General features: G+C 50.6%; 106 protein-coding genes, 2 tRNA genes and 2 other annotated features (1 of these 110 only partly in view). Of the genes, 94 read left to right on the forward strand and 14 right to left on the reverse strand.

The features are described from left to right. From ACQKPA_RS17805 to ACQKPA_RS17885, 17 genes are all read left to right on the forward strand, one after another. Window positions 1-277: the 3' portion of a glycosyltransferase family 2 protein gene (locus tag ACQKPA_RS17805; protein WP_427493900.1), read on the forward strand. 581 nt of this gene lie to the left of the window's left edge; the window shows 277 of its 858 coding nt (coding positions 582-858); the start codon falls outside the window, past its left edge; the stop codon is at window positions 275-277. Between the two features lie 145 nt (window positions 278-422). Beyond that, the gene (locus ACQKPA_RS17810) at window positions 423-1,358 is read left to right on the forward strand and encodes a glycosyltransferase family 2 protein (protein WP_427493901.1); all 936 of its coding nucleotides are present in this window, start codon (window positions 423-425) and stop codon (window positions 1,356-1,358) included. Then, window positions 1,355-2,116, forward strand: a complete 762-nt coding sequence (locus ACQKPA_RS17815) for a glycosyltransferase family 2 protein (RefSeq protein ID WP_427493902.1) — start codon at window positions 1,355-1,357, stop codon at window positions 2,114-2,116. Before ACQKPA_RS17810 ends, ACQKPA_RS17815 begins: the two co-directional genes overlap by 4 nt. After that, window positions 2,113-2,844 (forward strand): sugar phosphate nucleotidyltransferase, encoded by a 732-nt coding sequence (locus tag ACQKPA_RS17820; RefSeq protein ID WP_326119840.1) that lies wholly within the window; start codon window positions 2,113-2,115, stop codon window positions 2,842-2,844. The genes ACQKPA_RS17815 and ACQKPA_RS17820 overlap by 4 nt, the downstream gene beginning before the upstream one ends. Then, on the forward strand, window positions 2,841-3,572 hold the full coding sequence (locus tag ACQKPA_RS17825; RefSeq protein ID WP_427493903.1) for a glycosyltransferase family A protein: 732 nt from the start codon (window positions 2,841-2,843) through the stop codon (window positions 3,570-3,572). The genes ACQKPA_RS17820 and ACQKPA_RS17825 overlap by 4 nt, the downstream gene beginning before the upstream one ends. Before the next feature lie 71 nt (window positions 3,573-3,643). After that, the gene (locus ACQKPA_RS17830; RefSeq protein WP_071223480.1) at window positions 3,644-3,934 is read left to right on the forward strand and encodes a nucleoside-diphosphate sugar epimerase; all 291 of its coding nucleotides are present in this window, start codon (window positions 3,644-3,646) and stop codon (window positions 3,932-3,934) included. A gap of 32 nt (window positions 3,935-3,966) precedes the next feature. Next, a complete protein-coding gene (locus ACQKPA_RS17835) occupies window positions 3,967-4,281 on the forward strand; it encodes a hypothetical protein (RefSeq protein WP_427493904.1) in 315 nt (104 codons plus the stop codon). Then, on the forward strand, window positions 4,278-4,592 hold the full coding sequence (locus tag ACQKPA_RS17840; RefSeq protein WP_427493905.1) for a hypothetical protein: 315 nt from the start codon (window positions 4,278-4,280) through the stop codon (window positions 4,590-4,592). The genes ACQKPA_RS17835 and ACQKPA_RS17840 overlap by 4 nt, the downstream gene beginning before the upstream one ends. A gap of 7 nt (window positions 4,593-4,599) precedes the next feature. Continuing rightward, window positions 4,600-4,908: a hypothetical protein gene (locus ACQKPA_RS17845; RefSeq protein WP_427493906.1), complete on the forward strand. Its 309-nt coding sequence runs from the start codon at window positions 4,600-4,602 to the stop codon at window positions 4,906-4,908. Between the two features lie 203 nt (window positions 4,909-5,111). Further along, window positions 5,112-6,203 carry a CgeB family protein gene (locus tag ACQKPA_RS17850; protein WP_427493907.1) on the forward strand — a complete coding sequence of 364 codons (1,092 nt, stop codon included), beginning with the start codon at window positions 5,112-5,114 and terminating at the stop codon, window positions 6,201-6,203. 47 nt (window positions 6,204-6,250) lie between these two features. Then, window positions 6,251-7,375 (forward strand): CgeB family protein, encoded by a 1,125-nt coding sequence (locus tag ACQKPA_RS17855; protein ID WP_427493908.1) that lies wholly within the window; start codon window positions 6,251-6,253, stop codon window positions 7,373-7,375. 149 nt (window positions 7,376-7,524) lie between these two features. Continuing rightward, window positions 7,525-8,925 (forward strand): glycosyltransferase family 4 protein, encoded by a 1,401-nt coding sequence (locus ACQKPA_RS17860; protein ID WP_427493909.1) that lies wholly within the window; start codon window positions 7,525-7,527, stop codon window positions 8,923-8,925. Between the two features lie 153 nt (window positions 8,926-9,078). After that, on the forward strand, window positions 9,079-10,173 hold the full coding sequence (gene wecB, locus ACQKPA_RS17865) for a non-hydrolyzing UDP-N-acetylglucosamine 2-epimerase (protein WP_427493910.1): 1,095 nt from the start codon (window positions 9,079-9,081) through the stop codon (window positions 10,171-10,173). Beyond that, entirely contained in the window at window positions 10,163-11,149 is a 987-nt protein-coding gene (locus tag ACQKPA_RS17870) for a polysaccharide biosynthesis protein (protein ID WP_071223473.1), read from the forward strand. The genes wecB and ACQKPA_RS17870 overlap by 11 nt, the downstream gene beginning before the upstream one ends. After that, window positions 11,146-11,973, forward strand: a complete 828-nt coding sequence (locus ACQKPA_RS17875; protein ID WP_071223472.1) for an SDR family oxidoreductase — start codon at window positions 11,146-11,148, stop codon at window positions 11,971-11,973. Before ACQKPA_RS17870 ends, ACQKPA_RS17875 begins: the two co-directional genes overlap by 4 nt. Further along, window positions 11,955-12,914 (forward strand): NAD-dependent epimerase/dehydratase family protein, encoded by a 960-nt coding sequence (locus ACQKPA_RS17880; protein ID WP_427493911.1) that lies wholly within the window; start codon window positions 11,955-11,957, stop codon window positions 12,912-12,914. Before ACQKPA_RS17875 ends, ACQKPA_RS17880 begins: the two co-directional genes overlap by 19 nt. Window positions 12,915-13,090: 176 nt before the next feature. Continuing rightward, window positions 13,091-14,131: a YhcN/YlaJ family sporulation lipoprotein gene (locus tag ACQKPA_RS17885; protein ID WP_427493912.1), complete on the forward strand. Its 1,041-nt coding sequence runs from the start codon at window positions 13,091-13,093 to the stop codon at window positions 14,129-14,131. Window positions 14,132-14,228: 97 nt separating this feature from the next. Here the strand turns inward: ACQKPA_RS17885 and nagA are convergent, their stop codons facing one another. From nagA to ACQKPA_RS17900, 3 genes are read right to left on the reverse strand one after another with little or no spacing between them, the layout of a single operon-like run. Then, the gene (nagA, locus tag ACQKPA_RS17890) at window positions 14,229-15,416 is read right to left on the reverse strand and encodes an N-acetylglucosamine-6-phosphate deacetylase (RefSeq protein ID WP_427493913.1); all 1,188 of its coding nucleotides are present in this window, start codon (window positions 15,414-15,416) and stop codon (window positions 14,229-14,231) included. Next, window positions 15,413-16,141, reverse strand: coding sequence for a glucosamine-6-phosphate deaminase (gene nagB, locus ACQKPA_RS17895; RefSeq protein WP_427493914.1), 729 nt, complete (start codon window positions 16,139-16,141; stop codon window positions 15,413-15,415). Before nagB ends, nagA begins: the two co-directional genes overlap by 4 nt. Before the next feature lie 3 nt (window positions 16,142-16,144). Further along, window positions 16,145-17,020: a MurR/RpiR family transcriptional regulator gene (locus tag ACQKPA_RS17900; protein ID WP_216535407.1), complete on the reverse strand. Its 876-nt coding sequence runs from the start codon at window positions 17,018-17,020 to the stop codon at window positions 16,145-16,147. 290 nt (window positions 17,021-17,310) lie between these two features. Here ACQKPA_RS17900 and ACQKPA_RS17905 point away from each other — a divergent pair, with 290 nt between their 5' ends. The 7 genes from ACQKPA_RS17905 to ACQKPA_RS17935 all read left to right on the forward strand — a co-directional run bounded on the left by ACQKPA_RS17905 (window position 17,311) and on the right by ACQKPA_RS17935 (window position 24,134). Continuing rightward, window positions 17,311-17,535 carry a helix-turn-helix domain-containing protein gene (locus ACQKPA_RS17905; RefSeq protein WP_006208732.1) on the forward strand — a complete coding sequence of 75 codons (225 nt, stop codon included), beginning with the start codon at window positions 17,311-17,313 and terminating at the stop codon, window positions 17,533-17,535. A gap of 288 nt (window positions 17,536-17,823) precedes the next feature. Beyond that, window positions 17,824-18,087, forward strand: a complete 264-nt coding sequence (locus tag ACQKPA_RS17910; protein WP_427494003.1) for a hypothetical protein — start codon at window positions 17,824-17,826, stop codon at window positions 18,085-18,087. A 179-nt stretch (window positions 18,088-18,266) separates the two neighbouring features. Continuing rightward, on the forward strand, window positions 18,267-20,060 hold the full coding sequence (locus ACQKPA_RS17915; protein WP_427493915.1) for a cache domain-containing sensor histidine kinase: 1,794 nt from the start codon (window positions 18,267-18,269) through the stop codon (window positions 20,058-20,060). Then, window positions 20,035-20,820, forward strand: coding sequence for a response regulator transcription factor (locus tag ACQKPA_RS17920; protein ID WP_427493916.1), 786 nt, complete (start codon window positions 20,035-20,037; stop codon window positions 20,818-20,820). The genes ACQKPA_RS17915 and ACQKPA_RS17920 overlap by 26 nt, the downstream gene beginning before the upstream one ends. 115 nt (window positions 20,821-20,935) lie before the next feature. Then, window positions 20,936-22,255: an extracellular solute-binding protein gene (locus ACQKPA_RS17925; RefSeq protein WP_427493917.1), complete on the forward strand. Its 1,320-nt coding sequence runs from the start codon at window positions 20,936-20,938 to the stop codon at window positions 22,253-22,255. 99 nt (window positions 22,256-22,354) lie between these two features. Next, window positions 22,355-23,236 carry a carbohydrate ABC transporter permease gene (locus tag ACQKPA_RS17930; RefSeq protein ID WP_427493918.1) on the forward strand — a complete coding sequence of 294 codons (882 nt, stop codon included), beginning with the start codon at window positions 22,355-22,357 and terminating at the stop codon, window positions 23,234-23,236. Window positions 23,237-23,249: 13 nt separating this feature from the next. After that, window positions 23,250-24,134: a carbohydrate ABC transporter permease gene (locus ACQKPA_RS17935; RefSeq protein ID WP_427493919.1), complete on the forward strand. Its 885-nt coding sequence runs from the start codon at window positions 23,250-23,252 to the stop codon at window positions 24,132-24,134. Window positions 24,135-24,336: 202 nt separating this feature from the next. Here the strand turns inward: ACQKPA_RS17935 and ACQKPA_RS17940 are convergent, their stop codons facing one another. Genes ACQKPA_RS17940 through ACQKPA_RS17950 form a run of 3 tightly spaced genes read right to left on the reverse strand, consistent with a single transcriptional unit; the run spans window position 24,337 to window position 26,667 of the window. After that, window positions 24,337-25,722 (reverse strand): nucleoside recognition domain-containing protein, encoded by a 1,386-nt coding sequence (locus tag ACQKPA_RS17940; RefSeq protein WP_427493920.1) that lies wholly within the window; start codon window positions 25,720-25,722, stop codon window positions 24,337-24,339. After that, window positions 25,673-26,419, reverse strand: a complete 747-nt coding sequence (locus ACQKPA_RS17945; protein WP_427493921.1) for a FeoB small GTPase domain-containing protein — start codon at window positions 26,417-26,419, stop codon at window positions 25,673-25,675. The genes ACQKPA_RS17940 and ACQKPA_RS17945 overlap by 50 nt, the downstream gene beginning before the upstream one ends. Next, on the reverse strand, window positions 26,416-26,667 hold the full coding sequence (locus ACQKPA_RS17950; protein ID WP_127589552.1) for a FeoA family protein: 252 nt from the start codon (window positions 26,665-26,667) through the stop codon (window positions 26,416-26,418). Before ACQKPA_RS17950 ends, ACQKPA_RS17945 begins: the two co-directional genes overlap by 4 nt. A 235-nt stretch (window positions 26,668-26,902) precedes the next feature. Here ACQKPA_RS17950 and ACQKPA_RS17955 point away from each other — a divergent pair, with 235 nt between their 5' ends. From ACQKPA_RS17955 to ACQKPA_RS17990, 8 genes are all read left to right on the forward strand, one after another. Continuing rightward, a complete protein-coding gene (locus tag ACQKPA_RS17955) occupies window positions 26,903-27,970 on the forward strand; it encodes a flavin-containing monooxygenase (protein ID WP_427494004.1) in 1,068 nt (355 codons plus the stop codon). Then, window positions 27,951-28,256, forward strand: coding sequence for an ArsR/SmtB family transcription factor (locus tag ACQKPA_RS17960; RefSeq protein ID WP_427493922.1), 306 nt, complete (start codon window positions 27,951-27,953; stop codon window positions 28,254-28,256). Before ACQKPA_RS17955 ends, ACQKPA_RS17960 begins: the two co-directional genes overlap by 20 nt. Before the next feature lie 368 nt (window positions 28,257-28,624). Continuing rightward, complete coding sequence (locus ACQKPA_RS17965; protein ID WP_427493923.1) at window positions 28,625-30,349, forward strand: proline--tRNA ligase; 1,725 nt, start codon at window positions 28,625-28,627, stop codon at window positions 30,347-30,349. Between the two features lie 332 nt (window positions 30,350-30,681). Beyond that, a complete protein-coding gene (locus ACQKPA_RS17970; RefSeq protein WP_427493924.1) occupies window positions 30,682-30,864 on the forward strand; it encodes a hypothetical protein in 183 nt (60 codons plus the stop codon). Between the two features lie 123 nt (window positions 30,865-30,987). After that, on the forward strand, window positions 30,988-32,010 hold the full coding sequence (locus ACQKPA_RS17975) for an MBL fold metallo-hydrolase (RefSeq protein WP_427494005.1): 1,023 nt from the start codon (window positions 30,988-30,990) through the stop codon (window positions 32,008-32,010). Window positions 32,011-32,435: 425 nt separating this feature from the next. Then, window positions 32,436-33,620 carry a glucose-1-phosphate adenylyltransferase gene (locus ACQKPA_RS17980; RefSeq protein WP_427493925.1) on the forward strand — a complete coding sequence of 395 codons (1,185 nt, stop codon included), beginning with the start codon at window positions 32,436-32,438 and terminating at the stop codon, window positions 33,618-33,620. A gap of 14 nt (window positions 33,621-33,634) precedes the next feature. Then, entirely contained in the window at window positions 33,635-34,738 is a 1,104-nt protein-coding gene (gene glgD, locus ACQKPA_RS17985; RefSeq protein WP_427493926.1) for a glucose-1-phosphate adenylyltransferase subunit GlgD, read from the forward strand. A gap of 38 nt (window positions 34,739-34,776) precedes the next feature. Then, complete coding sequence (locus ACQKPA_RS17990; protein ID WP_427493927.1) at window positions 34,777-37,221, forward strand: glycogen/starch/alpha-glucan phosphorylase; 2,445 nt, start codon at window positions 34,777-34,779, stop codon at window positions 37,219-37,221. A gap of 361 nt (window positions 37,222-37,582) precedes the next feature. Here the strand turns inward: ACQKPA_RS17990 and ACQKPA_RS17995 are convergent, their stop codons facing one another. Continuing rightward, window positions 37,583-38,146: a phosphatidylglycerophosphatase A family protein gene (locus tag ACQKPA_RS17995; RefSeq protein ID WP_427493928.1), complete on the reverse strand. Its 564-nt coding sequence runs from the start codon at window positions 38,144-38,146 to the stop codon at window positions 37,583-37,585. Between the two features lie 166 nt (window positions 38,147-38,312). On the opposite strand from ACQKPA_RS17995, the gene ACQKPA_RS18000 reads away from it, so the two are divergent. The 3 genes from ACQKPA_RS18000 to ACQKPA_RS18010 all read left to right on the forward strand — a co-directional run bounded on the left by ACQKPA_RS18000 (window position 38,313) and on the right by ACQKPA_RS18010 (window position 40,876). Beyond that, entirely contained in the window at window positions 38,313-39,371 is a 1,059-nt protein-coding gene (locus ACQKPA_RS18000) for a GerMN domain-containing protein (protein ID WP_326095228.1), read from the forward strand. Window positions 39,372-39,483: 112 nt separating this feature from the next. Continuing rightward, window positions 39,484-40,242: a ribonuclease PH gene (rph, locus tag ACQKPA_RS18005; protein WP_076323095.1), complete on the forward strand. Its 759-nt coding sequence runs from the start codon at window positions 39,484-39,486 to the stop codon at window positions 40,240-40,242. 4 nt (window positions 40,243-40,246) lie between these two features. Further along, window positions 40,247-40,876, forward strand: a complete 630-nt coding sequence (locus ACQKPA_RS18010) for an XTP/dITP diphosphatase (RefSeq protein WP_427493929.1) — start codon at window positions 40,247-40,249, stop codon at window positions 40,874-40,876. A gap of 81 nt (window positions 40,877-40,957) precedes the next feature. Here the strand turns inward: ACQKPA_RS18010 and asnB are convergent, their stop codons facing one another. Beyond that, the gene (gene asnB, locus ACQKPA_RS18015; RefSeq protein WP_427493930.1) at window positions 40,958-42,802 is read right to left on the reverse strand and encodes an asparagine synthase (glutamine-hydrolyzing); all 1,845 of its coding nucleotides are present in this window, start codon (window positions 42,800-42,802) and stop codon (window positions 40,958-40,960) included. A 162-nt stretch (window positions 42,803-42,964) separates the two neighbouring features. On the opposite strand from asnB, the gene ACQKPA_RS18020 reads away from it, so the two are divergent. Both ACQKPA_RS18020 and ACQKPA_RS18025 read left to right on the forward strand, forming a co-directional pair. After that, window positions 42,965-43,276 (forward strand): hypothetical protein, encoded by a 312-nt coding sequence (locus ACQKPA_RS18020; protein WP_113056591.1) that lies wholly within the window; start codon window positions 42,965-42,967, stop codon window positions 43,274-43,276. Between the two features lie 56 nt (window positions 43,277-43,332). Further along, entirely contained in the window at window positions 43,333-43,698 is a 366-nt protein-coding gene (locus ACQKPA_RS18025) for a hypothetical protein (RefSeq protein ID WP_427494006.1), read from the forward strand. A 100-nt stretch (window positions 43,699-43,798) separates the two neighbouring features. Here ACQKPA_RS18025 and ACQKPA_RS18030 read toward each other — a convergent pair whose 3' ends face one another. Next, window positions 43,799-44,824 (reverse strand): aldo/keto reductase, encoded by a 1,026-nt coding sequence (locus tag ACQKPA_RS18030; RefSeq protein WP_427493931.1) that lies wholly within the window; start codon window positions 44,822-44,824, stop codon window positions 43,799-43,801. Window positions 44,825-44,875: 51 nt separating this feature from the next. Between ACQKPA_RS18030 and sigZ the strand changes: the two genes are divergently transcribed. Then, a complete protein-coding gene (sigZ, locus tag ACQKPA_RS18035) occupies window positions 44,876-45,499 on the forward strand; it encodes an RNA polymerase sigma factor SigZ (RefSeq protein WP_427493932.1) in 624 nt (207 codons plus the stop codon). A gap of 324 nt (window positions 45,500-45,823) precedes the next feature. Further along, complete coding sequence (locus ACQKPA_RS18040) at window positions 45,824-47,305, forward strand: stalk domain-containing protein (RefSeq protein ID WP_427493933.1); 1,482 nt, start codon at window positions 45,824-45,826, stop codon at window positions 47,303-47,305. A 91-nt stretch (window positions 47,306-47,396) separates the two neighbouring features. Here ACQKPA_RS18040 and ACQKPA_RS18045 read toward each other — a convergent pair whose 3' ends face one another. Then, window positions 47,397-47,693, reverse strand: coding sequence for a DUF4870 domain-containing protein (locus ACQKPA_RS18045; protein ID WP_427493934.1), 297 nt, complete (start codon window positions 47,691-47,693; stop codon window positions 47,397-47,399). Between the two features lie 159 nt (window positions 47,694-47,852). Between ACQKPA_RS18045 and ACQKPA_RS18050 the strand changes: the two genes are divergently transcribed. Beyond that, window positions 47,853-47,926 (forward strand) — tRNA-Arg (locus ACQKPA_RS18050). A gap of 314 nt (window positions 47,927-48,240) precedes the next feature. Next, window positions 48,241-48,681: a hypothetical protein gene (locus tag ACQKPA_RS18055; RefSeq protein WP_427493935.1), complete on the forward strand. Its 441-nt coding sequence runs from the start codon at window positions 48,241-48,243 to the stop codon at window positions 48,679-48,681. 88 nt (window positions 48,682-48,769) lie between these two features. Here ACQKPA_RS18055 and ACQKPA_RS18060 read toward each other — a convergent pair whose 3' ends face one another. From ACQKPA_RS18060 to ACQKPA_RS18070, 3 genes are all read right to left on the reverse strand, one after another. Continuing rightward, a complete protein-coding gene (locus ACQKPA_RS18060; RefSeq protein WP_427493936.1) occupies window positions 48,770-50,632 on the reverse strand; it encodes an arginine--tRNA ligase in 1,863 nt (620 codons plus the stop codon). Between the two features lie 63 nt (window positions 50,633-50,695). Then, window positions 50,696-50,919: a binding site (T-box leader), on the reverse strand. A 56-nt stretch (window positions 50,920-50,975) separates the two neighbouring features. Then, entirely contained in the window at window positions 50,976-51,743 is a 768-nt protein-coding gene (locus ACQKPA_RS18065; protein ID WP_427493937.1) for a class I SAM-dependent methyltransferase, read from the reverse strand. A gap of 143 nt (window positions 51,744-51,886) precedes the next feature. Further along, window positions 51,887-52,315: an EamA family transporter gene (locus ACQKPA_RS18070; protein ID WP_427493938.1), complete on the reverse strand. Its 429-nt coding sequence runs from the start codon at window positions 52,313-52,315 to the stop codon at window positions 51,887-51,889. A gap of 133 nt (window positions 52,316-52,448) precedes the next feature. Between ACQKPA_RS18070 and ACQKPA_RS18075 the strand changes: the two genes are divergently transcribed. Both ACQKPA_RS18075 and ACQKPA_RS18080 read left to right on the forward strand, forming a co-directional pair. Next, window positions 52,449-52,892: an acetyltransferase gene (locus ACQKPA_RS18075; protein ID WP_427493939.1), complete on the forward strand. Its 444-nt coding sequence runs from the start codon at window positions 52,449-52,451 to the stop codon at window positions 52,890-52,892. Between the two features lie 178 nt (window positions 52,893-53,070). Next, window positions 53,071-55,860 (forward strand): DEAD/DEAH box helicase family protein, encoded by a 2,790-nt coding sequence (locus ACQKPA_RS18080; protein ID WP_427493940.1) that lies wholly within the window; start codon window positions 53,071-53,073, stop codon window positions 55,858-55,860. Between the two features lie 764 nt (window positions 55,861-56,624). On the opposite strand, the gene ACQKPA_RS18085 is transcribed toward ACQKPA_RS18080, so the two are convergent. After that, a tRNA-Arg gene (locus ACQKPA_RS18085) sits at window positions 56,625-56,698 on the reverse strand. 361 nt (window positions 56,699-57,059) lie between these two features. Between ACQKPA_RS18085 and ACQKPA_RS18090 the strand changes: the two genes are divergently transcribed. The 51 genes from ACQKPA_RS18090 to ACQKPA_RS18340 all read left to right on the forward strand — a co-directional run bounded on the left by ACQKPA_RS18090 (window position 57,060) and on the right by ACQKPA_RS18340 (window position 112,200). Beyond that, a complete protein-coding gene (locus ACQKPA_RS18090; protein WP_427493941.1) occupies window positions 57,060-57,899 on the forward strand; it encodes a hypothetical protein in 840 nt (279 codons plus the stop codon). Window positions 57,900-58,044: 145 nt separating this feature from the next. Next, window positions 58,045-59,367, forward strand: coding sequence for a trigger factor (tig, locus tag ACQKPA_RS18095; protein ID WP_427493942.1), 1,323 nt, complete (start codon window positions 58,045-58,047; stop codon window positions 59,365-59,367). Window positions 59,368-59,642: 275 nt separating this feature from the next. Further along, window positions 59,643-60,233, forward strand: a complete 591-nt coding sequence (gene clpP / locus ACQKPA_RS18100) for an ATP-dependent Clp endopeptidase proteolytic subunit ClpP (protein ID WP_006208779.1) — start codon at window positions 59,643-59,645, stop codon at window positions 60,231-60,233. A 14-nt stretch (window positions 60,234-60,247) separates the two neighbouring features. Further along, window positions 60,248-61,513, forward strand: a complete 1,266-nt coding sequence (clpX, locus tag ACQKPA_RS18105; RefSeq protein WP_427493943.1) for an ATP-dependent protease ATP-binding subunit ClpX — start codon at window positions 60,248-60,250, stop codon at window positions 61,511-61,513. Between the two features lie 113 nt (window positions 61,514-61,626). Further along, complete coding sequence (ispG, locus tag ACQKPA_RS18110) at window positions 61,627-62,736, forward strand: flavodoxin-dependent (E)-4-hydroxy-3-methylbut-2-enyl-diphosphate synthase (RefSeq protein ID WP_009590416.1); 1,110 nt, start codon at window positions 61,627-61,629, stop codon at window positions 62,734-62,736. A 309-nt stretch (window positions 62,737-63,045) separates the two neighbouring features. Further along, on the forward strand, window positions 63,046-63,234 hold the full coding sequence (locus ACQKPA_RS18115; protein WP_427493944.1) for a hypothetical protein: 189 nt from the start codon (window positions 63,046-63,048) through the stop codon (window positions 63,232-63,234). A 206-nt stretch (window positions 63,235-63,440) separates the two neighbouring features. After that, complete coding sequence (gene lonB / locus ACQKPA_RS18120; protein ID WP_426204310.1) at window positions 63,441-65,150, forward strand: ATP-dependent protease LonB; 1,710 nt, start codon at window positions 63,441-63,443, stop codon at window positions 65,148-65,150. Window positions 65,151-65,234: 84 nt separating this feature from the next. Then, window positions 65,235-67,571 (forward strand): endopeptidase La, encoded by a 2,337-nt coding sequence (gene lon, locus ACQKPA_RS18125; protein ID WP_427493945.1) that lies wholly within the window; start codon window positions 65,235-65,237, stop codon window positions 67,569-67,571. A gap of 17 nt (window positions 67,572-67,588) precedes the next feature. After that, the gene (gene yihA, locus ACQKPA_RS18130) at window positions 67,589-68,233 is read left to right on the forward strand and encodes a ribosome biogenesis GTP-binding protein YihA/YsxC (RefSeq protein ID WP_427493946.1); all 645 of its coding nucleotides are present in this window, start codon (window positions 67,589-67,591) and stop codon (window positions 68,231-68,233) included. A gap of 214 nt (window positions 68,234-68,447) precedes the next feature. Then, on the forward strand, window positions 68,448-69,038 hold the full coding sequence (locus tag ACQKPA_RS18135) for a non-ribosomal peptide synthetase module (protein ID WP_427493947.1): 591 nt from the start codon (window positions 68,448-68,450) through the stop codon (window positions 69,036-69,038). A gap of 290 nt (window positions 69,039-69,328) precedes the next feature. Then, the gene (speD, locus tag ACQKPA_RS18140) at window positions 69,329-69,727 is read left to right on the forward strand and encodes an adenosylmethionine decarboxylase (protein ID WP_427493948.1); all 399 of its coding nucleotides are present in this window, start codon (window positions 69,329-69,331) and stop codon (window positions 69,725-69,727) included. Window positions 69,728-70,066: 339 nt separating this feature from the next. Beyond that, window positions 70,067-71,473 carry a glutamyl-tRNA reductase gene (gene hemA / locus ACQKPA_RS18145; RefSeq protein ID WP_427493949.1) on the forward strand — a complete coding sequence of 469 codons (1,407 nt, stop codon included), beginning with the start codon at window positions 70,067-70,069 and terminating at the stop codon, window positions 71,471-71,473. A gap of 18 nt (window positions 71,474-71,491) precedes the next feature. Continuing rightward, window positions 71,492-72,322: a cytochrome c biogenesis protein CcsA gene (gene ccsA, locus ACQKPA_RS18150; RefSeq protein ID WP_427493950.1), complete on the forward strand. Its 831-nt coding sequence runs from the start codon at window positions 71,492-71,494 to the stop codon at window positions 72,320-72,322. An 8-nt stretch (window positions 72,323-72,330) separates the two neighbouring features. Next, a complete protein-coding gene (locus ACQKPA_RS18155) occupies window positions 72,331-72,990 on the forward strand; it encodes a precorrin-2 dehydrogenase/sirohydrochlorin ferrochelatase family protein (RefSeq protein ID WP_427493951.1) in 660 nt (219 codons plus the stop codon). Between the two features lie 3 nt (window positions 72,991-72,993). Further along, window positions 72,994-73,950, forward strand: a complete 957-nt coding sequence (gene hemC, locus ACQKPA_RS18160) for a hydroxymethylbilane synthase (RefSeq protein ID WP_427493952.1) — start codon at window positions 72,994-72,996, stop codon at window positions 73,948-73,950. 4 nt (window positions 73,951-73,954) lie between these two features. Beyond that, the gene (gene cobA, locus ACQKPA_RS18165) at window positions 73,955-75,511 is read left to right on the forward strand and encodes a uroporphyrinogen-III C-methyltransferase (protein WP_427493953.1); all 1,557 of its coding nucleotides are present in this window, start codon (window positions 73,955-73,957) and stop codon (window positions 75,509-75,511) included. Between the two features lie 54 nt (window positions 75,512-75,565). Then, a complete protein-coding gene (hemB, locus tag ACQKPA_RS18170; protein ID WP_216535374.1) occupies window positions 75,566-76,564 on the forward strand; it encodes a porphobilinogen synthase in 999 nt (332 codons plus the stop codon). Window positions 76,565-76,600: 36 nt separating this feature from the next. Continuing rightward, window positions 76,601-77,896: a glutamate-1-semialdehyde 2,1-aminomutase gene (hemL, locus tag ACQKPA_RS18175; RefSeq protein WP_427493954.1), complete on the forward strand. Its 1,296-nt coding sequence runs from the start codon at window positions 76,601-76,603 to the stop codon at window positions 77,894-77,896. Next, on the forward strand, window positions 77,893-78,801 hold the full coding sequence (locus ACQKPA_RS18180; RefSeq protein ID WP_427493955.1) for an RluA family pseudouridine synthase: 909 nt from the start codon (window positions 77,893-77,895) through the stop codon (window positions 78,799-78,801). The genes hemL and ACQKPA_RS18180 overlap by 4 nt, the downstream gene beginning before the upstream one ends. 163 nt (window positions 78,802-78,964) lie before the next feature. After that, complete coding sequence (locus ACQKPA_RS18185) at window positions 78,965-80,323, forward strand: LysM peptidoglycan-binding domain-containing protein (protein ID WP_427493956.1); 1,359 nt, start codon at window positions 78,965-78,967, stop codon at window positions 80,321-80,323. Between the two features lie 247 nt (window positions 80,324-80,570). After that, window positions 80,571-80,870: a binding site (T-box leader), on the forward strand. A gap of 111 nt (window positions 80,871-80,981) precedes the next feature. Then, window positions 80,982-83,651 carry a valine--tRNA ligase gene (locus tag ACQKPA_RS18190; RefSeq protein WP_427493957.1) on the forward strand — a complete coding sequence of 890 codons (2,670 nt, stop codon included), beginning with the start codon at window positions 80,982-80,984 and terminating at the stop codon, window positions 83,649-83,651. A gap of 8 nt (window positions 83,652-83,659) precedes the next feature. Next, the gene (locus tag ACQKPA_RS18195; RefSeq protein WP_427493958.1) at window positions 83,660-85,063 is read left to right on the forward strand and encodes a bifunctional folylpolyglutamate synthase/dihydrofolate synthase; all 1,404 of its coding nucleotides are present in this window, start codon (window positions 83,660-83,662) and stop codon (window positions 85,061-85,063) included. Window positions 85,064-85,069: 6 nt separating this feature from the next. After that, window positions 85,070-86,446, forward strand: coding sequence for a UDP-N-acetylmuramate--L-alanine ligase (gene murC / locus ACQKPA_RS18200; protein ID WP_071223416.1), 1,377 nt, complete (start codon window positions 85,070-85,072; stop codon window positions 86,444-86,446). A gap of 216 nt (window positions 86,447-86,662) precedes the next feature. Then, window positions 86,663-88,048: an SPOR domain-containing protein gene (locus tag ACQKPA_RS18205; RefSeq protein ID WP_427493959.1), complete on the forward strand. Its 1,386-nt coding sequence runs from the start codon at window positions 86,663-86,665 to the stop codon at window positions 88,046-88,048. Window positions 88,049-88,175: 127 nt separating this feature from the next. Next, window positions 88,176-88,418, forward strand: coding sequence for a DUF4321 domain-containing protein (locus tag ACQKPA_RS18210; RefSeq protein ID WP_071223415.1), 243 nt, complete (start codon window positions 88,176-88,178; stop codon window positions 88,416-88,418). A 25-nt stretch (window positions 88,419-88,443) separates the two neighbouring features. Then, a complete protein-coding gene (locus ACQKPA_RS18215; protein ID WP_427493960.1) occupies window positions 88,444-89,055 on the forward strand; it encodes a Maf family protein in 612 nt (203 codons plus the stop codon). Between the two features lie 85 nt (window positions 89,056-89,140). Next, window positions 89,141-89,830, forward strand: coding sequence for a RadC family protein (gene radC, locus ACQKPA_RS18220; protein WP_009593994.1), 690 nt, complete (start codon window positions 89,141-89,143; stop codon window positions 89,828-89,830). 38 nt (window positions 89,831-89,868) lie between these two features. Further along, on the forward strand, window positions 89,869-90,903 hold the full coding sequence (locus ACQKPA_RS18225; RefSeq protein WP_071223413.1) for a rod shape-determining protein: 1,035 nt from the start codon (window positions 89,869-89,871) through the stop codon (window positions 90,901-90,903). A 57-nt stretch (window positions 90,904-90,960) separates the two neighbouring features. Then, window positions 90,961-91,836, forward strand: coding sequence for a rod shape-determining protein MreC (mreC, locus tag ACQKPA_RS18230; RefSeq protein ID WP_427493961.1), 876 nt, complete (start codon window positions 90,961-90,963; stop codon window positions 91,834-91,836). A gap of 1 nt (window position 91,837) precedes the next feature. Next, the gene (mreD, locus tag ACQKPA_RS18235) at window positions 91,838-92,362 is read left to right on the forward strand and encodes a rod shape-determining protein MreD (RefSeq protein WP_427493962.1); all 525 of its coding nucleotides are present in this window, start codon (window positions 91,838-91,840) and stop codon (window positions 92,360-92,362) included. 83 nt (window positions 92,363-92,445) lie between these two features. Then, entirely contained in the window at window positions 92,446-93,108 is a 663-nt protein-coding gene (locus ACQKPA_RS18240) for a septum site-determining protein MinC (RefSeq protein WP_427493963.1), read from the forward strand. Window positions 93,109-93,111: 3 nt separating this feature from the next. Continuing rightward, on the forward strand, window positions 93,112-93,906 hold the full coding sequence (gene minD, locus ACQKPA_RS18245) for a septum site-determining protein MinD (protein ID WP_009594006.1): 795 nt from the start codon (window positions 93,112-93,114) through the stop codon (window positions 93,904-93,906). Between the two features lie 178 nt (window positions 93,907-94,084). Further along, complete coding sequence (locus tag ACQKPA_RS18250) at window positions 94,085-94,993, forward strand: peptidoglycan DD-metalloendopeptidase family protein (protein WP_427493964.1); 909 nt, start codon at window positions 94,085-94,087, stop codon at window positions 94,991-94,993. Further along, the gene (locus ACQKPA_RS18255; RefSeq protein ID WP_427493965.1) at window positions 94,986-95,849 is read left to right on the forward strand and encodes a M50 family metallopeptidase; all 864 of its coding nucleotides are present in this window, start codon (window positions 94,986-94,988) and stop codon (window positions 95,847-95,849) included. The genes ACQKPA_RS18250 and ACQKPA_RS18255 overlap by 8 nt, the downstream gene beginning before the upstream one ends. Before the next feature lie 118 nt (window positions 95,850-95,967). After that, window positions 95,968-97,203, forward strand: a complete 1,236-nt coding sequence (locus ACQKPA_RS18260; protein WP_427493966.1) for an Rne/Rng family ribonuclease — start codon at window positions 95,968-95,970, stop codon at window positions 97,201-97,203. 160 nt (window positions 97,204-97,363) lie between these two features. After that, a complete protein-coding gene (gene rplU, locus ACQKPA_RS18265; protein ID WP_006208810.1) occupies window positions 97,364-97,675 on the forward strand; it encodes a 50S ribosomal protein L21 in 312 nt (103 codons plus the stop codon). Window positions 97,676-97,688: 13 nt separating this feature from the next. Further along, the gene (locus ACQKPA_RS18270; RefSeq protein ID WP_194541485.1) at window positions 97,689-98,021 is read left to right on the forward strand and encodes a ribosomal-processing cysteine protease Prp; all 333 of its coding nucleotides are present in this window, start codon (window positions 97,689-97,691) and stop codon (window positions 98,019-98,021) included. 17 nt (window positions 98,022-98,038) lie between these two features. Continuing rightward, complete coding sequence (rpmA, locus tag ACQKPA_RS18275; RefSeq protein ID WP_071223405.1) at window positions 98,039-98,350, forward strand: 50S ribosomal protein L27; 312 nt, start codon at window positions 98,039-98,041, stop codon at window positions 98,348-98,350. A gap of 169 nt (window positions 98,351-98,519) precedes the next feature. Continuing rightward, on the forward strand, window positions 98,520-99,260 hold the full coding sequence (locus ACQKPA_RS18280; RefSeq protein WP_427493967.1) for a Spo0B domain-containing protein: 741 nt from the start codon (window positions 98,520-98,522) through the stop codon (window positions 99,258-99,260). Between the two features lie 13 nt (window positions 99,261-99,273). Next, window positions 99,274-100,584 carry a GTPase ObgE gene (gene obgE, locus ACQKPA_RS18285; RefSeq protein ID WP_071223403.1) on the forward strand — a complete coding sequence of 437 codons (1,311 nt, stop codon included), beginning with the start codon at window positions 99,274-99,276 and terminating at the stop codon, window positions 100,582-100,584. A 284-nt stretch (window positions 100,585-100,868) separates the two neighbouring features. After that, entirely contained in the window at window positions 100,869-102,176 is a 1,308-nt protein-coding gene (locus ACQKPA_RS18290; protein WP_427493968.1) for an SPFH domain-containing protein, read from the forward strand. Window positions 102,177-102,196: 20 nt separating this feature from the next. Continuing rightward, complete coding sequence (locus ACQKPA_RS18295) at window positions 102,197-102,955, forward strand: hypothetical protein (RefSeq protein ID WP_427493969.1); 759 nt, start codon at window positions 102,197-102,199, stop codon at window positions 102,953-102,955. Window positions 102,956-102,979: 24 nt separating this feature from the next. Next, on the forward strand, window positions 102,980-103,732 hold the full coding sequence (locus ACQKPA_RS18300; RefSeq protein WP_427493970.1) for a hypothetical protein: 753 nt from the start codon (window positions 102,980-102,982) through the stop codon (window positions 103,730-103,732). Between the two features lie 47 nt (window positions 103,733-103,779). Then, window positions 103,780-104,433, forward strand: a complete 654-nt coding sequence (locus ACQKPA_RS18305) for a hypothetical protein (protein ID WP_427493971.1) — start codon at window positions 103,780-103,782, stop codon at window positions 104,431-104,433. Between the two features lie 275 nt (window positions 104,434-104,708). Then, the gene (locus ACQKPA_RS18310; protein ID WP_009594028.1) at window positions 104,709-105,146 is read left to right on the forward strand and encodes an ACT domain-containing protein; all 438 of its coding nucleotides are present in this window, start codon (window positions 104,709-104,711) and stop codon (window positions 105,144-105,146) included. 55 nt (window positions 105,147-105,201) lie between these two features. Next, window positions 105,202-106,488 (forward strand): homoserine dehydrogenase, encoded by a 1,287-nt coding sequence (locus ACQKPA_RS18315; RefSeq protein ID WP_427493972.1) that lies wholly within the window; start codon window positions 105,202-105,204, stop codon window positions 106,486-106,488. A gap of 62 nt (window positions 106,489-106,550) precedes the next feature. Further along, window positions 106,551-107,624 (forward strand): threonine synthase, encoded by a 1,074-nt coding sequence (gene thrC, locus ACQKPA_RS18320; protein ID WP_427493973.1) that lies wholly within the window; start codon window positions 106,551-106,553, stop codon window positions 107,622-107,624. Next, window positions 107,621-108,589: a homoserine kinase gene (gene thrB / locus ACQKPA_RS18325; RefSeq protein WP_427493974.1), complete on the forward strand. Its 969-nt coding sequence runs from the start codon at window positions 107,621-107,623 to the stop codon at window positions 108,587-108,589. The genes thrC and thrB overlap by 4 nt, the downstream gene beginning before the upstream one ends. After that, entirely contained in the window at window positions 108,586-109,473 is an 888-nt protein-coding gene (gene pheA / locus ACQKPA_RS18330) for a prephenate dehydratase (RefSeq protein ID WP_427493975.1), read from the forward strand. Before thrB ends, pheA begins: the two co-directional genes overlap by 4 nt. Further along, window positions 109,474-110,358 (forward strand): branched-chain-amino-acid transaminase, encoded by an 885-nt coding sequence (gene ilvE / locus ACQKPA_RS18335; protein WP_427493976.1) that lies wholly within the window; start codon window positions 109,474-109,476, stop codon window positions 110,356-110,358. Between the two features lie 162 nt (window positions 110,359-110,520). Beyond that, on the forward strand, window positions 110,521-112,200 hold the full coding sequence (locus ACQKPA_RS18340; protein WP_427493977.1) for a LysM peptidoglycan-binding domain-containing protein: 1,680 nt from the start codon (window positions 110,521-110,523) through the stop codon (window positions 112,198-112,200). Window positions 112,201-112,900 lie beyond the last annotated feature (700 nt).

Here is a 112,900-nt window from a genome sequence, read left to right on the forward strand (position 1 = left end):
GCATGCCTTAAGCCGTCGGGCGCTGGAGACAATCGGTCCAAGTGAGCTGTCCATTCCGCCGAAAGCACAAGCGGCTGCGGTGAACCGGGGGCTGCGTGTGGAGGCGGTCTATGGCGTGGAGGTTGGACGCTTGAATCCCGGTCGAATCCCGGGCGGAGATCCGCTGGAAATGCTGGTGCTTGGCGATCATTTGGAAGCACTGGAAGCCGTGATTGCAGAGCGTGGTATCCGGGGCGGGTATCACGATGGTGGACGAAGACGGAGCGTGGTGAGGTGAGCACGTGCAAAGACGGATTCATAAAAAAATAAGTCGATCAGGATCTAAAGGCCGAAGACGCATAAGGAAAGGTTCCTCACGGGTGCTGGCATACCGTTTAACACGGAGCAGCCGTTGGGAACGGCTCGCGCTGAGTGCGGGAGGTATGTCCGGGAGAAGACGAGGAGCCGCCTCCAAAAGGGATGTTTCCATGGCCTTGGGTCAATGGCTGGCTTCCAGCGGAATCCCCCAGCACCAACTCTATCACGTCCTGCCGGGGGTAGCGGAAGCGTTCCGACGAGGATACGCCAGAGGTTCCAGGCAGTCGATTCCGGCACCACTGCTGCCGCCTCTAAACGGGCGTGCTTCCGTTATCGTGTCCGCCTGCAACGAAGCGGGTTCCATTCCGATGGTGCTGCGAGAGCTAAAACGGCTTCCATTTCATGAAATCATCGTTGTCGAGAATGGGAGCCATGATCATACGTACGCGGCAGCGCGTGCATTTGAAGGCGTTACGGTGATCCACATTCCCGAGCGGCTGGGGCATGATGTGGCCCGTGCCTTGGGAGCGAAGATGAGCACCGGGGACATCGTTCTGTTCATGGACGGGGATATGCCGGTGCCTGCGGAGAAGTTGAGTTCCTATCTGGTTGCGGCAGATCGCGGAGTGGATGTGGCATTGAATGATATCATGCCATTGCTGCCGGAATTTGGCCGCCAAGATGAAGTTACCCGCTGCAAAACATTTCTCAACCGCATGCTGGGACGTGACGATCTGGAGGCCAATTCGCTGACAGCTGTTCCCCATGCGATGACAAGACAGGCGCTGGAGAGTATCGGTTGTGCGAATCTTTCAGTCCCTCCCAGAGCCCAGACGTTGGCCATAAGACAGGGGCTTCGGATTGAAGCGGTACAGACCGTGGATGTTTTGAGCGTAAACCGGCGAAGGAAAACGAATCGCGGCAAGGACAATCCAGTGGCAAAGCTGATCATTGGCGATCATATCGAAGCCCTGGGAGAAACGATGAAAAACCTTGGCGGGCGCCTTCAATGGGGAGAGGTGTCACGGACGGAATTAGCCTTACGGAGGAACAGCCTATGAGCGGACTAACGAGTATTATTATTCCCACGTATAACGGACTGCATCTGCTCCGTACCTGTGTGGAGCATATCCGGGCATATACCGATGTCCCCTACGAGATTATTGTGGTGGACAATGGCTCGCGGGATGGAACCGGTGAATATTGTGTACGGGAAGGGCTTTTGCTTGTCTCGCTGCCGGAAAACACCGGTTTCCCCATCGCGTGTAACCATGGCCTCCGGTTGGCTTTGGGAGATCAATTATTGCTGCTGAACAATGATGTTTTTGTTTCGCCGCGGTGGCTGACGTTATTGCAAGAAGCGTTATACAGCAAGGAAGAAATCGGGGTCGTGGGGCCTGTAACGAATTACGCAAGCGGTATTCAGCAGGTGAAGGTAGGTTATACGGACAGAGCAGGCTACATCCAGGAGGCAGAACGTTGGAATGTACCGAATTCGGCACTGTGGCACGAAGTGAATCGTATCGTGGGGTTATGTTATTTGTTTAAGCGCACGGTCATGGATCGGGTGGGTTACCTGGATGAGATGTTCTCGCCCGGACACTATGAGGATGATGATTACTGCTATCGCGCTCGCCTTGCAGGGTTCAAGCTGGTAGTGGCAGGGAATGTGCTGGTGCACCATGAAGGGAGTGCAAGCTTTCGAACCCGGTTCCCGAGCGGATTCCAGGAGTTGATTGAACGAAACCGGAGACGGTTTGTAGAGAAGTGGAATGTAGACCCATTACAATTCATCGAGGAGAGAGGTGACGCATCATGAAGGGCGTATTGCTGGCAGGGGGGAACGGCACCCGACTACTTCCGCTGACGAAATATATGAATAAGCACCTGCTTCCGGTAGGAAAGCATCCGATGATTGCATATGGAATCCACAAGCTGCATCAGGCGGGCATCGATGACATTTTATTGATTACCGGCTCCAAATCGGTTGGCCTGTACGCCGAATATTTGGAGAACGGACGGAGCTTTGGTGTCAATTTGACCTATAAGGTGCAGGAGCAGGCAGGCGGAATTGCGGAGGCGTTGGAGCTGGCGAAAGGATTTATACCTCACGGTGAAAAATTCGTTGTTCTGCTGGGGGATAACCTGTTTCAGGATGATTTAAAGCCGTTCATTCAGCATTATGTACAGCAGCCATCCGGTACGGCTATGGTACTGCTTAGTCCTACGGATAGCCCCCATCGGTATGGCGTACCTGTATTTGCGGAGGATGGCAGCGGGAAATTGCTTTTCATTGAGGAGAAACCCGTAAATCCCCGGAGCCGTCATGCGGTGACGGGAATATATATGTATGACCATAGCGTATTTGATATCATCAGCCGAATCAGTCCGTCAGAACGAGGAGAATTGGAGATTACCGATGTCAACAATCTGTATGCAGCCAACGGAACATTAATCTATGACATCCTGCAGCAGTGGTGGTGCGATGCCGGCACCTTTGAATCGTTGCAGGAGGCGGCTGTGCATATGAAGGATGAATTGCCATGAAAAAACGGCGTGCAGTGCGGGCTGCAGTCCATGCCGGAGAGCAGCGAGACGGGGGAGTATCGGGCGAGCATTACCGAGCCGGTTATGAGGCCGGTTATGCTCTCGGGCTAAGGCTTGGGCAGGAGGACCGGGGCAGCGCGTTCGAAGGAACGAGCATCATTATCCCTGCGGATTCTCAGCATGATGCAGCGGTTCAAGTCATACAGCATATTGAGACAATGACTCCCCATCTCTATGAGGTGCTTGTTGCCGATGCTGGCGCTACAGCGAACACGAGGCAGTATATTCATGATCGAAGAGGAGTCGTGCGTCACATCAAGGGGAATAGTGGAGATCATCTAGCCCGCGTAGTGAATAAGGCGATTTCAGCTTCGCTTGGCGAGTATATCGCCATATTGGCCAACGATCCTCCACATATGGATAACTGGCTTGGGGTTCTGATGTGCGAGTTTGAGCGTGAGCCTGCTATAAAAATGGTCTACGCCAGTTCCGCAGCAACGGGTTTAGGAGCTGTATTAGTGGATGAGGAGAAGTCAGCTCTGCCGAGTTCTTCACCCAGTCTATTGAGCTGTTTGCTGTTCAGACGTACGCTCCCGGAGGAGATCGGAATGTGGACTGAAGAGATCCTTTCCGCAGAGGACCATATGCACAGATGGCTTGAACGGATACCCGCGGAACAGAGATTACAGATAGAGGCATCATCGCTATTTGCAAGCGGGAAGATATGATTTGAATGTTGCACGGAGAATCCGTTTTCCGCATATGCTGAACTGATAGAAGAGTGAAGGGGAGTACCGACGTGGAGAGCAAAATCGATGATATGATAGCGCATCTTTCGCATTCTCAACAGCAGCTGGCCCGGATTTTGGAAGCTCAGCGCCATGCTGCTGTTCGCATGGCTCAAATTATACATTCTCTTCCTGAATATGAATTTCAGCTCGCTGAAGGACCGAAATCATCAGGAGGACAGACGACCCAAATCAATCGCAGCATCGTGTCATATTTGAACGCCATGGCGGATCTGCAGCAAACCGCAGCGGATAGCCTGGAGATCGTGTTAAAGGAAATGAGAGACCAAGAGGAAGAATAACCCGGTAGTCTTACCGGATGACAGAGGAGGGAATGCAGGTGAGCAAAGAAGAGTCTTTGATGCGAATGCTGGAAGCAGCCGTAGCCATTCAGCGCGAGACCTCTCTGATCCTGGAAGGGAAGGCAGTCGAAGCTGAAAAAGTTCGCGAGTGGGTGCTTTCGCAGGATCCCTCTGCCGGCGGATTGAAGGATTCGCTGGTGATGCATGAGCAAATCGTGGAGCAGATTGAAGGACTGACCCGAATCGGATCAGGGCTCTGCCGGAATCTGCGTGTGGCTTTAGGTACCGATGATCAGGCGTCAAGCGGAGGTTTTGATGAATTTGATTTTGGAGATTCGGATTCATGATTACACGCACCCACCGGGAACATGAAGCAAGGGTAGCCATGGTATCATCTATCGCCAGAAGCCAGGAGGCATTGGCCGGCATTTTGGAGAATATCGCCGAAGTCTCGGCCCATTCCGACGTGACTGCGAAAAAGCTTGCAGAGAATATCCGGCTGCTAACCGGTTACCAGTCGGTTATGACGGAGATGCTGACAGGCATACCGCTGAACCGAACGAAACGGGGATATCCTTCTTCCCCATGGCTTGCAGCCGGAAGGATTGCAAGCCACGGTACAGCTGACCAGGAACAAACCACGCACTCGGGAGGTTAATGACAGGATGGTAGTAAAAATAAAAGGCTTACGAAAGAGCGGACGTGCACGTCGTGCCGGCAGCAAGAGATTATCCTTGGCTGTAAGACGCTTGAAGGTTGTTAAAGGTGCCAGACGGCGTCGAGGCGGAAACTTGATTTTGCGTAAACGCCGCGGGATTCGAGGCCGCTATCGTTTACGAAGAGGAGGGCGCGTTTTCTATCCCGCCTCATCCCAGGCGTATAACCAAGGTTATAGTCAGGCATATGACGAAGGATTTAAATCGGGATTTGCGAAGGGTTACGAAGACGGGCAAATCCCTCCTGCACCTGTATGAAGGCGGACAGGGCGGCTCTCACGGAAGGTTTCGAATCCGTGAAGGACCGCTCTTTTTTTATTTTCACTTGCCGTTTCCAAGGGGGCGATACGTAAGGGCATACGCCAAATTCCCGGTTCAAGGGACAATCGTCCATGATGCATTCGTCCTCTTGGCATATAGTTATATGAACCTTTGTAAATCCCATATGAGACAGGGTGAAGATGGTGAGCTTATCGTTTCTTACAGGTCAGAAGGAGGGCTACCAGGCAGGTTACAGTGAAGGTTACCGTTTGGGGGGGTGCCGTGCGCTGATGGAACGTATTCCAGTTGAGCCCTCGCCATATTTCAATCTGAAAATTCTGTATGTCCCTCAAGGATTTGAGTCCATTGATGAAGGGGTAGTCAAGGGTCTTGGCCGAATCGTTCGGGAATGTATCGTGGTGCCGCCAGAACAAGTGGTGGAGGTGGCACTGCAGCAAAAGCCGGATATCATTCTGGTGATGAACGGCTTGCACGTATTTCCGGAGGGGTTTCGCCATTCCATGAATCAGCTCCGGAACCTTGGCTTCCGGACGGCCATTTGGTTTGTGGATGACCCTTATTTCACGGAGGAGACGCCGGAATTGGCACAGCACTTTGATGTTGTGTTCACGCACGAGCTGAGCTGTGTTGCATTGTATCAAAGCGTCGGGGTGAAGGAAGTGCATTATCTTCCGCTTGGCGTTCATCCGGAACTATTCACCCCTACGATGGCAGGGCCGGCATATCGTTCTGACATTTGTTTCATCGGCAACGCGTTCCGCAACCGTGCGGCACTGTTTGATGAATTGGCCCCGTTCTTGAAAGGGAAGCAGGTTCGTATTATCGGAGGCTACTGGGAACGACTTGTCCGTTATAAAGAACTCTCTCCGTTTGTGTACAGTGGCTTCATTCCGCCTGCTGAAACCGTGAAATTCTACAACGGCGCCAAAATTGTGATCAACCTGCACCGGCCCACGCAAAGCGGCGACGATAACCGCAACAGCCTGAATTATCCGGGACGTTCGATCAACCCGCGCACCTTTGAGATCAATGCTTGCGGTACGCTGCAGATCACGGATATCCGTGAGGATCTCAGCCAGTATTATACGCCAGGAATCGACATCGAAACCTTTGGCTCCGTTCCGGAATTGAAACATAAGATTTCCTATTATCTCTCTCAAGAGGATCAGCGCAGAAGTATAGCGCAGCGGGCGCTTCAGACAACGATGACAAGACATACGTATGTTCACCGACTGCCGGAACTTCTGACTTTGATCGAAGCCAATCGATAGGATGGATTTGTTTTCGTTCAAGCAAATATTAGGGAGGAGCGAAGCGGATGCCTAGAAGTTTAGTTACAGGACTACGTCGGTCCGCCGTATCCGATGCATACGGGGAAGGCAGGAATGCCGGTCTTCAAGCGGGATACGATGAAGGGTACTTCCGGGGGAAATCACAAGGCATCGTCAACCGGATTGTATACACCCCGCCTGTGCGGGATATCCATGTCTTGTTTGTCAGCTCGGGAAAAGGATTTCCCTATTCGCCGATTGATGAGGCGATTATTGGCACGCTGCATGGCATGGTACGTCAGCTTTCGCTGACGGATGCGAAGCAGGATGTAGCAGCGGAAGCAAGCCGCACCAGGCCGGATCTAGTGCTGGTGCTGGACGGTATGTATCTTCCGGTGGAACAGATGGATGCCGTTCGGGCCATGGGGATTCGGACAGCCGTATGGATGACCGACGATCCGTATTATACCGATATGACCATAGGATGGGTTCATCACTATGATTATGTGTTTACGCTGGAGTTTAACTGTGTGGCCCATTATCAGAACTTGGGCTGCGCTCAGGTTCATTATTTGCCATTCGCTGCATTTCCCGGCCATTATCGTCCGATCGTCAAACCTGGAGCGGCAACCCGCGATATCAGTTTTGTCGGTACAGCCTATCCGAAGCGAATTCAGTTCTTTGAACCCATTATGGATCAACTGATGGCGCACCGTACATTTATTAACGGAAATTGGTGGGAACGGTTCCCTGGGTATGGGCGATATAACAACCGAATCGAGGTCAACAAGTGGATGGGCCCGGCGGAAACGGCAGACGTATACAACAGTGCCAAGATTATCATCAATCTGCACCGTGCGGTAGATGACGACGACATTAATCAAAATAGAGGTCATATTCCTGCGGCTTCCCCGAACCCTCGTACGTTTGAGATCAGTGCCTGCGGTACGCTTCAACTCTGTGATGAGCGCGCAGATCTGGCGCGCTTTTACACGCCGGGTGTGGAGATTGAGACGTACCGATCGCCTGGTGAACTGCTGGAGAAGATTGAGTATTACCTTACGAACGATCAACTGCGTAAAGATATCGCCCATCGTGCACTGGAGAGAACTTTTCAGGAGCATACCTATGCACATCGGCTGAACACGCTGTTCTCGATCATCTTCCCATGAGCGGTATGCAGAAATAGATGAATGTTGGGGGAACAAGCGTCGTTGCGGTATCTTTGTCTCCCTAATATATTGTACCAACTGGGTGAAAAGGAGGTGGATCGCATCCGGTACTGCGAGAATCACGGTTACTGAAGATGCGGACGATACCGATGGCCCTTAAACCGAAAATGTTGATTTTTTCACACGTATCCAATCCTTCAAGCATTACGGGAGCGGAGAAGCTGCTTCTGTTCTTCTGCGGGCAGTTAGCTCCATACTTCGATTGTGTTCTGGTTGCACCGAATGAAGGCCGACTGACCATGCTGGCCAGACAATCCGGGATTATGGTCAAAATCCACAAAATCCCATTGCTCCACAGTATATACACACCTGGTGCCCATCTTATGAACGAAGCGGATAAGTTAATGACAACACCTGTATTCCGTGCCTTGACAAAATGGATAGCAAATGAAGGACCTCAGGTGATTCTTACCAATACCTGCGTGCATTTTATGCCGGCGGCTGCCGGAAAACGACTCGGGATTCCCGTGATGTGGCAGCTGACAGAAAAAATTACGGATAACGGGTATGCCCATTTCTCCACTTCGTTAATCCATCAGTACAGCAGTTGGATCATCAGTATTTCCGAATCGGTAGTCGAGAGCTTCCCGCCGGAAGTGAGGCAGTCGAAGATGACGGTTCTTCCTCCATCCTGGAGCGAGTCTGACATTCAGCCGGAAGCATGGCCGGGATGGAGGGCCTCCTACCGGGAGAAGCTTGGGATCACATCGAACAGACCCGTAATTGGGATGATCTCGTCGTTTCTGATCGAGAGCAAAGGGGTCCACCATTTTATCGACATGGCGCTTTCGCTCAAGGATGCCTATCCGGACGCGGTCTTCCTCATTGTTGGCAGCGTGCTGGACCTGGACTATGAGAGATTGTGCCGCGATCGGATTGCTTGGGCCGGAGCTCAGCACCGATTCATATTCGCCGGTACCCAGGATGACATCACTCAGGTGTACTGTGCACTCGATGTTGTTGTCGTACCGAGCGTGGTACCGGAGGGATTCGGGTTGACGGCACTGGAGGGCCTGATGTACGGAAAACCGGTTGTTGCCTATGCGTCAGGGGGACTCCAGGAAGTGTTGACAGCTGCCGGCTGTCCGCATCTGCTAGCCGACCCAGGGAGTACGGCCTCTCTGGTGGAGAAAGTAAGGTTCATACTGGACCAGCCGGATCAGGGAGTTTCCTTGGGAATGCAGAACAGGATGCAAGCGCAGGCTGTTTATGGTCCTGCGATGTACCAGGTACGAGTGAACGAAATGGTTTCCCGGTGGATGAATGAGCATCCAGAGTGGTTCCAGGCGAGGGCAAGAACGGCGAAGCACCTGGCTGCTCCGACGAGACGGCATAAACAGCGTAGGCGCATCCGGAAGAAACGCGGTGAAGCAAGACTGCGCCGAATATTACCTCGCACGAGAACCAGAAGAACAGAAGGAAAACCGACCAGGCGATGGGCATCAAAGCCTAGACAACGCAGAACGTCCGCAAGGCGACGGAAGGCATAAGACGAGGAGATAGGCAGAGCGGTCCTCAGGCTTCTGAGACATTGAAAAGCAGATATGCATCCACTCTGCCTTCTCAAGAATACGGGAAGAATGGTCGTGCTGCGGAAAGATCGCCTTCGGATCTGTGATTAACTTGGCAAGGGAGAATCCGATATGAAAGTCATGACAATCTTGGGTACGAGGCCCGAAATTATCCGATTAAGCTTGATCATTCCTCTGCTAGACCAGTACGCTACGAGGCATGTGCTTGTGCATACAGGGCAAAATTTCACGAATACCTTAAGCGGGGTGTTCTTCTCGGAGATGGGACTCCGCAGTCCGGATTACGTCCTTCAGGACCGTCAGGCAACGCTAGGAGGCCAGCTGTCCGTCATGTTCAGCCGTATGGAAGAGATCTTGGAGCAGGAGAAGCCCGATACCGTACTGCTGCTGGGCGATACAAACAGCGCGCTTTGCGCTGTGCTGGCTGAGCGTCTGGGATACCCCGTGGTGCATATGGAAGCGGGGAACCGCTGCTTTGATCTTGATGTGCCTGAAGAGAAGAACCGCAAAGTCATTGATGCGGTATCCTCCATCAATATGCCTTATACGAACTACAGCAAGAATCATCTGCTTCGCGAGGGTGTGCCGAGTCAGCGTATCGTTCTGACAGGGAACCCGATCTATGAAGTCATGAAGCATTATGAAACTCAGGTCAATCAAAGCCGGATCATGGAGCAGCTGTCCTTGTCGCCTCAGCAATATTTTCTGGTCACAATACACCGCTCCGAGAATGTGGATCGACCTGAGAATTTAAAGGAAATTTTAAATGGGTTAAACGCGGTTGCGGAAACGTTCGGGCACCGGCTCATATGCAGCCTTCATCCCCGGACGGCTTCGCGCCTTGAAGGGGCGAAGGAGGTTAGTCTCCATCCGCTCATTGAATTCCACGAGCCGTTTGGCTTTTTTGATTTTGTGAGGCTCGAGAAGGATGCTCTGTGTGCCATCACTGACAGCGGCACGGTACAAGAGGAATGCTGCATCATGCACGTACCCACAGTAACGGTTCGGCGGACGACGGAGCGACCTGAGACTGTGGATTGCGGAAGTAACATCGTATCCGGCTTGAGTGCCGACCGGATCCATGGAGCGGTCAAATTGATGACTCAATTGAGTCGCGACTGGAAGTGCCCGGAGGGCTACTTGGCGGACAATGTGTCGCGTACCGTCGTAAAATATGTGCTTGGAGGGAAAGTGAATGTTCACTAATCAACGGATTTTGGTGACTGGCGGCACAGGCTCTTGGGGACATGAACTGATCAGCCAGCTACTGCCGCTAAATCCTAAGCAGGTCATCGTCTATTCCAGAAGCGAGGCTACGCAAGTGGCCATGGACCGTGAGTTTGAAGATCCGAGACTCACTTTCCGAATTGGGGACATCCGCGACAAGGAAGCTCTTACGGCAGCTTGCCAGGATGTCGATTACGTCTTTCATCTTGCGGCGCTGAAACATGTACCTGTATGTGAGGAGCATCCCTATGAAGCTCTGAAAACCAATGTAGTAGGCACGCAGCATGTCATTGAAGCAGCCATTGAAAACCAAGTGAAAAAAGTGATATATATTTCAACGGATAAAGCTGCAAATCCATCCAACTTTTACGGCATGACCAAGGCGATTGGCGAAAAGTTGATTGTGTATGCTAATCTGTTGAGTAATCACACCAAATTCGTTTGCGTGCGGGGCGGCAATGTTCTCGGAACGAACGGGAGCGTCGTTCATGTATTCAAGAATCAGATTCGGCAAAAGGGACAGATCAGCATTACTGATCACAACATGACCCGTTTCTTCCTGACCTTGAAGGACGCAATCTCCTTGCTGTTCAAAGCGTCGATTGAAAGCATAGGCGGCGAAATCTTCGTTATGACGATGCCGACCTGCCGCATCGTGGATTTGGCGGAAGTGCTTATAGAGGCTTCCGGGCGAAACGACGTCACAGTGGTTGAAACCGGAATTCGTCCGGGAGAGAAGATCCATGAAATACTCATGAGTGATTTTGAAAGCCAGACTACCGTTGTTTACGATGACGAGTATTTGGTCATATTACCGACTTTAGATATTCCTGATCTGAAGGAACGGTATCAACACCTGCCCAAAGTGTCTTTCAACAGTTTCAGCTCGGAGCATCAATTGATGACGAAGGTCGAAATACGGGATATTCTGCGCCGCGGAGGATTCTTGCCATGAAGATGCTCATTCTCGGGGGAAATGGCATGGCGGGACATATGCTTGTACAGTACTTTCAGTTATCCGGCAAGCATCATGTCTTTTATACGACCCGGGACAGAAGCGATTCACAAGGCCTGGTGCTCGATGTAACCGATATGAGTGCTGTAGAGCATATCGTTAAGGCGGTTGGGCCCGATATCATCATCAACGCCGTAGGCGTCTTGAATCAACGAGCTGAGGAAGACAAGATAAATGCGTATCATATCAATGGTTTTTTACCTCATCGGTTGCGATATTTAGCGAATAGCATTTCAGCCAGACTTATTCATATCAGCACGGATTGCGTGTTTCTGGGGACCAAGGGAGGCTATCGGGAAGATGATCTTCCCGATGGTGTGACTTCCTATGCGGTAACCAAAGCGCTGGGCGAGGTCCAAGATCCGGATCACTTGACGATTCGAACCTCGATCATCGGACCTGAAATTCGGCAGAGCGGAATCGGCCTGTTTAACTGGTTTATGAAGCAGCGAGGCGAGGTTTCCGGCTACCGGGCTGTGCTATGGAACGGTGTTACAACGCTGGAGCTTGCCAAAGCGATCGAATTCTTCATGAACAAGGACGTGGGAGGTCTAATCCATCTCGGACATCCGAATCCGGTAAGCAAATATGAGTTGCTGCTGTTGTTCAAGGACATATGGGGGAAACACGATGTGGTTGTGGTCCCGACCGATGAGTTTGTACAGGATCGGACGCTGCGCAGCACGCGACTCGATGCAACCTATCCATTTCCGGATTATGCTCAAATGTTAAAGGAGATGTATGAATGGCAGCAGAAACATTAACAAACAAAAAACTGCTGATCACAGGAGCCACAGGTTTTACCGGCTTACATGCTTGTGCTTATTTCGTCCGGCAGGGCTGTACGGTCGTTGCTGCCGGTCGGAATAAGAAAACGCTGGATTCGATACAAGGCGTCATATCGGCCGAGTGTCACCTGGAGGACCGTGAACAGGTGAATGACCTTATTCAAAATAACCTTCCCGATTATATTTTGCATTTAGCCGGAAAAAATTCAGCTTCGGAGTCGTGGAAGCATCCTGCTTCATATATGGAGAGTAATGTTATGGGCACCATCTATCTGCTTGAGGCAGTTCGGCAGCACTGTCCGGACAGTCGCATGGTAATGGTTGGGTCCAGACTAAGCGTAGATCCCGCAAAAGGCGCGGCCGCCGTTCCTCATCCATACAGCCTTAGCAAAACCTTTGCCAGTTGGTCCGCAGCGGCCTGGCACAGCATGTTTAACCAGCATATCGTCCTTGCTGAGCCGTCCAATCTGATCGGCCCTGGAGAATCGACAGGATTCTGCACGCTGCTTGCCCGGTATATTGCAGGCTGTGAAGCGGGTAGGGCCCTGCCGCTATTCCGTATCAGTTCCCGATTCGAATCCAGGGACTTTCTGGACGTTCGGGATGCGGTAGCTGCATACGGCGTACTTCTGAAGAGCGGTTCTTCCGGCATGACGTATCCGATCGGTTCGGGGGAAGAGCATACGCTTGGAGAGCTGGCTGAGCGCTTACTGAAGCAGACCGGGGCGGCGGTGCCCATCGATTGGGGACCTGAATCCGCCTCGCTTTCGTTGGATTCATTAAATAAGGGGACCGGAGGGCAGCAAGGGGCCGGGCTTCTCAAAGCGCTGGGATGGAGCCCGCAATACCGCCTGGAGCAATCGCTTGCCGATATTATGAATGACGCCAGAATTCAGGTGCAGTTATCCTCTTCATAAGTATAATGAATCAAAACGCCGATGGATGTTCGTGATCTAATCGGTGTTTTTTTGTCCATAAAATTAGGCTTGATCATCAGTAATCTTCCATGTTAAAACCTTTCAGCATACCACTTCTGCCTCAAGGTCATCCTATACGATGTTAATACACTCATTATAGAGATGGAGGATGAATCATGATTAAATCCAAGGCCCTCAACCTGACCGTCTCCACGGCATTGCTGCTGAGTATGGCTGCAGTAGCAGGATGCGGTAACGCCAACGACGGCAACACGACACGTACGAATAATGTGGACAGTGGCCGTATCGGTGTGAATTCCGTACGGAACAACCAGAACGTCCGCGGCACGCAGCAGCATGACCTGACCAACCTGAAATACAGTAAAACGCTGTCGAGAAAAGTTTCGGATATCAGTGGTTTAGGTACAGCCCATGTATTCGTGACGAACCGCAATGCGTATGTATCGCTGTCCCGGGATGGCATGAACACCAATAACATCAACGGTCGTGTGACGGGTATGAGCACTGGAGCTAATCGTGCCACTGACCGTACGCTGACGGGCACGAACAACACGAATGTAAGAAACCGTACCTTTGGTACTTCAGGTACAGGCAGCGTCGGTCTCCTGCAAGGAATGGCAAACGACACAAGACGTGCTGTGGACAATACGACAGGTCTTGGAACAGGTTTAGGCCGTAATGCCGATAACCGCGGCTTCGGTGTAAACGGAACGACAACCAATGGCGGATTTGGCGGCAGCAATTATAATACGTTAAACGGAACACGCACGAATGGACTGATGGGTACTAACGGAACGAACGGTACAACAAATGACACTCATATGGGAACAGGCATCAATGGCGTTCCTTATGGCACTTTCAACAACAATAACATGGGCATCATGAACAACAATCGTGAAGAGGTTCCTCAACATGTACGTCAGGAGATTACGAGCAAAATTCGCAAGACCGCTCCGCATATCAGTCAAGTATATGTTTCCACGGATGATGATTTTTATCAGCATGCCAATCGTTTTGGAACTGACGGTAATGCAGCGAACACGGTTGGAACACTTACGCGCGATTTCGGCACATGGATTAACCGTGTGTTCCCACTGAACCTTGGCGATCGTGACGGCATGAACGATACCCGCGGCAACCTGATGAAGAATGATACGGATGACGGTTGGTTTGGCGGTAATCGGAACAGCCGGTAAAACCTATATACCAAAAGGAGCTGCCCTTTAGGAATGAAATCATCCCTAAAAAGGCAGCTCCTTTGCTATGTTTGCTATAAGTAATAATCAATCAGGATTAATGTTTGCGTTGTCCTTGAATCCAGACGCCTTGAAGCTCCAGATCACTTGAAAGCATCAGCACGTCGGCATACTTGCCGGCTTCAAGAGAGCCTGTAAGATCAGCGATGCCGATCTTTGCGGCGGGATTAAGACTTCCAACGCGGGAAGCCTGCTCAATGCTTAACCCAACCTCTCGGACCAACAGCTGAAAGCCTTTGATCATCGTCAGCGTACTGCCAGCCAGGCTGTCTCTGTTGCTCTTGAGCGTGGCGATGCCGTTCTCGACAACTACCGGCAGGTCACCCAGCGTATATTCGCCGTCAGCCATACCGGTAGCGGACATCGCGTCGGTAATCAGAATGAGATTTCCGTCTTGCTTCATGCGGGCCAGAATCCGAATGGCTGCGGGGTGGACATGGATACCGTCAGCGATTATCTCGCAGCTTAAGCGATCATCACTGAGCATCGCGCCCACCACGCCAGGCTTGCGGTGGTGCAGTCCTGTCATCGCATTGAACGTATGCACGCCATGGCTAAGACCTGCTTCAACGGCGGCCTCGACTTCCTCATAGGTGGCATCTGTATGCCCCAAGGCGGCTACGATCCCGTGGTTGTTCAGCCAAGAGATAGCCTCTAGTGCTCCCTCGCGCTCGGGTGCAAGCGTCACCTGGCGGACCAGGCCAGGGTAAGTGGATACCCACTCTTCCAGCCAATCGATATTAGCGTGGACGATATGCTCCGGATTTTGTGCGCCGGGCCATTTCGGGCTGATAAAAGGGCCCTCCAGATGTACGCCCACCAGTCTTGTGTAGGGCATGTCTTGGCTTTGGTAGTCGTTAACTTCTTGCAGCACATGGTCGATAGCTGCCTTAGGAGCCGTCATCGTGGTAGCAAGCATGGCCGTGGTGCCCTGGGAGCTGTGGAACGACGTGATTTTATCCAGGACATCCTTGGAGGCATCCATGAAATCTTCACCGTTACCCCCATGCACGTGGATATCAATAAAACCGGGAATAATGTACCCATCCGGTTGATGGATCACTTCAGCAGCGGCCTGCTTCAGATCGGCAGGGAGTCCGGAAGCATCACCGGCGTAGGAGATACTCTCTCCTTGAATCGCCAGCACGCCGTCTTCACAGATGCCGTTTGGCGTCAGGACTTGACCATACAGCAATTGGACAGATTCTTTTCGTTCGCCGCTCATACCAGCAGTCTCCCTGCACCTTGATCCAGAAGGACAACCACATTCGGATGACATTGAAGCAGCGATGCCGGACACTCTGTGGTAATCGGTCCTTTTAATGCACGGTGAACAATTTTCGCTTTATCCTCACCACGGACGAGGAGAAGAATTTGCCGGGCTTTCAAGATCGTGGCAACGCCCATCGTAATCGCATGGGTTGGCACATCATCCAGGGTAGGGAAGAATCTTGCATTGGCGTTGCGTGTTTTCTCTTGCAGCTCAACCACATGCGTACCCCCACTCAAGAGTTCTCCAGGTTCGTTAAAACCGATGTGTCCGTTATGTCCAAGGCCGAGAAGCTGGAGATCAACCGGGCCGAATTCTTCCAGCATTTTATCGTAATTCAGGCATTCTGCTTCCGGATCGGCAGCATTTCCGTTCGGCACATGGGTCCGTTCGATTTGGATGTCCACATGATTGAAGAACTTCTCATTCATGAAAGTGCGGTAGCTCTCCGGATGGTTCTCGGGAAGGCCTACATATTCGTCCAGATTATATGTTGTGGTCTGGGCGAAGCTGACCAGGCCCTGACGGTTCATTTCAATCAGTTTGGCATAGAGTCCGACCGGTGTGCTTCCTGTAGCCAGTCCCAGCTTAGCGCGCGGATTGGTGTGAATCAGGCTGGAGATCAGATTAGCACCTGTTTGCACAAATTGTTCTTCATCGCGGAATGTGTAAATATTCATTGGTTATTGTCCTCCTCGGCTTTTGCGATAGTTTTGAACATTAAGATATGATTGCTCCAGACGGGGAACATACGTAGAGAAGTCCCGACTGGCCATACCCATGAACAGGATGTCAATAATGTGAAGCTGCGCGATACGCGAAGCCATGTCTCCCCGGCGCATTCCTTCCTCTAATGAAGATGAATACAGTGTGATGTCTGCCAGAGCGGAGATGGCGCTGCTTCGGTACGACGTGATGCTGATCGTGAAGGCGCCGGCGTCTTTGGCACAAGTCAACGCATCGATGGTCTCCGGTGTTTCGCCGGAGTATGAAACAGCAACGGCAACATCGCTTGAAGTCAGGGTAGAGGCTGATGTGATCTGCATATGCGAATCTGCGAAAGCCGTGCAGTTTTTGCCGATCCTGATCAGCTTTTGGTAGAAGTCCTGTGCCACAATGGAAGAGGTAGCCACTCCGTACAGATCAATGCGCTTCGCGCGGCATAAGGCATCCACGGCACGCTCCAGCTGACCCAGATCGAGCAGCTCTGTCGTATCCCGTATCGAAGTCAGATGATTGGATTCAATCGCCTCGACGATGCCGGCGAGAGCGTTGCCGGCAACGATATCCTGATAGCGCGTATTTCCCGTACGTGAAGCCATTTCGGCATGAGCAATCTCGGCGGCAAGCTTGAGCTTAAAATCAGGATATCCTTTACACTGAAAGTTCTTACAAAAACGGGTTACGGTGGCAGCGCTGACCTCACACTGCTCTGCAAGATCTTTAATGCCCATATGCACAATCTCGGATGGAGCTGTCAAAATAAACTCTGCGAGCCGTCGTTCCTGACGGGGCAGACCTTCCTTTTCGACAGAAATAATATGCAAGATTGGTGTCATCACAAGCCTCCTTCAAGGTTCCCGGTGAGCTTATTGCCTGGGCATAACGAATGGGATTCCAATTCTGAAAATAGTTTTTATAAATATGAAAAAATAAAGAAAATTATTTTTACACCATCATCATAGACCAACCCTCGAGTGGAAGCAAGGACAAAAATCGCCAATACGGGCCAATCGCCCAAATTGTTCGCCTCTTGCGCACCTTCCCCCCTGATCTTACATAAGATGAGTTGACTGTATCCCTTACCCTTGTTAGACCACACATACCCGGGCAAGGAGGGGTGACACCATTGAAGGGGACCGACCACAACAGTAAGTTCTTGTTAACCCACCGTGAACGCGAAGTTTTTGAATTGCTAGTGCAGGACAAAACGACTCGCGATATCGCCGGGCAGTTGTTTATTAGCGAAAAGACGGTGCGTAACCACATCTCAAATGTCATGCAAAAATTAAACGTCAAGGGCCGTTCGCAAGCTGTCGTTGAGTTGATAAAACTCGGTGAGTTGAAGATCTGACACCATGCCGGTTGCATGAACGAAAGCACAGCGAAAGCCTTCCTTCCCGTAGCAACGGGAGTGAGAAGGCTTTTTTGTGTTTTCATGCCGGGAAACCGGTTATATTCCGTGATTGGAAATGGGCAGGAACCGCCATTACAAATACAAGATATGTTAAAATGTTCGCAGCTGGTATTGGATGTAGCGACGTCGTTTATACGTGATCATGGAGTACAAATCTGCTGATCTTCTGTAGCTATTTTGTACAAATAGCCTGCACATGTCGGAGGTGAAATAAACGTGGGGTGGATGATCGGGATGGTGGCCGGAGCCGTTCTAGTCCTTCTAGCAGTTGTATGGTTCAGACGCAAGAAAAGCAGCGAAAGTGCGCGTAATGTCATCCATTTGAAAACAAAAACGCGAACCCGCAGCGGTCAGGATGGACAAGTGTGCAGTAAATGCCGCCGCAAACGCCAATTAATCTTTTACGCGGATGATTCCGGTGCCGTACGAGGGCTGTGCACCGATTGTAAAAAAGAGCTTGAACGGCATCAGGAATTATATCCCGTCTAGTGAAATGCATGGCGGTATACAAGAGGAAGTGCGAGGGGAAACTAACCTTTCGCATTTCCTCTTTTTTTGAGTAATAAAGTACATATGCCTTGGACATTTGCGGAACTGCGAGGACTCCCTAACTTCAACAAGATTGTGTATAGTGAATAACAGTTCCAAATCGAAAGGGAGTGCAGAACTTGAACAGGTTTGGCAGGCTGAATACACTGCGGAATCAAATCTTCCTTGGATTTATGCTGGTGATGGTTATCGTATTGGCATTGGTCGGGGTGTTTGTATATGATCAGGTGTCGGCTTTGCTGCGCAACAGTGCGGAGAAGCATATTCAGCAGACGGCCGTTCAGGCCACGGGGAAGCTGGATGCGCTGCTCAAGCAGGTGGATACGCTGACGGCCCAAGTCTCGACGAACGCAACGGTTCAGCGCTTTCTGGCGCAGGAGACCGCGGGTAAGCCGATAACATTTGGTGAACGGCAGTCCCTTCAACAGGAGGTTCGTAAATACGAAGCCTATGCTACAGGCATCCGGTCGCTGGAATTATATACGAAGGATTATCGGCGGCTGTTTCCGCTGGATGAAGGAAGTCTGACCAGCCGGGTTAGGGGCGATTGGATTACTGCGGCAGACCAGGGCATGGGGAAGCTGGTATGGTTCGGGCAGGATCCCCGGGATCCGGATGTGGTGGTAGCGGTACGTAGAATTCGGCTGATTGACCATTCCTTTGCCCACGGCGGGTACTTGCTCGTGAAGCTGGAGAAGGACTATTTTGCGCTGGCGGATTCAACTGGCGGCATGGGCAGCGATTCGCGTGAAACGATGGGACTGTTTGATCAGGCGGGGAATGAAATCTCGTCGGAATTTGCCACCATGGTGGATGCGAAGGAAGTTTTGCACCGCGAAGGGGAGACGGTTACGGTCGGCCATGAGGACTACATTGCCGTACAGAAACAGTCTGAGGCCACGGGCTGGAACCTGGTCATCTTGACGCCTGTCGATTATACGACGGAGGGGATATCGGTGCTGCGAACGGCGATTATTGTATCCGGGGGTGTGGGTGCGCTGCTGTTTCTGTTCTTAAGCTTTATACTGACCACGATGATCATCCGGCCGATTTTGAATCTGATCAAAGCCATGCGCGGCGTAAGGCTGGGGATGCTGAAGCCCATAGCCGTCACCTCGAAGACGATGGAGATCAACGAGCTTAACAATTCGTACAACCAGATGGTGGATTCGCTGAACGAATTAATTGAGGTCGTGTATCAGAAGGAGATCATTCAGAGCCGGACAGAACTCAAAGCGCTGCAGGCGCAGATCAATCCGCACTTTCTTTTTAACACATTGGAAGCGTTTTACTGGGCGCTGGATGATCAAGGCGAAGAAGAGCTGGCCCAAATCGTGGTCGCGATGTCCGGTTTATTCCGTTACGTCATTAACCGCAAAGACGAGGATGAGTGGGTATCGGTCCGGGACGAGCTGGATCATGCTGAACGCTATTTGATGATTATGAAAATGCGGATGCTGGACCGGTTATCCTGGAAAATTGAGGCGGATGAAGCCAGCAAAAACGTGCCGATTCCGAAGCTGCTGATTCAGCCGATCGTGGAAAATGCGATCCTGCACGGGGTTGAACAGCGTTTGGGGCCAGGCACCGTCATTGTAAGGGCAACGGCCTCCGAACACCCGGGATATACGGTCATTTCGGTTAGCGATGACGGCCCCGGAATGAACGAGGAGACGGTGGCCTCTCTGTATTCCTCCATGGAAAAGGGATACGCGGAATCTTCTAAAAAAAGCGGTGTCGGCATTGCCAATGTAGAGCAGAGAATCCGGCTGTATTACGCTTCCGGGCAAGCCGGCCTGCGTATTCACAGCGTGGTGGGTCAGGGAACGACGATCTCATTTCAAATTCCGAATGATTTTCAGGCTAATAGTGGGGAGGGGGAAAAGCATGAAAACAATACTGATCGTGGATGATGAGCCAAGAACGAGGGAAGGAGTAAGAAAGACCCTGGAGGCATGGTCGTCGGGTCGCTGTAGAATCGTAACGGCTACAAGCGGCGTAGAGGCGTTGGAGTGGCTGCAGCAGCAGGTGGCGCATCTGGTGGTGACAGACATCCGCATGCCGGAAATTGGGGGGCTGGAGCTGATTGAGCGATTGCATGAACTGGAGCACCCGCCTGTCATTATCGTCATATCCGGCTATTCGGAATTCGATTACGCCCGCAAAGCGCTGCAATATGGTGTCGTGGATTACCTCCTGAAGCCGCTGGATAAGCGGAAGCTGGTAACTGCAGTCGAATCGGCCCTGGAACGCCGGGAAAAAATAGATCGGATTGAGCGGATGGAGAAACTGGTCGACCCCAAGCTGTTGGAGGCGGCGCAGCAGGATAAAGGCTACAGTGTCCAGGTGCAGGAAGCACTGAAGTACGTGGATCAGCATCTTCAGGAGCCGGTATCGCTTAAGGAAGTGGCGGAGGTGCTCCATCTGAACTCCAGTTATTTTAGCGTGTTATTCAAAGAGCAGACCGGACTCACCTTCAGCGAATATCTGACGCGTCGCAGGGTGCAGCGGGCCAAGGAGCTGCTGGCAGGCACATCGCTGCCTGTCGCGGAAATTGCGGAGAAGGTCGGATACCAGACGGCAAAATATTTCGTAAAAGTGTTCCGCGACATTGAGGAAGTAAGCCCGAGTCAATATCGCCACAGCGTATCCGATAGCGGAGAGGAAATCTAATAAAAGTGGAATTAGTCCCAATCATTATGACCTTATACAATCATCCCCTCACTGATAAAATTTGATTAAAGCGGTTTCAATACGCGAACAGCATACTAGAAAAGGGGTTGTAAACGTGTTCAACAAAAAATGGACGGTTCTGCTTCTAACATTGTGTCTCGCTTTGGTTGCAGCTGGTTGTGGATCGAGCAACAGCAGCACGGGAGATACAGGCAACGGGGGCAGCGAAGGCGATAAAGTTACGGTGAACTTCATGCACTTATGGCCGGCTGGCGTTTCTGCAGGACAGAATAAAATCGTGAATCAGATCATCGAAGAATATCAAAAAGAGAATCCGAACGTGACGATCAAACAGGAAGTTCTGGATAATGAGCAGTACAAAAATAAATTGAAAGTGCTTTCCGCCTCGAACGAGCTTCCGGACGTTGGGGTAACTTGGGCAGCGGGATTCCTGAAGCCTTACGTCGAAGGCAAACTGTTTGCACCGGTAGATGATCTGCTGGACGGTCAGCTTAATGGCAAGTTCGTAGCCGGCACGACCGAGGCTTATGCCATTGACGGCAAAACGTATGCGCTTCCACTTGAGTTTAATATCGCTCCGGTATACTACAACAAAGCGATATTCGAGCAGCATAACCTGGCGGTTCCGCAAACCTATGAAGAATTCAAGAATGTCGTAAAAACGCTGTCCGATAACGGGATTGCTCCGATCGCACTGGGCAATAAGGATCGCTGGACCGGTTCGCTCTGGTACATGTACCTGGCAGACCGAATCGGCGGACAAGAAACGCTGGCCAGCGCAATCAACGGTTCGAGTTCCTTCAAGGACGAATCGCTTGTAAAAGCAGCCGCCGAGGTTCAATCGCTGGTGGATGGCAATGCGTTTGTCAAAGGGTTCAACGGCTTGTCCAACGAGGAAGCGAAATCCGAATTCCTGAACGGCAAAGCGGCCATGTACATGATGGGTACCTGGGAACTCCCTAACTTTACAACCAATGAAGAGATTCCGCAGGAATTCCGCGACAGCGTCGGTTTCTTCAAATTCCCGACGGTTGAAGGCGGCAAAGGCGATATTAACAGCTGGGTAGGCGGACCGGGTGTCGGCTTGTTCATCGGAGAGAACTCCAAGGTGAAGGAAGAATCCAAGAAGTTCGTTGAGTATTTCGTAACCAAATGGGGCGAGCAGTCCGTGACAGGCGCCGGCGTCATCCCGGCAACGAAGGTGGATACCTCGACGCTTGAGCTTCCGCAGCTGTACATCGATCTGTTTGATGAAATGAACAAAGCAAGCAGCATTACCTTGTTCGCGGATGTACAGATGGAGGCGAATGCTGCCGAGACACATCTGAACATGATCCAGGCGCTCTTCGGCAAAGCCGTGACGCCGGACAAATTCTCCGAAGAGCATGATGCGGCGATCTCCAAAGGGAACTAAGACTCTTTAGGACAACAAAGAAACGGGAACCTGGTTTATCCGGCAGCGATGCCGGATAAATCTTTCCTCTAGACCATATGGAGAAAGGAGTCGGACACTTTGGATAAAGTGATGTCCAACAAAAAAATCATCGCGCTGTATGTACTGCCTGCACTGCTTGTGATTATGGCCGTCGTTTATATTCCAATCCTATTGACCGCCTATTACGGACTGAACGAATGGAACGGCATCGGTGCAATGACCTTTATCGGACTCGATAACTACCAGGCATTGCTAAAGGACGGAAAGTTCTGGGACAGTGCATGGCACTCTCTGCTGTTAGCCGTATTCTCGGCTGCAAGCCTTATTATCTATCTGGCCGTGGCGATGGTACTGGCCTCCAAGATCAAAGGCGCCAACCTGTTCCGTAAAATCTATCTCATCCCTATGCTGCTGTCCTCCGTTGCGATTGCGCAGCTGTGGCTTCGCATTTACCATCCGACGAACGGGATTGTGAACAGCTTCCTGGAATCCATCGGGATCACGAACCCGCCGGCATGGCTCGCTGAGCCGTCGCTTGTCTTGTTCGCTTTGTTTATTCCGATTCTGTGGCAGTATGCCGGTTTCTATATCTTGATCTATTATGCAGCCCTGAAGAATATCCCGGTATCGCTGGTGGAAGCTGCCAAGATCGACGGGGCGACTTCCCTGCAAATTGCGTTCCGGATCAAGCTTCCACTCATCATGGAAGTAATTAAAGTTACGATCGTGCTGGCGGTGGTAGGTTCCTTGAAATATTTCGACCTTATCTTTGTTATGACGGACGGGGGGCCTAACGGCGCAAGTGAAGTGATGGCGTCCTACATGTATCACACGGCTTTCCGCGCTTATGATTTCGGTTACGGCAGCGCGATCGGGTTCTTCCTGCTGGTGATCTGTCTGATCGTAACGTGGGTCATACGGAAATTAACGGCATCAAAAGAAACGATCCAATATTCATAAGGAGGAATGCTTCATGATATCCGGAGCCACAGGACAGCTCCATGACGGGCGCGCCCGGTCCGGAAACGGAGTGGGAGGCAAGCTGGGTTACGCGCTGCTGTATATCGTGCTGATCGGCGTAGCCGTATTCCAGCTGTTCCCGCTCGTATGGCTGCTGCTGTTCTCTTTAAAAAACAATCAGGAAGTATTCGATCTTCCTCCGCTGTCCCTTCCGATGAATCCGCGCTGGGAGAATTACGAGAAGGTATGGAGTGCCGGCAACATCAGCGTTTATTTTCTGAACAGCGTCTGGATCACCGTTGTCGCGACTGCGCTCACGGTCATTCTGGGAAGTCTCGTCACCTTCGCGATTACGAGAATGAAGTGGAAGGGCAGCTCCTTCGTCCTCGGATTATTTATGGTTGCCATGATGATTCCGGTTCACTCCACCTTGATCCCGCTGTTCAGCATTTTCAACAAGGTTGGCCTGACCGATCATCCGGTTTCTTTGATATTGTCGTACGTGGCTTTCAATATGCCGATTACCATTATGATTCTGCTCGGGTTCTATTACACGCTGCCGAAGGAAGTGGAAGAGGCGGCGGTCATGGACGGCTGCTCGGTTCACCGGGTCTTCTTCCGGATCGTGCTTCCGATGACGGGCTCGGTGCTGGCGACGACAGCCATCATTAACATGATCTACAACTGGAACGAATTTATCTTCGTGAACACGTTCATCAGTTCGGATATGTTCAAGACGCTCACCGTCGGCGTTCAGAACTTTATCGGACAGTACACAACCGATTGGGGCGCTATCGGCGCAACCTTGATGATCAGTATTTTGCCAATCCTGCTGATGTTCCTGTTCCTCAGTGACCGTATCGTGGAAGGCATCGCTGCTGGTTCGGTGAAAGGTTAAGTATCATAGAACTCATCCATTTCCGGATAAAACATACGAGCCGCTTCAAGGAGACTTCTTGTAGCGGCTCGTTTGCTGTATATCCATCTCCATCTGCAGCATGGCTATCAGAAGAAAAGGCATCCCAAGGTTGGACCAACCTTGGGATGCCTCTTAGATTATAAGATTTTGCTGTGTATGATGCTGATTCAATCCTCTGTCGTTAAACCCATCCCAGTGCCTGGGCCACCTGAGTGACCAGGAAGGTGACGCCGATGGCGATGGCCGTCGGGATGGCAAAGGACAGGAACGTCCACTTCGCGCTTTTCGTTTCCTTCCAGATGTTGACGAGCGTGGTTCCGCATGGATAATGAAGCAGCGAGAACAGCATCATGTTCAGTGCGGTCAGCCAGGTCCAGCCTTGGTCCAGGAAAATTTGCTTGAGGGCAAACATATCGGTAACCTCGGTCAGGGAGCCTGTGGCCAAATATCCCATCAGCAGGATCGGCAGCACGATTTCATTGGCGGGAAGGCCAATAATAAAGGCCATCAGAATGAAGCCATCGAGTCCGAGTGCGCGCGCAAACGGATCGAGAAATTCAACGAAATGAATCAGAATGCTGGCATCGCCAATATAGATGTTGGCAAGCACCCAGGTGAGGACGCCTGCAGGCGCCGCTACGATAATCGCTCTGCGCAGTACATAGAAGGTTTTATCCAGGGTCGACCGGAGAATGGTATTCAGTATCTTCGGTTTACGGTATGGAGGCAGCTCCAGCGTGTAGTGGGAAGGAATGCCTTTCAAGGCGGTTTTGGACAATCCCCATGATACCGTGAGCGTGACAACGACACCGATTAGCACCATGCCCATAACAACGGAAGCCGTTACGAGCGTCTGGGCTCCTCCCGAAAAGCCTGCCGCCATGAACAAGGAAGCCAGCAGGATCAAGGTCGGCCAGCGACCGTTGCAGGGCACGAAGTTGTTGGTCAGAATGGCGAGCATCCGCTCCCGCGGCGACTCGATAATCCGGGTCGACATAATAGCCGCCGCATTGCAGCCGAATCCCATCGCCATGGTGAGGGACTGCTTGCCGTGCGCTCCCGTTTTTTTGAACAATCGGTCGAGGTTAAAGGCTACCCGCGGCAAATAGCCGTAGTTCTCAAGCAGCGCGAAGGCCGGGAAGAAGATGGCCATGGGAGGCAGCATCACGCTGACAACCCAGGCGGTTCCCCGGAACAACCCGAGGATCAGCAAGCCATGGAGCCAATCGGGAGCGTGGATGGCCTGAAAAGCCATGGTCAGGTATCCTTCGATCCAGCCAAAGAAACTTGCCAGCAGGGAAGAAGGCACGTTAGCCCCTGCTATCGTTAAGTAAAAAATAACGCCGAGCATGGCCAGCATGATCGGAAATCCCCACAGCTTGGAGGTGAAGATGCGGTCCAGACGCTCGGAACGGTACAGAAGCTCACGGTTGGTGACGGTGACGGCATCACTGCACAGCTCGCGGGATTTTTTGAATAATTCGCCGACGATGTCTTCCCGAACATCCTCTACCTGCTCAGCAGGAATGGCGGCTGTTAGAGCTTCCAAGCGCTTTAGCTGTTCCAAGTGAAATCCCTCCTTTATCCGAAGCCTTCAATCGTTCTTTCAGCGTGGCGATCAGCTTCCGGTCCCCATCGAGAAAGCGGATGGCCAGCCATCTGGCTGGATATTCGTCGCCGAAAATGTCTCTTAATTCGGACTCCAGGCTTGAAATTTGTGATTCCAGCTGTTCGTTGTATTTCATCCGGTACGGCGTAGTCGGAGTCTGCCCTGTGCACATGAGAAGCAGCTGCTCGGACAGGGTATCCAGGCCTTCGTTATTTCTGGCCGATATCGGAATGACGGGAACCCCGAGCTGATCGGCCAGCTTGCGTGCGTTAATCTTGATCCCTTTTTTCTTCGCTTCGTCCATCAGATTCAAGCAGATGATGACCCGGTCGGTCATTTCCAGCACTTGCAGCGCAAGGTTAAGGCTTCTTTCCAGCGCCGTAGAATCCAGAACCAGCAGAGTTACGTCCGGCTTCTCAAAAATAATATAATCGCGCGCCACTTCTTCATCGGCCGAGTTGGAGAACAAGGAGTATGTCCCGGGCAGATCGATAAATTGGAAGCGGGTGTCTTTGTAATCGTAATTGCCGCTTGCGAGACTGACTGTTTTGCCGGACCAGTTGCCGGTGTGCTGCTTCAGGCCGGTGAGCGCATTAAAAAGCGTGCTTTTTCCCGTGTTCGGGTTGCCAGCCAGCGCGACGGTAAAAGTTCTCATGATGACATCACCTTACCCCAGATTAACTGACTTTCTTCTTTTCTTAATGCAATGACGGTACCTGCCACTCTATAAGAGGTCGGATCGCCGAGCGGGCTGGCTTTCAGCACTTCGATAACGGAGCCCGGAACGAATCCGAGGTCCAGAAGCCGCCGTTTATGCTCTCCGCGGATATCCACCTGTTCAATCAGAAACCGCTCGCCGAGCGCTGCCTGATGCAAATGCTGCCGATATTTTGTCTCATCCATAAAGTTTAACCTCTCCCTACTAAATTGGGCCGAGCATATATTGTTTCCTTGAAGCAACTTTATGCCTATAGTATGACTGAATGTGTATGTTGTCAACTGGATTCATCAGATATTTATTCGAGTTTCATGCGGCGTTTGACGATGCAGTCACCATTTTATGCTTGAAGGGGAAACAAGATATATGTTATATGTATATATGAGCAAGTATTCATGTTATTGGAGTGATACCTAGATGATGTGGGATGTAGTCGTTATCGGCGCGGGGCAGGCAGGATTGGCAGCCGGCTATTCGCTGCAGCAGGCAGGAATGAAGTTTCTGTTGTTGGATCGGGGGATGGAGGCAGGTGATGCATGGAAGACGAGATATGATTCCTTGAAGTTGTTTACGCCGAGGACTCATAGTGCCTTGCATGGAATGAGGTTAGAGGGGGATCCCGACGGGTTCCCGGATAAAGATGAGATGGCTTCCTATCTGAAATCGTATGCAGCGCGGTTTAGGCTGCCCATTCAGTTTGAGACGGATGTGAAGTGTGTCCGGAAGGAAGAAGACCGTTTTATACTAGATACCCATCAGGGAGAATATCATGCAAAGGCGCTGATCATCGCTACCGGGCCGTTTCGAAAGCCTCGAATTCCGACGTTTGCAGCATCGGTTCCAAAGGAAATTCTCCAGTTGCACTCATCCGATTACAGGCAACCTTCCCAGCTTCAAGAGGGTGGAGTTCTTATCGTTGGCGGCGGGAACAGCGGGGCGCAGATTGCGGTCGAACTGGCGGGTGGACGGGAAACGTATTTGGCCCTCGGACAGCAGCCGCGGTATTTACCCATGACCATTGGGGGAAAGAGCATGTTCTGGTGGTTGGACAAACTCGGCATTTTATCAGCCGGCGGTTCCTCCTGGGTGGGACGTAAGCTGAAGCGCCGCGGAGACCCGATTTTTGGATATGAATTGAAACAAGCGGTCAAGTGCGGTAAAGTGGTGTTGAAAAAGAGAGCCGTTGATGCCGGCGCATCCGGAATGCGATTCGAGGATGGAACGGAGCTTAAGGTCCGGAATATCATCTGGGCGACCGGCTTTGTTCCCAGCTATGATTGGCTTCATGTGGATCAAGCGCTGGATCATGAGAAGGCTGTTATTCATACACGCGGTATCAGTCCGGTAAAGGGGCTCTATTATGTAGGTTTGCCTTGGCAGACGCACCGGGGCTCCGCACTCTTGGCAGGAGTTTCACGGGATGCCCGCGAAATCGTTGAAGCCATTATGGAGAAGAGGGGATTAGTTTATGGAAAAAGAGCACCATGAGCTGCTGCACGAAGACGAGGCCATGGAAGCGTCACGACTGCTGAAGGCCATTTCGGATCCGACGCGGATCCGGATTCTTCATTTGCTCTCGCAAGAAGAATGTCCCGTCGGCCATATTGCCGAGGTGCTTGGCATGAGTCAGTCGGCGGTATCCCACCAGCTTGGCTATCTGCGAAGTTTAAGACTGGTCAAATACCGGAGGGACGGAAATACATATTTTTATACGTATGAAGATGAGCATGTCATCGGGATCTTACGGCAGGTACTGGACCATATCGCTCATTAGAATCGCCTGACCCGTTCATGCTTGACATTCCGACCGTCCGGCTGTAATGTATTGGAAAATGAATTTCCCGTGAATAACGATCATCAAGGACATGAGGATGCAAGATTCGGCGAGACAGAAAAGAAGCCCTTGGCTGAAAGGCTTCCACCCGCTAGGCAGTGTCCTTCCTACCTTGTAGTTGCCCGCTGTGAACAAGCGGCGCCGGTTCGGCCCGTTACCGCCTTATGAAGCATCTTCAATGGAGCATCTTTTGCGTCCGGCAAGATGGAATCAGGGTGGTACCACGAGCACATTCGTCCCTAGGAGCGAATGTGCTCTTTTTGCGTTAGGGCAGGTTCATTCATGGAATAAGAAGGAGTATGAGGAAGATGCGGCAAAGCCAATTATTGATGACAACGATGCGTGATGTGCCTTCCGAGGCGGAGGCACTGAGCCACCAATGGATGCTCCGCGGCGGCTATATCCGTCAAACGGCAGCAGGAATCTATTCGTATCTGCCGCTGGGACGGCGGGTCTTGCAAAAGATCGAAGCTATTATTCGGCAGGAAATGGATGCCTCCGGCGGACAGGAGATGCTCATGCCCGCTGTTCAGCCCGCCGAGCTGTGGAAGGAATCGGGCAGGTACGATGTTTACGGTTCGGAACTCATCAGGCTGCATGACCGCCATAACCGGGAGTTCGTGCTTGGACCAACTCATGAAGAAGTGATTACGTCCATCGTTCGCCAAGAAATTTCTTCATACAGGAAGCTGCCAGTCAACCTGTACCAAATTCAGAACAAATACCGGGATGAGCGGCGTCCGCGTTTTGGTCTGCTGCGGGGTCGTGAATTCCTGATGAAGGATGCCTATTCCTTTGACCGGAACTGGGAGGGCCTGGATGTGTCCTACCGGAACATGTATGAAGCGTATGAACGAATTTTTAGGCGCTGCGGGCTAACGTTCCGGGCGGTGGAAGCCGATGCGGGTGCCATTGGCGGGCAAGGGGAAACCCATGAGTTTATGGCACTGGCGGATATAGGCGAGGATACCGTTGTTTCCTGCAGCGATTGCAGTTATGCTGCAAATCTAGAGCGAGCGGAGTCTGCGGCTTCAGCTGTGTCTGCAGGAAGAGAATCCGTAAAGACCGACGGCAGCTCAGTTATAGAACAAGTGATTACTCCTAATGTGAAAAGCATTCAGGAATTGACTAACTTCCTGCAAGTCGGCCCGGAGCAATTGATCAAGACGCTGATTTACCACGTGGACGGAGAATGGGTTGCGGTGCTTGTCCGGGGAGACCGCGAAGCAAACGAGGCAAAGGTGAAGTCTTACTTAGAAGCAGAACTAGTGGAATTAGCGAGTGCCGAAGAGGTGATGCAGGCGACAGGAGCCCCAGTCGGGTTTGCGGGACCGGTAGGCTTAGCCTTAAAGGTATTGGTCGATTCCGAAGTAGCAGCTATGGCAGAGGGGATCACCGGTGCCAACCAGGAAGATACCCATCTGAAGGGAGTCCGCCCAGGACATGATTTTTCGCTGGAACACACCGGCGATTTCCGGAATGTAACGGAAGGTGAACCTTGTCCGCGCTGCGGTGATCCGCTTCTGTTTCATCGCGGAATTGAGCTTGGACATGTGTTCAAGCTGGGTACGAAGTACAGTGAGGCTATGAACGCCATGTACCTGGATTCCGACGGACGGGAGAAACCGCTGATCATGGGCTGCTACGGTATTGGCGTCTCCCGCGTCATGTCCGCCATCGCCGAGCAGTGCATCTCGGATGAGCGGTTGGTCTGGCCGATGTCTGTGGCTCCGTTCAAGGTGCACATTATCCCGGTTGCGGTTAAGGATGAGACTCAGATGAAACTGGCTGAACATATCTACAGCGAGCTGAACAAGGCTGGTCTGGAGCCGCTGTTGGATGACCGGGACGAACGGGCCGGCGTCAAGTTCAAGGATGCCGACCTGACCGGCGCTCCGCTTCGCATCATCGTTGGGCGCGGTGCGGTTTCGGGGGAGGTCGAATGGATGGGCGTAGATGGAATCAAGATTAGCATGCCTGCCGAGGAAGCGGTCCAACGTTCACGTGAGGAGGCAGCCCGTCAGCTGAAGTGATATTATGGAGCCTTTCAGTATGAGCCGAGTATTCATTAAGCTGGAGATGAGTAGAAGGAATTAACTTGGAATATCATGGAGTTCCCAGATCGTGCAATTTCCCAAGAATGACTTTATGGATCGAACAGAGAGTGCAAACATCTTGGAAGTCCCTAAGAAAGACTTGCAGGATTAAAATAGAGCGTACTCAGCTAGCTATTAAGTCCCCAAGAGGACCTTGACCTACAATTTTGTCAATGGAGAAGGCATCCCCAAGGTCGTATGACTTTTCGGGGATGCTTTTCCTATATGAAAGATGGTCCTCTGCTAATAGGCTAAGAGGAGTCGACTTGATGGTTAACGCTTTATTATGGGTGAGCTCGAAGCAGTGGAGCGGACGAATCGATTCCGGAAAAGCGGCAGCGTTCGCCTTTGCCCTCGGATTTTTACAATGGATAAATACAGTAAGGAAAATCCGAGGGCAACAGCGATTGGAGGAACGATACGTATGCGCAGCGTCCTCTAGTGAAACATAGTAACTTGCTCGCTTCAATCCGCTAACCAACATGCTGCGCCCCCTTCTATACATATCCCGATTACAAGCTTATGATGAAAGAGTCGGATTTGAAGTCATAATGCAGATGGAGGTTGCAACTACGATGAATCAGGAAGAGAAGGGACCAAGCCCGGACATTCATCATATAGAAGAACATCAGCTCAGTCAGGTGAAGATTACATTGTCCAACCCCTTAAGATGGGTGAACAGCTATGTGCTGCGGGGGGATGACGGTATGACCGTCATCGATCCGGGGCCGCGAACGAGTTCCTCGGAGCGGGAATGGCTGGCGGCAATGGAGCAGCTGGAGATGGATTTCAGCGATATCGTCTCCATCGTGCTGACCCATCATCATCCGGACCACTATGGGCTTGCCGGATGGTTTCAGGAGCGTTCGGGCGCCAAGGTGTGGATGTCAGAGCGGGCGCATCGGGAAGCGATGCTGATGTGGGGAGCGGATTCCTCGATGGATTGCGCGCTCCCGGCGTTCTTCCGCCAGCATGGCATGCCGGAAACCAAGCTTGCCCTGCTGCCGGAGCATCTGAACGGCTTCTTCCCCCAAGTCACGCCGCATCCGGAGATCTCGTTTATCAGCGAGGACCTGCCGTTCCGGATGGGCAACCGGATATGGGTGCCGGTGCAAACGGCCGGCCATGCTCCGGGGCATCTGTCGTTCTTCCATGCAGACAGCGGCGTCCTGCTATGCGGCGATGCCGTGCTGCCGCAAATCTCGCCCAACGTGAGCCTGCTGCCCGGCAGCGACGCCGAGCCGCTGGCACTATTCCTCGCAGGGCTGCGCCGCCTGCGGGAGCTGCATGTCCGGACGGCGTACCCCGGACACCGCCACCCGTTCACGCATTTCCGTGAACGGATCGACGCGCTCCTCCTCCATCACGAGGAGCGCCTGACTACCATCGACGGCATGCTGAGCGCTGCCGGTCGCCTAACCGCCTTCGAGGTCTGCACCGCCCTCTTCGGCGAGAAGCTCGGCATCCACCAGCTGCGCTTCGCCATGTGCGAAGCGCTGGCCCATCTCGCCGAGCTGGCCCGCCGCGGGGAAGCCGAGATAATCGAAAACGAGGATGGATTGTGCTATTTTTCTGTACGGAAACCGCCGCATTCCTGATATAATCAAGACATGAATAAAACCGTCTGCTTGTACGTTGACTTCCATCATGCGTAGAATAGGCGGTTTTTTGTTTAATAGATTCAGAGGGCTACATTGTGGAGCATCTCTTGATCAGATGCGGCCCCCGTACAGCCGCCGCGATCAGGATGCTTGGCAAGTGGCGCCACGGCTTTTTATAGAAGAGAGGCCGGTAAGACCTAAGATGAGAGGGGCCTTCCCTCATTAGAGTCAGAGTTTCTCACTACCCCGCATATAGTTGATGTACCTTGCTGTTTAAGTAAGGCATTCCCTCAAGGCTTTTTTCTTAATCACTCATCACCATGATCCACTCCACCATATTCGTATCGAAGCGTTCCCTTGGTTCCGCAATTTTCATGTTATAGGATTCGTATCTCATAAAGCCCCTTAAAGGAGAATCTGTCATGAAGAAAAAAGATGTGGTCGCTATGCTGCTCGCAGGAGGTCAAGGCAAACGGCTGAAGGGCCTCACGAAGACGCTCGCCAAGCCGGCTGTTTATTTTGGGGGTACATACCGGATCATTGATTTTCCGCTGAGCAACTGCTCCCATTCGGGAATCGACACGGTTGGAGTGCTAACTCAGTATGAACCTCTGGTCCTGCATTCTTACATTGGCGTAGGAAGCGATTGGGACATGGACCGGTTGAATGGGGGCGTATTCGTGCTTCCGCCCCATGAACGCGAGGACGGAACGACCTGGTACCGCGGGACGGCGGATGCGATTTATCGGAATCTTAAGTTTATTGATCAGTACGATCCCGAGCACGTTTTGATTTTGTCAGGAGATCACATCTATAAAATGGATTACGACCGCATGCTGACTTATCACAAGGAGAAGGATGCCGATTGCACCATTTCCGTCATCGAGGTGAGCCTGGACGAAGCGAAGCGGTTCGGCATGGTGAATACGGATGAGAGCTACCGGATTATCGAGTTCGAGGAGAAGCCTGCGCACCCGAAGAGCACGACGGCATCCATGGGCGTTTATCTGTTTCGCTGGAAGCTGCTGCGATCCTATTTACTGGGGAATGCGGAGCTTCCGGATACGAGCCATGACTTTGGCAAAGACATACTGCCGAGCATGCTGGCGGACGGCAAAACGCTGTACGCTTATCCTTTTGATGGGTACTGGAAGGACGTCGGCACCATCGAGAGCCTATGGGAAGCAAATATGGATCTGCTCTCCGAGCAGCCCAAGCTGGATTTAAACGATCCGCTGTGGCGCATTTACACCCGGAACCCGAATCAGCCGGCAGAGTATGTTTCTCCGACCGGCGTCGTTCGGAACAGCATGATTAACGAGGGCTGCACCGTGTGCGGCGAGGTAGAGCATTCGATACTCTTTTATGGCGTGGAGGTAGGGGAAGGCAGTGTCATTACCGATTCCGTCATCATGCCCAAGGTCCGTATCGGCAGCCATGTGCGCATACACCGGGCGATCGTCACTGAGGACATGGTCATTCAAGATCATGCCGTCATCAGTCCGCCTGAGGAAGATCCATCCCGGATTGTGCTGGTAAGCGGTCAAGATGAAGACGTCCAGAGGCTGCTTCAGTCGTCGTCTTCGTCCCATAATAATCAAGGTTAGGACGGGATTCGCTGATGAGAGAACTCATGGGTATCATTAATTTGGAGCATGAACGGGATGTGCTGAGTGAATTGACGTATTACCGGTGCGGGGCCGCTGTGCCATTTGCGGGGAGGTACCGCCTGATCGACTTCGTGATGTCCAACATGATGCATGCGGGCATTGAGGATATCGCGCTGTTCGTTCGCAGGAAATACCGGTCCCTGATGGATCATCTGGGCGAAGGCAGGCCTTGGGATATGCACCGCAAGCGGGGCGGCCTGTTCATACATCCACCGGATTGGAACGATGAAGCCGATGTGTCCGCCGGCGAGCTGCGGCATATTTATAACAATCTTGATTTTTTTGAGCGGGGAGCCGCGAAGTTTATCGTGCATTCCGGCAGCCAGCATATAAGCAACGTCGATTTGAATGAGGTATACGAATACCATTTGGAGCAGGGTGCCGACGTGACGCTTGTTTATACAAAAGTGAATGCACCACGGGAAGAGCACCGTTCCTGCGCTCGCCTGGACGTAGATGAGGACGGCATGGTCAAGGATATTCATTACGATCACAAGCATGATGGGGTATACATGGAGATGTTCGTGATGGAGAAAGCGCGATTTCTGGAGATGGCCGATCACTGCATCGCCCATGGGGGCAACCATTTCTTCCGGGACGCGATCATGCGTAACCGGCACAAGCTGAACATTGCGGGATATGAATACCTCGGCTACCATGCGGTGATCAATTCGCTTGAGAGCTATTACCGTACCAGCATGAACCTGCTGAATCCTAAGACGTACAACAGCTTGTTCCGCAAGCAGGCGGTCCACACCAAGATCAAATATGAGGTTCCCGCTAAATATTTGAATTCGGCCGATGTGAGCAACGCACTGGTGGCCAACGGCTGTCAGATCGACGGGGAAGTGAAGAACAGCATTCTGTTCCGCGGGGTACAGGTAAAAAGAGGTGCAAGCATTCATAACTCGATCATTATGCAAAAATGCGTTATTGGCGAAAATGTGAGGCTCGAGAACGTCATACTCGATAAAGATGTGATCATCTCGCGGGATCATAAACTTCAAGGCGATTTTCGCAAACCTTTTGTCATTGCCAAGGACATCTCGATTTGATCACAAAATAAAAGGTATCCGTCAGGAGGAACTTTCTTTTGTTTAACAACAAGGAAACATTCAAGCAGGTCTTTACGGAACAATTGGTGAGTCGTTTGGGAAAGGGACTTGAGGAAGCAACAGCAGAGGATGTGTACAAAATACTCGGGGGCATGATCCGGGAATATGTCGGACGGGAATGGGCTGCTGCCAACCGGACTTACCGGGATACAGGGCAGAAGCAGGTGTATTATTTCTCGCTCGAATTTTTGATCGGCCGGCTGATGGGGAACAATCTGCTGAACCTGGGTGTGCTGGATATGGTCCGCAGCGGCCTCCTGGACCTGGGATGGAATTTGGAAGAGATTGAGGAGCAGGAACCGGATGCGGGCCTCGGCAACGGGGGACTCGGACGCCTTGCGGCATGTTTTCTCGATTCGTTGGCATCGCTTAGCTATGCAGGCCATGGATGTGGAATCCGGTATAAGTACGGATTGTTTGAACAGAAGATTATTGACGGCCATCAAGTCGAGCTGCCGGACAACTGGCTTCAGCGGGGCAACGTATGGGAAGAACGGCGGGCTGACAAGGCGGTGGAAGTGCGCTTCTGGGGCCGCGTGGAGGTGGATGTGCAGGAGGGGCGAACCGTGTTTCGCACGATGGATTATGAGCGGGTCCTGGCGGTACCCTACGACGTTCCGGTGATCGGGTACGGTGAAGGGCAGGTGAACACGCTGCGGCTGTGGAGCGCCGAGTCCGCTTCGGATATATCTAGAATCCGTTCGGCCAATCATCAGAACAGCTATTATAAATTTTTAGAATATAACCGTTCGGTCGAATCGATATCGGAATTTTTGTACCCGGATGATTCGGCTTACGAAGGCAAGCTTCTCCGGCTGAAGCAGCAGTACTTCCTCTGTTCCGCGGGCGTTCAGAGCATTCTCAGGACGTTCGACAAGCTGGGACGGTCCTATCATGAGCTGCCCGAGCATGTGGCCATTCATATCAATGATACACATCCGACCTTGGTGATTCCGGAGCTGATACGGATTCTTATCGACGATAAGGGCTTCGGTTGGGAGGAAGCCTGGGACATCACGAACCGGACCGTTTCCTACACGAACCACACGCTGCTTAGCGAAGCACTGGAAAAATGGCCGGCCGGCATGGTTCGTGAGCTGCTGCCGCGCATTTACATGATGATCGAAGAGATCAACAAGCGCTTCTGCGGCATGCTGCTCGAACGCTATCCTGGCGATCATGAGCGCATATCGCAGCTTGCCATCATTGAAAGCGACCAGATCCGCATGGCCAATCTGGCAATTGTGGGCAGCTATCATGTAAACGGCGTGGCGGCGCTGCACACGGAGCTGCTTAAGACACAGGTCATGAAACCGCATTATGAGCTGTATCCGGAGCGATTCAGCAACAAAACCAACGGGATTACCCACCGGCGCTGGTTGATGCACAGTAACCCCGGCCTGAGTCAATTGATATGCGATGGTATCGGCACCTCATGGATCACGGATCCGCATCAATTAATTCAGCTCACAGGACTGAAGACCGATTCCGCCTTTCAGCAGGGGATTCAGCGGATCAAACGGAACAATAAAGAACGGCTTGCCGATTACATCGCGAATAAGCAAGGGATCGTGATTAATCCCGATTCCATATTCGATGTCCACGTGAAGCGGCTGCACGGCTATAAACGGCAATTGCTGAATATATTACGGGTGATGCACGCGTATAACGAGATTAAGGATCAGCCAAGCGCGGATCGCGTTCCCCGTACCGTCATTTTTGGGGCGAAGGCAGCGCCGGGTTATTATCTGGCCAAAAGCATCATCAAACTCATTAATGTTGTTGCCGAAGTCGTGAATAAGGATCCGCAGGTTAATGACAAACTCCAGGTGCTGTTCCTGGAAAACTATTCGGTGTCTCTGGCGGAGAAGATTATTCCCGCAGCCGATGTGAGCGAGCAGATTTCCACGGCTGGCAAGGAGGCATCCGGCACGGGAAACATGAAGTTCATGTTGAACGGCGCGTTGACCATCGGCACGCTGGATGGGGCTAACGTGGAGATGTTCGAGCTGCTTGGCCATGAGAATATGTTCCTGTTTGGTTTGAAGCTGGAGGAAGTGCTCGAGTATTACAGGACCGGAGCTTACGTGTCCAGGGAGCGGTATGAGCAGGATCCCAGAATCGCCCGTGTGTTGAATCAGTTAATATCTTCAGGACCTTTCTGCTGTCACGAGTTGGAGTTTGGTCAGATTCTCCAGTCCCTGCTTGATCATAACGATGAGTTTTTTGTATTAGCGGACTTTGCCAGTTATGTGGCAACCCAGTCGGAGATCGATCGTGCTTATTTGAATACCGGTGCCTGGACCGAGAAATCAATTATGCATATGGCCCACTCCGGACATTTCTCCAGCGATAACACGATTCACCGTTATGCATCCGACATCTGGAATGTTTCTCCCGTTAAGGTTGGTGCAAACCGGTAATCTATCTCTATCACGTACTAAAAAAAAGAACCCCGCCATAGGCTTGGCGGGGTTTCCATAGGTGCTCTATTGGAATGTTCTTCATCATATCATATGATGGTCTTTTCAAAAATGACTAGATAGATTTACCGATTTACGTGATTGGACAGCCCGTTTTTTCATAGGTGAGAGGAGCCTTCTTATTATAGAAGAAACTCATCATTCCGGCCCGTTAAAGATGAATGCCTTTCTATCTGCTATCGTCTATAATTCTTTGAAATCACCCACTTTTCGGCTTGTATAGGTCCGGTAGCTGCTTCCTTCTGGTAGGCAGAAAAAAAGAAGATTCGCATGTTGAGCGAATCTTCTTTTTATGAGCGTTTTATTCTTTTGGAAGCTCTTCGGTCGTGCCGTACAACTCGATCTCACGCTCCGCTTGCTTGCGATGGGCGATCCGGCTGCTGGCGGCCGCGGCAACCGCGCCGACGATATCGTCGAGGAAGGTATGTACACGACCGCTTGATTTATCATTCAATTGCTCAAGAATGCCGGGCTTGAGCTTGTCGATATATCCGTAATTGGTGAAGCCGATGCTTCCATAGACGTTAACGATGGAAAATGCCAGGACTTCATCCACGCCGTATAACCCTTCGTCATTGGCCAGCATTTCTTGAAGCGGGGATATGAGATTGCCTTCCTCCGCCAAAATATCTAGTTGAATCCCGGTTAATACCGCGTTTTGTACCTCGCGTTTGCTGAGTACGGCATCCACGTTCTCCATGCACTCTTCCATGGTCAAATTCGGATAGTATTTATTCTGAAGGATCATCACCAGCTCTGCGATTTCCTCCAACTTGATTCCACGCTGATGCAGCAGGTTCCGTGTCGCCTCTGCTACCTTTTTGCTGTTCAGACTGTATGGAATGTTTAAATCGTTTTCTGCCATGATGGAACTCACCTCATTTTCGTGGTTGATGAAGATGCTTACGACGATTGTACTTTTTTCACCCCCCTTTGTCCAGAAAGGGCAAAACTGAGAGTTATTTTTTTGGAAAGGGCTCGTATACATAGGAGTACAACCTGTACAAAAAAATGTTAGGGAGGAACAATACATGAAACGTAGTAAACGTAATCTTCGCAGGCTTTCCGCCGCCGGGCTGCTTGCTGTTCCGATCGTGTTGTCCGGCTGCGGCGTGTTTTCCGGGAAGCAATCGGAGGCGATTGACCCGCCGCCTGCGCAAGTGGAAAAGCAGATGCTGAACACGGCCGGATCCACAGCGGCACAAGGAGACATTGGCACGCAGACAACGGTTTATCTTTCGGATGCGAGGGGAATGCTGGCACCTGTGACCTTAGGTATTCCGAAGGTAGAGGGAGCAAGCGCCGTGAAAGAATCTCTTGAAGTGCTGGTAAACGGAGGCCGCTATGCCGGCTATGTTCCACAGGGCTTCCAGGCGGTATTGCCTGCCGGTACGCAGATCCATAATGTGACGGTCGATCCGGAGAGCAAATTGGCCGTCGTTGAATTCAATAAATCGTTTACGGAGTATCAAGCGGCAGATGAACGAAGAATCTTGGAGGCGTTGACGTGGACGCTGACGGGACATGAAGGCATCGAGTCGATGCAGGTATGGGTGGATGGAGTCAAACTGACGGAAATGCCGGTCAATCACACGCCGCTGGATCGTCCGCTTTCACGAGCAATGGGGATCAACCTTCAAAAGGCGGATGACGCATTGTACACTTCCTCTTCGCCGGTCACCGTCTATTTCTCTTCAGTGACGCCTGAAGGCATTCAGTATTATGTACCTGTTACAAGACTTGTTCCAACCGGACAGGATGCGGTTAAGGCTGCCTTGAACGAACTGATCCGGGGACCGCAGTACGGTGATGGGCTTGTTGAGGTCATCCCGGACGATACCACCGTTGCATCGGTCGAAAAAGGAGAGGACGGCGCTGTTACTGTATCGCTTCAGGACAGCATGTTTGAGCAGGGAGAGCAGGTTCCAACCGAGCTGCTGCAGGCCGTCGTGCTAACCGTAGCCGAGAATTCGGATGATGCGAAGGTTAAAATTCGGATGAACGATCTCTCTGAGGTGGTCGGAACGGATAGCCGCAATTATAGCGAGGCTGTCAGCCGACCGGAGTTCATTAACGAAATTTCGATTTGACGCTTCACCGCTATCTTTGAAATATGCGCCGGAAAAGGTGCTTTTGTGCCTGCACTTTGGTAGAATAGGGGATGCTAATCAGGATTGCGATAAGAAGTAGGAGGCAGAAAACATGAGATCTAACGGACGTAAGAGCGATGAGCTTCGACCGATGAATTTATCGACCCATGTGAATAAATATGCGGAAGGCTCCGTGTACATCGAGATGGGAGACACCAAGGTGCTGATTACGGCGACCGTGGATGAGAAGGTTCCCCCGTTTCTGAAAGGACAAGGAAAGGGCTGGGTGACGGCTGAGTACTCCATGCTGCCGCGCGCAACACAATCCCGTAACCAACGGGAAGCCAATCGCGGTAAACTCAGTGGCCGGACGATGGAAATTCAGCGGCTGATCGGCAGAGCGCTTAGGTCTGTTGTGAATCTGCATGCTCTTGGCGAGCGGACAATTACGCTGGACTGCGATGTAATCCAGGCGGATGGCGGAACGCGGACCACCTCCATTACAGGAGCATTTGTAGCTTTAGCCATAGCGGTAAATAAAATTGCAGAACAACATAAACTGGCGGTATTTCCGATTACGGACTATCTGGCCTCCATTAGCGTGGGCATAGCAGGGGGACAGGCGCTGCTGGATCTGAACTATGAAGAAGATTCCAAAGCGAAGGTAGACATGAATCTGGTCATGACCGGAAGCGGCAAATTCGTTGAGGTTCAGGGAACTGGCGAAGAGAGCCCGTTTTCTCGTGAAGAGCTGGATCAGATCCTGGAGCTTGGTGAACAGGGAATCCGCGAGCTCATCGAGCGTCAGCAGGAGGCACTTGGCCCAATCGCAGCTAAAATCGGTTCCGTGAATGCGGGTACTGGAGTATAGTCCCATGACATTGACACTTGGAGACACGCTAATTGTAGCTACCCGCAATCAAGGGAAAGTCAAGGAATTTGCGCATGCCTTTGCTGCTTTCGGTACGGAGCTCAAGAGCATGTACGATTACCCTGATCTGCCGGATGTCGTTGAGGATGGAGCAACGTTCGCAGCTAATGCATTTAAAAAAGCCAAGGCGGTTGGCGACGCACTGGGATTGCCTGTTCTGGCTGATGATTCCGGATTATGCGTGGATGCGCTGAATGGTGCGCCCGGCGTTTATTCCGCACGTTATGCCGGCGAGCACGTCGCGGACGAGGACAATAACGAGAAGCTGCTCGGTGAACTGGAACAATTAAGGCTTGGTGAGGATACGGAGCAGCCCTTGCTAAGTCCGGCCCGATTTGTCTGTGTGCTGGTGCTGTATGATCCGGTCTCGGGAGAAAAGCTCGAGGCTGAAGGGAGCGTTGAAGGCTGGATTACGTCGGATCCGTCCGGAAAGGGCGGTTTTGGCTATGACCCGCTGTTCTACCTGCCAAGCCATGAGAAGACGATGGCCGAGCTTTCCCTGGAGGAGAAGCAGGAGATTAGTCATCGGGGAAAAGCTCTGCGCAAGCTTGTAGCGGACCTGCAGGCGCGATAATTGAATAGTGAACCTATAAAAAAGAAACCATACCGGCTATTGCGGGTATGGTTTCTTTGATTTTTCGTAAATGATAAGGACTTAGCGTATGGATACGTTATACTCTTTGAGCCAGAAATGAACCTGGGCCAGGTAGGCAAACAGCTGCGGACCGGACATCAATTGACCGAACCAAGGGAGATTGGAGGAAGCATCCGGCGAGGAAGCCAATTCCCGGATCCGTGCCGTATCGATGAGCGGGAGCAGCGGCGAAGAAGGATCGTCCAGAATGGACAGCACCTGCGCTTTGACGGCTGCCAGATAGTTCGGATTGTGAGTTTTGGGATACGGGCTTTTTTTGCGGTACAGGACATCCTCGGGAAGCACACCTTCAAGGGCTTTGCGCAGAATGCCTTTTTCACGGTCCCCTGTCGTTTTGATGCTCCAAGGAATATTCCACACATAATCGATCAGGCGATGATCGGTATAAGGAACGCGGACCTCCAGTCCAACGCCCATGCTCATTCGGTCCTTGCGATCGAGGAGCGTTGGCATGAAGCGGGTGATGTTGAGATAGGACATGACCCGCATTTTGGCCTGCTGCCCGGTCTCCCCGTCCAGCTTCGGCACTTCGGCTACCGCATCGGCATAACGGTCTCCGAGGTATTCCAGCGGTTTGATCCAGTCCCGAATCTCGGCAGACAGCAGCCCGGCTCTCATATCCGGGGCGACAGACCATGGGAAAGTTCCGGAATTCAGCATTTCTTCCCGGTGAAACCAAGGGTAACCGCCGAATATTTCATCAGCGGCTTCACCGGATATGGCGACGGTCGCGCCTTTTTTAATCTCACGGCAAAAGAGGAGAAGGGAGGCGTCAACGTCAGCCATGCCCGGGAGGTCCCGCTTCTGTGTGGAGACATCCAGCGCTTCGACCAGTTCGGGCGTGTCGAATTCAATCCAATGGTGGTTCGTGCCCAGCTCCTCATGCATCCGTTTGATCCATGGCGCATCGTCGCCCGGCTGGAAGGAATGGGATTTAAAATGTTTGTTGTTGTCCACATAATCGACGGAATAGGTGTGCACTTGTCCTTGGCCCGTCCGTTTGTAGTAATCGACGGCAAGCGAGGAAAGCGCGCTGGAATCAAGCCCGCCGGATAACAGGGAGCAGACCGGTACATCGGATACCAGCTGACGTTCAACGGTGTCGCGCAGAAGATCGCCCAAGAAACTTGCCGTCTGATCCGCATCATCCTCATGTGGCTTGCTTTCCAGCTTCCAGTAGGTATATTTGCGCAATCCCTCCCGGTTAAAGATCATCGCCATTCCAGGACGAAGCTCTGCGATATCCTTGTAGACACCATGTCCGGGGGTACGCGCCGGACCGATAATAAACACTTCCGCAAGCCCCTCGGCCCCGACTACAGGCTCCACCTTCGGATGCTGAAGCAATGCCTTCGGTTCCGATCCGAATACGAGCGTTCCGTCAATGTAACTGTAGAACAGGGGTTTTACCCCAACCCGGTCCCGAGCCAAAAATACCTGTTCCCGCACGCTGTCCCAAATCGCGAATGCAAATATGCCATTGAGGCGTTCCAAACAATCGGGGCCCCATTCGATATAGGAGACTAACAAAACTTCCGTGTCGCATTTGGTATTGAAACGATGACCGCGTCGAACCAATTCGTCTTTAAGCTCCGCAGCATTATATAATTCCCCGTTATATACAATGGCATAGACTTCCTCTTCCTGATGAATGATCATCGGCTGAGCGCCATTTTCGGGGTCGATCACGCTGAGTCTTCGGTGACCGAATGCGCACGGGTTGGAAATCCAGGTGCCGGATCCGTCAGGTCCGCGGTGGGCCAAACTTTCTGTCATTTTTACCAGCAGCTGCGAATCCTGCGTCAAATCGCCGCTCCATTGTATAAAACCGGTTATTCCGCACATGACGGTTCATCCTCTCTTTGTCTTTGTCATACGCTGTCCCATCTTTTTAATCCTACGTCGCCAAAGTGATACAGATATATGCCGAAGGAAGGCATAAAATGTCTGTCCTTTTACGAAAACTAAGAAAGAGGACGAATATCAAAGAGAAGGAGAGATGCGTCCATGAATAAGTCGACCTACTACGTTTCCGTCCAGAGCCGCTCCGTGTTGACCGAACAGGGAGCGAGCGCTTATGAATGGGAGATCGAAGCAACACCGGAAGAGGCGGACCAAGTTCGGATTGAGCTGGACATGATGCAGGAGAAGGAGGAGGAGGGGTTTCCAGGCTATGTATTTCCATGGCCGGATACGCCGGAGCAATCCTCTAATTCGTTGTTTCAATCTTCCTTGGACAAGGTGTATCGAACCATTTATCAATTGGGCACACCAGCCACGCGCCAACAAATGGAAGAGCTGCGATTGCTCTCCGACTGACTGAAAACTATACGGATCGTGCAGTCCCTGCACATCTTAATGAAGGAGAATGTATGATGTATGCAATCAGAGATGCAAAAATCCGCCGGATTACGGAAGTAAATGGCGCCCCTTGCGCTGAGGTTGAGGTCTATCCCGCAGCGGAAGGAGAAAGTGCATTGCTGGCTTATCTGACGCCATCTTCCCCGCTGGGAGGATATGAGCTGGTGAAAATCGTCCGCAGCGACGCCAGCATGGAGGTGGATTGGTACGACAACAGCATGCATGACGCTTTTGTGGATGTCACGGACGAAGCGTTCGAGAACACCGTTCTATCCACTGCAGAGGAAGACCGGGATGCATTCAAGCAGCAGCTGCTTTCCACAGGCCAGCTATATGAGCAGCTGAACCAGCGGCTCAGCGAAGGCCCTCAATATTTTTAGAGCTTCAAGAATGAAGAGATCTGTCCGGGCACCATCGGCAGATCTCTTTTTGAATGGGTTAGCTCAATGCCGTCATTCCAGCATTTCCATTCTAAATAATTCAGTTCTGTCCATGCTTTCGTATGATATCCTCGTCCAGCTCCATAAAAGGCCATCCTGGATATTCAGCCGGCAGACGGCTTACTTCATCCAGTCGAGAAAGTTCGGATTCATTCAGAATCAGCCCGCTCGCTCCCAAATTATCTTGCAGTTGGTCCGTACGCTTAGCACCTACGATAACTGTGGTGACCGCTTGTTGATGAAGGAGCCACGCAAGCGCAATTTGGGCGACAGTTGCCTCATGAGCTTGCGCGATATCTTGAAGCACATCAAGAATCGGGTACACCCGCTCCGTATCAATCGGCGGAAAAGCCAATTTGGCATGGCGGTCCTCGGAGCTTCCCTGATGTTCACGCGTATATTTTCCGGTCAAGAACCCGCCTGCTAACGGGCTCCAGACGATCAAACCCATATGCTGATCCTTTAGGGCAGGGATAATCTCTCTTTCGATATCCCTTGCGGCGAGTGAATAATACGATTGGCTGCTTTTGAATGCATGAAGACCGTGCATAGTGGAGATGCCGCGGGTTTTCATGATTTCCCAACCGGTCATATTGGAATTGCCAATGTACCGGACTTTTCCGCTTCGGACAAGGTCATCCAGTGCTCGAAGCGTTTCCTCCCAATCGGTTAATTGATCCGGGTTATGAATTTGATATAGATCGATATAATCGGTGCCCAGGCGTCTAAGGCTTTCTTCCACCTGACGAATGATATGCAGCCGCGACAGTCCAATATCATTGGGGCCCGGACCCGTGCGCGCACGAACCTTCGTAGCAATCAGCGCTTGATGTCGTTTGGATTTCAGTGTTTTCCCGAGAATCTCTTCAGAGCGGCCTTCGGCGTAAGCATTGGCTGTATCAAAGAAATTGACACCGGCATCCAAGGCCTGATCTACAAGATATCCCGCTTCCTTATCGTCCAGGGTGCCAAACATTCCCCACTTCTCTCCTCCGCCAAACGTCATCGTGCCGAGCCCAATTTCTGATACCAGTACACCTGTATTACCGAGTAAATTGTATTTCATCTCTTTCCAGCCTCCTATAATTTGGTTTACACTAAGGGAGACGCTGGTCTGTTGGAATGGACGCAAAAATCAATCAAATTTTTTTGGAAAATGCCGGGGGTGAGCTTTCAGATGGATGCAGTCGCCATTTGGACGGAGTACCATGAGCCTGTTAAAAGGTTTGTCATGACTAGGATTCGGGAGCGCGCTGATGTGGATGATATTGTGCAGAATGTATTTATGAAGGTCCACACCCATATCTCAGATTTAAAGGATGAGGAGAAACGGGGCTCCTGGATATTTCAAATTGCACGCAACAGCATCGTAGATCATTACAGGAAGATACGGTCAGGTGAAGAGCTCCCGGAACAGCTGTCTGTGGTCGATGAATATACAGAGATTGATTATGATCAGGAAGTGATTGCCTGCTTTCAGTCCGTGCTGCCATGCTTGCCGGATAAATATCGGGAAGCTCTTGAATTGACCGAATTTAGAGGGATGACGCAAAAGGAATTGAGCGAGCATTTGGGGATATCCTACTCCGGCGCCAAATCAAGAGTACAGCGCGGGAGAGAGATGATGAAAGAGCTGCTGACGGGCTGCTGTCATATCGAATCGGATGCATACGGAAATATCGTGGATTTTCGGATCGTGTACGATGAGCCGCAGCCGGTAAGAAAAAAGACCAAAAAATAAAGCTTGGTGCGTTCACCAAGCTTTTTTGTTATGTATCATAATGGGAATCACCCCAAAGCGGATATGTTCTTCTCGTGACTATAACAATGATAATTATCCTATATAGGACAATGGAGTGTTTACGCAGTTCTGCAAAATATGTCGATAAAAGATAGGATTCTTGTCGATTTCGATTTCGCTTCGGTAGGGAGTATGGACCACGCGGGACTCTTGATTATGAAAGAGATACAAATAGGGCTTTTCCTCTATATGATTACTGAAGAATCCTCCCTATAATGTTGGATTAGCGTCACTTCTAACATATTAGACAAGGGGAGATTGAAATTGGGTAGATGGAACAAACATATGGTCAAGCTGTGGGGAGCGGGAATCCTGGCATTGTCGATTACATTGGGCTCCGTCCAAGTGCCGGTAAACGCGGAAACCGTGCAGAGCGTCACGGTTCTTGAGTCCACACATGAGCTGGTGAACGGCAAGATGCGCGTGAGCGCGGATATTCGCAACGGAGGAACCGGTGCGGAAGCGGGATTCTATGTCGTGGGTTATGATGAAAACGGCAAAGCGCTTGAGGTTGTCGGTGATTCCGAATATATGATGAGTGATGAAATCGGTACATATGAGGTGGATCTGGACAGCGGCAGCAGCGTTAAGCGGGTGGAAGTCGTTCCTGCAGGGCCCGCCGGCGATCAAGCACAGCTGCTGGCTTCAGGTTACTATACGAATAACGGCGTGATTAACGTGTCGGGTGTCGTGCAGAATTCAACGGTCGGGCACAACGTGGGCATGCTCGCGGTAGGTTATGATGCTTCCGGTAAGGCGGTTGAAGTGACATCGGCGGACAGCTACTTTGGCGGCAGTGATGTCGGTACGTTCATCATACAGCTGAAAGCAGCCAAACTGATCAAAAGCGTAAAGGTATCTGTTATCGATCCGGTTGAAGATGCCGTGAAGCTGCTACAAACAGGAAGCCGCCTGGAGAACGGGAAGCTGGTCGTTACCGGCTCGATTCAGAACCGGAATAAAGGCGGGCAAGCCGGAGTCATTGTTGTCGGCAGCAACGGTAGCGGCAAGGTTTTGGAAGTCAATACAACCTCGGGATACCTTTCATCTAACGAAATCGCGACTTTCCAGGCTGAGCTGGAAGCTGGCAAAGCGGTCAGCGATCTGAAGGTGTTCCTGACGGGAAACAGTCAGACTCCGAAAATCATAGCCGAGGGCAGAACGACGATCAACAATAAGCTTGTCGTTACGATCGGTGTGGAGAACGGGGATGTGTCCCAACGAATTACCGTGAAATCAACGGCGTATGATGCAAAGGGGCGCTCTTTGGGGACGGATACGGATTCCATGTTCATGACGGCCAATGAAACGACGACCCTGCGCATTGATTACGATACACGCGTCAAAAGCGTAAAGCTTAAATATTATGATCAGTCCGGCAAACAAATCGGAGAAGCGCCGATTCGTATCAAAATCAACGGCCAACTCCAATCCTATGCACAGTCACCAGTCATGGTAGGGGGAAGCGTTCTTGTGCCTATGCGCCCGATTTTCGAATCCCTCGATGCCTCGGTTAAATGGGATCAAAAGACGCAAAGCGTATCTTCCAGCAAAGGATCTACCCAGATCAAGCTGAAGATGGGCTCCAAGCAAGCGGTCGTTAACGGAAAAAATGTAGCACTGGATTCGGCGCCGCGAATGGTGAAAGGCACCACGATGGTACCGCTGCGTTTCGTGGCATCCGCGCTGGGCTGTGAAGTGAAGTGGGACGGCAATGAAAAAATGGTACTGATTACAACGAAATAATACAAGAAGGACCATGTGGTTAAGCGCATGGCACAACCAAATAACACAAGAAGGACCATGCAGTTAAGCGCATGGTCCTTTTTAAATATGATCAGTAAGCGTACTCCCTTAGTACTTGAATGCCCATAACCACGTTATAGACAAAAGCCCCGAAGTAGATGATGCCGAACAGGATCAGGTATCCAATGACGGAGCCGAAGGACCCTGCGGTTACGGCCATGTAGATTAAAGGGATCGCTGCGATAACGGGGAACAGGTGCGAGAACAGGGCGCGACGGGCGTGCTTGGCTACATAGGCGTCCGGGGAGAAAATCCAAACGATGACAGGAAGGATGAAGGGGGCAAAGAAGATGCTGAAATACGATAAAGAGGATAAAAGCTGTCTCATGATATCACGCTCCTGAAGTCATTTTCATGATATACATATTACCCAGTAAGCCTGCTCCTGATTCTGTTCCGAACAATACTGAAAAAAAGTTCTTTGAAAAATACAAAAGATGCGATATAATATACTTCGTTACTGTTTAAAAGATTTTCATACATATTTGTCCCAGTAGCTCAGCTGGATAGAGCAACGGCCTTCTAAGCCGTCGGTCAGGGGTTCGAATCCCTTCTGGGACGTAAAAGAAAGAAGCTGCCAGGATTGGCAGCTTCTTTGCGTATTCCAGAAGGGTGATGAACCCATAATGGGGTTCGTCGAAGGTTATGCTTCGTAAGGATTACATCGCAGTCGGCCTGAAAGGCCGTACCCCGACTGGGACGGGAGCGTCACGTGAGGATGAGAACCCCCAAATGAGTAGCACAGATTGAGCCGTTTGGCGAATACATCGGGAGCGAATATAGCTTATGTTTTGAGAAGTGTCTGACATCCTAGCGGTTTCGTCTTATAATAGAAGAAAAAAGTATTTTCGATACATATTGAGGAGGCGTCGAGCATGCAGCTTACGAAAATATCACAGAATACCGCCATTTTATTGGAGCATGCCAGAAAATCGGGGCTAACTACTCCCGAACTGCTGGAGGCTGTTCGCTCGGGTGAGGTAGAGAGATTCCAAGTCGCGAACAATGGTCATTTTCACTATGAGGAATTGTTCTCTTATGCAAAAGAACATGGGGAAGATCTAGCCAAGGCCGTGAGCGAGGGGTACAAAATTACGTTTAATACCCGCAACGGGTTAAAGATCTGGCTGGAGGAAGCCTTCCGCATCAGCTCAGAGTCCGATTTTAGTGTAGGTGAAGGTATTATTGAGGGGCTGAAGCTCCAGGAAGAGCAGGTCGCTCGCTTGAAGGAAGCGCTGGCCGTCAACTGGACCCTGCAGGAAGAGCCTTCAGCAGATGCCGTCCAGGTCAGACTGACCGTCAGAGGATTGCAATAATATAGGATAGCCACCGTACGTATTCAACATGAATCGTACGGTGGCTTTTTTTAGTACAGCGTCATTGGTTAATCTCTTAGAGGGAGATTTACATCCGGCTTGGCGTGGGCAGTCCCAGTACGTCCAGTGCTTCTCCAAGAGTGTTTTTAAATAAGGAAGTGAGCCACACACGGAACTGTAGCACTTCATCCGCCGATTTCAGAATTGGGCATGCCGAATAAAAATTGTTGAACAAGGAGCACAGCTCATAAGTAAAGTTGCAGATGGCGCTTGGAGATAGATCCCGGCCAGCGGCGTACAGGGTATCATGCCAGGTGCTGATATGGCGAAGGAGCGCATGCTCCGCTTTTTCCATGGCAGGGAACCGGGCAGGTACCGACGGCGAAACACCTGCTTCTTGCGCTTTATTGAGCACGCTGAGTGCACGCGCGTAGGAGTAGAGCAGGTATACCCCCGTATTTCCTGATATTTCAGTGGCCTGCTTCAGATCGAACACCACCTCGGTTTGCAGTGCAAAGCGAAGCAGATAGTAACGGATGGAGGCGGCTGCGATCGTATGACTGGATAAACCGTTTTTATCGGAACGGGTGTCTTCGATGACCTTGGCTACTTGATAGATAAGCTCTGTGATTTTAATTCCGATCCCCTGACGTCCGGACATCGCGTAGGATCCTTTCCCGTCGGAAGTATCGATGCCGAGATCCGAGGCGGCAGAAGGGCTTAACGAAACGACGCCGTAGCTGACATGACGGAGCTTGTCGGCCTCTTTATGGAATCCCAAGCTTTCCAGCGCCTGCTTCACCATCGCCTGCGGGTACTGCTGCCTGTAATCAATGACGTTGATGACCATGTCTGCTTTGCCGAAAGAGAGCTGCTCGCCATGAGTGCTCGTCGTCCAAACCTCGTTTGTGAATTTTTTATATACAAAATCGTTGGAGAGCACACCGTATTTCCACAGGTGATAAGCGATGTCTTTGGCGGTGTAAGTCAGGATGCCATTGGAGCGCACGAGCACTTTATCCATACTGTGGTCTGACTCCGGATCGTCCACGGCTTCCGTTCCTGTTTGCTTGAGCACCCAGCAGCCTGCAAGTTTGCCCTCGGTTTCCTGATGGAAGAGCGGCGTGTTCTTCAACAGCTCGAAAGCGGACGCCCAGAACCCCTCTCTGACAATGCTGCTCTCCCAAACGAGCAGATCATAGTCAATGCCGAACTGCTTCATTTCTTCAAGATGCTCTTTGACAATTCTCTCGGCAACGAGCAGTCCGATCCAGGACAGATTCTGGTTACCCTCTTCCAGTGCGTGCAGAACCTCGGTCCGATGCTGAACCAGCCCGGGCTCCCTTTCGTAGGCCTTATTGGTACTTGAATACACGTCCCAGCAGTAATCGCCGAACCGGGCATGTTCCTTTGACAGCGGCGTGTGGAGCATCCCGACCACCGTATCTGCCAGTTGATTGCCAAGGTCGTCGATATAGTTATGAACCTCCACCTCGTAACCAAGCTTCCTCATCAGCCTGACCAGCGTATCTCCGATACAGGAGTTTCTTAGATGGCCGATATGAGCGGATTTGTTCGGATTGATGGAAGTATGCTCAATGACAATCTTCTCGTTCGTTGCCGGAGGCAATTCAAAGTGATGTCCAGCCCAATATTCCCAATCGATACGCAGATTCATAAAACCTGGGGCAACAATCTCCGTGGCATAGACAAGCTGTTTATAGGTCGTATCCTGCTCAAGCTCGGCTTGAATCAGCTCGGCAATTTGCAGCGGAGCCTTTCGAAGCAGCTTCGCTAGCTGCATCGCAATGTTGGTGGCATAGTCCCCATGCTCCATGCTGGCAGGCTGCTCAATCCGGATTGGAGTAGAATCGGGCAGTTGGACGCCCATATCTTCACACACCTGGTTTACAGCTTGTTGAAGGCTCGAAGTAATCAAATGACTTAACACGTTAAATCCCCCTTTGAAAAATAAAAAAAATACGTCAGAAAAATCAAAAAAGCCCTCATCTCCTAAAGAGACGAGGACTTGTGCTCGCGGTACCACTCTTGTTGTTAAACCGAAAGGGTTTAACCACCTTGATACGATAACGGTGTAAGCCGGGGCTTCCTACAATATTTCATTTCGGAAGACCATCTCCTGGGTCCGTTTCACCGCCGACTTTGTACCGGTTTCCACTCTTCCGGCTCGCTTGGACTAAAGTCAAGTGCAGTTACTCTCCCAATCAACGAAAATCAACATGTTCAAGTTTTTCATATTATTAACCATTCTATTTAGAAAATCAACCCTAAAATTATGAAACCTTCTCTGCAAAGACTCGCAGGCGCCTGTAATCTCCATAAAATGCATCCTCATGCCAAAGCGTCGCCTGGGCAGCTTGGCTGATGCGGGCAATTGCTGCGTCCTTCTCTTCAGCCGAGAATCCAGCGAAGAAACGATCGCCAAAATGCAGCAGCCAATACTTCACGCCATCCTTGCCCTCAGGCAGCTTCGTGGGACGGTCGAAGTGATGGGCGATATGCACCCGGAACCCATAGGATTCAAGCAAGGTCGTATACTGGCCCAAGCTGGGAAAATACCACGGATTTCGGGTGTCGGCATCCATTCCATAATGGTCGGCGAACACCGTTTTCAAGGCTTGGTAAATTCCGTCGATATTCCCCTTGCCTCCAAACTCCGCCACGAATCGGCCACCGGGCTTGAGTGCGCCATAGATGGAGCGTACCACACCACCAGCATCCTTCATCCAATGCAGGGCGGCATTGGAGAAGACGGCATCATACGGCGTTTCGGTTTCGAAGTTCTCGCCGTCTCCGGTCAGAAACGAAAGCCCGGGGTATTTGCTTTTGGCGCGCTCAATCATTTCGGCCGAATCATCCATGCCGGTTACGTATGCACCCGAAGCGGATATTTCATATGCCAAATCACCGGTCCCGCAGCCCAAGTCGAGAATTCGTTCTCCGGGTTGAGGCGCAAGAAGCTCTACGACTCCTTTTCCATAAGCCGAGACAAACGATAACTGCCGATCATAATCGTAAGCTTTCCATACTTGCTCTGACATAACAACACCCCTTCACCCATGAATTATCCTCATTGTGACATGTTTAACTTATAATTAGAAATATATAAATGCGATAATATTGATAGGTTTCAGCAATAAACGAACGAACAAAAAGCCGCTGAGCAGCGGTTTTATGTAGAAGCTTATTTAACGGCAACCAGAAGAGCGCCAACGGCAATGAGTGCAACGCCGGCTGCGTTAATCCAGGATATCTTTTCACCAAGAAACACAATGGCCAGAATGACCGCGATGACCACGCTCAATTTATCGATAGGTCCTACCTGCGATACTTTGCCGTATTTCAATGCAAGAAAATAAAACAGCCAGGACAATGCCCCCGCAATGCCGCTGAGCACAATGAAGCTTAATGCTTTCTTCTGAACCAGAATGTCACCGAGTTCCGAGAATTTGCCCTGAACCCCCACGACTCCCAGCAGAAACAGGGCCATAATGACAGAGCGGATGGCCGTTGCCGAATTGGCATCGATGTTTTGCAGGCCTATTTTTCCGAAAATGGCGACAAGAGCTGCCGTGACCGCCGACAGCAATGCGTATACAAGCCATAACGGCATGTTGTTCTCTCCTTCCTGACAAAGATAAAGTCTCTGATTAATGTACCGGATTCCACTATAATAGTATAGAGCGATTTACACAATATCATGAATATCGATGAGATCGAATGATTTGGAAGGGACTGGATGAAGCATGATGTTACATATAGCGCCTTATGCAGAAGAGTATCATGATCGGCTGGTGGAAATCTGGCTTCGTGCCGTATCCCAAACGCATGATTTCCTGACGGAGGAAGATATCCGGTTTTATTATGAGATGATGCAAAACGGAGCGCTGAGAGCCGTAGAGATCTGGGTCTGCTTGAATACCCAACAGGAACCGATTGGATTTATGGGGCTGGATGGCGCCAAAATCGAAATGCTGTTTGTGGATCCCCTCCATCACGGCTTAGGCACGGGAACGAAACTGATCCGGCATGCCGAACAGCTAAAGGGGTGGAGGCTGCAAGTCGATGTGAATGAACAGAACCCCATGGCTCATGCTTTTTATAAAAAATACGGCTTCGTGCAAATCGGCCGCTCCGAGCTGGACGGCTCCGGGAAGCCGTTTCCCCTTATTCACATGGAATTACAGTAAGGTCATGGATCATTTTTTTAGATTATCGAATTTTTAAGTTTTCAGCGCAGCTGAACCCAAGCGATAATTGCAAGAAGAGCATCCTTTATGTGCGGTCTGTCTTCTGTGGACGTGATCGATAGACGTTTTTCTTATACATTCCGATGAAGAAAGAGGTGCATCTAAACTGGAGGAATTCATGAAGTTTTTTCCGAGTAATCTGTCGTTTCGTTATCCGTGGCGCTCCTATCAGAAAAGGGTGCTTCATGGGCTGGAGCATCATCTGAAGAATCGGCATCTGCATTTGGTGGCGCCGCCGGGTTCGGGGAAGACCGTTCTTGGACTGGAAATCATGCTGCGCATTAACCGGCCGACGATCATCCTGGCCCCCACACTCACCATCAAGCAGCAATGGGCGAGCCGATTCGTGGAATTATTCCTAGACGATCAAGAACAGCCCGAATGGATCTCTACCTCGCTCAAGCGACCGGCATTGGTAACGATTACGACCTATCAAGCCCTTCATAGCCTGCTTAGTACTGCTGGGGAGCAAACCTCTGTGAGGAAGAAAGGCACGGCGGAGATAGAGCATGCGCATCAGGTTGAAGATGAGAACAACAGGGATCCCGAAATGGTCATGGAAGCTTCTGAGGCGGAGGTGATAGATAGCGAGGATGATATCACGAACGGTACAGAGGCTCAAGAAACCTTGGAGTTGTTGAAGCGACGGGGCTATCATACAGTCATTTTTGACGAGGCGCATCATCTCCGGATGTCTTGGTGGCAAAGTGCTATGCAGCTGTGCGAAATGTTGGGCCAGCCGACGAAGATTGCCCTTACTGCCACACCGCCATATGATGTTAATCCAAGGGAAAGGCAGCGGTATATCGAGCTTTGCGGTCCCATCGACGAAGAGATTAGCGTCCCGGAGCTGGTCCGTCATGGTGAGTTGTGCCCGCATCAGGATTACATAAGTTTGACCACGCCTACTCAAGAGGAGGCAGCTAAACTCCGGGAGTTTCGGCTGCAGGCAGCGCAGGTTAAGGACGAGCTGGTCCGGGATAAGTTCCTGGCGGATTTGATTGTCAATCATCCTTGGATTGGGCAATCCGAGACGTATACCGAAGAAATATTATCCTCGCCCGAGTATTACTCCAGCATGGTGCTGTATCTGCGTGCCGCCAATCAGCCTATCTGGAAGGAAGCGGTGAAGCTGCTCGGAATGAAGGAGAAGGAAACGCCCGATTTTTCGGAAGAGTGGTTGGAGGAACTGCTTAGCGGCATGCTGTATAAAGATCCGCATATGGATCGTGAGCTGCCGGAGTTAAAGGGTTTGCAGAAGAGGCTCAGCCGAATGGGCATGATTGAACGCCGGAGGGTTTATATGCGTTCTACGCCGGCATTTGACAAAATGCTGGTTCAGAGCGTTTCGAAATTGCACGGCATCGGCCGTATTCTTGATTTCGAGCGTTCCATGCTGGGGGAGAACTTGCGGATGGTGATTTTGACCGATTATATCCGTAAGGAGGACCTGCCGAAGGATGCAGCTGACGAGAAGCCGCTTCATCGACTCGGCGTTGTCCCTATTTTCGAGTTAATTAGAAGGCAGCAACCTGAGAAAAACAGTTCGCAGAGCGAGCATGAACTGCCTATCGGAATTCTGACAGGCTCTTTTGTTGTGCTGCCGGCAAAGGCTATTCCTACAGCTAGGGTTTGTGCCGATCGGCGAGGTCTTCACTTATCGGAGCGCCCCCTTGTGCATGACAGCCGCTATGTAACGATTGATGTACGTGATTCGAATCGCTCGGCTATCGTCGCAATCATAACGGAAGTGTTCTCGGAGGGAGAAATCCGGGTGCTGGTTGGTACGGCGGCTCTTCTGGGTGAGGGGTGGGATGCCCCCGGAATCAATTCCTTGGTCATGGCCTCATATGTCGGTTCGTTCATGCTGTCCAATCAGATGAGAGGGCGGGCGATTCGCGCGCAGCGCGGGAATCCCGATAAGACCGGAGCGATCTGGCATCTGGCCTGCATAGATACAGCCAAGAGCGACGGCGGCGAAGATTTGGGCTCGCTTGCCCGAAGATTTCGATCTCTCGTAGGTTTATCGATCTCGCACCAGACCATAGAGTCGGGCTTGGAGCGCATGGGCCTTGATCTTCGAAAAAGGCATACCGCAGATAGCATTAAGAATTATAACCGCGACACATTGGAGCGTGCGATGCAGCGGCATCTTCTGAAGGGGCGTTGGGATTCGGCGATTGCCCTTCACAGCTCCATGACGGAAGAACTGACGGCGGATCGAGAGAGCATCCCTAGGCCTGTCGTGTTTTCTCATACGGTGAAAGCCGTACTCCTATTCGCCGTTGGTCTGGGATTGGGCGCCTTCAGCGAGACGTTAACGTCTCCGCGTTTGTTCCAATCGGACGCGCCGGCCTGGTTCATTATACTAATCCCGGTTGCCGTTGCCTTACTCGTATCAAGTCCATGGGTATATAAAGCTATCAAAATGCTGGCGCGGCATCAGTCGCTGGAGCGAAGTATCCGTGAGGTTGGTCTCGTCGTTTATACGGCTCTGTTCGATATGAAGCTGGTCGAATCTGTGCCAAGTATTCATCGATTGAAAGCGGAGGAAGAGGGAGGAACCGTCACATGTTGGCTGAGGGACGGAACCACTCAGGAAAAAACACTCTTTTTGGATTCGCTGCAGCAGGTGCTGGACCCGATCGATAACCCGCGTTATCTTCTATACCGTGAATCGCGAAGCTGGTTTGTGAAGAAACGGGATTACCATGCCGTGCCGGAGGAAATCGGTCGGCGAAAAGAACACGCGGAACGGTTTGCCCAGCTGTGGCGCAAGCATATCGGTCCTGCCGAACTGGTCTATACTCGCACGCCCGAAGGAAGGAAAATACTTCTGACCGCGCGAGCGAGAGCATTGTCTTCCATTTTCGTGAAAAAATCGGAGCGGGTCAGTGCTTGGCGATAGGCAGGACTGTTTGTAGAAGCTACAGAGCAAGTGGCGGGTATGCGTTGTTTTAACGGACTCAGGGGCCGTTATTTGCTTGGAAAACGCTCTTACAGGTTTGGTAACGGACCTGAAGTCCGTTATTTATGAAAAATGAGGGTAATTTGCCTATGAAATAGCTAAATAACGGCTGTGGTGTCCGTTAAATTCTAAATAGGGCCGTTTTATCAGAAATAACGAACCTACGGTCCGTTAGAGTTTGTGTTCTGTGGGGGATGTTTTGGAACCGAATATGGAGTTCATATGCCCATTGTGACCCAGAATGGATGCGGCCTTTCAGGCCGACTGCGATGTAGTCCTCTCGAAGGTTATGCTCCGACGTCCCCCTACCAGGGGTTCTCATCCTCACGGACATAAAAAAACACCGTCATATGACGGTGTCAGGCTGTTGAGAAACCCCCTGTTTTTTGCAGGGGGTTAAAATTTGCCTTAATAGTCTCAAAACTAGGGGTCTCAGATCGTTTTAAATCGATTTTTGGTTTAAAAGATGAGCCTCCCCATATAAAAAATAAAGTGTCGAAAAGTCCTCTGGACTTTCTCGACACTCTGACACCGTCATATGACGGTGTCTTATTTTACGTCCCAGAAGGGATACGGCCCTTTGGGCCGACTGCGATGTATTCCTCCCGAAGGTTATGCTCCGACGAACCCAATTATGGGTTCATCACCCTTCTGGAATACGCAAAGAAGCCGCCAACTATAAGTAGTGGCGGCTTCCTCTTTTACGTCCCAGAAGGGATTCGAACCCCTGACCGACGGCTTAGAAGGCCGTTGCTCTATCCAGCTGAGCTACTGGGACATAGAAATTTTTCAAGCAAAAAATATATTATCACATACGTCGGAAAAATTCAATCTTTATTTTAAGTTGCAAAGATTATTGGTTCTGTAAGATTATGAGTGCAGCATATCGGGTTATATTGATAAAATATACGCTGGAATATATAAAAACAGTCGTCAGCTTGTTGCCGGATGTGGCAACGCACGAGGGACGATGGCCTTTTTTTTAACTTGGCATTACATATGCTATAATCAACGAATACGAAAAACAGGACTAGAAAGGAGGTGTCCTTATCAAGGACTCTTACTCCCAAGAACCAGAGGATAAGAACATCATCCTGTTTCCGAAGACGCTGGATTATTACCAGATTCAGCTTACGGTTATGCTCGAGAATGAACGTTACGGTGAAGCGATGGAGGTTCTGCGCTTTCTGCTCAAATGCGGCGGACAGAATGAACGGCATTATGAAGAGTGGAATTCGCTCCTCGACTGGCTTGAAGCTGCATTTCCGGAACAGGCTGTACCCCGTTCAGTTAACGAAGCAGAGCCCGAGGAGGATGATCCGGACGAAGCGGACATGGCGAGGCAGATGGTTAGGGACAAAGTTGCCCAGGATGCCGGATATGCCGACAAGCTGCTGGCTTCGGTCATGAATGGACCGCTGACGGAGCAGACCATTTTGGCGCTGGAACAGCTTGCTTATTTGGACCGTCCGGAGATCGACGCTATTTTGGTCGAGTGGCTGCATGATACGCCGCTTCATCCGCTGCTGCAATTTCGGGTGCTGCAAACGCTCCGGAGAAGAGGGATGGAAGGGCATGTGAGCCTTCATCGCGGGCAGGAAGCCGTCGAGATTGAGATCGAAACGGTTCCCCTGGACCCGGGAGGTTTCCCGGACGCCATTACGAAAATTTTGGAGCGCGTTGCCGATCAGACTGAGGTTCATGAACCGACACTGTTTTATTTTGCACAGGAATTATGGTCTCAGTTCATCATGGCGATTTACGGCACCGAAGATTACCATTCCATGCTGGATGAAAAAGAATCCACGCTTGACATATGGGCGGCTGCGCTGCATGACATTGTCTCGGAGAGTCTGAAAGGGTTTCGCAATGAGGAGGAAATCCGTCCGCTCTACGGCATAACGGACACCATGAGGTTCCGCTATGAGGGAGCCTACCGATCTCTCAAGCAATTTGTCGCAGCTGGCGTGGAAGATTAGCCAGAGTTGGAAAACGTTTACGGTATCGTAGCATAAGGGTTCGCCCTTGAAAAAGAATTTAATGTTGTTTATACTATAGTGGTTATTCGGTACGTGATACATTATTGCGTCGACCACGTGAATTATTTTGGAGGGGAAAGCATAAATGAAAGCAACTTGGGAAAAAATAGAGAAGAACCTTGGCGTTCTTGACGTTGAGGTTGATGCGGAGCGCGTTGCATCCGCCCTCGACAAAGCTTTTAATAAAGTAGCTAAAAAAGCAAATGTACCTGGATTCCGTAAAGGTAAAGTACCTCGCTCGATCTTCGAAGCTCGCTTTGGCGTTGAGAGCTTGTACCAGGATGCAATCGACATCCTTCTCCCGGAAGTATACAGCGAAGCTGTAGAACAAGCGGATATCTTCCCTGTAGATCGTCCGGAAGTGGACATCGAGCAGTTCGCTAAAGGCGAAACTTTCAAGTTCAAAGCAAGAGTAACTGTGAAACCAGAAGTTAAACTTGGCGAATACAAAGGTATCGAAGTTGCTGCAGTAGCTGCTGAAGTTTCCGACGAGGAACTGAGCGAAGAGCTTGAGCGTCTGCAACAACGTCATGCTGAGCTTACCGTTATTGACGAAGGTGCTTCCCAGTCTGGCGATATCGTTGTGATCGACTTTGACGGTTCCGTTGACGGCGTTCCTTTCGAAGGCGGACAAGCTGAGCGTTATTCCCTTGAGCTTGGAAGCAACACGTTCATTCCAGGCTTTGAAGACCAAGTGATCGGAATGGCTACTGGTGACTTCAAAGACGTGGAAGTGACATTCCCTGAAACTTACCATGCTGAAGAATTGGCTAACAAACAAGCCGTCTTCAAAGTGAAAGTTCACGAAATCAAACGCAAGCAGCTTCCTGAGCTGGATGATGAATTCGCTAAAGACGTAAGTGAATTCGATACGCTTGACGAGTACAAGGAAGATCTGAAGAAACAATTGCTGACTCGCAAAGAGCAAGAAGCACAAGGCGTTCGTGAGAACGAAGCCGTTGAAAAAGCAGCAGCTAACGCTGAAGTTGAAATTCCTGATGCTATGATTCAATCCGAAGTTCAAAACATGATGCGCGATTTCGACAACCGTCTTCGCCAGCAAGGCATGAACCTGGAAATGTTCCTTAGCTTCTCCGGCCAAACGAATGCCGATCTGGAAGGCCAAATGAAAGACGATGCTGCAAAACGCGTTCGCAACAACCTTGTGCTCGAGCAAATCGCAAAAGAAGAAAAACTCGAAGTATCTGAAGAGGAAATCAACAAAGAGCTGGAGAACATGGCTGACACGTACAAACGTCCTGCTGATGAAATCCGCAGCATCCTGGGTGCTAACGGTTCCCTTGACAGCCTTCGTGAAGAACTGCTTCTTCGCAAAACAATCGACTTCTTGTTGGAAAACAGCGTAGAAGGCGCTCCTGTTGAGAAAAAAGAAGCAACTGAAGAATAATAAATAGGCAGCTGCGAAAGGCTGCCCTCACATTAGATAAGGCACGTACATTTCATGCGTGCCTTATTTTTAACTAAGAATAGCCAATTTACTACTAATTGTGACATGAATTGGTTATTAATTTCGACATACATAATGAGACAAGTTGGCAGGATATAATTCTTGGCAAGTTCATAGAATGTAAGCAGGGTTAAAAAATGACATCGTGCTTTGAACATGTTAGAATAACTTTTGTAACGCTGTAGTATATTTTTCAAGGAAAAGAGGTTGGTCGCATGAGTCTTGTACCTATGGTTGTGGAACAAACCAGTCGAGGCGAAAGATCTTACGATATCTACTCAAGATTACTGAAGGATCGCATAATATTCCTCAGCAGTGCGATCGATGACGATGTTGCCAATCTTGTCATTGCCCAGCTTCTGTTTCTAGCTGCGGAAGATCCGGAAAAAGACATCTCTTTGTACATCAATTCCCCTGGCGGTTCGGTTACAGCCGGGATGGGTATATATGATACGATGCAGTTGATCAAGCCTGATGTGTCCACGATTTGCGTGGGCATGGCTGCCAGCATGGGCTCGCTGTTGCTTACTGCGGGAGCGCCAGGAAAACGCTATGCTCTCGAGAACAGTGAAGTGATGATTCATCAGCCGCTCGGAGGTATTCAAGGTCAGGCATCCGATATCCAGATCCATGCAGATTGGATCATCAAGACCAGACATAAGCTGAATCAAATCTATGTGGAGCGCACGGGTCAGCCCCTTGAAAAAATCGAACGCGATACAGACCGCGACTTTTTCATGAGCGCGGAGGAAGCGAAGGCGTACGGTATTATTGATGATGTTCTGTCTTCACCGACCAAATCTTAAGGGGTGGTAATAGCATGTTTAAATTTAACGATGACAAAGGGCAGCTGAAATGCTCCTTCTGCGGTAAATCGCAGGAGCAGGTCCGCAAGCTGGTTGCGGGGCCCGGTGTTTATATATGTGACGAGTGCATTGACTTGTGTTCAGAGATCGTTGAGGAAGAACTCGGCCATGAGGAAGAAGTGGATCTGAAGGATATTCCGAAACCGCGCGACATTCGTGACATTCTGGATCAATATGTAATCGGTCAGGATCAAGCGAAGAAATCCCTTTCCGTTGCCGTTTATAACCACTATAAACGTATCAACACCCAGAGCAAGATTGAGGATGTTGAATTGCAAAAGAGTAATATTTTGCTGCTCGGACCTACAGGTTCCGGTAAAACTTTGCTCGCGCAAACCATGGCCAAAATTCTCAACGTGCCGTTTGCTATTGCCGATGCAACTTCACTGACCGAAGCTGGTTACGTGGGTGAGGATGTTGAGAACATTCTGCTGAAGCTGATTCAAGCAGCGGATTATGATGTGGAAAAAGCGGAACGCGGCATTATCTATATTGATGAGATCGATAAAGTGGCTCGTAAATCGGAGAATCCGTCCATTACTCGTGACGTTTCCGGCGAAGGGGTTCAGCAGGCGCTGCTGAAAATTCTTGAAGGCACTGTTGCTTCCGTGCCTCCGCAAGGTGGACGCAAGCATCCGCATCAGGAATTCATCCAGATCGATACGACGAACATCCTGTTTATTTGCGGCGGAGCATTTGACGGATTGGAACAGTACATTAAACGCCGGATCGGTAAAAAGGTGATCGGTTTTAATGCATCCGGAGAAAACCAGAAGGATCTTAAGCCAGGTGAATACCTGACGATGGTTCTGCCGGAAGATCTGTTGAAATTCGGCTTGATTCCGGAGTTCGTTGGTCGTCTGCCAGTTGTGTCTACGCTCGAACCGCTGGATGAGGCAACATTGGTACGGATTCTGTCCGAGCCGAAAAACGCGCTGACAAAGCAGTACCAAAAGCTGCTTGAATTTGACAACGTAAACCTCAAATTTGAGCCAGGCGCGCTAGAAGCGATTGCCCGCGAAGCCATTAAGCGCAATACCGGTGCACGCGGACTGCGTTCCATCATTGAAAGCATCATGCTGGACGTGATGTACGAAGTGCCGTCAAGAGATGACATTAAGGATTGCGTCATTACGGAGCAGGTCGTTCGTGATAAAGTGATTCCTGAACTGCAAGCCAAAAGTAACGAAGACGACAAGAAACAAGAAGAAAGCGCCTAATGTCTTTACCGCATTAGACGTGGAATAAATCTACGCTGATTCTCCACTTCCAGTTATACCCAGTCGGGTTTGGCTGGAGTGGAGCTTTGGCGTTATATGGGAGAGATCGTACCATGTTTTTGAGACAAGACACACGGCCCGTCAAGGTGGGGAATCTCACCATTGGGGGAAAGAACGAAGTCATTATTCAAAGCATGTGCACCACCAAAACAGCAGATGTGGAGGCGACCGTTGCCGAGATACTCCGTCTGGAAGAAGCGGGATGCCAGATCGTTCGGGTGACGGTGAACAATGAGGAAGCAGCTGCGGCCATTAAGGAAATCAAGAAACGCATTCATATTCCGCTTGTGGCGGATATTCATTTTAACTACAAGCTTGCCCTGATGGCGATCGAGAACGGTATCGATAAAGTCCGGATCAATCCGGGAAACATCGGTAAGCGTGAAAAGGTCGAAGCTGTCGTGAAAGCATGCAAAGAGAAGGGGATTCCGATTCGGATCGGGGTTAACGCCGGTTCCCTGGAGAATCATCTCCTTGAAAAATACGGGTACCCGACACCGGAAGCCATGGTGGAAAGCGCCTTGTATCATATCGGGATCCTGGAAGAACTGGATTTCCATGATATCATCGTTTCGCTTAAAGCTTCTGATGTACCGATGGCGATTGCAGCTTACACGAAGGCCGCGGAAGTAATACCATACCCGCTTCACCTGGGCATTACCGAAGCGGGCACCCTGTTCTCGGGTACCGTCAAGAGTGCCGCCGGTCTTGGGGCACTGTTGTCCCTAGGCATCGGCAGCACGATGCGTATTTCCTTGAGTGCCGATCCGGTCGAAGAGATCAAGGTGGGCCGGGAGCTTCTAAAATCCTTCGGTCTGATCTCGGATGCCGCAACTTTGGTATCATGCCCGACTTGCGGACGGCTGGATATCGATTTGTTCTCCATCGCCAATGAGGTGGAGGAGTACATCTCAAAGATCAAAGTGCCGATCAAGGTTTCCGTTCTGGGCTGTGCCGTAAACGGTCCCGGTGAGGCCAGAGAAGCCGACATCGGGATTGCCGGCGCTCGTGGTGAAGGTTTGCTTTTCCGTTACGGAGAGATGATCCGCAAAGTTCCGGAAGCCACCATGGTGGAAGAGCTTAAGAAAGAAATCGATCATATCGTGAAGGTGTACGAGGAAACGGGCGAAATCCCGGGCCGCAAGCACAAATCCACGGTCTAAGCTTGATAACTAAGTTATTGTATAATCGCTTATATCAAAACGGCAGTCTCATTGAATCCTGAGACCGCCGTTTTTCTGTTTTATAAGGGTTTAAGGAAGTGAGGAATATTCTTAAATTTCTTACAACCGTCTAAAGAGTAGGATGACAATCAGGACAAGTAACTCTTTTATTTTTTGATACACGGTAAGACGTTGCAGGAGTCCGTTTCAATGTATTATACAGTAACTATACCTTGCTCTTGATCGAGCTTCTGATAAATGAAGCTCATGCTCTACCCACTCCCCACCCCCACGATGAAGAAGGATGCCATGCGCCGCACCAGCGGAGCGGACGAATCGGTTCCGGAGAAGCGGATGCGTTCGGCTAAAAGTTTTCCGCCGGAAAACTCGCCTCGAAAGCATAAGCTGTTTCCGAATTTCTACATTTGTAACGTCATTCATGAAATTCGGAAACAACAGCGATCGGAGGAACGATACGTACGCGGAGCGTCTCACTGAAGCGTCTCATAGCGTCTCCCGTCTACTTTTTGATACTTTTGCGGCTTCGTCAGCGCATCCTGATTCAATCATCCCCTCTTTTACAATTTGTTCCCCCTCCAGCGTTTTACCATCCAAGGAATCGGCAATACTACCATGTATTAACGTTTGGATAAAGACATAATGGAGTACAGGAGGAATGACTTGTGAATTTAAGTATCGTGATTATGCTGGTGCAGCTGTTTTTTGCGGTCATCATCGGCATTTATTTTTGGAATTTATTGCGCGGGCAGAAGACAAGCAAAACAGCGGTGGATCGGGAATCGCGCAAGGAGCTCGATAAACTCCGCAAACTCCGGTCGATATCGCTAACGAAACCGCTCGCTGAGAAAACAAGGCCGCAAACGATGGATGACATCGTGGGTCAAAAGGACGGCTTGCGCGCTTTAAAGGCAGCCTTATGCAGCGCAAATCCCCAGCATGTGATTGTATATGGACCGCCGGGAGTCGGGAAGACGGCTGCCGCCCGCGTGGTGATGGAGGAAGCCAAGAAGAATCCGCAATCTCCGTTTAAATATGACGCGAAATTCACAGAGATTGATGCCACGACGGCCCGCTTCGATGAGCGCGGGATTGCCGACCCGCTCATCGGATCTGTTCATGATCCGATTTATCAAGGTGCCGGAGCCATGGGGGTTGCAGGCATTCCTCAGCCCAAGCCGGGAGCGGTGACCAAGGCCCATGGCGGGATCCTGTTTATTGATGAAATTGGGGAATTGCATCCGATTCAGATGAATAAGCTTTTAAAAGTACTGGAGGACCGCAAGGTGCTGCTCGAAAGTGCATATTATAATTCTGAGGATGCCAATACACCTGCCTATATACACGATATTTTTCAAAATGGCCTTCCGGCAGACTTCCGTCTGGTGGGTGCTACGACACGTTCGCCTGAAGAGATTGCTCCTGCGCTTCGTTCACGCTGCATGGAGATTTTTTTCCGTCCGCTTTTGCCTGAAGAGATTGGGAGGATTGCAGAGGATGCCATTCAGAAAATTGGTTTGAATGCTGCGCCGGAAGCGGTTGAAGTTGTGAAGCAGTACTGTTCTAACGGGCGGGAAGCGGTCAATATGATTCAATTGGCTGCCGGTCTTGCATTGACGGAGAAACGAGATTCGCTGCGGGCCGCGGATGTGGAATGGGTAGCGAGCAGCAGCCAGCTTCAGCCAAGGCCCGACCGGAAAATACCGGAGAAGCCTCAGATTGGCGTAGTCAACGGATTGGCTGTATATGGCCCGAATATGGGGGCACTGCTTGAAATTGAAGTATCTGCGGTTCCTGTTGAGAAGGGCCGGGGTACCTACAATATCACCGGGGTTGTGGATGAAGAGGAATTTGGCGGAGGTTCACGCAAGCTGCGCCGCAAGAGTATGGCCAAAGGCTCGATCGAGAATGTCCTAACCGTGCTGGGTTCGATGGGCTTTACGCCGAAAAACTATGACTTGCATATCAATTTCCCTGGAGGAACGCCGATTGACGGCCCTTCCGCAGGTATTGCGATGGCTACTGCGATCGTATCAGCCATGAAAGGAATTGAAGTCGATAACAAAGTCGCCATGACCGGCGAGATGAGCATTCATGGAAAAGTAAAACCGATAGGCGGGGTCATCGCTAAAGTGGAGGCGGCATTCCAAGCAGGCGCGACCCGCGTGATCATCCCTAAAGACAACTGGCAGACGCTGTTCCAGGATTTGAGCGGCGGTTTGAGGGTAATTCCGGTCGAATCGGTGGATGAAGTATTCGGCCATATTTTTGGCGGAACGTTCGCTCCGGAGGTTGTACAGCTCCCTGCAAACGAGGTGTTTCCATCCTCTTCGGCTTCATTGCTGCAGGCGACGCCTCCGCGTAACGGTAAAATAACGGACGCCGGAGGATGTTAAGTTTCGTATGGTTGGTTTTTTATACGCAGATTTGATAAAATAGGAATAGTGTCAACATTGAGAGCCATTGGAGGTGCGAAAGCGATGGGACCCAGTAAATCCAAAGGTCGTCGTTTTCCTTTACTGCCTTTGAGAGGTCTTTTGGTCTATCCAAGCATGGTGCTTCACTTGGATGTAGGCCGGGAGAAGTCGGTAAAGGCTTTAGAAAAGGCGATGGTTGAAGACAATTTGATTCTCCTATGTTCTCAATCGGAAGTGAACATTGAAGAACCGACGCAGGATGATATTTTTCGGATTGGCACAGTTGCGAATGTACGCCAGATGCTTAAGCTTCCCAACGGTACCATACGTGTGCTAGTGGAGGGTATGGAACGGGCGGAAGTTATTGAATATACGGATCAAGAGGAATACTATGAGGTCATTGCTCGGGAACTTCCCGAAGAAGAGAACCATGACCCCGAAGTTTCCGCATTAATGCGAACCGTACTGTCTCAGTTTGAGAATTATATCAATCTCTCGAAGAAGGTGACACCAGAGACACTGGCGGCCGTTTCCGATATTGATGAGCCGGGTCGACTGGCAGACGTCATCACGAGTCATTTGTCACTGAAGATCAAGGATAAGCAAGAAATTCTCGAAACAATTGATGTTCGCAAACGGCTCGAGAAACTTCTAGATATACTGAATAACGAGCGTGAAGTGCTGGAGCTGGAGCGTAAGATCAACCAGCGAGTCAAGAAGCAAATGGAGAAGACCCAGAAGGAATACTATTTGCGCGAACAGATGAAGGCCATTCAGAAAGAGCTTGGCGACAAGGAAGGCCGTGCCGGGGAAGTAGAGGAACTCCGAAGTCAGCTTCAGGAGCTTGAGCTGCCCGAGCGCGTACACGAAAAGGTAGAGAAGGAAATCGACCGACTCGAGAAAATGCCGGCGAGCTCTGCTGAGGGCGGCGTGATTCGGAACTATGTCGATTGGCTGTTGGCGTTGCCTTGGACCAACAAGACCGAGGATGATTTGGACATCATCAAAGCGGAGCAAGTGCTGGACGAGGACCATTACGGTCTCGAGAAGCCGAAGGAGCGCGTGCTGGAATATCTGGCGGTGCAAAAGCTGGTGAAGAAGATGAAAGGGCCTATTCTATGTCTGGTGGGTCCTCCGGGGGTCGGTAAAACATCACTTGCCCGGTCCATCGCCCGCTCTCTGGAGCGCAAGTTCGTTCGCATTTCGTTAGGCGGGGTAAGAGACGAGGCGGAAATTCGCGGCCACCGGCGTACTTATGTAGGGGCCATGCCGGGACGCATCATTCAAGGCATGAAAACGGCGGGGTCGATGAATCCTGTGTTCCTGCTGGATGAAATCGATAAGATGGCGTCCGACTTCCGCGGCGACCCGTCTTCCGCCCTGCTTGAGGTACTTGACCCTGAGCAAAACAATACGTTCAGCGATCATTTCGTGGAAATTCCTTTTGATCTGTCCAACGTCATGTTTGTCACGACGGCAAACGTGCTTCACAACATTCCAAGACCGCTCCTGGACCGGATGGAAGTGCTGTACATTCCAGGATATACGGAGCTGGAGAAACTGCAGATCGCCAATCGTTATTTGCTGCCCAAGCAGAAGAGTGAACATGGGCTGACGCCGGAGCAGTTGATTCTGGACGAGGAAGCGCTTATGAAGGTGATCCGGGAGTATACCCGTGAATCCGGGGTGCGGAATCTGGAGCAGCAAGTGGCTGCGTTGTGCCGCAAAGCCGCCAAACAGATCGTCACCAATCAATCGGAATCCATTGAGATTAAGGCTGACGATATTAAGGAATATCTCGGTATTCCGAAGTTTCGCTATGGCATGGCCGAGCTTGAAGATCAAGTGGGCACGGTAACAGGGCTTGCATGGACGGAAGTGGGCGGCGAGACACTGACCATTGAGGTAACCGTGGTGCCTGGTACCGGCAAGCTGACCTTGACGGGTAAGCTTGGCGATGTGATGAAGGAATCGGCTCAAGCCGCTTTCAGTTTTACCCGATCAAAAGCGGTAGAACTGGGCATTGATCCGGATTTCCACGAGAAGCTGGATGTCCATATCCATATCCCGGAGGGAGCCATTCCGAAGGATGGCCCTTCAGCCGGCATTACGATTGCGACGGCTCTTATCTCATCTTTAACCAAACGGCATGTAGCCCGTGATGTGGCCATGACGGGGGAAATTACACTTCGGGGACGCGTTCTTCCGATTGGTGGCTTGAAAGAGAAATCCCTGGCAGCCCACCGTGCCGGCTACAAAAAAATATTACTCCCTAAGGATAACGAACGTGACTTGCGTGATATCCCTGACAGCGTGAAGAACGACGTTGAGTTCGTTCCGGTATCCCATATGGATCAGGTTCTGGAGCATGCGCTCGTTGAACAAGCGGGAGTGCACTAGAGAGGAAAGTCTAAATTATGAAAGTTACGAAAGCTCAGTTTGTCATCAGTGCTGTCGTACCTGCTCAATATCCTGAAGACGCCTTGCCGGAAATTGCTCTGGCAGGGCGTTCCAATGTGGGCAAGTCATCACTGATTAACCGTATGATATCCCGTAAGAACCTGGCCCGTACCAGTGCAACACCGGGGAAAACCCAGCAGCTCAACTATTATCGGGTGAACGACGACCTGTATCTGGTCGATTTTCCCGGCTATGGTTATGCGAAGGTATCCAAGACCCAGCGTGCGGCATTTGGCGAAATGATTGAGAGATATTTGCTCAGCCGGGAAGAACTGAAGCTTGTATTATTGATTGTGGACATGCGTCACCCGCCCTCAAAAGACGATATTAGCATGTATGAATGGCTGCAGCATTATAACCGGCCGGTATGCGTGGTCGCGACCAAGGCGGACAAGATTCCGAAAACACGCCGTGCGAAGCATGTAAAGATTGTGAAGGATACACTTGGCTTCAAACCCTATCATTCTTTTGTCATGTTTTCATCCGAACTCGGTTTGGGTAAAGATGAGTTATGGGCCATCATGGAGTCCCACATGGGGACAAAGGATGACGAGGAAGAGACATATTTGGATTCGGAAACGGAAGGCAATGAGCAATCCTGATCCGGTTGATTTCTTGATGTTTTTTTCGAGGGTAATATAGGGAATCGGTGTATTCTTTACAGGAAAGTGAGCATCTTGAGGGAAATATCGCTCTGATTCCGGCTAATTCCGTTTTTTTATGAAATATGATGGATATTCTCGTTCGAACAGCAGGAAAGACCGCTCGGATCTGCTGTATAATGGTAGTAAGTTAAAAGAATTGAGGGAGATTTTTATGGCTCAGCGGTTAGCCACAGAATATGTTAATGCCACAATGCAAATGACGGATATTCAAATGGATCAATTTCTGCAATATACCCAAGCTTTCCGGGTTACTAACCGGGTAAAAGTCATGGATAGCGGAGAGCAGGAGTTTGTGCTCGAAGATGAAAGCGGGGAAGAAGTTCATTTGCCCTTTGAACGCAAGAATGGCTTGTACGTCTGTGAGCTGTCGTGCCGATTGGTTACTCCCCATCTGACAAATGCCGTACGCAAACTGTTTGCGGCTTTTAAGGGATCAGGTAAAGTGAATCGGATTTATCGCGGCTTTACGATGAGCTACGACTACCACGCGGGAACGGTGCACAGAATTACGCAAGTCGCCGGGAACGACAGCATTGTCATTTATGAGTACAAGAATACGGCAGGAGAGCTGCAGCGACTCTTCAACAGCAATGAAGCAGAGAAAGAGATCGAATCCATCCAGCACCATATTAACGTGCTTCTGGACCAGCGGATTGCAGCAGGGAATGATAAACTTATTACGAAGACGATAGATGAGCGGCTGCGACTGTTTAATCAACGCCTATTCGTGCTAGAAGCCTAAGGAGGCTGCCCTGTAACAGGGCGGCTTTTTTTATTATTGGATTCATGACACCAAGTAGTTCAGACGCACATATATTGAGCTGTAAAATATTTATGGGTTATTTTCGAAAAAGGTGTTGCATTTAAGCGTCATAGATGTTATTTTTAATCTCGTTGAAAAGAATATAGGAACCAGGATTCACTCAGGACATGTAATGTTGCGAGAGATTATTCCCTCGGGAAGTGAATGACGTAGGTCCTAGCGGATGAAATTTTCAAACATTTTATTCCTAGGAAGGGGGAACCCGGAAGATGGAATACTCAACTTTCGGAAGACACGTTGCTGTTGATACTTGGGGAGTCGATTTTGAACTATTGAACAGTGCAGAATTTTTACAAGCTCAGATGGTGGAAGCCGCTGAAGCATGTGGAGCAACGGTATTGTCCGTCCAATCCAAGCAGTTTGAACCACAAGGTGCGACTGTGCTGGTGTTGCTGTCGGAAAGCCATCTCTCGATTCACACATACCCTGAGAGAGGTTTTGCTGCGATTGACTGTTATACCTGCGGGGAGACAGTAGATCCGCAGTTGGCTATTGACTATCTGGTATCCGCTTTGAAACCTGAAAAATGCTATGTCAAGAAGCTTGTGCGCGGACTCGGCGAAATGACCGTGGAAACGCCTGAGATGAAACAGGCTGAACTCGTTTAATCCAGCCTTCTAAAAAATGCGTATACTGATAACCATGGATTTTTCCATGGTTATTTATTTTGAGAACATGAGAAGATCGGCGGAATTCCAGGCAGACGTTCTCTGAAATGAGATTTCGTAGTAAATAACACGTATATCTAAGCTGTTCTATATCCACAATAGTAAGGTGCGATCAAACAGGTAGAAAGCTTCATGAATGGAACGAAGAAGTATGGGGATTTCATAAACATTTCATAAAATAGACAAGGCTGTTCAGCATACTGTGATATAATGAACAAGGTCAAGGAAGTCCGTTGTGAACGGCAAAACTACTCGGAGAAATAGGCAGGTGAACATGCAATGCACATCGTCGTTGTTGGGTTGAACTATCGCACGGCGCCTGTGGAAGTCAGAGAACGCTTTACATTCTCGGAAGAAGACATGCCCAAGGCGTTAGAGCAGCTTAATTCGACCAAGAGCGTATTGGAGGGCGTCATTGTCGCTACCTGCAACCGAACTGAGATTTATGTTGTGGTAGACCGCCTTCATATGTGCGGCTACTTTATCCGCAGTTTTATGGAACAGTGGTTCGGCATTAATCGTGAAGAATTTACACAGCACCTCTATATATATGAAGATGAACAAGCGATTTCCCATCTGTTTAAGGTTACCTGCGGTTTGGATTCCATGGTCATTGGAGAGACGCAGATCCTGGGGCAGGTGCGCAATGCTTTTTTGACGTCGCAGCAGCAGAATGCCACGGGTACTTGGTTCAATATGTTGTTTAAGCAAGCCGTTACGCTCGGCAAGCGGGCTCATTCGGAGACATCGATCGGAGAGAGCGCCGTCTCTGTCAGCTATGCAGCGGTGGAACTGGGTAAACGGATTTTCGGGGCATTTAACGATAAAAAAGTGATGATACTTGGTGCAGGCAAGATGAGCGAACTTACCGTGAAGCATCTTTATGCCAACGGTGCCGCTGAAGTAATTGTGGCCAACCGTACGCTTAGCCGTGCTGAGGAACTTGCAAGCAAATTCAAAGGGACGCCATGCACCATTGCCGAAGCCAAGAATTTGCTGAATGACGTGGATATCATTATCAGCTCCACAGGCTCGAATGAATATGTTCTGAATGCGGAGCGGGTAAAAGAGAGCATGAAGAAACGCCAGTCCCGCCCGTTGTTCATGATTGATATTGCTGTGCCACGGGACATTGATCCGGCGGTTGGGGAAGTTTCCAATGTGTTCCTGTACGATATTGATGATCTGGAAGGCATTGTAGAGACCAATATGGAAATGCGCCGGGCAGAAGCAGCGAAGATTGAAGTGATGATTCAAGAGGAGATGGATGCATTCCACACATGGCTGAAGACGCTCGGTGTCAGACCGGCGATTCGGGCCTTGCAGGAAAAGTCGAATGCCATTCATGAAGAAACGATGGAAAGCTTGTTCAACAAGCTTCCGGAACTGGATGAACGCCAGCGAAAAGTCATCCGTCGTTTGACCAAGAGCATCGTTAATCAGATGATGCATGATCCCATTAACCGGATTAAGGAAATGACGGGCGGCAAGCAGGGCGGTGAAGCACTGGATTATTTTTCACAAATCTTTGCGCTGGAAAGCTTGATCCATGAGAATGAGCAGGAAGCCCGCAGCCGCAACAAGAAAGCAACTGCACCCGTTAAAGCTGAACGGCCGAAGAATGCTGTAGATCAGCAGGCAGAAGAGAAACCGCTTAAGGTGTCTCTGGCCCCAGCTACCCTTTGAGGAGGGTGAGTACAACCCATGCTGTTAAACTTAATTTATATCACCGGCATTTGTATCTATGCCCTGAGCCTTCTGTTTTATATCTCGGATTGCGTTTCACGCAATTCGGTGGCGAAGCGGATAGGCACAGGGCTTCTTGTTATTACTGCACTGTTACAATTCACCGGAATCGGCATCAGAGCGATGGAAGGCGGACATTTCCACTTTCCGGTATTTACGCTGTTTGACTTCCTGTTCCTGCTGGCGTTCTGCATATCGATCACATCGATTGCCCTGGCATATATGAAGCGGTCGGAATTTGCCGTCCTGCTCATAAACCTCGTCGGGTTTAGCGTCATGCTGGTCAATCGTTTATGGTTCACGGCAGGAGACAATGCATTGCACAGCTGGGAGACGGAACATCGTCTCTTGCTTATTCATATTGCCCTGGCGAGTATCAGCTTCGCCGCTTTGACTGTCGGGGCCGTGTTTGCGGCGATTTATATGTTCCTGCACCGGAAACTGAAGCACAAGCAATGGAATGATACGATGCGCAGGCTGCCAAGTCTGGAGAAGCTGGATGTTTATTCTTATAAAGCGCTGATGGCCGGGACGATTATTCTGGTCATGTCGCTCATCTTGGCCGTGATGTCGGTGGCCATGGCTGGACGATGGACCCTGTTTTTGGACATCAAAGTCATGTCTACAATGACGGCGCTTGCGATGTATTTGGTTTATTTCATCAAACGTCGCTTGTGGAGAAGGTCCGGCAGGGAAGCGGCCATATGGGCTTTAATCGGGTATGGGTTCATTATTTTGAATTTCTTTCTCAATACGTGGTCCGCTTTCCATAGTTGGTCAGGAGTGTGATGGCAAAAATGGCGTATGATGATCATTATGTACCCGTTATGCTGAACTGCAGGGGACGTTTATGCTTGATTGTCGGCGGCGGCAAGGTGGCGGAACGTAAAGCCGTCACCCTGCTGAATGCCGGAGCAAGCGTACATATTGTAAGTCCCTTATTACGAAGCGAGAAACTTCAACGTTTAGAGAGCGAGAAGACTCTTCGATGGACGAAGCGGAAGTATCAATCAGACGATCTGATAGGCGCGTTTATGGTCCATGCGGCAACGGATGACAGCAAGCTGAATCTGCAAATAGCGGAGGATGCCGATCGTCTTGGCGTACTGGTGAACGTGGCCAGCAACGGCGAGGCCGGAACGTTTATCAATCCGACGGTACTGCGACGGGGAAGGCTTACGCTGGCTGTATCCACATCAGGAGCAGGGCCGATGGCCGCACGCGCGATACGCGACGAGCTCGAAGTCCAGTTCGGGTCTGAGTATGAGGACTATTTGGATTTTTTATATAGGATGCGTTCGATGATCAGGGAAGAGGTGGAGTCCGCTGACGCACGCAGGCGGCTTTTGCACAAGGCATATCGCATGGATATGCTCGGAGAGATTCGCCGCGGAGCTTATGTGCCCTGGAGTGAGGACAAGATCAAGCAGTGGATTGCGAATAATCAGGAGGAATGAAAGATGCGCACAATCGTAGTTGGCAGTAGACAAAGTGCTCTGGCACTGACACAGACAGGACAGGTTATTGATGACTTAAAGCGTTTAGCCAAGGAGCACGGTCTGGACTATGACTTCACCGTCAAAAAAATCGTCACAAAGGGCGACCGCATACTAGATGTTACCCTCTCCAAGGTAGGCGGCAAAGGATTGTTTGTCAAAGAAATCGAGCAGGCGATGATGGACGGCGAGATTGATATGGCGGTTCACAGCATGAAGGACATGCCTTCCGTTCTGCCCGAAGGTTTGGTGTCCGGCGCGGTGCCGGCAAGAAAGGACCCTCGTGATTGTCTGATCTCCAAAGAAGGAACAACGCTGGATGACCTTCCTACAGGTGCCAAGGTGGGGACAAGCAGTCTGCGCCGGTCCAGTCAGCTCAAGGCTTACCGGCCGGATCTGCAGATCGAATGGATTAGGGGGAATATCGATTCTCGCATTCGCAAAATGGAGGACGGTGAATTTCAGGCCATCATTCTGGCGACCGCCGGTCTTCAGCGTATGGGTTGGGAGGACCGGATCACGTCGTACTTGCCGATTGAAATTAGCCTGCCAGCCGTCGGCCAGGGCGCACTTGGAATTGAATGCCGCGAAAACGATGCAGACCTGCTGCATCTGCTCTCTCTTTATAATGATGAGGTTACCGCACGAACCGTTGCGGCTGAACGCAAGTTTCTAAGCGAGCTTAACGGAGGATGCCAGGTGCCGATCGGGGCTTACGCCGTCCTGAAGAATGTGGATGCCGGAGATTCCCGCCGAGAACAAAACGTTATACAATTAACAGGAATGGTAGGTTCTCCTGACGGCGAAATCATACTGAAGGAAAGCGCCGAGGGAACCGACCCTGAATCGCTCGGAGTGGAAGTGGCTGAAAAGCTGAAAGCTAAAGGAGCGGAGAAGATACTGGCACAAGTTAGGGGCTGAGGATATGGCAGGCAAGGTTTATCTGGTGGGAGCAGGACCGGGCGATGCACGCCTGATCACGATTAAAGGCAAGGAATGCATTGAAAAAGCGGATGTCGTGGTGTATGACCGATTAGCCAGTCCTCGGCTGCTGCGATGGATGAAACCCGGAGCGGAGAAGGTCTATGTAGGCAAGCTTCCGGATCGGCATACGTTGAAACAGGAGCAGATCAATCAGCTGCTGGTTGATTTTGCTTTGGAAGGCAAGACGGTAGTCCGTTTAAAGGGCGGCGATCCAACGATCTTCGGAAGAGTGGGTGAAGAAGCGGAGCTGTTATACCGTCATGGCATCATGTACGAGATTGTGCCGGGGATCACCTCGGCGATCAGTGTTCCGGCTTATGCCGGGATTCCGGTGACGCATCGTGACCATGCTTCGTCTTTATCGATAATTACCGGCCACGAAAGTCCCGAAAAGCTGGATCGAATGATTCAATGGGACAAGGTTACCAATGCAACGGGGACTTTGATTTTTATGATGGGTGTGGCCAAGATTGGTTATATCAGTCGTCAGCTGATCAAGCACGGCCGACCGCCGGAAACCCCGGTGGCTCTTATTAGATGGGGAACCCGGGCAGAGCAGGATACGCTGACGGGGACACTGGCGGACATCGAAGACAGAGTCAAGGCAGCGGATTTTCAGCCGCCTGCGGTCATCGTTGTTGGACAGGTGGTGCTTCAGCGGGAGCACCTGAAGTGGGCGGAACGGCTGCCCCTCTTCGGAAAAAGAATACTGGTCACAAGGACGCGAAGCCAGGCCAGTGCATTGGTATCCCAAATCGAAGAACTGGGCGGAGAGCCTTATGAGTTTCCCGTCATCGAAACCGTCATGCCTTCGAAGAGCGAGAGGCTTACCGGAATTCAACAAGCACTGGACAAGCTGAGTACGTATGACTGGGTATTTTTCACCAGCGTGAACGGAGTCGAATTCTTTTTCCGCCACCTAAAGGAGAATGGTCGCGATATTCGCGCCTTAGCCTCGGCTCGCATCGTCGCAGTTGGCCCCGCAACAGCTCATGCTCTTGGACAATACGGTGTAGTGGCTGAAGTTATCAAGGAGCGTTACCAGGCGGAAGGCCTTATCGATGCTTACGGTTCAGAGCTCCAGCCCGGTCAGCGCGTGCTGCTGCCTCGCGGCGATCTGGCACGCAAGTGGCTGCCGGAGAAGCTGACGGAAATGGGACTGCACGTCACGGAAGCCGTGATCTATGAGAACGTGCTGTGCGGCGAGGACGATGATGAGCTGCTGAAGCTGCTTGAAGATGGAGGCATTCACGCCGTTACGTTCACCAGTTCATCTACGGTTACCAATCTGCTGAAGGTGCTGAAGGGGATGGGCGTGGCAGATCCAGTCGAACTGTTGAAAGGTTCGACGATTGCTTGCATCGGACCATTAACCGCGCAGACGGCTGAAGAAGCCGGACTGCACGTATCCCTCCTCGCCGAGGAAGCGACGGTCGACAGTCTGGTTAAGGCCTTGTGCATTTGGAACGAGAACGATCCACGCCGTGTTGCGCCATAATACCATAATCTCTTATATACATGAACGAAATTACATCATTTGGAGGTATACGTCATGAGTTTTCCAATCGTACGCCATCGTCGGCTGCGTCAAAATGCCGGCATTCGCAGCATGGTCCGCGAGACCGTGCTTCATACGGAGGATCTGGTTCAGCCGATCTTCGTGACCTATGGCAGTGGTGTGAAATCCGAGATTTCCTCCATGCCAGGCGTCTATCATTTTTCGCTTGACACCTTGAAAGAGGAAGTAGACGAAATCGTAAGTCTAGGCATTCCTGCTGTGCTCCTGTTCGGAATTCCCGAGACGAAAGACAGCGTGGGCACATCGGGTTTTGCGGATGACGGGATTGTCCAGGAGGCTACCCGTCTCATCAAGTCGTGGCATCCCGATCTGCTGGTGATTGCTGATACGTGCCTGTGCGAATTTACCGACCACGGCCACTGCGGTATGGTGCATACCTTTGAGCGTGACGGCCACACCTGCGGCGATGTATTAAACGACGAGTCGCTGGAGCTGCTTGTCCGTACAGCGGTTTCCCAGGCCAAAGCCGGAGCCGATATTATTGCACCTTCCAATATGATGGACGGTTTTGTCCAAGCCATTCGTTCCGGACTTGATGAAGCCGGGTTTTATAACGTGCCGATCATGTCTTACTCCGTTAAGTACGCTTCGGCCTTTTACGGACCCTTCCGTGAGGCTGCCGATTCCGCTCCGCAATTCGGCGACCGCAAAACTTATCAGATGGATCCGGCCAATGTGAGAGAGGCGCTTCGCGAGGCGGAGACGGACGTGCTGGAAGGCGCCGATATGCTGATGGTGAAACCGGCTATGGCCTACCTTGATGTTGTCCGATTGCTGAGAGACCAGTTTGATCTGCCGATTGTTGCATATAACGTGAGTGGTGAGTATTCCATGATTAAAGCGGCTGCTCAGCAGGGATGGATCAGTGAGCAGGCGATTGTGATGGAGCTGTTGACCGGGATGAAGCGTGCCGGTGCGGACATTATCATTACGTATTTCTCGAAGGACGCAGCACGCTGGATGCGCAGCTAGTAACCATTAACGATGAAAGAGTTAGGAGTGCATACAATGAGCCAAGATTTGCGAAAAGAAGATTTGTCGCGTTCCGCTTTTGAAGAAGCGAAGTTATATATTCCCGGCGGTGTTAACAGCCCGGTACGTGCGTTTAAGTCTGTTGGACTAACCCCGATTTATATCGATCGCGGAGAAGGCAGCCGGGTATATGATATCGACGGCAACAGCTTTATCGATTATGTCGGTTCCTGGGGGCCGCTGATTATGGGTCACGCGCATCCTGAGGTTGTTGAAGCGCTTCAGGAGACAGCTGCCAAGGGCACCAGCTTCGGTGCTCCAACCCTATTAGAAACGAAGATGGCGAAGCTCGTCTGTGAACGCGTACCGTCGATCGAGGTCGTGCGGATGGTGAATTCCGGTACGGAAGCAACGATGAGTGCCATCCGTCTAGCGCGCGGTTATACAGGACGCAGCAAAATCATTAAATTCGAGGGCTCCTATCATGGCCACGCCGACAGTCTTCTGATCAAAGCGGGATCAGGCATCGCAACGCTTGGACTTCCTGATAGTCCGGGTGTGCCAGAAAGCGTTGCTTCCAACACCATTGCGGTTCCTTATAACGATCTGGAATCGGTACAGCTTGCCTTCGAGCGGTTCGGCGAAGAGATTGCAGCCGTTATTGTTGAGCCCGTGGCAGGCAATATGGGCGTGGTTCCGCCGCAGCCAGGATTCCTGGAAGGTCTTCGCAAGGTCACTTCTGATTATGGCAGCGTACTTATTTTTGACGAGGTGATGACCGGATTCCGCGTTGACCTGAACTGCGCGCAAGGACGTTATGGCATTACGCCGGATTTGACCTGCCTGGGCAAGGTGATCGGCGGTGGTCTGCCAGTCGGTGCTTATGGAGGCAAGCGTGAGCTGATGGATCAGATTGCTCCGGCGGGACCGATCTATCAAGCAGGAACATTAAGCGGTAATCCGCTCGCCATGGCGGCTGGGTACACCACCCTGAACCTACTGACGCCTGCCGTCTATGAACAGCTCGAGGAGCGGGGAGCCCGTCTTCAGGCAGGATTTGAGCGTAACGCTCAGGAATTCGGTATCCCGCTTACGATTAACCGGATCGGCTCCATGGTATGTCCTTTCTTCACGAATACGCCGGTCGTCAATTTCGATACGGCAAAGACTAGTGATCTGGATCGTTTCCGCCGTTATTTTGCAGCGATGGTACAAGAGGGAGTCAGCGTACCTCCTTCCCAGTTCGAGGGCATGTTTATCTCGGGCGCTCATACGGTAGAAGATATCGATGCTACCATTGAAGCCAACTACAACGCCTTCAAAAGCCTATGAGTTACGGGGGGAATTGGAGCAAACGCGGCGAATGGCTGGAGACGACGCCGGGCAAGGCGCTATTGAGTCAGCCGGACCGGAACGAAGCCGCTGCCAAGTGGCTTATGGACACGGTCGGTATGCCCGAGAAGCTGTACCGTAAGCTTCGTGATGAACAGGGGATACAATGGAGAGGGGATCGGCTTCGGCTGGTCCTTTTTCCTTATCGGGATTACGGCATCGAACCGAGATGGCAGGAGCTTGATGTATTGTATGAGGACGATTTCTGCCTGGTCGTGAACAAACCGGCCGGTATGGCCGTCCATCCGGACAACGAGAGCCGCGAGACGACCCTGAATCATGTGGTTGCCGCATATTACGAAGCAGAAGGCATTCATACGGCTGTCCGGCATATTCATCGGCTGGATAAGGATACAACAGGTCCCGTACTGTACGCCAAGAATGAATATGCGCAGCTAAAGCTTGACGAGGACATGCGGGAGAAGAAGATCGTCCGGATATACGCCGCTATCGTTCAGGGGAGGGTCTCTCAGGATTTGAAGAGAATCGATCTGCCGATAGGCAAAGACCGCTATCATTCAAGCCGTCGGAGGGTTTCATTAACCGGGCAGGCTGCGATCACGCATATTCTATCATCCGAGGTGTATCCGAAAGCCAGCCTGCTGCAAATTCGACTGGAAACCGGCCGGACGCATCAGATCCGGGTGCATCTAAGTCATATGGGACATCCGCTTCTGGGAGATTTCTTATACGGAGGACCAGGGGCGTTTCCGCGCCAAGCGCTGCATGGCGAACGTCTGTTATTTACTCATCCTCTCACGGGCGAGAATATCGAGGTGAATGCACCCTGGCCTCTGGATCTGATGGAGTTAAGAGAGCGAATCATAGAGACATCGGAACGTTAAGAAAATTTGCAAGATCCTGAATGAACCCGTAACTTTCACGCACAATTCGCAAAAAAGTCATGCTCTCCTATTTTCGGCATATAGATAAATTGAGTGGCAAAACTTAGGCTCATGCCGTGATGACAGATCACGGATAGTATATGCCAAAAAGGAGGACATTCCCGTGTTTGACCAGTCCTACGGATTGCGGTTCGATATTTACGAGCGTATTAATTTAACGGAAGATTTGCCGGGAATCGAAGAATTGGAAGAGGCGGAGTTGATCCCGCATATTCAGGTGATCAGTCAGCAGGACCAGGCTACGCTTCGGGGTCATCTGCTTCTTGCAGGCCTGTATAAAGGTGACACCGAAGCAGGAGAGACGGAGCCGCTCGAACACTGGATCCCGGTTGAAATCACGGTCCCGATGAACCGGGTATCATCATTGGATGACATCGCGGTCGAGATCGAGAATTTTGACGTGGATTTGTTATCCAAACGCAGCTTGAACATTACAGGGGTTCTGTCGCTCAAAGGAATTCAGGCGGCGGCTCCGGGAGCCCGTGACCAAGTATGGGCCAATGAGGAATTCACAGTGGTACATGCTCCTGAAGCGACTGATTCGTATTCGAACGGGGAGCAGCAGTTCGCAGCCAACCCGTACGAACAGCTTCATGGCGGCGGAACTCATGCAGACGCTAACTCGACTTCGCCTTCTTACTTCAACGAGGCTCAGACCAGAGCCCAAGAGCCCGGGTCGGATGCACGCACACAGCAGTATCTGGCATCCTGGGCGCAGTATGAGAACCAAACACGGGATTCACAGGACTCAGACAGCACCATTAGCATCTCCAGTGCGCCTGAAGCCCGGGATACGGTCGAATATGCCTTACATAATGAGACGGAAGCTCAGGCAGCTGAGTCGTCGATTCCAAGTGTATGGCAATTCGAACGGGCTTCGGTCCAGCCCGAGCCGGAGCAAGAAGATCCGGCAGCCGGTTTCCCTGGTGTCATTGAGCGTAAGGGTGAAGAAGTTGAAGCCGTTCCGGTTCTGGAATCAGTGGAAACGGAGGAAGCCCAGCCTGTTTTCGCTGAGGAAGCAGTACCTTCGGAGGATATGGATGATATAACGGAAGAGGTTTCCATTAAAGCCGAAGAGGTTCCGACCAAGCCGGAGTTAAAGGTGGCCTTCAACACGAAGAACAGCAGCACAAACAGCGCATCGGGCGTAGGCTTCTCTTCGTTGCTTCAATCGAGCAGAACGGTTCAGGATCAGGATCAAGCCGCTCGGGACGAGGAAGAAGAGACGGAGGAATTGGTTGACTCCGCAACGGCCGAGGACGTGGAGTGGAAGAGTCTGTTCCTGGGTAACCGCCGTGAGGAAACGCCTTTCCGCAAGGTCCGGATGTGCATTGTGCAGCGTGAAGAGACACTCGACGTGATTGCCGAGCGTTATCAACTGACGCCGCGAGAGCTTTTGTTATATAACCGCATGTCCGAGCAGAATGTGGAAGAAGGCCAGGTATTATACATTCCGCAGTAATCGGCGGAGGTCAATCGCATAAGAACAAGCAGGTCAAGGTAGGATATCCTTGGCCTGTTTTTTGTTTGGCAGGGAATCGGTTAGGAGAAGAGGGAATGGACGAGCTGAGGCTTCTTTTTATAACGTATAAGATTTATTTGGATCGACAGGTATGATGTCTAAACCGTTCGGAAACACTCGAAATATTGACTATATGCAACAACCACGGTATATTTGAATAGAATATGTACAGGTATTTCAATAAGCTAGAACAACGTTGAACGGGAAGAGTAGGAAGGTATGGCCTTCAGAGAGCGGAATTGCTACCAAGCGCTGTGAGATTCCGCAGGAACCAGCTTGCCGAAGTCGCCCCGGAGTTGCGGACTTGAGATAGAGTAGGGATCGATCGCTACCCTGGTTAGAGTTCGCCGGCCGCAGCCGTTATCTGCGTAAAGTGTCGTGCTTGATCGCAGGCCTTTCATGTTCTTCATGGGAGGACACGATTCATGAATTATTATAAGCACGAAACAAAGGTGGTACCGCGAGAGAACAGTCTTTCGTCCTTTGAGGACGAAGGGCTTTTTTTGTTTCACGCAAACATGGATATCCATGGCCACGCCCGGAGGCTAAAACGTTTCGGGTTGGCAAAACTGATTAACAGTATCGGAGGTACGAAAATATGGATCAAAAACAAAACCAATCACAGTTAGACATGCCGACGACGTATGATCCGAAGGCAGCCGAACAAAAATGGTATCCGTACTGGAAGGAAGGCGGCTTCTTTGAAGCTGGCAAACGACCGGACGCGGAGCCGTATACGATTGTTATTCCTCCACCAAACGTTACGGGAATGCTTCATATCGGCCATGCCCTTGACTTTACGCTGCAGGACATCCTGATTCGCGTAAAGCGGATGCAGGGCTATGATGCGCTGTGGCTGCCGGGCTCTGACCATGCGGGCATCGCCACGCAAACCAAGGTTGAGCAGAAGCTTCGCGAAGAAGGCGTTACCCGCTACGATCTGGGACGTGATAAATTTCTGGAGAAAGTGTGGGAATGGAAGGATCTGTATGCGAATACGATCCGTGACCAATGGTCCAAGATCGGCCTGTCCCTCGATTACTCCAGAGAGCGTTTCACGCTCGACGAGGGGTTGTCGGAAGCGGTTCGGGAAGTATTCGTCAAGCTCTATGATAAGGGGCTCATATATCGCGGCAAACGCATCATCAACTGGGACCCGGCTGCTCGCACGGCTTTGTCCGATATCGAAGTGGAGTACAAAGAGGTCAACGGCCATTTGTACCACTTGCAATACCCGCTGAAAGACGGCAGCGGCTCCATTACCGTAGCAACCACCCGTCCGGAGACCATGCTCGGCGATACGGCGGTAGCCGTTCATCCGGAAGATGAGCGCTATAAAGACATGATCGGCAAGACATTGGTCCTGCCTATTGTCGGCCGCGAGATCCCGGTTATTGCCGATGAGTACGTGGAGAAGGATTTCGGCAGCGGAGCGGTTAAAATTACGCCGGCCCATGATCCGAATGACTTCGAAATGGGTCTGAGACATGATCTGCCGCAAATCACCGTGATGGACGAATCCGGAACGATGAATGAATTTGCCGGCAAGTACCAGGGCCTTGACCGCGCAGAATGCCGCAAGCAGATCGTCAGCGACATGAAGGAATCGGGCGTATTGCTTCGCATCGAAGACCATGTCCATCAGGTTGGTCATAGCGAAAGATCCGGTGCGGTGGTCGAGCCTTACCTGTCCACGCAGTGGTTCGTTAAGATGCAGCCGCTTGCGGAAGCAGCCGTTACTGCGCAGAAATCCGGCAAGGGCGTAAACTTCGTGCCTGACCGGTTCGAGCGAACCTACCTGCATTGGATGGAGAATGTGCGCGATTGGTGCATCTCTCGTCAATTGTGGTGGGGCCACCGGATTCCGGCGTGGTATTCCGAATCCACGGGCGAAGTGGTTGTTGCCATGAATGAAGAGGAAGCGCGCGCGAAGCTTGGCAAGGACGATCTGAGACAGGATGAGGATGTGCTGGATACCTGGTTCAGCTCCGCATTGTGGCCGTTCTCAACCATGGGCTGGCCGAATCTGGACAGCGAGGATTTCAAACGTTATTATCCGACAAGCGTTCTCGTAACGGGTTATGATATTATTCCGTTCTGGGTTTCGCGGATGATTTTCCAAGGGCTTGAATTTACGGATCAAATGCCGTTCAAAGATACGCTTATCCATGGTCTGGTTCGGGATAGCGAAGGCCGCAAGATGTCCAAGTCGCTCGGCAACGGCATCGATCCGCTCGAGGTTATTGAACAGTATGGCGCAGATGCCATGCGTTATATGATATCGACCGGCAGTACGCCGGGTCAGGATCTTCGATTCCGCTGGGAACGTGTGGAGCAAGCGCGTAACTTCGCGAACAAGATCTGGAATGCGTCACGTTTTGCGCTCATGAACCTGGAGGGCTTCACGGCGGCGGATATCGACATTTCGGGAGAGCTGGGAACGGCCGACCGTTGGATTTTGCATCGTCTGAACGAAACTTCCCGCGATATTACGCGTCTAATTGATGCCTACGAATTTGGCGAAACCGGTCGACTGCTCTACAATTTCATCTGGGATGATCTGTGTGACTGGTATATTGAATTTGCTAAGCTGTCCCTGTATGGCGAGGATCAAGCGGCCAAGAAAAAGACGCAGTCGGTGCTTGCCTATGTGCTGGACCGCACGATGCGCTTGATCCACCCGTTCATGCCGTTCATCTCCGAAGAGATCTGGCAGCATTTGCCGCATGAAGGCGAGACGGTGATGTTGGCTTCATGGCCGACCTATGACGAGGCATTTGAGAATGCGGAAGCCGTTACCGAAATGAACCTGCTGATGGATGTCATCCGTGCTGTACGTAACATCCGGGCGGAAGTAAACGTACCGATGAGCAAAAAAGTGGAACTCCAGTTGAAGCCGGTAAGCGAGCAAATTGCCAGCATTATCGATCGCAATGCGGATTATATTCGCCGCTTCTGCAACACGTCGGAGTATCAATCCTCCCTTGCGCTTGAGGCGCCGGATAAGGCGATGACCGCCGTGGTAACAGGTGTTGAAATGTATCTGCCGCTTGCCGGGTTGATCGATATCGCTCAGGAGATCACGCGTCTGGAGAAGGAAATTCAGCATTTGAACAGCGAAGTCGAGCGTGTGGAGAAGAAGCTGAACAATCCTGGTTTCGTATCGAAAGCACCCGAAAAGGTGATTGAAGAAGAACGGGCGAAGCTTGCGGATTACTCGGACAAACGCAGTAAAGTGATTGCGCGCATCGAAGAATTGAGAGGCTAAAGGGCAAGATGAATCTGGACCAGAAGGTGAGAACGATGGTTGATCATTCGGCAGCTGCAGTGGCAGCTCCGTTCCATACCTATGAGGAAGCGGTAGCTTGGATCAACGGGCTGATTCCGTTTGGAATCCGCCCGGGCATGGATAGAATTCAGCGATTGATGGAGCTCCTCGGCCATCCGGAGCGGCGGTTGAAATTTATTCACGTGGCCGGAACGAATGGAAAAGGCTCCACATGCGCTTTTTTAACAAAGGTTCTGCTTCATGGGGGATTCACGGTTGGCACCTACACGTCTCCCTATATTACGAAGTTTACCAATCGGTTTCAGTATAACGGCGAGGACATACCGGAAGAGACGCTGCTTGAACTCGCGAATCGCTTAGCGCCGCTTGTAGCCGAAATTGCGGGCTCCGGGCTCGGATCGCCCACCATGTTTGAGGTGTCCACCGCCCTCGCGATACTGTATTATGCCGAGGTATCTTATCCGGACGTGGTGGTATGGGAGACGGGACTTGGCGGTCGTCTGGACGTGACCAATATCGTTCATCCCATCATTTCGGTGATCACGAATATCGGAATGGACCATACCGACGTTCTGGGTGATACCATTCAGGAGATCGCCACGGAAAAGGCTGGCATTATCAAGCCTGGAGTTCCTGTGGTGAGCACGGTAACTCAGCCGGAGGCTGTCGATATTCTGAAACAAACGGTAGTCAAAAACCGTACAAGTCTGTATCTCGTAGATGAACAATTCTCCTATGAGCGGCTGCGCGGGAACGAAGAAAGCCAGACTTTCCGTTTTAAGGGTCCGTTTCGGGACATGGATCTGGACATCTCGATGCAGGGTGAGCACCAATGCGCCAATGCCGCGCTTGCGATGATGACGCTGGAAGTGCTTCGCCAGTATATGGCTTTCATCGTGGATGATGAAGAATTGCGTACAGGGTTTAAGGATACTTTCTGGGCGGGAAGACTGGAACAAGTGCAGTCCTCCCCGCGGATTGTTCTCGATGGTGCGCACAACCCCGAAGGGGCTGAAACCTTGGCCAAAAGCTTGCCGCAGATCTATAAGTATCGAAAACTGAACTTAATGATGGGAATGCTGGCAAATAAGCATCATGAATCGTATTTGCAGCATATACTGCCAATAGTGGATACGCTTATCCTGACTGAACCGGATTTCCGGAAGAAACTGGACGCCAAGGCGCTTGGTGACATCGTAGAGCAGGTAAGGGAGAAATACGCCAAACATACACTGCAAATCATCATAGAACCAAATTGGAAAAACGCACTTGAAGAGTTGAAGTCACGGACGGAAGCGGAGGATCTTGGGGTGGTGTCGGGCACGTTGTACCTGATTGCCGACGTGCGTTCCAACCTCCTGGGCCTTTCCGATTCTGAAAAAGGTTGGTGATATCTGTTGAATACATCGGAACATGTTCATTTTATAGGAATTGGCGGCTACGGGATGAGCGCCATTGCAAGAGTTATGCTGGAGATGGGTTATAAAGTCACGGGTTCTGACGTGGCATCGCAAGAATTGACAGAAAAGCTGGCGGCCAAAGGCGCCAAAATATACATTGGACATACCGCCGAGCAAGTCCAGGGCGCGGACCTTGTGGTTTACTCGACGGCATTATCCCAAGACAACGTGGAGCGGGTCGAAGCAGAGAAGCTGAACATTCCTGTCCTTCACCGTGCGCAGATGCTGGCGCGTCTTCTGAACGAACGCAAAGGGGTCGCCGTAGCGGGTGCGCATGGTAAGACAACCACTTCATCGATGATTGCGCTCGTAATGGAAGAGTGCGGCGTCGATCCGACATTTATCATCGGCGGGGAAATCATGAACGTGGGCACGAATGCCAAAGCCGGTGAAGGCGAGCACGTGGTGGCCGAAGCGGACGAGAGTGACGGTTCATTCCTTCAGTACCACCCTTGGCTCGGCGTTGTTCTGAATATTGAGGCCGATCATCTGGAGAATTACGAAGGGGATTTTAATCGTCTCAAGGCAGCATATGTACAATTCCTCAGCCAGATCAAGGCAGACGGTACGGCCGTGGTTTGCGCGGACGATAACAACATTCAGGCGATTTTGCCTGACCTAAAATGCAATGTCACCACATACGGCATTCATGCGGATGCAGAGTATACGGCAACGAATCTGGTGCTCGGCGACCGTCACGTCAGCTTCACGATGCTTCATAACGGCATGGAGCTGGGTACTGTGGAATTGTCCGTACCGGGTAAACACAATGTCTACAACGCCATGGCTACGGTGATATGCTGCTTGAAAGGCGGAATCTCGTTCGAAGCGATTGTAGAGGCCATCGTCAAGTTCAACGGAGCTAAGCGCCGCTTCCAGGTGCTGGGCGAAGCTGAAGGCATTCTGGTGATTGACGACTATGCGCATCATCCGACGGAGATCGAGGCTACGATCAGTGCCGCCAAAGCTACGGGCAAACGGATTATTGCCGTATTCCAGCCGCAGCGGTATTCGAGGACCTTTTTCCTGCTGGATGCGTTTAGCCGCGCATTCGGGGAAGCGGATGAGGTGATTATCACCGATATTTATTCTCCTGCCGGCGAGAAGCAGATCGAGGGTATCAGTTCCGGTAAGCTGGTGGAGCTGATTGTCCAGAACAGCAATGCCGGTGCCCGCTATTTGCCTACCAAAGAAGATGTCCTGAGCGATCTCAAAGGTCGAGTAAAAGAAGGCGATCTGGTTCTGACGATGGGTGCGGGCGATATTTGGAAGGTCGGCGCTGCTTTAGCGGAGTCTATTAAAGGCAAGAAGTAAATGGATTGCACGCATGCTTTGCTGCTTCGCTGCAGCAGGGGATTGCATGAGCTTTTGTCTTAGAACGGAGGCAAAGCAGCGGATCGATAAGTAGAACACAGGCTGATCAAGAAAGATGCTTTCTTGATCAGCCTGTTTGTTTTATTTTCGCACACTCATAAGTTGCCAAGCTTGATCATATAGCTAGGTGTAGAAGGACAAGTGAGGTGTGTGGATATGAATAAAGCACGAATGACGATTCGTTTCGATCACGATCCGCCGAAGGACAGCTACAAGGATCATATGCGTGATGAACGGGATTCGCATCAAAAAGTTCCCGCAAGTCGCGATGCTCAAGTTGATGACCGTCATCTCGTATTCGACGAGTTTGACACAATGACTGATCGGTTTACCGATGCGGGCAATTCGTTCGAACATAGGAGCAGCATGCAACATGATCATCTGCGAGTAGTCTCGCCGCTCCGGGAGGAGGACACTCGGGATGTGAACGGACAAGAATGGAGATCCTCGCGTCATACCCGGTCCAAGGGGCGATTAGCTGAGGAAAGAAGACGTCTGGATCATGTCGAGGGCGGGGCGTTCGGTAACGGGTCTGAACCTGCCGATACATATGACGATATGCGTGAGGTTGAGGATCTCTACGATCTTCATGATGACGCGTATTCCGGAAGAGTGGGCCCGGGCGCAAACGATTCGAATTGGAATCTCGGGCACGAGAAAGATCTACATGAGTCACCTGCCGATGATTACGGTTATTATCGCTCGCGCAAGCCTACCTCCTTCTGGAAAATGGCTGTATCCGTGACCGCGGCTGTTGTTACGGGTTTGCTGTTTGGGTATATGGTGCTGTCCATGTTTAACGGCGGCAATGCAGGTGAGGATCCTGCAACGGGGCAGCTTGAAAGCAATGATGCAGTTAACCAAGCACCGGCTGATTCATCCGGGGGAACGGGAGCATCACTCGCACCAGAGTTAACTGAATCGACAGCACGCATTCCGGGTCAAATCTTCTATATGCTTCAGTACGGTGTGTTCAGCACGCCGGAACGGGCAGAGCAGGCGAAAGGGGAGCTGCTGCAGTCCGGTATTGCGGCTGGGGGAGATTTGGATGAGGAGAACCGTGTTTATGCGGGCATATCTCCAGACCGCGAGCAGGCCAAGCTGCTCAGCAATCAGCTTAAAGCCGAAGGCGTCGAATTATACGTGAGAGAAATCGCGCTGCCTAATATAGAGTCAGCTGCCTTTGCGGGCGAGGAGCAGACGCTGACGGACTATTTCACGATAAGCGGAGAGCTTGTGTCGGAGTTGAGTACGCTATCGGCATCGCTGCTGGGGAAGCAGGAGGCCGGCGCGGTGGCGTCAGAGAATATAACTGCGATCACAAATCTGCACCAGCAGTGGATCCAATCGATGAAGCTGCTGTCCGCCGGCTTGGGTCCGGAGACCGGGGCTGTGCTGCCGGCGATGGAGCAATCCATGAACAGTTCGATCACAGCGCTCTCTGAATATAACAAAAATCAATCCAAGGGGCATTTGTGGGAGATTCAAACGGGCATGATGAACTATGTCATGGGCCAAAAGAAACTCCTGGATGGCCTATAAATTCAAATTTACGTCAAATCCGGCTCGGAACTGGAAATAGTTCCCCCTGCCGGATTTCTGTTTGTATTGCTTATCGATTCACCGTATAATAATTAGGGTGTCAAAATATGGCGAGGGAAGAGGATGCATGAAGAAAAACAAAGGAATGCTCATCTTGTTTTTGCTGCTGGGGTGGCTGACGGGAACATGGCTGGCCAAGGCGCTTCAACCTGTTAAGGCTTTGTCGTTTTTAACGTCGACTACACCGATTAAGTGGTCGCCTAGCGCTGATTTTGACATTATTCGTTATGACATTAACCTTGAACTTAACTTTTGCCTGCTCAGTCTGCTTGGCATTATAGCAGCGCTTTGGTTATACCGCAGGCTCTAAGACATGACAAAGGAGATTATCCCCCTTGAATGAGAAGAGAAACCGCCGTATCATATTGGCCTCCACCTCTCCTCGGCGTCAGGAATTGATTGCCTCCCTTCGTATCCCATTCGAGATTATGCCTAGTGAAGCTGACGAGGACACTCCGCACGGGTGGTCGCCAGAGCGAATTGTGGAGTCACTGGCACTACGTAAAGCGGAAGCGGTTCTCCGAAAGCTGACGGATGATCCGGGAGATGGTATCATTGTGGGAAGCGACACGATTGTAGTTGTCGATGATCTTGTCCTCGGGAAACCGGAGGATCAAGCCGACGCGGCAAGGATGTTGTCCATGCTTCAAGGACGGGCTCACCTCGTGTACACGGGCGTGGCTTGTGTCGACCGGGAATCTGGTCGTACCAAGGTCGCTCACCGTGTGACAACCGTAAAGATGAAAACGTTAAGTGATGACGCGATCGCGGCTTATGTAAAGAGCGGGGAACCTGCTGACAAAGCGGGCTCGTATGCGATTCAAGGCTTGGGTGCAACCATCGTGGAAGGAATCGAAGGCGACTATTTTAACGTTGTCGGCCTGCCGCTTTCTCTGCTGTCGGACATGCTGTCTGAAATGGGGATGGATGTACTCACCGATTCATAGATATAGAACAACGGCATTCGAAATGTAGGGGTATCCTGAAGTTTCGGTGACCTGCTGATTTAAATCTTAGAAAAGAGGGGAATATATGGAGTCGCCAACGCTATTGCTGCGCGACATCCCCCATGATGAACGACCAAGAGAGCGCATGATGCAATATGGGGCGAGCGCTTTAAGCCATGCAGAATTGCTGGCGATATTGCTTCGGACCGGAACCCGCCAGGAATCTGCCGTACATATAGCCCAGCGGCTGCTGGGGGAAGCAGGCGGCATCCGGCAGCTCGTTGATCTTAGCATTGAGGAAATTACGCAAATCAAAGGAATTGGAACGGCTAAGGCTGTTCAGCTGAAGGCTGGCATCGAGCTTGGACGGCGCTTAGCCGCATCGAGACATGTAGAGCCGGTTATTATTCGCAGTCCGCATGACGCGGCAGAACTGCTCAGTGAACAGATGCGCTATTTACAGAAAGAGCATTTTGTCTGTGTATTTTTAAATACGAAAAATCATGTCATTGCCCAGGAAACGTTATCGATGGGAAGCCTTAATGCTTCCATCGTTCATCCCCGCGAGGTGTTCAGAGCGGCCATCAAATGCAGCAGTGCATCCCTGGTGTGCGCGCATAACCATCCTAGCGGAGATCCGACGCCCAGCCCGGAAGACATATCGCTGACTGCACGCTTAGTGGAGGCAGGACAGATTGTCGGGATCGACGTGCTGGATCATCTGATCATTGGGGACGGATCGTTTGTAAGTTTGAAGGAACGGGGCTTGATGTAATATAATAGTTCAGATTGACGAAGAAAGGGAGATACATCATGTTTGGTGGTTTTACGAAAGATTTGGGAATCGATTTGGGGACGGCAAATACGCTGGTTTATGTTCGTGGGAAAGGAATTGTCGTAAGAGAACCTTCCGTGGTTGCTCTGCGTACAGATACGAAGAGCATTGAAGCCGTCGGAGAATCGGCTAAGAAAATGATTGGACGCACACCGGGGAACATTCGTGCCATTCGTCCGATGAAAGACGGCGTCATCGCTGATTTTGATACAACGGCTACGATGATTAAATACTTTATTCGTCAGGCACAGAAGCAGCGTTCCATATTCCCCCGTCATCCGAACGTGATGGTATGCGTGCCTTCCGGCATTACGGCGGTAGAGCAGCGTGCGGTGGAAGATGCCACCAAGCAAGCGGGAGCACGCGAAGCTTACACGATCGAAGAGCCTTTTGCAGCTGCAATCGGTGCCGATTTGCCTGTGTGGGAACCTACGGGCAGCATGGTCGTTGACATCGGCGGAGGTACGACCGAGGTTGCGGTCATTTCGCTAGGCGGTATTGTAACCAGCCGCTCTGTACGCGTTGCAGGCGATGAGATGGATGAGTCTATTATCTCCTATATCAAACGTCAATATAACTTGATGATCGGTGAGCGCACATCCGAGCTGCTCAAGATGGAAGTAGGCTCCGCGATGCCGCTGGAGACTGTAGAAACGATGGAAATCCGCGGCCGCGACTTGGTGACGGGTCTGCCGAAGACGATCACGATTACATCGGATGAGATCAGCGAAGCGTTGGCAGATACCATTAATGCCATCGTTGAAGCCGTTAAGGTTACCCTTGAGAAATGTCCTCCGGAGCTTGCTGCGGATATTATGGACCGAGGCATCGTGCTTACGGGAGGCGGCGCATTGCTTCGCAACCTGGACAAGCTGCTTGCCGAAGAGACCGGCATGCCGGTCATCGTTGCGGAGAATCCGCTGGACTGCGTGGCCATTGGCACAGGTAAAGCGCTCGAGAACATTCACTTGTTTAAATCCCGGAGCAGCTCTGCCGTCCGTTCCAAACGGTAGAAACCAAAATAAAAGTGTAAACCCCTAATGTTGGGAGAGAAAACAGTAAGTTAGAGGGTGTTGCAACTGTTTAAGCTGCTAGGCAATAAGCGTTTGTTTATTATGCTCATCGGGCTGGTAGCGTTTATCGCTATTATGGGGTTTACGCTCGGCCCGAGAGCTTCTTTATCTTGGCCTGAAAAATTCGTCAAAGATACGGTCGGTTTTGTGCAAAGTGTGTTTTATAAGCCCGCTGCCTATATAGCGGGTTTCTTTGAAGATGTGCGGAACATGAAGGAAATCTATGAAGAGAATGAGGAACTGCGCCGGGCGGTTGCGCAGTATTCGCGTGAGAGTGCAAATTACAACAACATGAAAGCCAATTACGAGGCACTAAAAGACGAACTTCATTTTACCGAAAACCAGAAGAATCGTGACAAATACGAATATCGAACCGCTCAAGTCCTTAGCGTTAATTCGGATCCGAATAACCGGTCACTGGTCATCGATCTGGGCGAGCGCGATGGGGTTCGCCCTAATATGTCGGTCACCACGGTCGACGGCATGGTCGGCATCATTAGCAACGTCAGCAATTTCACCTCTACAGTGAAGCTGCTGACTACGATGGATGCCCAGGATCCGAATCCGCAGCCGATTTCGGTTACGGCGATCGGGAAAGAGGACAAAACGTTTGGCGTGGTTGAGAGCTACGATGAGAAGACCAACACGCTGCTCATGACGCGAATTTCGGAAGATGATCCGATTAAGGAAAAAGATAAGATCATTTCATCCGGTGCCGGAGGCGTTATTCCTCAAGGCATGATCATCGGTAAGGTCCTCAGCGTTCAGACCAGCCAATACGGTCAAAGCAGAACGGCTACGATCGAACCAGCCGCCAAGTTCGATGATTGGAAATATCTGACCGTTGTCATTACGCCTGAGGAGCCTGAATAAGATGGCCCGTAAACAAATTTTGATTCTGCTGTTGTTCTTGTTGTTTATTCTGCAGGGCACGGTGGTTTTCTGGTTAACGCCAAGCTCACTGCAGCTTCAGATTTATCCTAATTTCGTGTTGGTTTGCTTGTTTTTTGTATCGATTTATTATCATCGCCACACGGGGCTGGTGCTCGGACTTATATTCGGCATGCTTCACGATATCGTGTATTACGGCGAGATGATTGGCACTTATTCGTTTGCTATGGGCGTATCCGCATATTTGGTGGGGCTTGTCTTCAAGTCCCCGCGGGCGCCGCTGCCCATGATGATGACCATTGTCATCCTGGGGAGCTTGTTGTTTGACAGTACGCTTTTTGGCATATATAAGGTGTTTCGACTCAATCCGACTTCTTATAATTGGTCACTGCTTCATCATATGCTACCCAATCTCCTTGTTCATTTTGCCTTTGCTCTGGCGATTTACGTTCCTCTTCGCAAGCAGATTGAGTTGGTTACGAAGAATCAGAGAAGGAAGGCATCCTGAACCCTCCATTATGACATTTTACTAGACTAGCAGGAACTTGAAGGTTTGAGCGCGAAATGTATAGGGATGGGAGGGACAGGCTTATGGCTGTAAAATCCAATCATGTGACGATTAAGGGCATCAAAGATGGCCTGGTATTCCTGCTTGATGACCAGTGTGAGCTGGAGGAGCTGCTCGGCGAGCTGCGCTATAAGCTGGAGCACAGTCATCAGAATATTTTGACCGGACCTATCATTCATGTGGATGTGAAGCTGGGTTCCCGGAAAATTTCCGAAGAAGAGAAGCAGACGATTCTTGACATATTGAAGCAAAAGGGCAACCTGCTGATACGTAATGTGGAATCGCCGCCGCTTGAGTCGGAGCTCATACCAGAGGAGAAGCTTACGCTTAAGACAGGGATGGTACGTTCCGGACAGGTGCTGCATCATGACGGCGATCTCTTGTTCCTCGGCGATGTGAATCCCGGCGGAACCATAACGTGCACCGGCGATATCTACATATTGGGAGCTCTGCGCGGAACCGCGCACGCCGGTGTAGAGGGCAACGAGGATGCGATTATAGCGGCTTCGTATTTTGCCCCTACCCAGCTCCGTATCTCCCAGATGATCAGCAGACCGCCGGATGAATGGGAGACGCGGGAAACGGTCATGGAGTTTGCGTATTTGAAGGACGGAAGCATGGAGATCGATAAGATCAGCAACATCTCACGTTTGGGTCGGGATTTTAATGTGTTTAAAGGGGTGTAGAACATGGGAGAGGCAATCGTCGTAACTTCGGGTAAAGGCGGAGTCGGTAAAACGACGACATCGGCGAACATCGGCACAGCTTTGGCACTGCTCGGAAAAAAAGTGTGTCTGGTTGATACGGACATCGGTCTTCGTAATTTGGATGTCGTGATGGGCCTGGAAAACCGGATTATATACGATTTGTGCGACGTTGCAGAAGGGCGATGCCGACTTAACCAGGCGCTGATCAAGGACAAGCGCTTCGATGAGTTGTATATGCTTCCTGCAGCCCAGACCAAAGACAAGAATGCCGTTTCTCCGGAGCAGGTGAAAGATATCGTACTTGAATTGAAAAAGGAATTCGAATATGTCATTATCGATTGTCCGGCTGGAATCGAGCAAGGATTTAAGAATGCCATTGCCGGTGCAGATAAAGCGATTGTGGTTACAACGCCCGAGAATGCGGCCGTGCGGGATGCGGATCGGATTATCGGCTTGCTGGAGAGCTCTCATGTAGAGTCTCCGAAGCTTGTTGTAAACCGGATTCGCCCGAACATGGTGAAATCCGGCGACATGCTGGAGATTGAAGATGTGCTGCAGGTGCTGAATATTGATCTGATCGGGATCGTCCCCGATGATGAAATGGTTATTAAAGCGGCCAATATCGGGGAGCCTACGGTGATGAATCCGGACTCTCAGGCAGCCATCGCCTATAGAAACATCGCCCGGCGTATCCTGGGTGATACCGTTCCTCTGATGCAAATCCATCAGAAAAAAGGGATGTTCACCAAATTCAAAAAGTTTTTTGGAATGGGTTAATGGGTTAAAGGCTTTTAACACGAACCGGTGCCGGGAGGCATCGGTTTTTTTGTTTACTTCATCTACGCTGTTATGATCTTCATACATTCTGTTCGCCTCTTCAATAGGGCTTGTTCTAAATATCTTTCATCTCCTCATAGGATAGAGTAAGAAAACAAGCCCCAAGGGGGAAAGAACAATGGACATCAAAACTTCAGTTAAGAACCGAAGAGAAGCCCGCATTCGCGAGCTGCTGGAAGGGGAAACGTCACCGGCACCGCATGATAAGTCGTCATGGGGGCCCGTTCCCGAGAAAAAGCCTGCCCATCCCAATCTTCACAAGACAGGCTTTATACAGGAACACAGGGCGAACCCTTCCCCGCTTCTTGCAGAGAGTGAACCGGATCCCGAGCGGCTTTGGAAGCAAGGGCACCGCGGTTGGTATGGTGCGCTGGATCCCGGTGATCCTGGGGAACCGCCAAGAAAAGCTTCGTTTCTGTCGGGCTTGGTGCGCCGCATCATCGTCAGCGCGCTGGTGTTTGGATTGGCATGGGGGGTATTTTCGTTTCAGCAGCCGTGGGCTCTTCGTACGCAAGCTTTTATTGTTGAGGGGCTGAGCCATGAGATGGATTTCCAGGCAGCCCAGGTATGGTACGAGGAGCACTTTGGAAGCGCGCCTTCCTTCATTCCGATTTTTGGACAAACCGACGAACACTCGACGAAGGTGAATGCCGGGACTTCTTTAGTTCCTCCGCTTTCCGGAAAGGTGGTCCAATCCTTTGCCGTGGATCTGAAAGGCATCGTTTTGGAAGCCGGAGGGGGTTCTTTAGCAGACCGGGCGGTTAAGAGTATAGAGACCGGACGCGTGCTTGAGGTTAAAGAACATCCTGAGAATGGGATCACCATTCTCATACAGCATACAGGAGAGAGAACGGCGATATACAGCAGGCTGGCAGAAACGGGACTTAAGGTAAACGATTGGGTTCAAGGCGGAGATATTGTCGGCACATTGGCGTCTTCAGGCGCAGGCAGCCCGCCATCCCTTTATTTCGAACTGAAAGAGGGGGATCGAGGTATCGATCCGGCGGAAGTGATTCCGTTTGATTAAGTTTAAGGGAACGGTATTGTCGCTGCATCCTCTCTTTGTTATTGTCATGCTGGCATCCGTATTCACCGGTCGCTTTTTGGAATTGCTGACCCTGTTTATTATCGTGTTTATTCATGAATTGGGACACGCCGCCGCAGCGGCAGCGATGGGGTTCAAGGTACGAGCCATTCAGATGCTGCCGTTCGGCGGCGTTGCTGTCATTGAAGATGACGGCAGGATGACTGCGATGAAGGAAATCATCATTGCGCTTGCGGGTCCGCTGCAAAATGTCATCATGATTGGCATTACTCTGGCTTGCAGATGGGCGGGGTGGGGAGACGAGCAGCTATTGTCTTATATCATACAGGGGAATCTTATCATCGCGCTGTTTAACCTTCTCCCGATTCTTCCGCTGGACGGCGGCAAAGTGCTGCAGGCCGTCATCAGCTTGCTCGCCCCATATCATGCGACCTTGCTGTGGGCTTCCCGTGCTGGCATTTTGTGCAGCTTGATCATGATCGGATATGGCTTGCAGCCGTTATTTTCCGGCGGCGGTATTCGTTTAAATGTGCTGATGATCGGCCTCTTTTTAGCGTATTCCAATTTTGAAGATTATCGGAATGTGCATTACCGGTTTTTAAGATTTTTGGTCAATCGGAGCGAGATTTATGAACGAAATTTAGATGGACTCGGTCCTGCGCAGCCAATCGTTGCAGATTCTTCGAAACCTTTGGATGATATTATGCGTCTATTTAAACGAGAGAAGTATCATCTGATTTATGTCATGAGCGGACGAGGCAGCCTGCTTGCCGTCGTTCCGGAGCAGCATGTGATCTCTTCTTATTTTGCATCAAATGGTCCGCCCTGGTATGCGTAAATCGTAAACACCATGAGGAAGACGCAGGGCGGGCCATGATTCTTTATCCATTCATATCATCTGAGATTGTGTTAGGATAAAAAAATAGAATATCGTCTTCCATTTGAGGGGTGAAGCCATGAGGCAAATGATAGTTCATTGTGAACATGAGACCATTCAGATGGCCCTCATCGAAGATGGGAGGTTAGCAGAATTCGCCGTTGAGCGGAGTCGTGAGCAAAGTGTAGTCGGCAGTTTTTATAAGGGCAGGGTCGTAAATGTGCTGCCGGGGATGCAGGCGGCTTTTGTAGATATCGGGCTGAAAAAGAATGCATTTTTATATATTGATGATGTGCTCCATCCTCATTTAGAGAAGCAGCCCAAACAGAAGCCGTCTATCTCAGAGCTGCTAACGATAGGCCAGGAATTGATCGTGCAGGTGATGAAGGAACCTAGAGGCGGCAAGGGGGCGCGGGTCACTACCCATTTTTCACTGCCTGGCAGATGCATGGTGTACATGCCGACTGCGGATTATGTTGCCGTCTCCAAGAAAATTGGACGTGATGCGGAGAGAGCAAGGCTGAAGAGTATCGGCGAGCAGCTCCGCGCAGATGAAGAGGGGATCATTATCCGAACGGTATCGGAGGACGAGCCTCTGGAATTCCTTAAGGGAGATCTTGAGTATCTGCGAAAAGAGTGGGCGCGAATTCTCGACAAGGCCGAGTTTTCTTCTGCTCCGGCGCTGCTTCATCGCGATTTAGGTTTGCTGCAGCGTTTTCTCCGCGATGCCTTTGATCCGCTTCATGACGAACTTGTGATCGACAGCAAGCTTAAAGGCGAGGAGACCAAAAGCTATCTGAAGGAAACCGTCCCTGGTATGGAGCCTAAGGTTACATATTACTCGGAAGGAAGTCCGATTTTTCAAGCTTACGGGTTGGACGAGCAGATGAGAGCCGGCTTTGCAAGAAAAATCACGCTTCCGGAAGGTGTGACCATCGTTGTTGATCAGACGGAAGCCATGACCATCATGGATGTCAACACAGCCAAATATATCGGTGGCGATAATTTCGAGGAAACGGTGCTGAAGACGAATCTTCTGGCGGCAGAGCAGATTGCAAGAATTCTGCGGCTCTGGGATATCGGGGGCATTATCATCGTTGATTTCATCGATATGGATCGTGAAGAGCACCGGGAGCAGGTTGTTTCTGCCATGGAGGCTGTAATGCGCAAGGACCGCACCAAGAGCTTTGTAGTGGGCTGGACCAAGCTGGGACTGCTGGAAATGACCCGCAAAAAAGCCAGGGAAAGCTCTTCGCTCCCGTTTGCTAAGCCTTGCGGAGCTTGCGGGGGCAGAGGTTTTGTTATCGAACAATGATGTTGACGGTGAACATGGAATATGATATTATCATTGGGTATGTGTCTAGTGATGGTTTGCTGCACATGCTGTAACCGCTCCGGTTGGGTTACCAAGGACGTTCCGGTTGGGACGGACACCTTATACTAGGCGAGTCTGAGACATAGGGAGGTGCAAGCAAATGTACGCTATTATCGAAACAGGTGGTAAACAATACAAAGTTCAAGAGGGCGACGTATTGTTCATCGAGAAGCTGACTGCAGGTGACGGCGAGAGCGTGACTTTCGACCGTGTACTGGCCGTATCTAAAGAGGACGGGTTGGTAGCAGGTACGCCGGTTGTTTCCGGTGCGACTGTAACTGCAAAGGTAGAGAAGCACGGTAAAGGCCGTAAGGTCGTTGTATACAAATACAAGCCGAAGAAGAACTACCACAAGAAGCAAGGTCATCGTCAACCTTACACTAAAGTAACCATCGAGAAAATCCAAGCGTAAGTAGGTGCGGTAATTGATTACTGTACAAGTACTGCGCGGGGGAGATGGACGGATCCATAGCTTTAAGGTAACGGGGCACGCGGGATATGCCAATCCTGGAGAAGATATTGTATGTGCTGGAGTTTCCAGCATTACAGTGGGAACGGTCAATTCCATTGAAGCGTTAACCGGAACTGTTATGGAGACCCAGATGAAGGGCGGCTTTCTTAGTGCGAATCTTCCGCCGACGGCAAACGACTCCGTCTCGGGACAAGTTCAACTGCTTCTCGAATCCATGGTTGTTATGTTACAGGGAATTGCCGATTCATACGGCAAGTATATAAGAATACAGGAATTGACTACTTGAAGAAGGAGGTAGACAACATGTTGAAATTGGATCTTCAGTTATTCGCATCGAAAAAAGGTGTAGGTTCCACAAAGAACGGTCGCGATAGCCAATCGAAACGTCTTGGTGTGAAACGTGCAGACGGTCAAGCAGTGACTGGCGGCAGCATCTTGGTTCGCCAACGCGGAACGAAAATTCATCCAGGCACGAACGTAGGTATCGGTAAAGACGATACTTTGTTTGCGAAAGTTGACGGCGTTGTGAAATTTGAACGTTGGGGTCGTGATCGCAAGAAAGTGAGCGTCTACCCGGTTGATGTCGCTCCAGTAGCGGCTGCAGTAGAAGCTTAATCGTTTCTTATGCTGCATACAGAAGAAGCCTTTCGGCATCGTTGCCGGGGCTTCTTTTTTTGTAAATAACGCAAAGATCATCATCCAGGGGATGAACCGTCCTGAAGGTCTATGATATACTGGGATTTGGTGAATGTAACCAATTGCTGTTGAAAGACGAGGAGAAGCGATGAAATCCTGGAAATGGATAGCAGCTGGGGCGGGGTTAACCTCCGTAATACCCGTGGCATGGATGGTATGGAAACCGACTTTGGCTGCAGGAGCAGTGTTAACGGTTTGGGCTATCGCTGCGTCTGCCTGCGGAGCTTGGCTTGTCCGGAAATCGGAGGAGCGCAGGCAGCAAGCCATCATTCGGAATGTGGAGCAGACGGCGATTCAGATGCTGAATCACCATCGTCATGATTGGATGAATGAGCTTCAAATTTTGTACGGCTACATTCAACTTGGAAAGCTTGATAAAACAGTGGGTTCTGTGGAAAGAATAAAGGACAGGATGGCGACGGAAAGCAGAATCTCTAAGCTGGGCATTCCTTCGCTGGTTTTTTATTTACATTCATACCGTACGTACAGCAATAATCTGCAGCTCGATGTTGAAGTTGTGGACCAGGTGCAACTGGAAGACAAAGTATCGCCACAAACGGCGGAGTCTTTTACCGAAGCTATCATTCAAACGGTGAGAGCTTTTCAATTGAGCGGAAAAGCGTCTTGGGGGGATACCCGGCAATTAACATTAACATTTATGCAGCAAGAACAAGAGCTGATGGTATGGGCACAAGGAGAAGGATCCTTTGGAGACCCGGACAGCTTGAAGCTTCAGATTGAACAATCCGTAAAAGGCGAAGGCATTCGGGTAGAACAAACGGAGCCGGGGGAGACCTCGTATCGTTTGTATTTGTCGTTTGTGACTTGAGGAAGGTGATTTCATGTTTGTAGATAAGGCAAAAGTATATGTAAAAGGCGGAGACGGCGGCGATGGTCTCATTGCGTTCCGTCGAGAGAAATACGTTCCTGAAGGCGGACCTGCCGGCGGAGACGGCGGTAAGGGCGGCGACGTGATTTTCCGGGTGGACGAAGGACTACGCACGTTGATGGATTTCCGTTACCAGAAGCATTTTAAGGCCAAGCGCGGAGAAAAAGGCCGCAATAAAAGTCAGCATGGCGCCAATGCGGATAGCATGATTGTCCGTATCCCGCCGGGTACCATCTTAACGGATGACGATACCGGTGAGGTGATTGGCGATTTGACCCGACACGGTCAACAGGTTGTTGTTGCCAGAGGAGGCCGTGGAGGGCGAGGAAATATCCGCTTTGCTACCCCGAACAATCCGGCGCCTGAGCTTGCCGAGAACGGCGAGGAAGGCGAAGAGCGTTACGTAACCATGGAACTTAAAGTGATGGCTGATGTAGGTCTCGTCGGGTTCCCAAGTGTAGGCAAATCAACCTTGTTGTCCGTTGTATCTGCGGCTCAGCCAAAGATCGGCGCATACCACTTTACGACCATAACGCCGAATTTGGGAGTTGTTGAGGTTGGAGACGGTCGCAATTTTGTTATGGCTGACCTGCCTGGTCTGATTGAGGGTGCTCATGAAGGCGTGGGACTTGGTCACGAATTCCTCCGGCACGTGGAAAGAACACGCGTCATTGTCCATGTCGTGGATATGGCAGGCACGGAAGGAAGGGATCCGTTTGAGGACTGGGAAAAAATCAATGATGAAATCAGGCTCTACAACCCGGTTCTGGTCGAACGGCCGCAAATCGTAGCCGCTAATAAAATGGACATGCCGGAGGCCGAAGAGTATCTAGCGGCCTTCAAAGAGAAGCTGAAAGAGATTCGTCCGGACATCGAGGTCATGCCAATCTCCTCGCTGACCCGTCAGGGTATCCAGGAACTTCTTTACCGCACGATCGATGTGCTTGAGAGCATTCCGGACGAGCCGGCCATTGAAGAAGTATCCGAGGTTTCCGAGCGCAAGGTTTATAAATTCAAAGCGCAGAACGACAACTCCTTCACCGTTACTAGGGATAATGAGATGTATGTGGTGCATAGCGAGCGGATTGAGCGGATGCTGAAACGGATGCAGATGAATTCGCATGATGCCATTCTGAAGCTTGCAAGAACGATGCGTCATATGGGCGTCGATGAAGAACTTCGGAAACGGGGCGCGACAGAAGGCACCATTGTACGAATTGGTGATTTCGAATTTGAATTTGTTGAAGGCAGCAGCTACTATTAATGTGCAAAAAATACGTTTGTAACAAAATACCGCAAGGTCTGTTTAACAGCAGGCTTGGCGGTATTTTTTTATGGAGGAAGTGGTGTCCCAGTGAATCGATATCACGTAAACATGGGTTGTGGTTTATGGCACCAACTATGAAGTTGTTCAGAGATATCTTTTTCCGCTTAGGTTACCAAATTTTGCATCCACATATCAGGTAAATCGTATACAATGGTAGTACAATAGTCCTTTTCCATAGACTATCAGGATGGAAGGAACGTTGTATAAAGGAGAGTAGAACTATGGCAATTATTGAAGTTGTAAAATATGAAGGACCGCCGAATGTGTTTGCCTGGCGTTATCCGAATCAGGAGTTAGGCACTTGGACCCAACTCATTGTTCATGAGACACAGGAGGCAATCTTATATAAGGGTGGCCAAGCCCTGGACTCCTTCTCAGCTGGGCGGCATACACTGAGTACGGCGAATACACCGATATTATCCAATGTGATCAATCTTCCATTCGGCGGGAAGTCTCCCTTTACGGCAGAAGTCTGGTTTGTGAACAAACTTCGTTCACTGGACGTGAAATGGGGGACCAGCTCGCCGATCCAGCTGCAAGATCCAAAATACAATATTATCGTATCGGTCCGGGCTTTTGGCCAATTCGGCGTACAGATCAGCGATCCGCGAAAGTTCCTGGGGACCATGGTTGGCACACTTCCGACTTTTGACCAAAGCACACTGATTAAATATTATCGCGGCGTACTGATGTCCAATATTACGGAAATCATATCCTCCTATATCGTTCGTAAAAAAATCAGCGTAGTGGAGATCAATGCTTACATAGCGGAAATATCGAAGCATATCATGGAAGCGATTGCGCCTTCATTTGAAGAAATGGGGATCACCCTGCTGAATTTCTATGTGGACTCCATCAACATACCTGAGAATGACCCGGCAGCTGTTCGAATCAAGGAAGCGTTGGCAAAGAAAGCGGAGATGGACATCATCGGATATACCTATCATCAAGAAAGAACCTTTAATACGCTGGAGGGGGCGGCAAAGAATCCCGGCAGCCCGGCAGCGGTCATGGGAACCGGATTGGGCATGGGACTTGGAATGGCTGGTCCGATGTATGAGACCGTGGGAAAAATGTTTGAGGGTTCAAAGGATCCAGGAAAGAACGAGCCTCATATCAAACAGAAGGCTTGTACCCAGTGCGGAACACTGAGCGCAGAAGAAGCACGATTCTGTTCGGGATGCGGACAATCGCTTCAGGTGCAGGCTGAGGAGGAACTGGCGAGAACCGTTCAATGCAACGATTGCGGGCAGCCACTGCCTCCGAATGCCAAGTTTTGCCTTCACTGCGGTGACCCGTACCATGCATGCCCTAAATGTGGCCATGACCACCCGGCCGGTGCCGTCGAATGTCCGGATTGCGGTGCAGCACTTCCTATGCCTTGCAGGGCATGCGGTGAACTGGTGGATGCGGAAGCCAAGTTTTGCCCGCACTGCGGGTCAAGCCATGCGCTTACATGTCCTGGATGTCATCATGAGATCAAACCGGGCCAGAAGTTTTGCATGGAGTGCGGACATAAATTGATGTGAAGTGAAAGTGAGGGAATAGAGTGAGTACAAGTACCACAAGTCGAAATGGATTATGGCTGGCTGCGGCAGTGCTTCCGGTCTTAACCATCCTTCTGTTCGGATTGATCGGAGGGATCGTTCAGCTGAATGCTTGGATATCGGGCATCGCTCTCGGATGCGCCGAAGCGGCCATTCTCGTCTTTATCGGTTTTGTTGTCCACCAGCTCAAAGCGACTTCGCCAGGAGCTCCTTTTTATATTGCTTCAGGCGTCATTATAGGAGTCTATGCCATTTCCGTTTTGCTGGAGGTCATTCTGCTGGGGTATTTATTTAAGCTGCCTGAATCTTCTTATTTTATGATTCATCTTATAACTTTCCTGGGGTTCTCGGTGGTTTTGGGACTGATCGTTCTGGCGGGAAAATATGCAGGAGCTCATGAACGAAAGGAGAGTGATCATCTGGCGGTTAAGAAAGAGACGGTGGCCTGGATCGGGGGAATCCGAAGAAAACTAGGTGAGATGCCAGGAGAGAACATTCATTCGTTAGACCGGCAGATGGCCGAGCTGGAGGAAACGCTTCGTTATAGCGATCCTATCACACACACCTCTTTATATGAAGTGGAGCATATGATCCAGCAAAAAATCGCATTGTTGGAGGACCAAGTGGCTCTAATCGGGGAGACGCAAGCAGAACAACGCGATCAGCTGGCAGAGCAAACCGTTCACATCATCCGCGATATCCTTAGAACGGTACAGGATCGCAACACCGAACTTCTGAAGGCAAAAGCGGGATCAACGTAATGCAGATGGTAGAGGGGATAGAATATGGGAGCGTCTGATCTGAAGCGCTTTAAACAGAAGTTCACGACCATGGATTATTTCATTATTGCGTTGGCGGTTCTGTTTTTTCCGCTGGCCATTGTGCTGGCGGCTGCTCGGGTGCTTGTCACCCATCGCCATAATCACTGTAAGGGAAGAAACAACCGGCTCTTCGGGTGGGTTCTGGTCATAACCTATGGAATCTTTGAATTGCTTATGATCCTTGCGACTATTGATGATAAAGATGTCGACGGCCTCTATTCCGCTTCCATCGTATGGGGCGTTATTATACTGGTTCCAGCCATCATCATGCTGTTGATTGGCAAGAAAGAAGATAAGAAATTCAACCGTTTGCTGCAATTTTATTCGAATGCCATTATGCAAAGAGGGCTCGTCCAAATTGAACATATCGCTCGAGAGGCAAGGCAAACGCCGGCCCATGCTGTCCGAGATATCACGTTCATGTTTGAACGGCGTATGCTGCCTAATGGAAAGCTGGACAACGGTGTTGTCATCATCCCATCCTTGCAGAGGAGACCCCAGTCCTCATTCCAAGGAGAATTTGTTTCGCGCAGCGGGCAGCGAGTGCAATATTCACTAGGTCAAGTTGCGGCTGAACCAGCGCCAATAACCCGAAACGAAGCGGAGCCCGATCCAGGGCCAAAGTCTGTGGAATGCCCGGGCTGCGGGGCAAGGTCGGTCGTAACGCATTCGGAGAAAAAAGAATGTGAGTATTGCGGTTCGGTGATTGTGGCTTAACCTTAGTTATGCGTCCGATTAAGAAACAACATTGAGGAGATCGTGGTATGAGCATTCCAAATAAGCCTTTTAAATCGCAATTTTCAAAATTCGATTATTTTATTATTGGCTTGACGTATGTGTTTTTTCCATTAGCTTTGATCATTGCCGCGTGTCGTATCTTACCTACACAACAACATCACAGTTACAGGGGAAGAAACGCAAGGCTGATGGGATGGGTATTGTTCGGTTCGTACATTATGACTTCTGTGATCTTTTCACTGGCGAGCGAAACCAGTGAGGAGTTCTTAAACGACAATTTAGCATTGGCATTGTGCCTATTAGTCCCTGCCATGCTGCTTCTTGTTGCTGCTGACCTGGCAGACAAGAAATTCCGAAAGCTGTTGAGAATTTATGCAGAGGACGTTTTGCAGCGGCGTCTGATTTATATCGATCATATTGCGATTGCAGCGAATCAAACTCCATCCCATGTGATCCGTGATTTGAACTTTATGATCAAGGAGCGGATGCTCCCTTACGGGAAGATTGAGAATGGTGTGCTGATGATCACTTCATTACATAGAGAGTCAGTAAAGTCAGCCGAGATTCAACAGGATATTGGATCGAAGTCTGTGGAATGTTCAGGGTGCGGTGCAAGAACCGTAATTTCACACCAGGAAGAAAAAGAGTGCGAGTACTGCGGCACGGTCATTGTTGCTTAGATTTCACGCGGAGCGTTTGAACTCAAAACGAAAGTATAATTGTTTTATCAGCAGTCTCCACATACCGGAGACTGCTTTTTCTTGCGCATCATTTACAATTTTGACGTTTATAACGATGTGTTCCGATTCGAATTGCGATATAGTATAGGCTATAGAGTTGACATAAGAAATATCGGGATATCTTAAAAACTGGACACTTATGTATTGCCCTTACATGGTATATCCAGTATAATGTCCACTATACGAATACAGTAGTCTTTGAGGAGAGGACGTTTGTGAAGGAACGCTACTATTTGGTCCGGGAAGACATCCTTCCCGAGGCTGTGGTTAAGACGATGCAAGTAAAAAAATTGCTGGCATCGGGAGACGTTAGAACGGTCCATGAAGCCGTTGAACAGGTTGGGCTTAGCCGAAGCGCTTTTTATAAGTACAAGGATGGAATCCATCCCATCAATCAACTGGAACGTGATGAAATCGTAACGATTTCTATCGATATGGAGCATCGCTCGGGGATGCTATCTGAAGTGCTTGGGTTGGTAGCGGGTGAAGGCGGGAATGTGTTAACCATTCATCAGAGTATTCCGCTGCAGGGAATCGCCAATGTCGTGATATCCGTCGAAGTTTCCCGGCTGAATGAGGAGCTGGATGACCTGCTTGACGGATTGAGGCGAATAGCTGGAGTAAGAAGAGTGCAGATGATAGGCCAAGGTTAAGTTATGGCGATTTAAATAGATATCTATGTGATGGGATACAGGAGGTAGTGTATTAATGAAACCGGTCAAAGTAGGGCTTTTGGGATTAGGAACCGTAGGAACAGGGGTTGTCCGCATCGTAGAGGGACACCAGGAGGATTTGAGCAGCCAGGTCGGTTCGCCGATTACGATAGAACGTATCGCTGTCAAACATTTGGAGAAGTACCGCAGTGTCAATGTGGATCACAATAAACTGACGGAAGATCCATGGGCGGTCATTCGCGATCCCGAGATTGATGTCATCGTTGAAGTGATGGGCGGGATCGAGCAGACGAAAACCTATATTCTCGAAGCGCTTGAGCGCGGCAAGCATATCGTTACCGCGAATAAGGATCTGATGGCTCTCCACGGTGCCGAAATATTAGCCAAGGCGCAAGAGAAGCAGTGCGACGTGTTCTACGAGGCAAGCGTTGCTGGCGGTATTCCCATTATTCGCACGCTGATTGAAGGCTTCTCCTCGGATCGTATCATGAAGATTATGGGGATCGTGAACGGTACAACCAACTTTATTCTGACCAAGATGAGTCAAGAAGGCGCATCGTATGAGGATGTCCTGGCCGAAGCTCAGGAACTGGGTTATGCAGAAGCTGATCCGACCTCCGATGTAGAGGGATTGGACGCGGCACGCAAGATGGCGATTCTCGGCACGCTTGGCTTCCGTACGAACGTCGAGCTCCAGGATGTAACCGTTAAGGGAATCTCGCAAGTGACCAAAGAAGATATCGCCTATGCGAAGCGTTTGGGCTATGAGATGAAGCTTCTTGGTATAGCGGAGCGTCAGGACGATGAGTTCAGCATCACGGTTCAGCCTACGATGGTTCGAAAAGGACATCCTATTGCAGCCGTGAATGGGGTGTTTAATGCGGTTTATGTATATGGAGAAGCTGTAGGCGAAACGATGTTTTACGGAGCCGGAGCTGGTGAGATGCCAACCGCTACATCCGTTGTGGCAGACCTGGTTGCCGTTATCAAGAATCTGAAGCTCGGCGTCAACGGTCTCAAAGCCATCGTTCCATACAAACCGAAGAAACTGAAAACCGACGAGCAGATCATGTATAAGAACTTCATTTTGCTTCATGTCGACGATAAAGCAGGTGTACTTGCCCAAATTACGCAGGTGTTCGCTGAATATAACGTCAGCCTGGAATCCGTTGTCCAGCAGCCGAACGAGCATAATCCGGACGCGGAGATTATCATCGTCACGCACAATGCGAGCAAAGCCAATATGGATGAAGTGTTGAATCATTTTGAAGGCCTGGAAGTCATTCGCCGAATTAAAAGTGTTTACCGTGTTGAAGGATAAGGGATTAGAACTCATTAAATAACCCTATATAATTTTTTCATAAGAAAAGGAGAACAAGAGAGATGCCGTATGAAGGATTGCTTCAAACCTACAGAGAATATTTGCCGGTGAATGAGCGTACTCCGCTTCTAACGCTTAAGGAAGGGAACACCCCTCTGATCAAAGCTGTGAATCTATCCGAAGAGCTCGGAATTGATCTGTATTTCAAATTTGAAGGGCTAAATCCTACGGGTTCATTTAAAGACCGCGGGATGGTGATGGCTGTAGCGAAAGCGATGGAAGAGGGAAGCCGCACCATCATGTGCGCTTCAACGGGCAATACGTCTGCAGCAGCTGCTGCTTATGCCGCTCGTGGCGGATTAAATTGTATCGTAATCATTCCGAACAACAATATTGCGCTGGGCAAGCTCGCCCAGGCGATGATTTACGGAGCAAAGGTCATTGCGATTGAAGGCAATTTTGACCGCGCGCTGGAAATTGTGCGCGAGATTACGGCGAAGCATCCGATTGCGCTTGTAAACTCCGTGAATCCTTATCGAATCGAAGGCCAGAAGACGGCTGCATTCGAAGTCGTCGACCAGTTGGGGAAAGCTCCGGACGTGCTGGCCATTCCGGTCGGCAATGCCGGGAACATCTCCGCTTACTGGAAAGGATTTAAAGAATACCATGCTGCGGGCAAATCGTCCTCTCTGCCGAGAATGCTTGGATTTGAAGCGGAAGGAGCAATGGCCATCGTGAAGGGAGAGCCTATTGCGAATCCGGAAACGGTAGCGACTGCCATCCGTATCGGGAACCCGGCCAGCTGGAAAACCGCGGTTGCGGCTGCTGAGGAATCCGGCGGACAGATTAACTATGTGACGGATGAAGAAATTTTGGAAGCATACCGCAAAATCGCATCGCGTGAGGGCATTTTTGCCGAGCCAGGATCGGCTGCCTCCATCGCAGGCGTTTATAAAATGAAGCGCGAAGGATATTTTAAAGGTGGAGAGTCCGTAGTTTGTGTGCTGACAGGGCATGGACTCAAGGATCCGAATATCGCCATTGCTACCGTGAACGCTGAACCGCTCGTTGTATCAGATACGGAATCAGCCGTAATGAATGCGATTGCTAAGCTTGAAGGAGCTGCACGGGTATGAGTTTGTCCCAAGGTGTCCGGGTGAAGGTACCGGCCAGTACGGCTAATTTGGGACCCGGATTCGATACACTCGGCATGGCATTGTCTATGTATTCCTGGATTGAGATGAAGGCGTCGGAGCGGACCGTATTCCATCTTCATGGTGATGAGATGGGCGGTCTGCCGACCGATAAGAGCAACCTGATCTACAAGGTGGCTCAGATGGTTTTTGAAGAAGCGGGACAGGCTGTTCCCGATCTCGAAATTTCCATGTATTCCGAAATTCCGCTTACCCGCGGTCTTGGCAGCAGTGCTTCGGCGATTGTAGGGGCGCTGGCGGCTGCCAATGCGCTGATCGGTTCACCGCTGCCGGATTCCAAGCTTTTTGATATGGCGACGAATGTTGAGAAGCACCCGGATAATGTAGGAGCTTCATTATTTGGAGGGATCATTACGGCTGTATGGGACGGAGCTCATGCGGATTATATACGAATTGAACCTCCAGCAGACCTCGGCACGCTCGTTGTTATTCCCGATTTCGAATTGGCAACATCCAAAGCAAGAGAAGCGCTGCCCGCCCAGGTCAGTTTAGCGGATGCTGTATATAATATTAGTCGGTCCTCCTTGATGACCGCGGCTCTTTCTGCAGGCAGACTGGACTTGATATCTGCCGCAATGCAAGACCGGATTCATCAGCCCTATCGGGTACCGCTTGTGCCAGGGATGAGCAAAATTTTGGCCGAAGCGACAAACCACGGAGCGCTGGGGATTGCGCTAAGCGGAGCGGGCCCGACGATGATTGCGTTGGTGGATCGGAACGAACCGCGTGCAGAAGAATTGAGCACGTATCTCACGGAGACGATGAAGGCGGAAGGAATCCTGTCTTCGTGCTACCAATTGAATCCAGTTGCGGAAGGCGCCCAGCTCTTGGATGATATAAACAATAGATCCTTTTTGGATATGATTAGAGGGGAAGTTACCGCATGAAAAAAATAGCCTTGTTGCCCTCAGGATCGGTATCTCATGAAGCGATACTTTATCTCCTTAACGGTGAGCCGGTGGAGTTTGTCCACCATAAACTGATCTCTGATGTATTTATGTCTACAGTAGAAGGAAAAAGCGATTACAGCGTAATCCCGATTGAAAATACCATCGAAGGTTCCGTGAGCCTTCATATGGATTGGTTGGTCAATGAGGTGGATCTGCCGATGCAGGTGGAGTGGGTCTATCCTTCCATTCAAAACCTGATCGGAAATGCTGCCGAGTTCCGGTCAAATGACGGTACGATGGATTACAGTAAAATCACAAAAATTTGGTCTCACCAAGTAGCAACGGCCCAGTGCCGTCAGTTCCTCGCGAAGGCTGCGCCACAGGCTGAGTTGGAGCAAGTAGGCAGCACCTCGGAAGGGGTTAAGATCGTAAAGGAAAATCCCGGCCAGGGATGGGCGGCGATCGGTACTACACTAGGCGCTGCCACTCACGGATTAAACGTGCTTGCAGAGCGTATTACCGACCATGATAACAATTACACCCGGTTTGTATTAATCGGACGCGAGCCGATTTTAGTCAACCGTTCGCCGGAGCATATCAAGACCAGCATTCTCGTGACCCTCCCAGAGGATGTGCCGGGAGCGCTGCATCAGGTGCTTTCGGCGTTTGCTTGGCGGCGCCTGAATCTGTCGCGGATTGAATCCCGTCCGACGAAGAAGAAGCTTGGTAATTACTATTTTTACATCGATGTCATGGCCGCAGCGGATTCCGTTCTGTTGCTTGCCGCCATGGGAGAGATTGAAGCGCTGGGATGTGTGGTTCGTGTGCTGGGTACTTATCCGGGCTATGCGTACGAGAGTGAGAAAATGGAGGTTAAGTAAATGTCAGAGCAATGGATCTATCTGGATGGAGAATTCGTCACAAAAGAGAATGCAAAAGTATCCGTTTTTGATCATGGATTCCTGTACGGAGACGGCATATTCGAAGGGATTCGGATATATAACGGCAACATCTTTAAGTGCAAGGAACACTTGGATCGGCTGTACGATTCCGCCAAGTCCATCGATTTAGTCATCCCATTGGCATATGATGAGCTGCTGGAGGCTATGGCCGAGACGATTCGGCGCAACGATATGCGAAACGGGTACATCCGTATCGTAGTATCCCGAGGTGCAGGCAATCTGGGTCTGGACCCGCGTCGCTGCCCTAAACCAACGGTGTTGATCATTGTGGAACAGCTGGCGATCTACTCTGAAGGGGCTTATCTTAACGGTTTGAAGGCCGTATCCGTAGCCCAGCGCCGCAACATTCCGGATGCGCTCAATCCGAAAATCAAGTCACTGAACTATTTGAACAATATTCTTGTGAAGATCCAATCCAACTTTGCGGGAGCGGATGAAGCAATCATGATGAACGCACAAGGATATGTGACGGAAGGCTCAGGGGACAATATTTTCATCGTGAAAAACGGCGTGGTCACCACGCCTCCGTGCTACCTTGGCGCGCTTGAAGGCATTACGCGCCAGGCGATTATCGATTTATGCGATAAACTCGGCATCAAATTGAAGGAAGAGCCTTTCAGCATGCATGACGTTTATATAGCAGACGAAGTGTTTTTTACAGGAACCGCAGCTGAGGTCATCGCCGCTCGTGAAATTGACGGACGGATGATCGGAAAAGGGCAGGCTGGTCCAATTACGCTTCAACTGCTCGAGGAATTCCGCAAAATTGTGGATCAAGACGGTTATAAAGTATGGGAATCTTGATGTTTTAGGACAGCTAAATAAACGACTTAAACCATCCTTTCATGTCGATGAAAGGATTTTTTTTGCCCAGAGGGATGTCAATCGCCTATTCCGTGCATAGGATGTAGTAACGAAAGCGGGCGAATAACATGAGCCTAGAAGAGTGTAGGAGGTTTTAGCGGCGTGAAGATACACATCGTCAAGGAAGGCGACACCCTATATGAGCTGTCCAAAAAATACGACGTTCCTTTAGCGAAAATCATCGATGCCAATCCACAGCTGGTGGATCCGAATAAGCTCGATGTCGGTGCCAAAATCAAAGTACCGACAGAGCCTGTTCCGGTACCAGGCGGCAGCCAACCCATTATCCATAAGCATACGGTAAAGCAGGGGGACTCCCTCTGGAAACTGTCGAAGGCATGGGGCGTAACCCTGAAGGAAATCATTGATGCCAACCCGCAGCTTAAAAATCCGAATGCCCTGCTGGTTGGAGAGGTCGTGAACATCCCTTCATCAGGCGTGTATTCGGAGTCGGGCTCAGATGACGGGGTTTCGATGAGCAGTGGCAGTGGTTCGAACCCGGGCAAGAAGCCGGGCAGTAAGGATTACACCGGAGTGAAGGAAGAAATCACAGCGCCGATCGAGCAGCCTCCGGTTGTTCCGGAAGTTAAGGAGCCCGAGCCGCCGATTTTACCGAAACTGCCTGAGATTTCACCGTTCCCCGAGGAGCCTAAAAAATTCGAACCGGAGCACAAACCGGAGATTTTACCTGAAATCAAGAAGCCGGTCATCCTGCCGGAGGTCAAGAAACCAGAGATCCTGCCAGAAGTGAAGAAACCGGAGGTCCTGCCGGATTTTAAAAAGCCTGTAATCATGCCTGAATTCAAGCCAGAGTACAAACCGGATTACAAACTGCCATATAAACCAATAGAGCCGGAGTTTACGCACCCTGTCAAAACCATGCCGTTACCTTACCCAATCCATCCTATGGCCGAACCATGTCCGCCGTTTGCGGAGATGCCACTTCATATGATGCCGCATCCTTGTCCGGAATTTCCTTTTCAAGAAGCGCCTGCATTTATGATGCCTCCATACGGTGGTTATCATGAAGGACCATGTGGTTGCCATGAACCTAAACATTGGCATGGAGCAGATTACGGCACAGTCCATCCGTATCACCATATACCGCAGGAAGCGATGCCTGTATCCTATAATGAAGGCTGGGGGAATGTACCTTCAGGATATCCGGGTGTTTCTGAACAGCCCATGAGCTTGGAATATTCCCATTTCTCGATCACGGAATCATATACAGGAAATGTGGGTTCCGATTACCATCCATATCCTGAGCATCATCACACAGCGGCGACATATGGTTATGTTCCGTCTCCTTGCGGATGCCATGGGGGAGAAGTTAGTCCATACCACAATATGCCACAACACGGGCATCACCAGTACGCACCCGACATGGCGGTACCGTATCAACCGTGGCAGGGTGGAATGGACTACAATGCTGGGGGATACGGCCATCCGTCCGCACTCATGGGAACTCAAGCAGCATATCCTCCATTTGTAAATCCATATGAGCAGAACTGGAATGATCGGCAAAACGACCAGCCGTTCGATTCGGCATTCAATCCTTCGGCTCCATACGAAGCGAAGCAATCCAATATGTCGGTCAGCGGTGAGGCTCAGAACGATACGGAACCATCCGTAACCAGAGATACTTCCATTGAAGAGAATGCCAAGGAGAGAGCCAAAGTCCATCGTCAGCAAGCCAATAAAACAAGAACAGCAGCCAAGAAATCACGCAAGCCTCAAGGTTCATCAAAAGGCAAGCGCCACAATCCCTGGATCAAGGGTTAAGACATTATCAATGAAGGCCAGGTTACAGCTAAACAAAAGGGACCATATCTTGGTCCCCAGGCTGTTGAGAAACCCCCTGTTTTTTGCAGGGGGTTAAAATTTGCCTTAAAGTCTCAAAACTAGGGGTCTCAGATCGTTTTAAATCGATTTTTGGTTTAAAAGATGAGCCTCCCCATATAAAAAATAAAGTGTCGAAAAGTCCTCTGGACTTTCTCGACACTCTGGGGACCATATCTTGGTCCCTTTTGTATGCTCGCCCGACATACTGTCTATAAATCTATTGGAATGTGATACTGCTGATCGCCATTTATAAATGAAATGCATTTGGAAGAAATTATGTATTGCTATTGAATCGAAAAATATGATACATTATAAATCCAGTCGCGATCAGCAAGGCTGCGATGGGATAGAGGTCAACGAAAGTAAAGAAGAACTTAAGAAGAACTTAAAAAACTTCCTAAAAAAACCTCTTGCATTATCGAAACAAACATGATATATTATAAGAGTTGCTGGTGCGAACGAGATTCGCTGGTGACGAAGAAGTTGATCTTTGAAAACTGAACAACGAGTGAGTAAAACGAACCACTTTGGTGGGACGTTGAAAAAGAGAATTGAACAAATTCTCGTCAGTTAAGAAATGAGCAAGTCAAACACTTTATTGGAGAGTTTGATCCTGGCTCAGGACGAACGCTGGCGGCGT

Source organism: Paenibacillus sp. NPDC093718, from assembly GCF_050279985.1.
Lineage (GTDB): Bacteria > Bacillota > Bacilli > Paenibacillales > Paenibacillaceae > Paenibacillus_AQ.

What these genes read in the sequence shown, in the direction of transcription:
- ispG (WP_009590416.1), top strand. Translation starts at nt 61,627, where the DNA reads ATGTTTTTGAGACAAGACACACGGCCCGTCAAGGTGGGGAATCTCACC.
- nagA (WP_427493913.1), bottom strand. Translation starts at nt 15,416, where the DNA reads ATGAGCGGCGAACGAAAAGAATCTGTCCAATTGCTGTATGGTCAAGTC.
- ACQKPA_RS18135 (WP_427493947.1), top strand. Translation starts at nt 68,448, where the DNA reads ATGGCTCAGCGGTTAGCCACAGAATATGTTAATGCCACAATGCAAATG.
- clpX (WP_427493943.1), top strand. Translation starts at nt 60,248, where the DNA reads ATGTTTAAATTTAACGATGACAAAGGGCAGCTGAAATGCTCCTTCTGC.
- ACQKPA_RS18045 (WP_427493934.1), bottom strand. Translation starts at nt 47,693, where the DNA reads ATGAGACAGCTTTTATCCTCTTTATCGTATTTCAGCATCTTCTTTGCC.
- ACQKPA_RS17880 (WP_427493911.1), top strand. Translation starts at nt 11,955, where the DNA reads ATGGCAGCAGAAACATTAACAAACAAAAAACTGCTGATCACAGGAGCC.
- ACQKPA_RS18065 (WP_427493937.1), bottom strand. Translation starts at nt 51,743, where the DNA reads ATGTCAGAGCAAGTATGGAAAGCTTACGATTATGATCGGCAGTTATCG.
- ACQKPA_RS18205 (WP_427493959.1), top strand. Translation starts at nt 86,663, where the DNA reads ATGAATAAAGCACGAATGACGATTCGTTTCGATCACGATCCGCCGAAG.
- ACQKPA_RS17995 (WP_427493928.1), bottom strand. Translation starts at nt 38,146, where the DNA reads ATGGCAGAAAACGATTTAAACATTCCATACAGTCTGAACAGCAAAAAG.
- obgE (WP_071223403.1), top strand. Translation starts at nt 99,274, where the DNA reads ATGTTTGTAGATAAGGCAAAAGTATATGTAAAAGGCGGAGACGGCGGC.
- ACQKPA_RS18260 (WP_427493966.1), top strand. Translation starts at nt 95,968, where the DNA reads ATGAGGCAAATGATAGTTCATTGTGAACATGAGACCATTCAGATGGCC.
- ACQKPA_RS18020 (WP_113056591.1), top strand. Translation starts at nt 42,965, where the DNA reads ATGAATAAGTCGACCTACTACGTTTCCGTCCAGAGCCGCTCCGTGTTG.
- ACQKPA_RS18090 (WP_427493941.1), top strand. Translation starts at nt 57,060, where the DNA reads ATGCTCGAGAATGAACGTTACGGTGAAGCGATGGAGGTTCTGCGCTTT.
- ACQKPA_RS17875 (WP_071223472.1), top strand. Translation starts at nt 11,146, where the DNA reads ATGAAGATGCTCATTCTCGGGGGAAATGGCATGGCGGGACATATGCTT.
- hemC (WP_427493952.1), top strand. Translation starts at nt 72,994, where the DNA reads ATGCGCACAATCGTAGTTGGCAGTAGACAAAGTGCTCTGGCACTGACA.
- ACQKPA_RS17960 (WP_427493922.1), top strand. Translation starts at nt 27,951, where the DNA reads ATGGAAAAAGAGCACCATGAGCTGCTGCACGAAGACGAGGCCATGGAA.
- ACQKPA_RS18070 (WP_427493938.1), bottom strand. Translation starts at nt 52,315, where the DNA reads ATGCCGTTATGGCTTGTATACGCATTGCTGTCGGCGGTCACGGCAGCT.
- ACQKPA_RS18000 (WP_326095228.1), top strand. Translation starts at nt 38,313, where the DNA reads ATGAAACGTAGTAAACGTAATCTTCGCAGGCTTTCCGCCGCCGGGCTG.
- mreD (WP_427493962.1), top strand. Translation starts at nt 91,838, where the DNA reads ATGGCCCGTAAACAAATTTTGATTCTGCTGTTGTTCTTGTTGTTTATT.
- ACQKPA_RS17965 (WP_427493923.1), top strand. Translation starts at nt 28,625, where the DNA reads ATGCGGCAAAGCCAATTATTGATGACAACGATGCGTGATGTGCCTTCC.
- ACQKPA_RS18240 (WP_427493963.1), top strand. Translation starts at nt 92,446, where the DNA reads ATGGCTGTAAAATCCAATCATGTGACGATTAAGGGCATCAAAGATGGC.
- ACQKPA_RS17860 (WP_427493909.1), top strand. Translation starts at nt 7,525, where the DNA reads ATGGCCCTTAAACCGAAAATGTTGATTTTTTCACACGTATCCAATCCT.
- hemB (WP_216535374.1), top strand. Translation starts at nt 75,566, where the DNA reads ATGAGTTTTCCAATCGTACGCCATCGTCGGCTGCGTCAAAATGCCGGC.
- hemA (WP_427493949.1), top strand. Translation starts at nt 70,067, where the DNA reads ATGCACATCGTCGTTGTTGGGTTGAACTATCGCACGGCGCCTGTGGAA.
- ACQKPA_RS18305 (WP_427493971.1), top strand. Translation starts at nt 103,780, where the DNA reads ATGAGCATTCCAAATAAGCCTTTTAAATCGCAATTTTCAAAATTCGAT.
- ACQKPA_RS18195 (WP_427493958.1), top strand. Translation starts at nt 83,660, where the DNA reads ATGAATCTGGACCAGAAGGTGAGAACGATGGTTGATCATTCGGCAGCT.
- ACQKPA_RS17945 (WP_427493921.1), bottom strand. Translation starts at nt 26,419, where the DNA reads ATGAGAACTTTTACCGTCGCGCTGGCTGGCAACCCGAACACGGGAAAA.
- ACQKPA_RS18030 (WP_427493931.1), bottom strand. Translation starts at nt 44,824, where the DNA reads ATGAAATACAATTTACTCGGTAATACAGGTGTACTGGTATCAGAAATT.
- ACQKPA_RS18055 (WP_427493935.1), top strand. Translation starts at nt 48,241, where the DNA reads ATGCAGCTTACGAAAATATCACAGAATACCGCCATTTTATTGGAGCAT.
- ACQKPA_RS17870 (WP_071223473.1), top strand. Translation starts at nt 10,163, where the DNA reads ATGTTCACTAATCAACGGATTTTGGTGACTGGCGGCACAGGCTCTTGG.
- ACQKPA_RS18300 (WP_427493970.1), top strand. Translation starts at nt 102,980, where the DNA reads ATGGGAGCGTCTGATCTGAAGCGCTTTAAACAGAAGTTCACGACCATG.
- thrB (WP_427493974.1), top strand. Translation starts at nt 107,621, where the DNA reads ATGAGTTTGTCCCAAGGTGTCCGGGTGAAGGTACCGGCCAGTACGGCT.
- ACQKPA_RS18290 (WP_427493968.1), top strand. Translation starts at nt 100,869, where the DNA reads ATGGCAATTATTGAAGTTGTAAAATATGAAGGACCGCCGAATGTGTTT.
- ACQKPA_RS17850 (WP_427493907.1), top strand. Translation starts at nt 5,112, where the DNA reads ATGGTGAGCTTATCGTTTCTTACAGGTCAGAAGGAGGGCTACCAGGCA.
- rph (WP_076323095.1), top strand. Translation starts at nt 39,484, where the DNA reads ATGAGATCTAACGGACGTAAGAGCGATGAGCTTCGACCGATGAATTTA.
- ACQKPA_RS17950 (WP_127589552.1), bottom strand. Translation starts at nt 26,667, where the DNA reads ATGGATGAGACAAAATATCGGCAGCATTTGCATCAGGCAGCGCTCGGC.
- ACQKPA_RS18080 (WP_427493940.1), top strand. Translation starts at nt 53,071, where the DNA reads ATGAAGTTTTTTCCGAGTAATCTGTCGTTTCGTTATCCGTGGCGCTCC.
- thrC (WP_427493973.1), top strand. Translation starts at nt 106,551, where the DNA reads ATGCCGTATGAAGGATTGCTTCAAACCTACAGAGAATATTTGCCGGTG.
- ilvE (WP_427493976.1), top strand. Translation starts at nt 109,474, where the DNA reads ATGTCAGAGCAATGGATCTATCTGGATGGAGAATTCGTCACAAAAGAG.
- cobA (WP_427493953.1), top strand. Translation starts at nt 73,955, where the DNA reads ATGGCAGGCAAGGTTTATCTGGTGGGAGCAGGACCGGGCGATGCACGC.
- ACQKPA_RS18250 (WP_427493964.1), top strand. Translation starts at nt 94,085, where the DNA reads ATGGACATCAAAACTTCAGTTAAGAACCGAAGAGAAGCCCGCATTCGC.
- ccsA (WP_427493950.1), top strand. Translation starts at nt 71,492, where the DNA reads ATGCTGTTAAACTTAATTTATATCACCGGCATTTGTATCTATGCCCTG.
- nagB (WP_427493914.1), bottom strand. Translation starts at nt 16,141, where the DNA reads ATGAATATTTACACATTCCGCGATGAAGAACAATTTGTGCAAACAGGT.
- ACQKPA_RS18190 (WP_427493957.1), top strand. Translation starts at nt 80,982, where the DNA reads ATGGATCAAAAACAAAACCAATCACAGTTAGACATGCCGACGACGTAT.
- ACQKPA_RS17975 (WP_427494005.1), top strand. Translation starts at nt 30,988, where the DNA reads ATGAATCAGGAAGAGAAGGGACCAAGCCCGGACATTCATCATATAGAA.
- ACQKPA_RS17970 (WP_427493924.1), top strand. Translation starts at nt 30,682, where the DNA reads ATGGTTAACGCTTTATTATGGGTGAGCTCGAAGCAGTGGAGCGGACGA.
- ACQKPA_RS17920 (WP_427493916.1), top strand. Translation starts at nt 20,035, where the DNA reads ATGAAAACAATACTGATCGTGGATGATGAGCCAAGAACGAGGGAAGGA.
- ACQKPA_RS18025 (WP_427494006.1), top strand. Translation starts at nt 43,333, where the DNA reads ATGTATGCAATCAGAGATGCAAAAATCCGCCGGATTACGGAAGTAAAT.
- ACQKPA_RS17820 (WP_326119840.1), top strand. Translation starts at nt 2,113, where the DNA reads ATGAAGGGCGTATTGCTGGCAGGGGGGAACGGCACCCGACTACTTCCG.
- ACQKPA_RS18075 (WP_427493939.1), top strand. Translation starts at nt 52,449, where the DNA reads ATGATGTTACATATAGCGCCTTATGCAGAAGAGTATCATGATCGGCTG.
- pheA (WP_427493975.1), top strand. Translation starts at nt 108,586, where the DNA reads ATGAAAAAAATAGCCTTGTTGCCCTCAGGATCGGTATCTCATGAAGCG.
- rpmA (WP_071223405.1), top strand. Translation starts at nt 98,039, where the DNA reads ATGTTGAAATTGGATCTTCAGTTATTCGCATCGAAAAAAGGTGTAGGT.
- ACQKPA_RS18155 (WP_427493951.1), top strand. Translation starts at nt 72,331, where the DNA reads ATGGCGTATGATGATCATTATGTACCCGTTATGCTGAACTGCAGGGGA.
- ACQKPA_RS18225 (WP_071223413.1), top strand. Translation starts at nt 89,869, where the DNA reads ATGTTTGGTGGTTTTACGAAAGATTTGGGAATCGATTTGGGGACGGCA.
- lonB (WP_426204310.1), top strand. Translation starts at nt 63,441, where the DNA reads ATGCTGGTGCAGCTGTTTTTTGCGGTCATCATCGGCATTTATTTTTGG.
- asnB (WP_427493930.1), bottom strand. Translation starts at nt 42,802, where the DNA reads ATGTGCGGAATAACCGGTTTTATACAATGGAGCGGCGATTTGACGCAG.
- ACQKPA_RS17840 (WP_427493905.1), top strand. Translation starts at nt 4,278, where the DNA reads ATGATTACACGCACCCACCGGGAACATGAAGCAAGGGTAGCCATGGTA.
- ACQKPA_RS18010 (WP_427493929.1), top strand. Translation starts at nt 40,247, where the DNA reads ATGACATTGACACTTGGAGACACGCTAATTGTAGCTACCCGCAATCAA.
- lon (WP_427493945.1), top strand. Translation starts at nt 65,235, where the DNA reads ATGGGACCCAGTAAATCCAAAGGTCGTCGTTTTCCTTTACTGCCTTTG.
- ACQKPA_RS17810 (WP_427493901.1), top strand. Translation starts at nt 423, where the DNA reads ATGTCCGGGAGAAGACGAGGAGCCGCCTCCAAAAGGGATGTTTCCATG.
- ACQKPA_RS17980 (WP_427493925.1), top strand. Translation starts at nt 32,436, where the DNA reads ATGAAGAAAAAAGATGTGGTCGCTATGCTGCTCGCAGGAGGTCAAGGC.
- tig (WP_427493942.1), top strand. Translation starts at nt 58,045, where the DNA reads ATGAAAGCAACTTGGGAAAAAATAGAGAAGAACCTTGGCGTTCTTGAC.
- ACQKPA_RS17825 (WP_427493903.1), top strand. Translation starts at nt 2,841, where the DNA reads ATGAAAAAACGGCGTGCAGTGCGGGCTGCAGTCCATGCCGGAGAGCAG.
- ACQKPA_RS17855 (WP_427493908.1), top strand. Translation starts at nt 6,251, where the DNA reads ATGCCTAGAAGTTTAGTTACAGGACTACGTCGGTCCGCCGTATCCGAT.
- ACQKPA_RS17885 (WP_427493912.1), top strand. Translation starts at nt 13,091, where the DNA reads ATGATTAAATCCAAGGCCCTCAACCTGACCGTCTCCACGGCATTGCTG.
- ACQKPA_RS17900 (WP_216535407.1), bottom strand. Translation starts at nt 17,020, where the DNA reads ATGACACCAATCTTGCATATTATTTCTGTCGAAAAGGAAGGTCTGCCC.
- yihA (WP_427493946.1), top strand. Translation starts at nt 67,589, where the DNA reads ATGAAAGTTACGAAAGCTCAGTTTGTCATCAGTGCTGTCGTACCTGCT.
- glgD (WP_427493926.1), top strand. Translation starts at nt 33,635, where the DNA reads ATGAGAGAACTCATGGGTATCATTAATTTGGAGCATGAACGGGATGTG.
- ACQKPA_RS18180 (WP_427493955.1), top strand. Translation starts at nt 77,893, where the DNA reads ATGAGTTACGGGGGGAATTGGAGCAAACGCGGCGAATGGCTGGAGACG.
- ACQKPA_RS17815 (WP_427493902.1), top strand. Translation starts at nt 1,355, where the DNA reads ATGAGCGGACTAACGAGTATTATTATTCCCACGTATAACGGACTGCAT.
- ACQKPA_RS18210 (WP_071223415.1), top strand. Translation starts at nt 88,176, where the DNA reads ATGAAGAAAAACAAAGGAATGCTCATCTTGTTTTTGCTGCTGGGGTGG.
- ACQKPA_RS18315 (WP_427493972.1), top strand. Translation starts at nt 105,202, where the DNA reads ATGAAACCGGTCAAAGTAGGGCTTTTGGGATTAGGAACCGTAGGAACA.
- ACQKPA_RS18280 (WP_427493967.1), top strand. Translation starts at nt 98,520, where the DNA reads ATGAAATCCTGGAAATGGATAGCAGCTGGGGCGGGGTTAACCTCCGTA.
- speD (WP_427493948.1), top strand. Translation starts at nt 69,329, where the DNA reads ATGGAATACTCAACTTTCGGAAGACACGTTGCTGTTGATACTTGGGGA.
- minD (WP_009594006.1), top strand. Translation starts at nt 93,112, where the DNA reads ATGGGAGAGGCAATCGTCGTAACTTCGGGTAAAGGCGGAGTCGGTAAA.
- ACQKPA_RS17910 (WP_427494003.1), top strand. Translation starts at nt 17,824, where the DNA reads ATGATCGGGATGGTGGCCGGAGCCGTTCTAGTCCTTCTAGCAGTTGTA.
- ACQKPA_RS17955 (WP_427494004.1), top strand. Translation starts at nt 26,903, where the DNA reads ATGTGGGATGTAGTCGTTATCGGCGCGGGGCAGGCAGGATTGGCAGCC.
- hemL (WP_427493954.1), top strand. Translation starts at nt 76,601, where the DNA reads ATGAGCCAAGATTTGCGAAAAGAAGATTTGTCGCGTTCCGCTTTTGAA.
- ACQKPA_RS17835 (WP_427493904.1), top strand. Translation starts at nt 3,967, where the DNA reads ATGCAGGTGAGCAAAGAAGAGTCTTTGATGCGAATGCTGGAAGCAGCC.
- wecB (WP_427493910.1), top strand. Translation starts at nt 9,079, where the DNA reads ATGAAAGTCATGACAATCTTGGGTACGAGGCCCGAAATTATCCGATTA.
- ACQKPA_RS17845 (WP_427493906.1), top strand. Translation starts at nt 4,600, where the DNA reads ATGGTAGTAAAAATAAAAGGCTTACGAAAGAGCGGACGTGCACGTCGT.
- clpP (WP_006208779.1), top strand. Translation starts at nt 59,643, where the DNA reads ATGAGTCTTGTACCTATGGTTGTGGAACAAACCAGTCGAGGCGAAAGA.
- ACQKPA_RS17935 (WP_427493919.1), top strand. Translation starts at nt 23,250, where the DNA reads ATGATATCCGGAGCCACAGGACAGCTCCATGACGGGCGCGCCCGGTCC.
- radC (WP_009593994.1), top strand. Translation starts at nt 89,141, where the DNA reads ATGGAGTCGCCAACGCTATTGCTGCGCGACATCCCCCATGATGAACGA.
- rplU (WP_006208810.1), top strand. Translation starts at nt 97,364, where the DNA reads ATGTACGCTATTATCGAAACAGGTGGTAAACAATACAAAGTTCAAGAG.
- ACQKPA_RS18115 (WP_427493944.1), top strand. Translation starts at nt 63,046, where the DNA reads ATGCGCCGCACCAGCGGAGCGGACGAATCGGTTCCGGAGAAGCGGATG.